Source organism: Labedella gwakjiensis (assembly GCF_003014675.1).
Classification (GTDB): domain Bacteria; phylum Actinomycetota; class Actinomycetes; order Actinomycetales; family Microbacteriaceae; genus Labedella; species Labedella gwakjiensis.
Genome location: NZ_PYAU01000001.1, coordinates 2,315,560 through 2,430,902, shown reverse-complemented (window position 1 = coordinate 2,430,902; position 115,343 = coordinate 2,315,560). Strand labels below are relative to the sequence as shown.

The following is a 115,343-nucleotide window of genomic DNA, read 5'->3' as shown; positions in this document are numbered from 1 at the left end:
CGCCCTGAGTCGTTCGGACTCCGCCTCGCTGCGCAGGAGCTCGGCGGCGGGGACCCCCGCGCGACGGGAGAGCGTGAGGATCCGCTCGATGGACCCTGCTCCCCCTCCCGCCTCTTCAGAGAGGCCCACGCGGACCAGCGTGCGCTCGACGAGATCGACTGCCCGTGCGGCCGATGTGCCGCCGGACATCGCGATCGCCACGAGCTCGGCACGCAGACCGGGCGTCGAGTCGGCGCGGCGGGCCCGTGCTGTGAGGTGGCGCACCCAGAAGACGGCCAGGGCGGCGAGCGTTACGCCGACGACGAGACAGACCATCCCGGCCACCGTCCCGAAGAGGACACCGAGCACGTCGAACCCGAGCGCGATCCCGAGTCCGACGGCGACCACTGGCAGGGCGAACACGATGCGGGAGCTCACAACCGGACCGGCCAGAGCGACCTCGACATCCCGGCGCGATCGCTCGATCCCGCGCAGAACCCCGGCGAAGGCGCGGAACGCCGGCGCAACGGGTGAGCCGGCCTCCGTCGAGACGGCCCAGGCCGCGGCGACGCCGCGCCAGGCGTCGTCCTGGTCGCTCGTCGACGCCCCTGCGAGGATCGCCGCCACCACGTCGTCTCCGCGACGAGCGGCCCGGTCGATGTCCCGAAGCCGGTCGGGGATCGACGATCGTTCACCAACTGAGCGCCCGTCGGTCTCGTCGAGATAGCCCCACACGGTGCTCGGTGACACGCCCGCCGCGAGGAGCACCGCGAGACGTTCGCTCACGACCGCGGCCTCCTCGTCGAGCGACGGTCTTCGCCTCACCACGACTCTCGCCTCACCACGAGTCGAGCGTCATCGGCGAGCGCGAGCCGACCCACCGCCGCGACCCGCCGCACACCACCCTCCCTCTCCACATGGAGGACGAGACCGATGCCGCTCACGGCCTGACGCGCGAGGGCCGCCGTACTCATACCTGCGAGCGCACCGAGGGCTTCGAGGCGGGCGGGGACGTCGTCGAGGGAGTTCGCATGGAGCGTGCCGGCACCGCCGTCGTGGCCCGTGTTGAGCGCCGCGAGCATCTCGCGAACCTCGGCGCCTCGGCACTCGCCGAGCACGAGCCGGTCTGGACGCATACGGAGCGACTCCCGCAACAGACGGTCGAGCCCGAGGTCGCCGGCTCCTTCGACGTTGGCCTGCCGCGTCTGCAGACCCACGACGTGCGGATGGTCGATGCGCAACTCGGCGACGTCTTCGATCGTGACGATCCGCTCGTCCGGTGCCGCCGCCCCGAGAAGCGCCGCGAGGAGCGTGGTCTTGCCGCTGCCGCCCGCGCCGGAGATCAGGAGGTTCGTCCGCGCGCCGACGGCGCGCACGAGCCGGTCGAGCTTCGCCGGATCGCGATCGAACATCCCGGCGGCCGCGAGCGTGTCGAGATCGAGGCGTCGATCCTGCGGTAGACGGATGGAGAGCAGGGCCCCTGACGGAGCCACGGGCGCGAGGACCGCGTGCACCCGAACACCGCCGTCGAGTCGCACGTCGATGCACGGCGTGGCCTCGTCGACGTGGCGCCCGCCGAGCGCGACGAGTCGCACGGCGAGATCTCGGGACTCCGCAGCCGTCAACGGGCCGATGTCCGCCCGCTCGAGCCCATCGCCCCGGTCGACCCACACCTGCTCCCCGCCGTTGACGAACACGTCCGTCACCTCCGGAGCAGCGACCAGGCGGGCCAGCGGGCCGAACTCCGCTGCGAGCGCGAGCCTCTCCACTGAGGGCCGCGCGGCGGACTGCGGTGGCGGCGGGGCGTCGAACGGGGCACCACGTGAGGCGAACGAGGGGACGGCGACGAAGCGATCGATCATGCGCGGACGCTACGTGAGCGCACATGCGCTTCGACGATGCGAGGGGAGATCTCGGGACAGTCGCGTCATCTGCCTTCCGTGGACGACGCACACCCGTCTGCTTCTGCCGCTCGCGGGCAAAAAAAGGGGCGGCACCCATTGGGGGGAATGGATGCCGCCACACACAACGCTGGATCGGGGGAATCACGCGCGTTGCACGCCAGAATTTGCATTCGGCCGAATCCAATCTTACGCCTCGTTTTGCCTTTTCACCAACGGTCAACGGGAATCGGTGGAATTGATATCGGAGCGTCCACATCCGGTTACGGATCCCCCATCTTTCGGCGGGTATCCGGGCATCTGAGCGAGCGCTAGGGTCGAAGAATCTTCCACGCCGCCGCGGCCAGCCGCCGCCCGGTGAACGAGTAGAGCACGCGAAGGAGCGAGCGATCCATGGAGTCACAGGTCGATCAGACGCAGCCCGACAAGCAGGTCTTCCCCCCGTCGCCGGAGTTCCGGGAGGCGGCCGTCGCCCGCCCCGAGCTCTATGAGGCGGCGGCCGAGGACCGCGAGGGTTTCTGGGCCGACCAGGCGCGGAACCTGCTGCACTGGCACAAGCCGTTCACCCAGACACTCGACTGGTCGGATCCCCCGTTCGCCCGCTGGTTCGACGACGGAGAGCTGAACGTCGCCTACAACTGCCTCGACCGGCACGTCGAGGAGGGGAACGGCGACCGCATCGCCCTCTACTGGGAGGGCGAGCCGGGCGACTCCCGCGCCATCACCTACGCGGAGCTCACGGCCGAGGTGAAGAAGGCGGCCAACGTCCTCGAGAGTCTCGGCGTGACCGCCGGCGATCGCGTCGCGATCTATCTCCCGATGATCCCCGAGGCCGTCGTCTCCATGCTCGCGGTGGCGCGCATCGGAGCGGCCCACTCCGTGGTCTTCGGCGGCTTCAGCGCCGACAGCCTGCGCGCGCGCATCGACGACGCCGGGGCCAAGCTCGTCATCACGGCCGACGGCGGCTGGCGGAAGGGCAAGGTGTCGCCCCTCAAGCCAGCGGTCGACGCATCCCTCGAGCCGCGTGGCGGCCTTCCGGCGCAGGACACGGTCACGAACGTCCTGGTCGTGCGGCGTGGTGAGAACGAGGTGGACTGGAACGACCGCGACGTCTGGTGGCACGAGGCCATGGCGGACGCATCGCCCGAGCACGAGGCCCGGGCGTTCCCCGCCGAGAACCCCCTCTTCATCCTCTACACCTCGGGCACGACAGGGAAGCCGAAGGGCATCCTGCACACGTCCGGCGGATACCTCACCCAGGTGGCCTTCACCCACCGGAACGTGTTCGACCTCCGGCCGGAGTCGGACGTCTACTGGTGCACCGCCGACGTCGGCTGGATCACGGGCCACAGCTACGTCACCTACGGTCCGCTCGCCAACGGCGCGACGCAGGTGCTGTACGAGGGCACCCCCGACGCGCCGCACGCCGGCCGCTGGTGGGAGATCGTGGAGAAGTACAAGGTCACGATCCTGTACACCGCACCTACGGCCATCCGCTCCTTCATGAAGCTCGGCCGTCAGATCCCCGAGGCGTTCGACCTCTCGAGCCTCCGCCTCCTCGGCTCGGTGGGCGAGCCGATCAACCCCGAGGCGTGGCTCTGGTACCGGCACGTCATCGGCGCCGACCGCACCCCCATCGTCGACACGTGGTGGCAGACCGAGACGGGCGCGATCATGATCTCCGCCCTGCCGGGAGTCACCGACGCGAAACCGGGAAGCGCGCAAGTGCCGATCCCGGGAATCACGATCGACGTCGTCGACGACGCTGGCACCCCCGTGGGGCACGGCGACGGACTCCTCGTGGTGTCCGAACCGTGGCCGTCGATGCTGCGGGGAATCTGGGGAGACCCCGACCGCTATCGCGAGACCTACTGGGAGAAGTTCGGCGACCGGTACTTCGCGGGCGACGGCGCGCGACTCGACGAGGACGGAGACGTGTGGCTCCTCGGACGCGTCGACGACGTCATGAACGTCTCAGGGCACCGGCTGTCGACAGCGGAGATCGAGTCGGCGCTCGTCGCCCACCATTTCACGGCCGAGGCCGCGGTGGTCGGCGCATCGGACGAGACGACGGGTCAGGCCGTGGTCGCGTTCGTCATCATCAAGCAGAGTCAGCTGGCGACGGCCGAGGCGACCGACATCGCGGCCGAGCTGCGGTCGCACGTGGCGAAGCAGATCGGCCCGATCGCCCGTCCGCGTGACATCTACGTGGTCGCCGAGCTTCCCAAGACCCGCTCGGGCAAGATCATGCGGCGCCTCCTGCGCGACCTCGCCGAGGGCCGCGAGATCGGTGACACCACGACCCTCGCCGACACGCAGGTGATGCGGATCATCGGCGACAAGGTGCGCTGACACCACCCACATACAGCTTTTGAGCGTGATCGCACCGGTATATCGGTGCAATCACGCTCAAAAGCTGTATGTGATGACGTGTCGATCGCGTGGTCGGACCGATCACGGGGTCAGGCGAACGCGAAGATCATCTCCACCTCGACGGGCGAGTCGAGCGGAAGCACCGCGACACCCACCGCCGAACGGGCGTGGATACCGGCGTCGCCGAAGACCTCGCCGAGGAACTCGCTCGCACCGTTGATCACGCCGGCCTGCGCCGTGAATGCCTGATCCGAGGCGACGAAGCCCGTGACCTTCACGACGGCCGTCACACGGTCGAGCGAGCCGATGACCGACTGCGCCGCCGCCAGGGCGTTGAGCGCGCACGTGCGGGCGTAGGTCTTCGCATCCTCGGGCGAGACGAGTCCGTCGCCCTCACCGACCTTGCCCGTCGCCGGCAGAGCCCCCGCCGTCATCGGCAGCTGTCCCGAGGTGTAGACGAGGTTGCCGCTCACGACCGCCGGGACGTAGGCGGCGAGTGGGGGGACGACATCGGGCAGGACCACGCCGAGCTCAGCGAGGCGATCCGTGACAGCGCCCATCAGGCGGCGCCGATCTCGCGCTTGAGGTAGGCGACGAGGCCGCCCTCCGGGCCGGTGACGATCTGCACGAGCTCCCACCCGTCGCTCCCCCAGTTGTTGAGGATGGCGGTGGTGTTGTGGATGAGAAGCGGCGTGGTGATGTACTCCCAGCGCGTCATGGAGGCTCCTTCGAAGTGGGGAAGATGAGGGATTCGTGAGGCGCGACACCCCCGTTCGCGTGCCGTTACCGCGCGCACGAGTGGGCGCGTGATAGGGCGCATTTCCAGAATCGTCGCTTACGATCGATCCTATGCCTCATCAAAAACGTACGGCTAGAGGTGTGTTCGGGGGCCTCCTCGGCTTCGTCGGCCTCAGCGTCGCTGCCGGTGTCCTCGTCACCGCCGCCGTCACTCCGGCCCTCGCCCTCTCCGGCATGGGAGCGAACAACACCATCAAGGTGTTCAACTCCCTCCCCGACTTCCTCGAGATCACGCCTCTCATGGAGAAGTCGACGATCTATGCGTACGACAGCGACGGCACCACGCCCGTCCAGCTGGCGCAGTTCTACGACCAGAACCGCCAGGAGGTGCAGTGGGACGACATCTCGCAGTACTTCAAGGACGCGGCCGTCGCCAAGGAGGACAACCGCTTCTACGAGCACGGCGGGGTCGATGTCATCGGCACCACGCGAGCCGTCGTGTCGAACGCGCTCGGCCAGAACGTGCAGGGTGGATCGTCGATCACCCAGCAGTACGTGAAGAACACCCTCATCCAGCGTTGCGTGAGCGACTCCGAGACGCTGGAGGAGGGCGAGGAGTGCGCCACGGCGTACACCACCTCGAACGGCTCCGAGGGCATGGCCCGCAAGCTCAAGGAGATGCGCTACGCGATCGGCCTCGAGAAGAAGTACTCGAAGGACGAGATCCTGCGCGGCTACCTCAACATCGCGCACTTCGGCGGCGTGACCTACGGCGTGGAGTCCGCGTCGCAGTACTACTTCGGTGTCTCCGCGAAAGACGCCAGCCTCGTGCAGGCCGCCACGATCGTCTCGATGGTGACCAACCCGAACTCGCTCCGCATCGACAAGCCGGACAGCGAGACGAACGGCGCGGCCAACGGCTACGAGAAGACTCTCAAGGCTCGCAACGTGACGCTGCAGGCGATGCTCGCCTACGGCAAGATCACGCAGGAGCAGTACGACGAGGCCTCGAAGGCTCCGGTCGAGCCGAACATCAAGCCGCTGCAGACCGGCTGCGAGACGGCCGGCGGCAGCGCGTACTTCTGCGACTACGTCATCAACGTGATCCGGAACAGCCCGGAGTTCGGTGAGAACCCCACCGACCGCCTCAATCTCCTCAAGCGCGGCGGCCTGGACATCTACACCACGCTCAACATGAAGGCGCAGCTCTCGAGTGAGCAGGCCATCCACAACACCGTGCCGAAGACGTCCACCGTCGGCGACATCGGCGCGGCCGCCACGACCATCGAGCCGGGCACCGGCCGTGTGCTCGCGATGGCGCAGTCGAAGGACTACAGCAATACGCAGACCGGTCCGAACTTCACCACGGTGAACTACAACACCACCTACGACTATGGCGGGTCTCGTGGGTTCCAGTCGGGATCCACCTACAAGCTCTTCACCCTCGTGGACTGGCTCATGAATGGGCACTCCGTCAACGAGGTCGTGCGCGGCACCATCCGTGACTACACCCTCACCGGTTCGTGTCCCGAGTCCGGCGGCACCTACAAGTTCCGTAACTCGGGCAATGCCCCGGGTTCGAACCTCAGCGTGATGTCGGCCACCGCGCGGTCCCTCAACACGGGCTTCGCCGCCATGGCCGAGCAGCTCGACCTCTGCGAGATCCGCGACGTCGCCAAGTCGCTCGGCATGAAGCGTGCAGACGGTGACGAGCTCGTCGCCTACCCCACGTCGATCATCGGTGTGAACGAGGTGGCGCCCATCGACGTCGCCGGCTCGTACGCCGCGATCGCAGCCCAGGGCAAGTACTGCACGCCCGTCGCGATCGACCGCATCGTCGGTCCCGACGGTGCCGAGATCCAGCCGCCGCAGAGCACCTGCACGCAGGCCATCCCAGAGAACGTCGCGAACACCGCGGCGTACGCTCTGAAGGGTGTCATGAACGGCGGTACGGGAGCGGCCGGAAATCCCTACGACGGCACCCAGCTCATCGGTAAGACAGGAACGACGGACAACCGTCTGCACACCTGGCTGGCCGGGGCATCGACCTCCGCTGCGGTCGCTCTCTGGGTGGGCAACGTCGAAGGCAAGGTCGACCTCGCGAACATCCGTATCGGCAATACCGCGGGCAACTCTGCTCGGTTCGGGATCTGGAAGCAGATCATGACGGGAATCGACGAGGCCCTCCCGGGTGGCGCGTTCCCCGCGCCTGACCCCAACCTCACCAAGGTCGTCACGCGTTCCGTTCCGAACGTGACGGGCATGTCCGTCGAGGAGGCCACGGCCACCATCGAGGACAAGGGCTTCTCCGTCACCGTGTCGCCCGACCCGGTGCCCTCGACGGAAGGTGCAGGCCTCGTGGCTCGCACCGACCCGGCCGGTGGCACCAACGTGAACGTCGGTACGGGGATCACGATCTACGTGAGTAGCGGCAACGGTGCGACCATCCCCGACGTCGTCGGCGAAACGCCACAGGAAGCCAAGCAACAGGTGGAGGGTGCCGGGTTCGCCACGAAGTTCGATAAGAACTGCGAGGGCGACGACAAACGGGTGACCACGCAGTCACCCGGAGGCAACACGGACGCCAACAAGGGCGACACCGTGACGATCGGTTGCGGGTGAGTTCGCGCCTCCCCCGCGGCATCGTGGCGCCCGGCATCGTGCTGGGCGCCACGGCGCTTGCGGGCGCACTCGCGTTCGCGTGGGGCTCCCTCGTCGAGCGGAAGATGTTCACCCTCCGTCGAGTGACCGTGCCGGTGCTCCCCGCAGGTGCCGAGCCGATCCGCGTGCTCCACGTCTCCGACCTGCACATGGCCCCCTGGCAGCGGGACAAGCAGTCGTGGGTGCGTTCGCTTGCGCAGCTGCGACCCGACCTCGTCGTCGACACGGGCGACAACCTCGGTCACGAAGAGGGCATCGACGGGATCGAGGCCGCGTTCGCGGGGTACGAGAACATCCCGGGCGTCTACGTCAACGGCTCGAACGACTACCACGGACCACTCCGCAAGAACTGGCTCCGGTACCTCATCCGTCATTCGGGCGGAGTGAAGGACACCCCCGCCGACCTCGACACGGCTCGGCTCGAGCGCTTCTTCCGCGACGGCCTCGGCTGGATCGGTCTCAACAACGCGGTCGGTTCCCTCACGATCAAGGGCACCCGCCTCGATTTCTTCGGCGTCGACGACCCCCACATCGGACGCGACCGTCTGGACCGGCTCACGGGCCTCATCGACTCCCAGCAGGATGAGGAGACCCTCGATGAGGACGCCACGGATGCTGAGCGCACCGTGACGGTCGGCGTCGCCCACGCGCCCTACCGCCGCGTGCTCGCGTCGTTCGTGACACACGGCGCCGACCTCATCCTGGCCGGTCACACCCACGGAGGCCAGGTGTGTGTTCCGTTCTTCGGAGCGCTCGTGACGAACTGCGACATCCCCCGCCGTCAGGTGAAGGGACTGAGCGTCTGGCGCCACGCCTACCGGAGCGCCCACCTGCACGTCTCAGCGGGCCTCGGCACATCGATCTACGCCCCCGTGCGGTTCGCCTGCCTCCCCGAGGCCACGCTCCTTACCCTCGTGCCCGCCGAGCGCTGACAACACCCCAAAAAGATGGCGATACAGCACGAAATTTCGGGCCGTATCGCCATCTTTTTGGGGTAGTGGGGCGGCGAGGTTGACGGGGGCGGAGAGTGACCTTCGTTGCATCACCGAGGGTGCGTCCTCGCCTCATCCTCCTGATCCTGTCCCATGTGCTCGCGTTGATCGTGTCCGTCGTGAGCATCCCGTTGATCGTCGTGGTGATGAACGTCGTCCATCCCCTCTATGAATCGATTCTCCGTGGCGACGAGTGGATGATGAACCGCCACGCTCTCGTGACCGCCGCCATCCTCGGGGGCACGGCGGCCGCACTCGCGATCAGTTCAGCACTCGTCGACCGGTCCGGCCGATCGATCGTGCCGACATGGGGCCCCGGGTGCGGATTGGCCCTCCTGGGGGTTGCCTCGATCCTTTCGCTGGTGATGACCTGGTGGAGTTGGGGGAGCGCGCCCGACTACACACCGCGACAGATCCTCGCAAGCGACGCGCTTGACGTGCTGCCGTGGATCACGATGGGCTCGTACGTCGGCGCGTTGAGCTTCGGACTCGTCGCTCGACGCTTCGCGGCACGATCCCGAAGCCTGCCTCTGTGGGGAGCCGCGCTCCTCGCCCCGGCCATCACCAGCGTCTCCATCGTGGTACTGATCGCGCAACGACTGCCGTAGACGGAATGAACATGCGGAAAGCACTCTGCGTCCTCGCGGTCCTCGTGATCTCCGCAGCCGGATTACCGCTCCTGGCGCGGCTCGACTCCCTCGTGTCGTGCCCGGGACTGAGCAATGACACCCTGACGGCTACGGCTTTCTCGACGGCGTTGGTCGCCGTGGGCGCGGTCCTTCTCGTCATGCTCTGGCGCACGAGATCGGGGAGTGCTCCCACCCCTCGCGACGAGTATGTCCTGATCGCCGTGATCGCCCTGATCGTCTCTGCCCTCACCGCCTTCTGGCCGATCGCGTCGGCCGCCGATGACTGGGCCTCTGTTCTCCGAGGGGTGGACGCCGGCCGATGCATCCCCCTCTCGATCTCGGGCCCCGTCCTCTGGATCCTCGCCATCGCGCCGGTCGGAGCCCCGGTCCTCGATGGGTTCGCCGGGGTGCTCGTGTGGCACCGGACCCGAGCGCAGTGGTTCCCCGCCTTCTCCATGGCGACGGCGGTCTTCTTCGCCGCGGTACTGCTCGGGTTCACCCTGATCGGCAGTCAGCTACCGAACTCCTGACGCCCGCTCGAACCGGTACCGTGACGATCCGCGAGTCCGGTGACCGTGGTCGAGGAACTCTCGGACGCGGCATCGAACCGGTGCGTTCGACAGGTCCTGGTACATCGGCAGGAACCAGAAAGGCCCGGATCCACGTGTGGATCCGGGCCCGGATGGTCGGGGTGACAGGATTTGAACCTGCGACCTCCTCGTCCCGAACGAGGCGCGCTACCAAGCTGCGCCACACCCCGATGGCCCGAAGGCCTCACCCAGGATACCCGACAATCGGGGCCTCCGAGACACAGCGATAATGGAGGGCATGTCGCGACGCCTCCCGAACATCCTGCTGGCCGTCACGACCCTCGCGATCCTCGCCCTCACACTGTGGCCGAACCCCGACGACGGTAACGGAACACCGCTCGCCCGCGCGATCGTCGACTGGCTGTACACGATCGGGATGCCCACGGCGATCACGTTCGAGGCCGTCGAATTCACCGCCAACATCGTGATGTTCGTGCCGTTCGGCCTGTTCCTCGCGCTGAGCCTCCCCCGCTGGATGTGGCCGTGGACGGTCGTGCTCGGACTCGCGTTCACCCTCCTCATCGAGTTCCTCCAGGCGGCGTTCCTGCCGGAACGCTTCCCGACCGTCTCCGACCTGGTCGCCAACACGGCCGGAGCCCTCATCGGCGGCGCCCTCAGCCTCCTCGGCGGACGCCGACGCCTCAAGGGCGGTCGCCCGCGGACGGCCCGCCCGGAGCCCGCGTGACGCCCGACCGTTCGGCGAGGCGCGAAGCACTCAGGGGCCCGGCCCCGGGGCCGGAACGATCACGGACGGCGCGGATCGTCGTCCGGGTCCTCGCGGCCGCCGTCATGGCTGCGGTCTTCACGATCGGCTACTGGCCGGTCCCGGTGGACCGGGGAGTGCACAGCCTCCTCCGGTCGATCCTCGAGCGGCTCGCCGCCGCGGGAGCACCCGCCTGGGTCGACTACGCCCACCTGGAGTTCGGCGCGAACATCGTGATGTTCGTCCCCGTCGGTGTGCTCATCGCGCTGCTCCTGCCCCGCTGGGAATGGTGGCTCGTGCCGATCATCGGGCTCGCGCTGTCGCTCGCCATCGAGTTCGGGCAGGCGATGCTCCTCCCCGAACGCTTCGCGACCCCGCTCGACGTGCTCGCGAACACCGCGGGAGCCACGATCGGCGCCCTCGTGGTCACGACGCTCCGACTGGCCCTGCGACGGCGCTCCAACCGTCGCTGAGTCCCGATCAGCGGGGTGAGGTGGCGCCGATGACGCCTCCGGACTCCTCCAGGTAGCAGACGCCGCACAGCGACTCGTAGGTGACCTCCTCGCCGTCGATGGCCACCTGGTCGCCGTCGAACACGAACCTGTCCCCCACCTTGCGGCCGTTGAACAGCGCCTTGCGACCGCAGCGGCAGATGGTCTTGAGCTCCTCGAGCGAGTGCGCGACCTCGAGGAGGCGACGGGACCCCGGGAACGCCTCCGTGAGGAAGTCGGTCCGGATCCCGTAGGCAAGCACGGGCACGCCCTCGAGGAGGGCGACGCGCAGGAGGCCGTCCACCTGGGCGCTCTCGAGGAACTGGGCCTCGTCGACGAGCAGGCAGCTCACGTCGACGCCGTCGCGCTCCACCGACTCGCGCCGGTGCCGCTGGAACTGCGCGAGGGTGTCCTCCCCCGGCTCGATCACGTAGTCGACCTCGCGGCTCACGCCGAGGCGCGACTCGATCGAGCGGTTGCCCTTCGTGTCCACGGCGGGCTTTGCGAGGAGCACCCGCTGCCCGCGCTCCTCGTAGTTGTACGCCGCCTGCAGGAGCGCCGTGCTCTTGCCGGAGTTCATCGCCCCGTAGCGGAAGTAGAGCTTGGGCATCGACTCAGCGCGCGATGCCGAGGACGCCCGCCGTGCGGGTGAGGACCTCGTCGGCGAGCTCCGGCTTGTCGTTGAGCGTCGTGCCGTAGCTGGGGATCATCTTCCGCAGCTCGGGCTCCCAGTCGTCGACCTTGCGCGGGAAGCACGTCTTCAGGACGTCGAGCATGATCGGAACAGCGGTAGAGGCACCCGGCGACGCGCCGAGGAGGCCGGCGATGGTGCCGTCGCCCGCCGCGATGACCTCGGTGCCGAACTGCAGCACTCCGCCCTTCTTCGCGTCCTTCTTCATGACCTGCGCGCGCTGGCCGGCCGTGATCATGTGCCAGTCGGAACCGTCGGCCGTGGGCATGAACGCACGCAGCGCGGCGATCTTCTTGCTGCGCGAGGCGAGCAGCTCGCCCACGAGGTACTTGATGAGTCCCGGGTTGTCGCGTGCGACGGCGAGCATCGGGAACAGGTTCTTCGGGCGCACCTGGGTGACGATGTCGAGGAACGAGCCGTTCTTCAGGAACTTGGGGCTGAACCCGGCGTACGGGCCGAAGAGCAGGCTCGGCTTGCCGTCGACCACGCGCGTGTCGAGGTGGGGCACCGACATGGGCGGCGCACCGACGGCGGCCTGGCTGTACACCTTGGCCTGGTGCTTCGCGACGACCTTGGGATCGTCTGTGCGCAGGAACTGTCCGGAGATCGGGAAGACGCCGTAGCCGTCGATCTCGGGGATGCCCGCCTTCTGGAGCAGCTTGAGGGCCCAGCCGCCGGCGCCCACGAACACGAACCGCGCGTCGAGGTGGCCGGGAGCGTGACCGACCACGCGACGGTAGCCGACGCGCCAGGTGCCGTCCTTCAGCTTCTTGAGGCTCTTCACCTCGTGATTCAGGCGCAGCTTCGCGCCCGACTCGATCGCCCCGGCGAACAACTGCCGGGTGAGGGAGCCGAAGTCGACGTCCGTGCCCGCCTCGATGCGGGTGGCCGCGAAGGGAACTCCCTGACGACGACCCTCCATGAGGAGCGGAGCCCACTTCGCGATGCGCCGGCTGTCGTCCGAGAACTCGATGCCACCGAAGAGCGGCTGGTCCTTGAGCGCCTCGTAGCGGTTCTTGAGGTACCGCACGTCGTGCTCGCCCGTGACGAAGGTCATGTGCGGAACGGTGTTGATGAAGCTCGACGGGTCGGAGAGGGCACCCGTCTCCACGAGGTGGCTCCAGAACTGACGGCTCTGCTGGAACTGCTCGTTGATGCCGACGGCCTTCGCCGGGTCGACGGTGCCGTCCTTGCCCTCGGGCATGTAGTTGAGCTCGCACAGGGCCGCATGGCCCGTTCCCGCGTTGTTCCACGGGTTCGAGCTCTCCTGGGCGACGTCGCCCAGGCGCTCGAAGATCTCGATGGTCCAGTCGGGCTCGAGCTGGGAGATGAGGGATGCGAGCGTCGCGCTCATGATGCCGCCACCGATGAGGACGACATCCACCGGTTCGGGTGACGTCATGACCTCTAGTTTACGGGGCGGGCGACGATTCACGCGCCGGCGAGGGCCGCGGACACATCGTCGGCGACGGCCTCCGACCCCGCCAGTCGGACGTAGGTCTGCGCCTTCGACTTCGCGAGGTTGTCGGCGGCGAGGGCGAGACCGGCGTCGCTCCCGCTCACGGCCTGAACCACCCCTGACGCCGCCGATTCGTATACGCGGGGCTGGGTCATCGACCAGAGTGCCGCGGCACTCGTCGCGACGAGGACGACGATCGTCGCCCCGGCCCAGTAGACGCGGAGGATGCGGAGGAACTCGCGCAGCTCGAGCGGCCGAGACCGCTCGCCGTCCCGATCGTCGTCAGACATGGAGGTCCCTTCGTCGCGTCGGACAACCGTCATCCTCGCTCCGGGTGAACGGACGGTGCGGCTCGCCGACGGCCGGCCGGGCCTCCCGGGCGGTTCCTTCATCCGCCCGCTCACCCGGGAGTCCGGCGGTTGTCACGCGGGCTCCGAATATCGACCTCGGGAGGAACGACCGCGGACTCCGCGCCCCCTCCGCCGCGCGGAACCGCTGATCGGGCCGTCCGTCCGACCCCCGCGACGACGGACCGCGTCCAGGTTCATGCACCCGGATGATCCCCCGAAGTGGGTGGGTGACGGGAGGGGTGATCCTCGTCACGGGCGGCGGTGATCCCGCTTGACTGGAGCCTCCCCGCACCCCCGGACCCCCTCAGCGGATCATCAGACATCGAGGAGCCCCTCCCCGTGAACCTCCCCCACACCACAGGCTCGACCGACGCCGGCGACAGCATCGCGCGGACGGCGGCCTCCGTTCGGCATCCCCAACGACTCAGCCGCTTCTCACTGACCCGTGAGCGCGTGATCGAGGCCGTCGAGCGGGAACTCGTCAACCAGCTCGTCATCGTGCGCGCCCCGCGCGGAGCAGGCAAGTCGGAGGCGCTCGCCCACGTCATGGCGGCGGTCAGGCAACGAGGCGGTCGGGCCGTCGCCTGGGCGTCGGGCAGGGACACGACCCCTGACGTCCTCTGGAGGAGCGTCCTCGACGGAGTCGCCGCGGCAGCGACCGCCGCATCGGGCTCCCGGGCGGACGAGCCCGTGCTCGCCCGGATCGCCCGTGCCATCGGCGATTCACCAGCCCTGATCGTCATCGACGACCTCAGCGCGACGACCGCCGATGCGATCGCGGACGACCTCCTCTCCCTCCTCGACGCCTGCCCGGGACTCTGCGGCGTGGCCGCAGGGCGGGAGCGCACCCGGCTCGAGACACCACGCGTCTCCGTGCGCTGCGACACCGCGGTCATCGACCCGGCCACGCTCCTCTTCACCACGTCGGAGGTGGCCGACCTCCTCGCCATCGGCGGCATCACGGCGACCCCCGAGGTGACCGACCTCGTGCGACGGACGCTCGGGTCGTGGGCGGCGACGGTCCGGCTCGCGACCGCACACCTCCGTTTCCGCGGAGAGTCAACCGTCGTCGAGCCCGCCGTCCAAGCGCTCGCGTTCACCGTGCTCGAGGAGAACGCCGCCGAGGCCACGAGCGGCCTCGAGCCGGACGTCGCGCGATTCGCCCGCGAGGCGGCGCTCGCGCCGCATCTCACCGCGGAGATGCTGGCGGACGCGGCGTTCTCGACCTCCGACCTCCCGCCGGCCGAGCTCATCTCGCGTCTGGAGCGGGCCGGCATCGGAGGGTGGGTCGCGGTCGGAGGCGAGGAGCGTTTCGCGCTCACCCCGGTGCTGCGCGCACCGCTCCTGGCACTCGCGGAGGCCTCGGACCCGTCCGTGGCCCTCCGCATCCGGCGCGCGACGGCCGAGCACCTCGGGCGGAGCGGCGATCCCCTCATGGCCGCCGAACTCGCGGCCGACGCCGGAGACTGGCCCCTCGTCGTCTCCCTCCTGGAGAGCCGCTTCGCCGAGTGCTGGCGATCGGACCCCGCACGACTCGAGCACGTGAGCGCCCGGATCCCCGTCTCCCTCGTCGACGAGTCCGGCTCGCTGGGCGTCTCGATGCTGTCGATCGCGAGCGACCGCTCGTTCACTCCGCTGACGCTCGCGAACCTCGCACGACTCCTCGTGGCCACCCGCTCCGCCCGCCCGACCCACGACGGCGACGCGACCGTCCTGGCGCTCGAGTCCCGGCGGCTCCTGCTTCGCCGGCGCACGGGCGAGTACGGAGCGGCGGCGAGCACGGCCGACCGTCTCGCGGAGATCGTCGATCAGCACGCGGCCCGCGATCGCTCCCCCTCGGATCGACGGGCGGAGGCCCTCCTGCAGATCGGCTTGAGCTACCTGCACGCTGGCCGCCCGAAGGAAGGGCGCTGGCGCCTCACCGAGGCCGCGCGTTCCGCCGAGAGCGCTCACCTCCGCGTCGCGGCCGTCGGCGCGCTCGCCCTGAACGACGCGCTCCTCGGCAACATCCACGATGCCTCGACGTGGCTCGAATCGATCGCGGGCGAGGAGGACACCTCCTGGTCGTCGTCGCCGTGGGGTGTCGCCGCACAGCTCGCAGCCGCGGCCGTGGCGTTCGAGGGCGGACGCTCCGGTGACGCCACGGGCATCCTGGATCGAGTCGAGCAGGATCACCCCTCCTCGGAGTTCTGGCCGGTGCTCGCCGCGCTGCGTGCCACCCAGCACCTCCTCGACGGCGACGCGTTCACCGGGATGAACGCGGTCAGGAGCATCGACGAGCTCAACTCGGCGACGCCTGCGTCTCGGCCCGTCGAGGATCACCTCGCCGCAGCCCGGTCCGATCTGCTCGTGGCGCTTCGTCAGTCGAGGCGTGCGGTGGCCCTGCTGCGCTCGCCGTCCGGCGTGCACGATGCGACGGCCGGTGCCCTCGCCCGCGCGCTCCTCTTCTCCGGACAGGACCAGCACGCGTACCTCGTGGCGCAGCAGTGGAGCGCGCGCGAGCAGACGTCGCCGCGCACCACGATGCAGTCCCTCCTCGTCCGCGCCACGACGGATCTGCGGATGGGACGGACCGAAGGCGCTCGCGACGCCGTCGCCCGGGCCCTCGCTCTCACGACGTCGACGGGGACGACCCTCCCGTGGTCGACGATTCCCGCCGAGGACGCCGAGCAGGTCGTCGCCCTCGTGCCGTCGTGGGCGCGCGCCACCGTCACGGCCCTCCCTCTGCAGTTCCGTGAGAACCTCACCATCCCGGTCCTCTCCACGCGCGAGCAGGTCGTGCTCGCGAAGCTGCAGTCTGGCGCGCCCATCGCGCAGATCGCCCGTTCCCTCGTCGTCTCGCCCAACACGGTGAAAACGCAGGTCCGCAGCGTGTACCGGAAGCTGGGCGTCTCGACGAGACGCGAGGCGATTCGAGCGGCCCACGAATGGGGCATCCTCCGCGGGGACTCCCCCGGCCAGGTCGCTCTGACGGGAAGCTGACGGACCGCCGGATCCCCACGACGGACACGACATCTGAGCAGGGGGCAGTCGGCGGCGCGTGCGAGCAATACACTGTCCACAGGCGGGCCGATGCGGCCGGAGCAGCCGAAGGGTGAGGATCGTTGAGTGCAGTCCGACGTCGAGCGGCACTCGTCATGGCGAGCGTCTTCATCCCGGTCGTCGTCGTGGCCGCGGGCTTCGTCTTCCTCGTGAACGCGCAAGCGAGTGGTCCGTTCGAATCGCAGCGGATCTACGTGAACCCCGACAGCCAGGCGGCCGAGGCCGTCGCGAGCGGCTCGGCTGACGCCGTGGTCGAGAGGGTCGCCAACACGCCGACGGCGATCTGGCTCACACCGGAGGAGTACGGCATCGGCGACGTCGGGGGCTACGTCCGCTCGGTCGTCACCGACGCCGCGACGACCGACTCGACGCCCGTCTTCGTGGTCTACGGCATCCCCAACCGGGACTGCGGCAACTTCTCGGCCGGGGGGCTGTCCGCCTCGGACTACCCCGACTGGGTCGAGGAGATCGCCTCGAACCTCGGGGAGGGGCAGAGCGTCGTGCTCGTCGAACCCGACGCCCTGTCGCTCGCCCACGAGTGCCCGGACGAGGACGTGCAGGTCGACGCCGTCGCGGGTGCAGTCGCCACCCTCTCCGTGACCGAATCCTGGATCTACGTCGACGGCGGACACTCCAACTGGCGGAGCCCTGAGGACATGGCGGCCCTCCTCGAGCGTGTCGGTGTCGACAGCATCCGTGGTTTCTCCACCAATGTGTCGAACTTCAACCCGACGGACGACGAGCGCGCGTACGCGGAGACGCTCAGCGGTCTCGTCGGCGGGGCGCACTACGTGATCGACACCTCCCGCAACGGCGCCGGATCGGACGGCGAATGGTGCAATCCATCCGGTCGCGCCCTCGGAGCCACGCCGCTCACCGTTTCGGTCAGCGGCGCCATGGACGGGAACCTCTGGATCAAGGCGCCAGGGGAGAGCGACGGAACCTGCAACGGCGGGCCGCCGGCCGGCGAATGGTGGCCGTCCGCGATCGACGAGATGGCCCGCAACGCCGGGTGGTAGCCGGTGTCGAGCCGCGCTCGCGACCGCATCGCGGACCGGTCGAACGCGACCCGGACGGTGTCCGCCGACACTTTTGGCGGCGAGTACCCGGAAGGGGGGCGCCACACGGTCGGTGAGTTGCTACGATCGGCCCGATGGATCACTCTGGCGAACGGCGCCTGGCCGTAATCATCGAGGACGACCCGGACATCCGGGGCCTCCTCGAGACCGTGCTCTCCCAAGCGGGTTTCGAGACGGTCTCGGCCGACAACGGGATCGACGGCGTGGCCGCCGTCCGGCAGTTCGACCCCGTCGTCACGACCCTCGACGTGAGCCTGCCCGGCATCGACGGGTTCGAGGCCGCGAAGCGGATCCGAGCCTTCAGCAACACGTACATCGTCATGCTCACGGCGCGAGACGAGGAGATCGACGCGCTCCAGGGCCTCGAGTCCGGAGCGGACGACTACGTCACCAAGCCGTTCAGGCCGCGGGAACTGCGCGCACGCATCGAAGCGATGCTCCGGCGTCCGCGCAACGTCCCCTCGGAGTCGCCGGCGACATCGGCACCGACAGCGGGCGCCCCCGCAGCCACGCCCGTCTGGACGGCGGCGGACAGCGCTCCGGCCGCACACGCTCCAGCGGCGCAGCCGGCGCCGGCACCGGCACCGGCACCCTCGGCGCCTCCGGTCTCTCCCCCGGCCCACCTGCCGGCGGCCGATCGACCCGCCCCGGTACCCGAGGAGGGGTGGATCGAGCACAACGGCCTCCGGGTCAACGCCGAGATGCGCATAGCCGAGGTCGACGGCGTCGAGCTCGAGTTGACCAGGAGCGAATTCGACCTCGTCGCGGCCCTCATGGACTCCCGCCGCCGCGTCCGGTCGAAGGCAGACCTCGCACTACGACTCCGCGGGGAGGACTATGTGACCACCTACTACGTGAACGACGCCGACAAGCGCGCCGTCGAGGTGCACATGGCGAACCTCCGCCGCAAACTCGGCGACAACATCGCGGCGCCCCGCTTCATCGAGACGGTGCGCGGCGTCGGCTACAGGCTCGCCGCCCTCAACTGACCGGGTGTCGCGTCACCCCTCGGCGACCGATACTAGGGTCATGGGACTGCCTCCGCTCGGATAGCTGCCGGGGGCCGGCGCCCGCCCGTCGACGATCCACGGCCCGGATCCCCAGACGACGAACCACCGCGACTGCTGACCGGCGACCGTGACGGCGGGGCTCTCGGCGTGGCGCGACGCGAGCGTCGATGACGCGCCGTCCGGCAGGGTGTCGACCTCGAGCGGCACCGGCGAGGACGTCGCGACGTCGTCCCGGACGAACGACGACGCCCCGGTGAAGGAGCCCGGTCCGATCGTGAGCACACGGGAGACGCCGTTGCACTGGTACGCCAGTTCGAGCCGCCCGGCCTCCGTCGGGACAGCTCCCGAACCGTTCGTCTGCAGGACGGACGTGGACGCGCCGGCACCGAGATCGTAGATGCCCGTCCAGCGCGACGCCTGATTCACGATCCAGTACGCCGCGAGACCGTTCGGACGGGCGACGAACAGCTGCGTCGTGCGCCTCGATCCCGTGCCCGTGTATCTGAAGTAGCTCACGACGGGTCGCGCCGACGCGTCCCAGCCGATCGCCAGCTGCCCATTGAGCAGTCCCCCGCCGGCGGTCGGGATGTCGTCGACCACGAGGGTCGAGTAGCCGCTCGACTCGTCGACGAGCGAGTACTCGATCGTCGACGGCAGCGTCGCGCCCGATACCGTCGTCCACGTGACGAGGTCAGTGCTCCGCGCCACGGAGACGCGCGAGTTCGTGTCGGCGGACGAGGCGAGGTCCCGCCACGACCACAGCAGCCACCAGCGTCCGTCCGTGCCGAGGACGGGCCCGATCGTCTCTGGACTCATCGAGACGGACCCGTCGGCGCCCTGGCCCCGTCCATCGAGGAGCGGGAGCCCCTCCGTGTAGGCGTAGGCGGGATTCGAGTTCGGCATATCGATGCTGCCGCTCACGCTGGACCAGACGCTCGTCCCCGTGTCGTACGCGTAGAGGAAATAGCTCGCGTCGCCCGAGATCCAGTGGCGATACCCGAGGAACAGACGACCGTTCGGGCCGATGAACAGCCGCGGCGCGCTCACCACGCGATCCTTCGAGGCCGCGAGGATCGCGACCCCGTTCGGGAAGGTCTTCACTCCGGGGAGGGTCGACTTCCACCCCATCGACGCCACGGAGTGCGCCGCGCCGCTCCGCCAGTACGGCAGGTCGTCGTTGTGGGCGTTGCCGGCGACATGGACGAATCCGAGCCCGTCGATCTCCATCGTGATGTTGTTGTGGGAGTCGTCCACGTTGCCGCCGGAAGACGACGGGGTCGCCGCCCCTTGGTCGAAGAGGACGGGAGTGCCGTCGGCCCTGGAGAGGATCGTCCGCTCCACGACGGCGCCGGAGGCATTCACGGCGGCCACCGCCATGCGCACGGGGACCCGCCCGTTCTCCGCGGCGGGTCCGGGCGTGTAGTAGGCGATGAACATGCGATCGACGGCGGGGTCGTGGACGACGGCCTGCGGGAGCATCATGCCGGCGTAGCTCCGCTCGGGCGTCCCGTCCGACGTCGTCACGGTGACCGCGGAGAGCGCTTCGGGCCGCTCGAGGTCTGCTGGTGCCGGAACCGTCTGGCCGGGAGTGCCCGGACATGACAGCGTCGTCGCGGCCGCGGCCGGACTGCTCGGCGCGAACGCGGACGCCAGCCCCGCTACGAGAACGAGCGTCATCGCGGCGGAGACCCGCCGGAGGCCCGTCCCTCGCATCACGCTCCGCTCCGACCGGTCGGCGACCGGCCACCTCCCCACATGCTCCTCCCGCCCCCTCCCCCGCGACAAGCGACCACGGGGTGAACCCCGGGGTGAATCAGCGGCATGCGAGCCCGATCCGCCGCCCTCGAGCCCCTCGGCTCAACGCAACGTCCCCGAACGACTCGAGCCCCTCGAAGGGCCCAGGACACTGAGGGGGTGTGTCCTGGACCCGTCGAAGGGCTCGAGTCGTGTGGTGCCGGGGTCAGACGCGGTAGCCGCGGTGACGACGGATGATGGAGAAGACCATGGTGAGGGTCTGGATGATCGTGATGACACCGAGGACGGGCCAGCACACCCACAGGATAGTGGACTGAACCTCGGTCGACAGCTGGAACCACACGAAAGTGAGCGCGGCGCACGTCGCGAGGAGTCCGATGAGGGGCACGAGGTAGGCGTTGCCCGAGCCGCGCTCGGCCTTGGCCTGCTCCGCCCAGTTGTCGACCTGCTTGCGACTCGCGAACTTCGTCCAGGCGCGGAGGAAGTGTCCGATCCGGATCCACATGTAGACCTCGGCGGGGAAGAGCAGCAGCGCGAAGAGGATGTCCTTCCAGTTCCGCGTCTTCATCGACAGCGCGACGCGCATGTTGAGGACGATCGCGGCGGCCGGCGGGATGAGCCACCAGGGGCTGAAGACGAACGCGCCGATCGACAGCGAGGCGACGAGCAGCAGCAGGAACATCACGCGGGAGACGATGTTGACGGCCATCGAGAGGTGCTCGAGCCACCGCAGGCGGAGGTTCGGGTGGAACGGCTGGCCCTTGGTGTCGCCGCGCTGTCCCGGCCACATGAGCTCGATGGCGCCGAAGTTCCACTTCACCTGCTGCGCGTCGAGCGAGCGGAGGGTGTGCATTCCGCCCACGTTGGCGCGAGCCTGCGCGCTGATCTTCGTGAGGTAGCCGGCGCTCTTGATCTGCAGCGAGAGGAGGGAGTCCTCGACCTCGCTGTCCTTGACCCACGGCGTCTGCTGGTGGCTGTCCTCCATGACCTCGCGGAGGGCCTTGGTGGAGAAGATGGAGAACTGGCCGCCGAGCACGGCCATGTTGCGGCCCTTCAACATGTTCGACATGTTGAAGGCGGCGAACTGGGCGCGCTGACCGGCGATGAGGAACGGCGCGATCGGGCCGGTGACGGCGGTGTCGTCGATGCTGTAGATGGCCGAGATGCCGCCGATCCGGGTGTCGGATGAGATCTCGTCGACGAGGTTCTGCACGGCGGTCGGGTCCGCCGTGGTGTCGCCGTCGACGCCGAGGAGGTAGTCGTAGGCCTCGACGAGGTCGTAGCCGTAGTTCAGCGCGCCGACCTTCTTGTCGGGGTTGACGCCGATGTCGTGGACGAAGACCTCGGTCTCCTGGTACTCGTCCGGCCCGGTGCGGCGCACGTGGGCTCCGGCATAGTGGCTCGCGAACTCGACGGTCGCATCGGTCGTGTTGTTCACGATCACGTGGATGACGTCGGGGAGGCGGGTCTGTCCGAGGAGCGAGTCGAGCACGCTCGCGATGGACTCCTCCTCGTTGTACGCGGGGATGATGCAGCCCACGGTGGGGCGATACGTGGGGAGGGCCTCGACACTCTCGATGAAGTCGTTGGCGAATTCATCGAAATCGGGTCGTGCCGAGGTCCCCCCGACGCTTGAGGGTGCGGAAGCGCCGACGGGACGCTGCGCCGATGAGTCCGGGGTTCGGGTCCCTGAGGTCATGGCCATCTCCATCTGCTTCCGTGTGTTACCGCTAGGTGTCCCGCACGATTCCTCGTGCGTTCTGAGATCAGTGAACAGGCCGCACCTCAGGCGACCCGCGAGGAAGCTGCTGGTTAAGCTCAGGTTTTCCTCAAGATCTGCGCACCATGGATGCAGATGTGCCCGGTTCGGGGGACAATGCGTCCCCCATCCGCGGGTCATCGGGCGCGAACGTGCCCTCGAGCGAGACGCGAGGACGACCCCGATGACAAGATGGACGCATGAGCATCCGGAGAATGGCCACAGCCGCCGCGGCCTCGATCGCCGTGGTCCTCTCGCTCGCGGCCTGCGGCACGCCGCCGTGGGAGGCGAACGCCACCGGCACCCCGACGCCGACCGCCACGGTGCCGACTCCGCAGGCCACCGTCGACACTGTCGTGAACGAGCTGGCCACGGGCAGCACCGAACGCGTGCTCACCGCCGGCAACATCACTCTCACGGTCGACTACTGGTCGACTCTCTCGATGGATCAGTGGACCGCCGACGCGAACAAGCCTCTGAGCTTCTCCGCTGTCGCTGAGCTCAAGGGCGGCGACAACCGCGTCTACCTCTCGAAGGTGTCGGTCGTCACGGCCGTCCGGGGTGACGGCGTACAGCTCACCTCGCCCGATCCGCTCGCCGACAGCGCGAACGTCGCGCCGGGCTACTTCATCTCGTCGCCGTACAGCTACAGCCAGAGCTTCGTTCTGCCCCCGATCGATCCGGCAGCGGAGTCCGTGCAGCTCACGATCACCTACGAGCTCCTGCTGCAGACCACGCCGACGTCGACGGAGTACGCGAAGCAGACGGCCACGGACACCCTGACGATCGCGATCGCGCAGCCCTGACGTCGTCGGCCGTCCGGCTCGGCTAGTCGAGGCTCGGCTAGTCGAGCATCATGCGGGACCGGTCGATGCGCCGCGGGACCGCTTGGGTCTGGAGTGCGGCCTCCACCCGATTGCCCCCGGCCTCGCGCGCCTGCTCGAGCGCCCCGAGGGCCGCCTCGCGCAGCTTGTCGAAGTCGAAGGGCACGGTGAAGCTGTCCGCTACGCCGATGGAGGCGCTCAGCCTGATGTCGCTCGCGCCCTCGAGACGCGCCTCGACGATCTCCGCGAGGATCGCCTCCGCGATCTCTCGCGTCGCCTGAGGTTCGGACACCATGGCGAGCACCCCGAAGTTCGCCGTCTTCTGCCGCCCGAGGACGGCCGATGTCGGTGTCACCTCGCGGAGCACCGTGGCCACCGTCTGGAGCGCCGCATCGCCCGTTCCACGGCCGAATGCCGTGTTGATCTCGTTCAGGCCGTCGATGCGGATGAGGATGAGGGCCACGGAGCTCGAGCGACGCCTGGCCCGGTCGATGCGGTCGCGTGCCCCCTCCTCGAAGGAGTCGGCGGAGAGCACACCGATCGTGAAGACACCGCCGCGAGAGCGGGGTCCGACCGGGGGACGGTCACCGTACGCCCTCTCGACCTGCAGACTCGTCATCGCGACGGCCGAGGAGGTCACGAACAGGATCGTCGTGAAGGTCGCGAGATCCGACCCGAAGTACGTGCGGAACAGGGCGTCGTACGGCCCGTACAGCAGGAAGACCGCACAACGGGCGAGGTAGAACGCGGAGACCACGAGCATGACGACGGCGAGCGAACGCGCGCTCACGCGCGTGCGCATCTGCCCGGTGAGCCCCTCGATGCCCGCGAGGAGAGCGAACAGGCCGACACCGCCGAGCATCTCGGCCCCGCCGGCCCACTCCCCGCCGTCGGGCCCGCGCAGAAGGACGGCGGCGATGATGACGGCTACACCGATGAGCGTGACCCAGGTCAGCGGCTTCCGACCGTTGTAGGCGCGGCACCCCGCCCAGACGAAGCCGATGGCGGCGACGATGGCGCCGTTGCCGACCGCGATCGTGACCGTCGCACCCGGCGTGAGCGCGTTGAAGCCGTAGGCCAGCGCTGCGAGCATGCCGTTGGTGAAGGCGATCGTCCACAGCCGAGAGACGAGATCGATGCGCTGGATGGAGGTGTTCAGGATGAACGACGATCCGGCGAGGATGGTGACGAGGGCGCTCATCACCGAGAGGGTGGCCGAGTCAAGAACCATGGGTGCTCCGATCCTGTCTCGCGCCGGCCGTCGCCGTGTCGCGTCGTTCCTTCGGGAGGGTGACGGTGAAGGTCGTGCCGACCCCCGGTTCGCTCTCCACGGCGACGGTGCCGCCGTGTTCTTCGATGATCTCCCTGGCGATGTTGAGCCCGAGCCCCGTGCCGTGGATCGATGTCTGCCTCACGGAATCGGCCCGGTAGAAGCGCTCGAACAGGCGCTCCTGCTCGTCCGGTCGCATCCCCCGCCCGGTGTCGCGCACCGTGATGCGGGCGTCGTCGCCCGCGTCGGTCACGGTCACGACCACGGAACCGCCGTCGTTGTTGTACTTGATCGCGTTCGACACGAAGTTGTCCATGACCTGCCGGAGGCGGAAAGCGTCGCCCATCACCACGACGTCGCCGCTCGATCGCACATCGACGCCGATGCCCCTCGCCTGGCTCGCGACCCGCGCAGCCTCGAGCGACTGCGTCGCGATCGCCGTCACCTCGCACGGCGCGAAGTGCATGACGAACCGGTGGGAGTCGGCGCTCACGGTCACGAGCAGGTCGCTCACGATCTGGAGCAGTCGCTCGGAGTTGTCGAGGGCGATGCCGACGAGTCGACGCGCCTCCTCGTCGATCCCCTGGCTGTCGACCACGAGGTCGAGGTAGCCGAGCACGGAGGTGAGCGGGGTCCGCAGCTCGTGGGAGACCGAGGCGACGAAGTCGTCGCGCGCCTCGACGGCGGCGATCTCCGGCGTGATGTCGCGGGTCACGATGATGCTGCCCTGGCTCTCGCCGTCGTCGTCGAGCAGCTGGCGGGCGGAGACGGCGAGCGCGATGCGGCGCTCGCCCGGCTGGCCCTGCCAGATGATCTCGTTGTCGAAGACCTCACCGCGCATCGCTCGCCGGTACGGTCGGCGGCTCTCGGGCACGGGCGTGACGCGGTCGGGCAGGTAGACGCGCTCTTGGACGAGGGACTCGTTCATCTCGCCGAAGGGTTCCATGAGGGCGCGGTGCGCCTGGTTCACGAGGATGACGTTGCCACGATCGTCGTAGCCGATCACCCCGAAGGTGACGGCATTGATGATCTCGTCGAGCGTCTCCCGCTGGCGACGGACGCCGGACATCGTCGTCTCCAGCAGTCGCGACTGCTGGCGCAGCAGGACCCTGTGCGCTGCACCCCGACGCGCGGCCTGGAAGGCGGCGGTCGCGAGGAACATGAAGGTGATCGGCAACACGAAGATCGCCGGCACACTCGCGACGGAGAGAGCTGTGCCGCTCCAGAAGAACGACGACCACAGGAGCACGGAGCAGATGATCGGGCCGAGCGCGGCGATCCACAACCGGAAGTGGCTCGCGAGCCAGAAGATCGGGAAGACGAAGAAGAGGCTCGCTGCGACGGACGGCTCCCCCTCCCTGAGGAGCATGATGGACGCGATGTCGGCGAGCGGGATGAGGGCGATCCAGTCGTGGGGGACCTTCGCCCACGGGATGATGGACGCCGCAGCGGTCGTGGCGAACATGATCGCCAGTCCGGCGACGTACCGCGGGTCCGAGACGCCGACGGGAGAGAACAGGTACGTCACGACCGTGAGCGCGAGGACCGCCGTCGCGGCGAGCATCTGCATGAGGAAGACGCTGCGCTCCAGACGCTGCGCGACGATACCCGTCTTCGCCGCCTTCGCCGTCTTCACCCGAACCATGGGTTGAGCGTAGCAACGTGTCCGACGGCGAATCCGTCGGACACGATCACGCGACGGGCTGTGATGCGGCGATGACCTCGGCGATCTGGACGGCGTTGAGCGCCGCCCCCTTGCGGAGGTTGTCGTTGGAGATGAAGAGGGCGAGTCCACGACCGCCCGGCACGCTCTGGTCCGTTCGGATCCGGCCGACGTACGAGGGGTCGCTGCCGGCAGCCTGGAGCGGCGTCGGCACCTCGGCGAGCTCGACGCCGGGGGCCGCTGCGAGCAGCTCCTCGGCGCGTTCCGGCGTGATGGCCGACGCGAACTCGGCGTTGATCGAGAGGGAGTGGCCCGTGAAGACGGGGACGCGGACGCACGTTCCCGACACGAGGAGCTCCGGCAGCTCGAGGATCTTGCGACTCTCGTTGCGGAGCTTCTTCTCCTCGTCGGTCTCCCGCTCGCCGTCGTCGACGATCGAGCCGGCGAGCGGGATGACGTCGAAGGCGATCGGGCGCACGTACTTCACCGGCTCGGGCAGCGTCACGGACGACCCGTCGTGCACGAGGCCGAGAAGGTCCTGCTCGACCGCGGCGTGCACCTGTGACGCCAGCTCCTCAGCTCCCGCCAACCCGGAGCCGGAGACCGCCTGGTAGGTGCTCACGATGAGCCGCTCGAGACCGGCCTCCGCGTCGAGGACCTTCAGCACGGGCATCGCGGCCATCGTCGTGCAGTTCGGGTTCGCGATGATCCCCTTGCGGGCCTCGCGGATCGCGTGGGGGTTGACCTCGCTGACGACGAGCGGCACATCCGGATCCATCCGCCATGCGCTCGAGTTGTCGATCACGGTCACTCCGGCCGCGGCGAAGCGCGGTGCGTGGGCCCGTGACCCGGTGGCACCCGCGGAGAAAAGGGCGATGTCGAGGCCCGACGGGTCGGCGGTCTCGATGTCCTCGACCACGACCTCGCGATCGCCGAACGCGATCGACTGGCCGGCGGACCGCGAGGTCGCGAAGAAACGGATCTCCGCGATCGGGAATTCGCGCTCCAACAGGAGGCGCCGCATGACCTTGCCGACCTGACCCGTCGCTCCGACCACTCCGACGCGCATGCCGTTACTCATATGTTCTCTCCTCGTACCGATCAGAACGGCCTAGCGGCCGGTACCCGCGTAGACGACGGCGTCGACGTCGCCGTCGAGCCCGAACGCCGTGTGCACCGCACGCGCCGCCTCGGCGATCGTGTCGGCGCGCGTCACGACCGAGATGCGGATCTCGCTCGTGGAGATCATGTCGATGTTGATGCCGGCGTCGTAGAGCGACTCGAAGAGCCGAGCCGAGACGCCGGTGTTGGTCCGCATGCCCGCACCGACGAGCGCGAGCTTGCCGATCTGGTCGTCGTGCTGCAGCGAGGCGAACTTCACGTCGTCGCGCTCGTTGCGGAGCGCTGTCAGCACCGACTGCGCCTCCGACTTCGGGAGCGTGAACGAGATGTCGGTGAGACCGGTGGCTGCGGCTGACACGTTCTGCACGATCATGTCGACGTTCGCGTCGGCGCGCGCGATGATCTTGAAGATCTGCGCGGCCTTTCCGGGCACGTCGGGCACGCCGACGACGGTGATCTTCGCCTCGCTGAGGTCGATGGCGACTCCGGTGACGATGGGCTGTTCCACTGTCTCACCCTCTTTCGGGTTGATCACGAGGGTTCCCTCGTTGTTGCTGAACGACGAACGCACGTGAAGCGTGACCCCGTGACGGCGCGCGTACTCCACGGCACGGATGTAGAGGACCTTGGCCCCGGCCGCCGCGAGCTCGAGCATCTCCTCGCTCGTGACGGTGTCGATCTTGTGCGCCCTCGGCACGACGCGGGGGTCCGACGTGAAGATGCCGTCGACGTCCGTGTAGATCTCGCAGATGTCGGCGTCGAGGGCTGCGGCGAGCGCGACGGCCGTCGTGTCGGAGCCTCCGCGACCCAGCGTGGTGATGTCCATCGTGTCGCGGTTGAAACCCTGGAAGCCGGCGACGATCGCGATCGCTCCGGAGTCGAGGGCCTTGCGGACGCGGACCGGCGTGACGTCGACGATGCGCGCGGCTCCGTGGTGCGCGTCCGTGAGCATTCCGGCCTGGCTGCCGGTGAAGGACTGGGCGTCGTAGCCCATCCCCTTGATGGCCATCGCGAGGACGGCCATGGAGATGCGCTCGCCGGCCGAGAGCAGCATGTCGAGCTCGCGCGGCTCCGGCAGGGGTGTGACGGTGTGTGCGAGGTCGAGCAGTTCGTCGGTCGTGTCGCCCATGGCGGAGACCGCGACGACCACGTCGTTGCCGGCCTTGCGGGTCTCGACGATCCGCTTCGCGACGCGCTTGACGCTCTCGGCGTCGGCGACGGACGATCCGCCGAATTTCTGCACGATGAGACTCACGGGATGACTCCTGGGTGGGATGACGGGCTGCGCCCGAAGACCCATTCTAGGGTTCCGCGCATACGGTGTCGGCCATGTGACGACGGTGCGGAGCGCACCATCGGAGCACCGTGCGCGGCCAGCCTCCGTCAGCGCGAGACGACCGTGCGACCCTCGAAGGCGCGGCCGAGAGTGACCTCGTCTGCGTACTCGAGGTCGCCGCCGACGGGGAGCCCGGAGGCGAGCCTCGTGATGCGGATCTCGAGCGTCGTGAGGAGCCTGCTGAGGTAGGTGGCCGTCGCCTCGCCCTCGAGGTTCGGGTCGGTCGCGATGATGACCTCCTCCACCGTGCCGTCCGCGAGCCGCTGCAGCAGTTGCCGGATGCGCAGCTCCTCCGGGCCGATGCCGTCGATGGGACTGATGGCGCCGCCGAGCACGTGGTAGAGCCCGCGGAATTCGCGTGTCCGCTCGATCGCGACGACGTCCTTCGCCTCTTCCACCACGCAGATGAGCGCGGGGTTGCGACGAGGATCGCGGCAGATGGAGCAGGTCTCCTGCTCGGCCACGTTGCCGCAGATCGCGCAGAAGTGGACCTTCTCCCGCACCTCGGTGAGCAGCTCGGCGAGTCGGGAGACGTCGAACGTCTCCGTCTGCAGGATGTGGAACGCGATGCGCTGCGCCGACTTCGGTCCGATGCCGGGAAGCCGACCGAATTCGTCGATGAGCTCCTGGACGATGCCCTCGTACATGGCCTACCTCGTTCCTCTGCTGGGGCGGATACCCCGGGTCACGGGGTGAACCGCGACGGCGGCGTGTACGGCTGTTCCTCGATGAAGCGCGCTCCGAGGATCTCGCGGACGACGGCCTCGCCGTAGCGCGCGCTCTGCCGTGCCGACGGTTCAGGAGCGGTCGGTGCCGCGCGGGGGGCGGCCCGGGGGACGGCGGGTCGAGTCGCCTCCGGGGCGGTGCGCGGCTCCGGGGCGGTGCGCGGCTCCGGGATCTCGGCGACCGGCGACGCGGTGGCCGCCGGCGACGAGCTCGGCGGTGTACTCGGTGGTGTGCTCGTCTGCTCCGGTGCCGGCCCGTCGTCCGAGCTGCCCGGGATGGCCACGACGTGCCAGCCAGCGGCGTCGGCAGCGGGCGTGGGCGCCTGTGCGGGACGCTGCGGCGCGGACGACCTCTGCGGGGCCTGTCGCTCCGGGGAGGGCCGCTGCTGCGGGGGTCGCTGCTGTGCAGGGCTCTCCCGTGTGGGGCTCTCCCGTGTGGGGCTCTCCGGGGAGGGCCGCTGCTGTGCAGGGCGCTGCTGTGGGGCGGCACGACCGGCGGCGGTCGGGCGTTCGTGATCCTCGAGCGGCGGCGGGACCGAGTCGTCCGGCGGCGCGTCGTCGTCGGACAACGGCGGGACGTCGTCGTCGACGGGTGCTGAAGCGGTAAGCGCCTGCTGCGCGCCGCCGCCGGTGGGCGTCGTGCGCTGGGGACGCTGTAGAGCCTGGGCTCCGCCCGGCCTCGCGTCGGCGGAACGAGGCCTGTCGGGCTGTGCCGGTGCCGAGGCCGGCGGGCGCTCCCCCACGGGTGTCGCCGACATCACCGCGGGTGCCGGACCCTGCGCGGCCGACGGCGCGGGAGCCCCGTCGACCTTCGCGATGTACTTCACGCGCATTCCGAGGACGTCGACGATGGCCTGACGCAGGACCTCGCTCACTCCCTGTCCGGCGTTCGACTGCTTGAAGCTCTCCACATCGTGCTGGCTCGGGAAGGTCAACGTGAGCACGTCGCCGTCGAGAGCCCGGACCGTGGCGGTCACGGCCACCATCCACGCGCCCCGCTTCGTGGCCCCCACCCGCTCGAGCACCTCGGGCCACGCGTCCTTCAGCTGCTGGAGCGAGACGGGTCCGCCGGTGGCTGCGGCCGGAGCCGGGGCGGAGCCGCCCGATGCCGCGGCCCCTGGGGTGGTCTCGGACGCCACGGGCTCTGCTGCGGGCTCCGACACGGCCCGCCCCGACGCGTGTGCGTCCGGCCCGGAGGCGGCGGTCGCCTGCGGTGTCGTGACCGGCGGAGTCGCGACCGGCGGTGTCGTGACCGGTGCTGTCGTGATCGGTGGAACCGCCGTAGCCGTCGTCGGCGCGATGACCGGGACAGCCGCTCGTTCCGCAGCGCGGTCGCCCGTCGCGACCGCGCCGCGCGAGTCTGCGCCGCGCGAGTCTGCACCGCCCGTGTCAGCACCGCCCGTATCGACGCCGATGCGACGCTCGAGCCGCTCGACGCGGGCGAGCGCGCCGCGGGAGGTCGCATCGGCGGCGGGCACGAGGATGCGCGCCATCATGAGTTCGAGGTGCAGTCGCGGTGACGTGGCACCGGACATCTCGCTGAGCGCGCGTCCCACGAGGTCGGCCGCTCTCGACAGCTCGGCGGGACCGAAGGCCTGGGCCTGCCGCGACATCCGGTCGAGCTCGTCCTGGGGCATCCCCCGCATCACGGCGGCCGCGCCGTCGGACGTGGCCGCGACCACGATGAGGTCGCGCAAGCGCTCGAGCAGATCGTCGACGAACCGGCGCGGGTCCTGTCCCGTCTGGATCACGCGGTCGACCGACCCGAAGACCGCCGCGGCGTCGCTCGCCGCGAGCGCGTCGACGACCTCGTCGAGCAGAGCGGTGTGCGTGTAGCCGAGGAGCGAGACCGCCCGCTCGTAGTCGACGGAGTCGCCCTCTGACCCGGCCATGAGCTGGTCGAGCAGCGAGAGGGTGTCGCGAGCGGACCCGCCTCCGGCCCTCACGACGAGCGGGAGGACGCCGGGAGCGACGGACACGCCCTCCGCCTCGCACAGCTCTCCGACGTAGTCGAGCATCTGGGCCGGCGGGATGAGCCGGAAGGGGTAATGGTGCGTGCGCGAACGGATGGTGCCGATGACCTTGTCTGGCTCCGTCGTGGCGAAGATGAACTTCACATGCTCCGGCGGCTCCTCGACGATCTTGAGGAGCGCGTTGAACCCCTGCGGCGTGACCATGTGGGCCTCGTCGAGGATGAAGATCTTGTAGCGATCGCGGGCTGGCGCGAAGATGGCGCGTTCGCGCAGGTCGCGCGCGTCGTCGACGCCGTTGTGGCTCGCGGCGTCGATCTCTACCACATCGAGCGACCCTCCGCCGTCGCGCGAGAGCTCTACACAGCTGTCGCAGACGCCGCAGGGGGTGTCCGTCGGGCCCTCTGCGCAGTTCAGGCACCGGGCGAGGATGCGGGCGGACGTGGTCTTGCCGCAACCGCGCGGGCCGCTGAAGAGATACGCGTGGTTGACCCGGTTGGTGCGCAGCGCCGTGCGCAGCGGATCCGTCACCTGAGACTGGCCGATCATCTCGGCGAACGTCTCTGGCCGGTAGCGGCGATAAAGGGCGGTGACCACGACCCCAATGCTAGTCGCCACCACCGACACCCGGGCTGGGCGCCGGTCACCCGGCATCCGGACCGGGCCGACCCACGAAGAGGGGGACAGACAGACGGACGGAGTCCGCCTAGTGTCGTCCTCGATGGCCGTTGAGGGGCGGCGCGTCTTGCGGTGCCCCTTTCGTCGACGGCTCGAGTGAAGTCGACTGAGGGGAAGACTGACATGACTGAAACGCGCCTTGCGCACCGACCATCCGATCCGGACGGGATGGCGCCTCCTGCGCGCCGATCCCGCTCCCGCAAGCTCAGGGCGATCCTCGCCGGCGGGCTCGTCCTCGGCGTCGGTGCCGCCATCACGCTCGCCGCGTGGAACGACTCCGAGTTCGCCACCGGCACGTTCAGCGCCGGCAGCTTCAACCTGGAGGGCTCCACGACGAGCGCGACCGCCGACTACGACGACCACAACGTCGACGAGGGGGACGCGGCCGCCGGTCTCGTCTTCACCACGCCGTTCGACAACCTCGCGCCGGACGACGTCGTGTACGCACCGTTCTGGCTCCGTCTCGCCGCCGGTACCACGACGGACGCGTCTCTCGTCGTCGAGAGCATCACGACGACGGACACGACCCTGACCAACGCCGACGCGCTCTCCTACGACGTCTACCAGCTGGCGAGCGCCACGGCGACGTGCGACGAGACCGGCGTCGCCGCGGCCACGGTCGTCGCGTCCGGAGCCGAGCTCACGACCGACGCCGCGGTCACGAGCACGACGCTCACACTCGCGAACGGGGCGACCGCGGCCGATGCCGGCGCTCCGGTCCAGCTCTGCGTGGTCGTCACCGCCGGTGACGACCTCGAGGAGGGCGGCGTCACCACGTCGACCTGGCAGTTCACGGCGACGAGCACGGAGTAGGTGATCGTCGTGCGTCATACCGACCACGACGACGAGAACAGGCGCCATCGCCGCTGGTGGTTCCGGGCACGAGCGCTCCTCTCGGGGGGCCTCGTGCTCGGGATCGGCACGGCGGTGACGGTCGCGGCCTGGAACGACAGCGAGTACGTCGACACGACGATCACCGCGGGGACGTTCCAGATCGAGGGCAGCACGTCGTCGGCGACGGCGGGTTACACCGACCACGCGGTGTCGACGGCCCCCGCGACACTCTCGTACTCGTCGCCCGTCACGGCGATCACCCCCGGCACCACGACGTACGCGAGCTTCTGGGTGCGGACGAAGGCGACGAGTGTCGCCGGCACCGTCACGCTCCAGACGCCGACCTTCGGGGCATCGACGGGACTCCAGTCGACGCTCACGTACGGGGTCCGGCTGCTGACCACGGCCCAGACCTGCGGAGCCGCGGCCTTCAGCCCGACACCCCTCGGGACCACGATCGTCGCGACGGGCACCACCCTGAACGCGACGCTCACGGCGCCGTCGCCCGTCATCTCGGCAGCGGGAGGTCTCGTGCACCAGTACTGCTTCGCGATCACCCTGCCCACCACGGCCGACAACACCGTCCAGGGGCTGAGCGCCGTCCCCACCTGGCAGTTCCTCGCGACAGCCACCTGACCCACCGTCGGAGCACCATGAGCACCACCACACGCCGGCGTGCCGCACGACCGTCGGGGGCACACGTCCGCCCCCGACGGCCCGCGCGCCACGCGATCGGCGACGCCTTTCTGACCCTGCTCGCCGTCGGAGGCCTCGTGTGCGTCGCACTCGTCGTGCTCTCCGTCGCCTTCCAGATCACGCTCGTCATGTTCAAGACGGGCTCGATGTCGCCGACCATCCCGGCCGGATCCGTCGCGGTCGTCCGTCAGATACCCGCGGACGAGATCCTCGTGGGGGACGTCGTCACCGTGGATCGACCCGGTGATCTGCCCGTGACGCACCGGGTCACGAGCGTCTCCGTCATCGACGGATCCCCCGAAGCGCGCACCATCACGATGCAGGGGGACGCGAACGCGTCACCCGACCCGTTCCCGTACACCGTGGAGACGGTGCGGATCGTGCTCGCCTCGATTCCGTCCATCGCCTCGGTGATCGTGTGGTTCTCGAATCCGGTCGTGCTCGGCGCTGTCACACTCGCCGCGTCCGTGCTCGTGGCGTGGGCGTTCTGGCCGCGCCACGACGAGGTCCACGAGGACGACTCCGTCACTCCCTCCGCTGGAGGCGACGGATGAACGATCGCCACCCGTCCAGGATGCGATCGCGGCTCGCCGCGATCGGGACGGCCGCCGCGCTGTGCTCGGCGCTGACCCTGCCGCAGACGACCGTGACGGAGGCGGCGTTCACGGACCGAGAGCACGCGGGCGGCATGATCACCGCGGGGCGTCTGGCTGCTCCGACGGCACTCACGTGCACCATCGAGTCGGTCCTCGGTCTGCTCGCGAACTACCGGATCGGCTGGACGGCACCGTCCGGCCCCACGCCGACGGGCTACACGATCACGGTCACCTACAGCTCGGGCTCCCCCGTCTACACGGGAGCGGCTCCGGCCGGAGCGACCTCGTTCGTCATCTCGGGCGGGCTCCTCGAGGGACTGCTCGTCCCCGGGACCTACTCCATCACCGTGCGAGCGACTCTGCAGAACTGGACGGGCCCCGTGGCGTCCCCCGCCCAGACGGGCCGACTCGTCGTCGCCACCGGCTGGCGGTGCAGCTGACGAGGGGACATCGCCTCAGGACACGGCCGAGAGCGTCTGGATGGCGATCTCGAGTTCCTCGTCGGTCGGCACGACGAGCACAGTGACGGCGGAGTCGTCCGTCGAGATCACGCGCGTCTCGCGACCGGAGGAGGTGTTCCGCTCGGGATCGATGCGGATCCCGAGGATGTCGAGACCGCCGAGCGACTCGGCACGCACGAGAGGGGTGTTCTCCCCCACTCCCGCCGTGAACGCGATCACGTCGAGCCGGCCGAGGTGGGCGGCGTACGCGCCGACGTAGTGGCGGATGCGGTGAACGTAGACGTCGAGGGCGTCGCGCGCCACCGTGTCCCCCGATTCCGCGCGGGCGATGAGGTCGCGCATGTCCGACGCACCGGCCAGACCCGTGAGCCCGCTCCTCTTGTTGAGCAGCGTGTCGAGCTCGTCGATCGACAGTCCCGCGCGCCGCGAGAGGTGCAGGAGGACGGCGGGGTCGAGGTCGCCGGACCGCGAACCCATCACGAGTCCTTCGAGCGGGGTGAGCCCCATCGAGGTCTCCACCGAGCGACCGCCGTCGATGGCCGTCACCGACGCCCCGTTGCCGAGGTGCAGGACGATCTGCGCGAGGTCCGCGAGCGGTCGACCGAGGAAGCGTGCGGCCTCCTCCGAGACGTACTTGTGGCTCGTGCCGTGGAATCCGTAGCGCCGGATGCGGTGCTTCGCCGCGAGATCACGGTCGATCGCATACGTGTAGGCGGCGGGCGAGAGCGTGCGGTGGAACGCCGTGTCGAACACGGCGACGTGCGGAACGTCGGGGAACGCGGCTTGCGCCGCGTCTATGCCCTGCACGGCCGCCGGGTTGTGGAGCGGCGCGAGGTCGGAGAGATCCTCGATGTTGATCTTCACGAGGTCGGTGATCACTGTGGGCTCGAAGAACCGGCGTCCGCCGTGGACGACCCGGTGGCCGACGGCGACGGGGCGATTCTCCGCGAGCGACGGACCGTGCTCCTCGAAGCTCGCGATCATCTCGCCGAAACCGGCGGTGTGGTCGGTGATCGGGACGTCGCGCTCCCAGGTGGACTCGCCGCCGTCCGACCGGGTCTCGTCGCGGTGCTTCACCCTTCCCGTTCCCTCGCCGATGCGCTCGACGAGACCGGATGCGAGAGCCGTTCGGTTCTCCACGTCGATCAGCTGGTACTTGAACGACGACGATCCGGAGTTGACGACGAGGACGGTGCTCATGACGCCGCCGCCGACTTCGACGGTGAGCCGGCCTGGATGGCCGTGATCGCCACCGTGTTGACGATGTCCTGCACGGTCGCCCCTCTCGAGAGGTCGTTGATCGGCTTGTTGAGGCCCTGGAGCACCGGGCCGATCGCCACGGCACCCGCGGAGCGCTGCACGGCCTTGTACGTGTTGTTGCCGGTGTTGAGGTCGGGGAAGATGAACACCGTCGCGCGGCCGGCGACGTCCGAGTCGGGCATCTTCGTCGCGGCCACGGCGGCGTCGGCCGCCGCGTCGTACTGGATCGGTCCCGCCACGAGCAGGTCGGGCCGGCGCTCGCGCACGAGTGCTGTGGCCGCCCGCACCTTCTCCACGTCGGCGCCGGACCCCGACTCACCGGTGGAGTACGACAGCATCGCGATCCGGGGTTCGATCCCGAACTGGGAGGCCGTGGCGGCGGAGGAGATCGCGATGTCGGCGAGCTGCGACGAGTCCGGGTCGGGCACGACGGCGCAGTCGCCGTAGACGAGGACGCGGTCTTCGAGAGCCATGAGGAACACGCTCGAGACCACGTTCACGCCGGGCGACGTCTTGATGATCTCGAACCCCGGACGGATCGTGTGCGCCGTCGTGTGGATGGCGCCGGAGACCATGCCGTCGGCGAGCCCCATGTGGACCATGAGGGTGCCGAAGTAGGAGACGTCGGTCACGACGTCTCGGGCCTGGTCGAGCGTCACGCCCTTGTGCGCGCGGACCCGCGCGTACTCGTCGGCGAACTTGAGAGCCATCACGGGGTCGTGCGGCGAGAGCACCTCGGCCCGCGAGATGTCGAGCCCGAGCTCGATCGCGCGCGAGCGTACCTCGAACGGCTCGCCGAGGATGGTGAGCCGGGCGACGTCGCGCGCCAGGAGCGTGTGCGCGGCGCGGAGGATACGGTCGTCCTCCCCCTCCGGCAGCACGATGTGCCGGTCGACGGCGCGCGCCTGTTCGAGCAGTCCGTACTCGAACATGAGAGGGGTGACGACCGAGGTCCTGCTCACCTGCAGCAGGTCGACGAGGGCCTTCGTGTCGACGTGCTGCTCGAAGAGGGCGAGCGCGGTGTCGTACTTGCGCTGCGAGTCCGCCGCGAGACGACCGCGCGTCGACGTGATCGCGACGATCGTGTCGTACGTTCCGAGCCCGGTGCGAATGATGGGCAGCGTCTGCGGCAGCCCGTCGAGGAGCTTCTCGATCGGCTCCGGCAGGTCGAATCCACCGTTGAGCACGATGCCGGCGATCGACGGGAAGGTGCCGGCGGCTTGCGCCATGAGGGCCGCGAGGAGCACTTCCGTGCGATCGCCCGCGACGACCAGGGCAGCACCTTCCGTGAGGCGCGGGAGCACGTTCACCATGCCCATTCCGGCCACGACCACGCCGAGCGCCTCGCGCTGGAGCAGCGCGGGGTCGCCCTTGAGGAGTTCGCCGTCGAGCGATTCCATGATCGACCCCATGCTCGGCGCCACGAGGTATGGCTCCTCCGGGATCGCCCACACGGGAACGCCGGGCTTGGCGAGTTCCACGCCGGCGACGACGGCCGCGGTGTCCGTGGCGTCAGCGCGGTTTGCGATCACGGCGAGCAGGGTGGCGTGAGCATTGCGCATCTCCTCGAGGGCGAGCTCCGCGATCTGTCGCATGTGCTCGGGACTCCGGGCCTTGCCCTGCCCGAGTCGCTCGCCGGCCCCCTGCCCCTCACGCCCGCCGAGAACGAGGAGGACCGGGGCGCCGAGGTTCGTGGCGATGCGCGCGTTGTACCCGAGCTCGGTCGGGCTGCCCACGTCGGTGTAGTCGGAGCCGAGGATCACGACGGCGTCGCACTTCGCCTCGACCGACTTGTACCGCTGGACGATGCGCGAGAGCGCACCATCGGGGTCCGCGTGCACGTCGTCGTAGCCGACGCCGATGCACTCGTCGTAGTCGAGGTCGACGCCGTCGTGCTGCAGGAGCAGCTCGAGGACGTAGTCCCTCTCCTGAACGGAACGGGAGATGGGGCGGAAGACACCGACACGCTTCACCTCATGGGAGAGCAGGTCGAGGAGCCCGAGGGCGATCGTCGACTTCCCGGTGTGCCCCTCCGCCGATGTGATGTACACGCTCGTGGCCACGATCATCCTTCGGTTGTCCGGGGGTTCGTGACAACGCTACAGGAGGCTCCTGGGCGTCTTCTACACGCTGTCGAAAAAGCACGTGGACGAGAGGTGAACCGGAGCGGCGGAGGGATCGGATCGGAGACGGAGAAACGAAAAGGACCCCCCGCGCACCCGCCAGAGCCCGGTTACCCTTGCTGCGTTTCCGCCCTGGGGGAGTTGGCCTGGATGGCGCCACGCGGGGAGCCGACCACCATCTTACAACGACCCGCCGTCGCCCCACTCCCCTCCCCCATGTCGAGCGATTGCGCCGAAACCGTGCGAGCGAGCGCCGCGAATCGGCGCGAACGCTCGACCTCGCGAGCTCGACCGCCCGACCGGGAACCGTGGCGCAGGGCACGTTCGCGACCCGGTAGGATGGTCCGGGTCGTGGTTCGCCGCGACTCTCAGGAGGATTCGCCTAGTGGCCTATGGCGCACGCTTGGAAAGCGTGTTGGGTGCAAGCCCTCGGGGGTTCGAATCCCCCATCCTCCGCCAGACAGAGAACCACCACTCCCCGGAGCCCGGCCATCGGCCGGGCTCTTTCTCTTGTGCATCGCGTTCTCCGGTGCATCGCATTTCCTGGTGCGTCGTGCTTTCTGGTGCCTCGTGGCGTCGCGTCGAACGATCCTCGTCACCTCCCGTGGCCCTCGCCCCGCCTCTCCCCCGAACGGGGGTCGAGTTGTCCTCCAAAAGGTGGATAGTGAAGACCCCTCAGAGTCGGGCAGACTGGGCAGCCGGGGGGAGAGGGAGCCATGCTGAACACCGTCGCGACGGACACGTCGATCACCGTTCACCTCCGTCGACGACTGCTCGGACAGGGGCTCGTGGCCGTCTTCTCGCTCACGGCGCCGATCCTCCTCGTCCTCTTCTGGCTCACGATCCCTGACGGCCCGTGGCCCGTGGTCGCTGCCGTCGCGATCATCGTCGTCGTCCTCGTCCTCTACGCGGTCGTGCAGTACTTCCGTATCGCCGTGATCGTCACGCCCACCCGCCTCGTCGAGCGCACCTTCATGTCGGGCACCCGCCGGATTCCCGTCGAGAAGGTGGCGCGCGCCGTCCTGCTCGACCTTCACCGCACGCTCGCCGCAGAGCCGCGCCGACAGCTCTTCGTCCTCGACGCCGACGGGCGCGTCCTCCTGCGGATGCGCGGGGACTTCTGGTCGACCCGCTCCATCCACGAGGTCGCGAGCCACCTCGTGACGGTGCCCGTCGAACACGTCGAGAACGCACTGACCCTCGACGAGCTGCAGCGGACGAACCCGCTCATGCTCTACTGGTTCGAACGACGGCCCACGCGCCTCGGCTGATCGCCGGCCACGAAGGCCCTCCGCTCCCGGTCACTCGGATCCGGCGTCTCCCGGCGATACGTCGCGAGCGTAGACGATCGAGTCCCCCGGCACGGTCCCGACATCGTCGAGCAGTGCCGTGAAGCCCGTCCGCTCGTAGAAGGCGATGGCGCCGTCGTTGGAGGCGGACACGACGAGGTGCACGCCCGTCACACCGCGCTCCCGAAGCACGACGACTGCCGCCTCGACGAGCCGCCGACCCGTGCCGGCTCCGCGTGCCTCCTCGAGCAGGTCGATGTGGAGATGCGCGGGATACCGCGCACGGTGGGAGACGAGCATCCGGTCGGGATCCGATGCTCCGCGGAAGAGCGACACGTCCGCGGGGGTCAGCGGCACCTTGGAACCGCTCACCCTCGGCCACCACTCCGAGACGAACCATCGCGCGAAGCCCTCGGTGTCCGTGGTGCCGATCAGGTATCCGACCACGTCGCCCGACTCCCCCAGGGCCACGACCCCGAAACCCGACGGGTGCTCGAGGTACGGCGTCGCATACACGTCGGCGAGGACGTCGTCGTCGAGGTAGTCCCCCGTGGCGTCGTCGCCCCCGCGTCCGGTCAGTCGGCAGATGCGCGCGACGGAGTCCCGGTCCGCCGCCGTGATCTCGCGGATCCTCACGCCGTCACCGCCGCCGCCTCGTGCCGAAGATGCCCTCGACCACACCCGTGAGGATCGTCTTCGTCGCCGACGAGCCGAGGACCTGCTCGAGCACGGACGTCGACGACGAGCGCGAGCTGGGACGCCGCGACGAGCCCGACGTCTTCTTGAGGAGCCGATCGTATTCTCGCCTGGCCTTCTCCTCTGCCGCGCGCGCGGCCTTGTCCATCGCGGCCTTCTGCTTCACGTACTCGGCCTCGGCCTTCGCTGCCTCCGCCTCGGCGTCGGCACGGCGCGTCTCCGCCGTCGCCGCCTCGAGGCGAGCAGTGAGCAGCTCACGAGCCGACTCGCGATCCACGGCCGTTCCGTATCGCGCGAGCAGCGGCGACGATGCGACCGCCGCCTGCATCGCCGGCTCCGGTGTCGGCGACATGAGGGCGAGCGGCGCGCGAAGCCGCGTCCAGGCCACCGGCGACGGCGCTCCCTTCTCGTTCATGACGGTCACCACCGCCTCACCCGTCCCGAGACTCGTGAGCACTTCGGCGAGGTCGTACGGGGACGTCGGATACGTCGAGACCGTCGCAGTGAGCGCCTTCGCGTCCTCCGGCGTGAACGCCCGCAGCTGGTGCTGGATGCGTGACCCGAGCTGCGCGAGCACGTCGGAGGGCAGATCCTTCGGCGTCTGCGTGACGAAGAAGATGCCGACGCCCTTCGATCGGATGAGGCGCACGGTGCGCACGACCTGCGCGAGGAAGTCCTTCGACGCATCGGCGAACAGCAGGTGGGCCTCATCGAAGAAGAACACGAGCTTCGGGCGATCGAGGTCACCCACCTCGGGAAGGTCGTTGAACAGGTCGGCGAGCAGCCACATGAGGAACGTCGAATACAGTTCCGGCTGGTCGGCGACGCCCGGCACCTCCAGCAGACTCACGATGCCTCGACCGTCCCCGCTCTGCCGGAGGAACTCGGCCGTGTCGATCTCGGGCTCCCCGAAGAACACGTCCGCTCCCCGGTCGGCGAAGGTGATCAGCTCGCGCAGGATGACGCCGGCCGTGGCCTTCGAGAGCCCGCCGAGGTCCGCGAGCTCGGCCTTCCCGTCGTCGCTCACGAGATACGTGAGGACGGCGCGGAGATCGGCGAGGTCGAGGAGCGGGAGCCCAGCGTCCTCCGCATAGTGGAAGACCAAACCGAGGCTCGACTCCTGAGTCGCATTGAGACCGAGCGCTTTGGACAGCAGCAGCGGTCCGAAGCCCGCGACGGTCGCCCGGATCGGCACACCGGCACCCCGTCCGCCGAGAGTGAAGAACTCGGTCGGGTACGAGGCCGGAGCCCACTCCTGGCCGATTCCCGCCGTGCGGGCGAGGAGCTTCTCGCTCGGCTCACCCGGAGTCGCGATGCCGGAGAGGTCGCCCTTGATGTCGGCGGCGAACACGGGGACACCCGCAGCCGACAGCTGCTCGAGGAGGACCTGGAGGGTGCGCGTCTTGCCTGTGCCCGTCGCCCCGGCGATGAGACCATGTCGGTTGGTCATCGAGATCGGGATGCGCACCTGCACCGACGGGACCGCGTCACCGTTCACCACGGCACCGAGTTCGAGGGCGGCTCCCGCCGTGGCGTACCCGGAGGAGATCGCGGCGAGCTCGTCCTCGTCCAGTGGTCCGTCCGTCGGCGTCGGCCCCGCAGCAGCGGCCGGAGCCGTCTGAGGAGTCGGAGCCGTCGGAGGGGTCGGAGCCGTCGGAGGGGTCGGAGCAGCGGTCGACGCCGTGGTCGCGAGCGTGTCAGCGGTCGCCTCCGACGACGCCGGCACCGGGGCGATCCCCGCGGCGGTGAGCGCCTCACGGGCCGCACGCGCGGCGTCCTCCGCGAGCCTCATCGCCTCATGCGCCGCGGCCTGTGCGCGTTCCGCGGCGGCCGCGAGCTCGTGCGCTCGCGCGTGCGCATCGGAGGAGGGGTCGGTCACGGGCACACCGTCGTCGGTCGCAGCCATGTCGGTCATCCTATGGTCGCGTGAGCACGAGCGGTTCGGCGATGGACCACCGTGTGAGGAGTTCCGTCCGCACCTCCACGCCGGATCCCGGTCCCGTCGGCACGTCGAGGTATCCGTCGTCGAGCACGAACGGCTCCGTGAGGTCCTCGGCGAAGTACCGTCCGGACGCACTCGTGTCGCCGGGGAGCACGAACCCGGGGAGCGCGGCGAGCGCCACGTTCATAGCGCGACCGACGCCGGTCTCGAGCATTCCGCCGCACCACACGGGCACGTCGAGGGAACGGCACGCGTCGTGGATCGACACGGCCTCGAGGTATCCGCCCACGCGACCCGGCTTGATGTTCACGATGCTCGTCGCGCCGCGCTCGATCGCGTCGATCGCGATGGCGGTCGACGTGATCGACTCGTCGAGGCACACGGGGGTCTCGATCGAGTCGGCCAGGAGCACGTGCGCGGCGATGTCCTCCTCCACGAAGGGCTGCTCGATCAGGAGCAGACCGTACTCGTCCAATCGGCGCAGGTGGTCGACGTGGTCGAGTGTGTAGGCGGTGTTCGCGTCCACCTGCAGCGGGAGCGTACCGATGCGTTCCCGCACCCGTGCGACGGGTTCGAGGTCCCAGCCCGGCTTGATCTTGAGTTTGATGCGCCGATACCCCTCCTCGACATAACCGTCGACCTCGGCGAGCAGGGTCTCGATGTCGGGGCTGATGCCCACGGAGACGCCGCATTCCACGCGGTCGCGCGCGGCTCCGAGTCGTTCGCCGAAGGAGGTGCCGGTCGAGCGGAGCTCGGCGTCGAGCACGGCAGCCTCGAGCGTCGCCTTCGCCATTCGATGACCGATCACGCCGGCGAAGAGGTCGTCGAGCGCATCGGCCGTCACGTCGGGGGCGCTCAGGAGGACGGGAGCGAGGAAGCGCTCGATCACGACGGCGCAACCGGCCACGTACTCCGAGCTGTAGTCGGGCGTGGTGCCCGCAACGCACTCGCCCCACCCGTCGACGCCATCCGCGATCACATGGGCGAGCAGCACCTCCCTCTCCGTCTGGCGTCCGAAGCTCGTCTCGAACGGCCGGACGAGCGGCATCCCGATCGTGTGCAGTTCGATGCGGTCGATCCTCATCGTGTCTCCTCCTCGTCGTCCGCGCCGTCAGCGCGGTCGAAGACGTATCCCGTTCCCGTGAACCGCACGGACGATCCCGCGCCGACGGCGTCGGCGATTCGTGTCCTGCTTCGCTCCCGGAGCAGCGCTGCGGCCGCCGGATCCGTTCGGCGCAGCGATTCGAAGTCGTCAGGAAGGGCGAGGTCGTCGCGTCGAGTCGGGATGGCGTCGAGACGCGCCGACCCCGAATACGCACGATCCACCTCTGGCGCGTCCAAACGCCAGCTCACCTCGAAGCGGTCGCTGCGATCCGTCCCGTTGATCGCGTCGTCGAGCACTCCGTAGAAGTCGGGGTGGAAGGCGACCACGTCGGCGCCGAGCTTCCACAGGTTGAAGCGCGCGTTGCGGCGGATGAGCGGATCGTAGGTCCACCGCACCTCGGTGATGCCGTGCTCGAGGCACTGTGCGCGCTGGGCGAGCTTGAGAGCGAGGCCGACGCCGCCGGACCGCAGTTGCGGCGCGACGGCCGTCATGTGCGAATGGACGTGGAGACCGCCGTGCCACCCCATGAACGAGAAGAGCGCACCGAGCACGGCGTCACCGCGCCGAGCGAGGAGCACGGGGTTGCCCGCATGCGCGATCGCCTGCAGCGTCGACGGGTCGGCCCCTCGACCCTCACCCCAGGTCGCGGAGAACATGTCGACGGTGGCCGCCGCCTCTCCCGGCGTCGACACCTCGACGATCTCCACGTCGGCGCGCGCCGCCGCCCGTTCGGCGGCCGAGTGCGCGGAGTCGAGATCAGCCACGGGATCGCCTCCCGAGGGGTTCCCGCCGCACGAGCGGCGCTGCGAGCGTCACCACCACGATCGCGACACCGGTGCCGACGAGCACTCCAGCCACCACATCGGTGGCCCAGTGGGCGCCGAGCAGCGTGCGCGACCACATCATGGCGAGGACGTAGACGACAGCGACGATGCGGATCCAGGCCGAGCGGATCAGCAGGAAGAACACCGTCGCCACGGCCGCCGCGTTCGAGGCATGGCCGGAGGGGAAGGAGCCGAAGTCGCTCTCCACGAGCATGTCCTCCGGTCGGTCCCGAGCGACCACCGACTTGAGCACCCGCGTGGCACCCCACGTCAGAGCGAGCGCGGCCACGAGCGTCACCGCGGACCCCGGCCGGCGAGCGACGAGCAGGACGAGTACGAGCACCGCCGGCACCACGAGGGTCGCGACGATCCCGCGACCGAGCAGGTTCAACCCGAGGGCGATCGTCACCGTCGCGGGCGAGCGCATCGCCGTCGCGATCGTGGACCACCAGGAGTCGAACGCGTTGGGCTCTGCGACGATCCCGGCAGCGATCAGCACTCCCCAGACGGCCGCCGCGGCGATGAGCGCGAGGCCGACCCCGACGAGGATGCCGGTGGAGCGTCTGCGCGGGGCCATCACCCCACGCTACCCGCCGTCGCGTCCGGGCGACGGCGGTATCGACGCGCGTCCGTCAGTTGCCGAGGGCCGGGACGGTCCGGGGACGGACGATGACCCAGATCGAGAAGACCGCGACGAGCGCCGTTCCGAGCATCACGGAGCCCATGGCCGTCGCCGAGATGCCGAGGACGCCGACGATCGGGGAGATCACCCCGGCGAGGCCGAAGTTGAGCGCGCCGAGCAGGGACGCGGCCGTGCCCGCTTCTTTCGCGTGGTTCGCGAGGCCGAGCACCTGCACGGCGGGGAACGAGAACCCGCACGCCATGATGTAGAAGAAGAGCGGGACGAGGATTCCGGGGAGTCCGGCATCGGTCTGCGCGAGGACGACGATCGTCGTCGCCGTCAGCACATGAACGGCCGTCGTGCAGGCGAGGATCCATTGCGGGCCATACCGACGCATCACGCGCGACGAGATCTGCACGCCGATCACGATGCCGATCGAGTTCACCGCGAAGAGCAGGCCGTACTGCTGCGCGTCGAGTCCGAACTGTTCCTGGAAGAGGAACGACGACGACGACAGGTAGGCGAAGAGCCCGGAGAAGGTCATGCCTCCGATGAGGGCGACGCCGATGTAGGCACGATCGCTGAAGAGCGCGCGGTAGCGCTGACCCATCGTGCTATGCCCGGCCTCCGCCCGGCGGGCCGGCGGGTGGGTCTCCACGATGAACAGGGCGACGGCCGTCACGACGAGAGCGCCGTACACGGCGAGGAAGACGAACAGTCCCCTCCAGTCCGTGAAGAGCAGCAGCTGCGAGCCGATGACGGGGGCGAGGATCGGCGCGAGCCCGTTGACGAGGGCGAGGCGGGAGAGCATGCGCACGAGCGGCTTTCCCCCGAAGAGGTCGCGCACCATCGCCATGGCGACGACGCCGCCAGCGGCCGCCCCCGCGCCTTGGAGGACGCGGAACACACCGAGCCAGACGATGTCGGGCGACAGGATCACGCCGATGGACGCGACGATGTGCACGCTCGTCGCGAGGAGGAGAGGAAGGCGTCGGCCGACCTTGTCGCTCCACGGCCCCATGAAGAGCTGGCCCACCGCGAATCCGACGGTCGTGCCGGTGAGTGTGAGCTGGATGAGGGCGGCGCTCACGTTGAGGTCGTCCTCGAGCACGGGGAAGGCCGGGAGGTAAAGGTCGATGGTGAACGGACCGAGCGCGGTGAGGGCGCCGAGAACGAGGATGTACACGACGCGCTGTCGGCGGGACAGCGAATCGCCGGGGTGAACGACGGTCGTCACGAAACGGCTTTCAGGCAGGAGGCGGAGGGGAGCGGATCGAGCGACGCGCCACGTCAGGGCCCGAGGGAGTCGCTGCTCGTTCCCAGTGTATCGAATCGTTTCGAGTCGCAACCAGCCCCTGCACCGATCCGGTCGCCCGGGAGGTCGTCGGACGGGCTGCGGGAGCCCGCTCGGGTCAGCGCTGCTTGACCGCGCGGGCGAGGGCTCGGTCGACGTCGGCGATCAGCTCGTCGCCGTCCTCGAGGCCCACGGACAGTCGCACGACGTTCTCGGGCACGGCGAGCTCGGTTCCCGCGACCGACGCGTGGGTCATGAGCGACGGGTAGTTCACGAGGGACTCCACTCCCCCGAGCGACTCCGCGAGCTGGAACAGACGGGTCTTCTCGGCGAACCGCCGAGCGACCCGCTCGCCGCCAACGACCGCGATCGAGAGCATCCCGCCGAACCGCGACATCTGCGCGGCCGCGAGCGCGTGACCCGGGTGCGAGGCGAGGCCGGGGTAGTACACCGTCTCGATCGCCGGGTGCCCGTCGAGGAACTCGGCGAGGCGACCCGCGTTCTCCGAGTGGCGCTGCATGCGCACGTCGAGCGTCTTGATCCCGCGAGTGGTGAGCCACGCCTCCATCGGGGCGGCGATGGCGCCGGCCGCGAACTGCAGGAAGCGCACCTTCTCCTCGAGCTCGTCGTCGTCCAGAACGAGGGCCCCGCCGATGACGTCGGAGTGGCCTCCGATGTACTTCGTCGTGGAGTGCACGACGACGTCGGCGCCGAGGCCGAGCGGGCGCTGCAGCGCCGGTGACGCGAACGTGTTGTCGACGACGGCGAGAACACCCGCGGCGCGGGCGATCTCCGTGAGCTCGGCGATGTCGCTCACCTTCATGAGCGGGTTCGAGGGCGTCTCCACCCACAGCACCTTCGTCTCGGGGCGGATCGCCTTCTGCACGGCGCGCAGGTCACCCAGGTCGACGACGGTGTGCTCGACGCCCCAGGCGCCGAAGATCCGGCTGACGAGCCGGTAGGTGCCTCCGTAGACGTCGTTGCCGATCACGATGTGGTCGCCCGGGCGGACCACGGCACGCAGGAGCGCGTCCTCGGCTGCGAGGCCCGACGAGAAGGCGAGGCCGTGCGCTCCGCCCTCGAGCGCGGCGAGTTGCTTCTCGAGCGCCGTACGGGTGGGGTTCGCGCTGCGGCCGTACTCGTACCCGCCGCGCAGTCCGCCGATCCCGTCCTGCACGAACGTGGACGACTGGAAGATCGGGGGGATGACGGCGCCCGTGGTGCGGTCGTGCTCCTGACCGGCGTGGATGGCGCGCGTCGCGAAAGCGGCGGTCGTGCGGGAGGTGGTCTTCTTCGCCATGACGATCCTTCGGGGTGTCTGGTGCCGGTGCCTCTACTCGCCGAGGAAGGCGAGGAGGTCGTGACGGGTGATGACGGCGTGCGGCTTGCCGTCGAGGGTGACGAGGAGGGCGTCGGAGGTCGCGAGCGCCGCGCGCACGGCCGCGATCGATTCACCCGAGCCGATCATGGGGAGCGGCTCGGAGACGACCGTCGCCACCGTGTCCGACATCTTGGTCTCACCCGAGAAGACGCTCTCGAGGAGCGACCGCTCGGACACCGCCCCGATGACCTCTCCCATGACGACGGGCGGTTCGGCCGTGAGCACAGGCAACTGGCTGACGCCGAACTCGCTCATGACCGCGATCGCGTCGCGCACCGTGTCGATGGGGTGGGCGTGGACGAGCGCGGGGATCGCGCCGCCCTTGGCCGACACGACGTCGGCCACCGTCGCGTCGGCGGCCTCCTCGAGGAAGCCGTACGAGCGCATCCACTTGTCGTTGAAGATCTTGGCGAGGTAGCCGCGCCCGCCGTCGGGCAGGAGCACGACGACGACGGCGTCGGCCGGGAGGTCGCGCGCCGCTCGGAGAGCGGCCACCACGGCCATGCCGCTCGATCCGCCGACGAGCAGACCCTCCTCGCGAGCGAGGCGGCGCGTCATCTCGAAGGACTCGGCGTCCGTGACGGGGATGACCTCGTCGACCACCGTGGGGTCGTACGCGCTCGGCCAGAAGTCCTCACCGACACCCTCGACGAGGTAGGGGCGCCCCGTCCCGCCCGAGTACACGCTGCCCTCGGGATCGGCACCGATGATGCGGACGGAATCTCCCGCGACCTCGCGCAGGTAGCGCCCCGTGCCGGAGATCGTGCCACCGGTACCGACTCCGGCGACGAAGTGGGTGAGCTTGCCCTCGGTGTCGCGCCAGATCTCGGGACCCGTGGTCTCGTAGTGGCTGCGCGGGCCGTTGGGATTCGCGTACTGGTTGGGCTTGAAGGCCCCGGGGATCTCGGCCGTGAGCCGGTCGGAGACGCTGTAGTACGACTCGGGGTGGTCGGGGGCGACGGCCGTCGGGGTCATCACGATCTCGGCACCATAGGCCGTGAGGACGTTGCGCTTGTCCTCGCCCACCTTGTCGGGCAGCACGAAGACGCACTTGTAGCCGCGCTGCTGGGCCACGAGTGCGAGGCCGACGCCGGTGTTGCCCGAGGTGGGTTCGACGATCGTCCCACCGGGGCGGAGCTTCCCCTCGGCCTCCGCCGCGTCGATGATCCGGCTCGCGATGCGGTCCTTCGCTGAACCACCGGGGTTCATGTACTCGACCTTCGCGAGCACCGTCGCGGCGATGCCGTCGGTGACCGAGTTGAGCTGGACGAGCGGGGTGTTCCCCACGAGGTCGAGGATCGTGCGTGCGTACTTCATCTGATGTGTCCTTGGTCTCTGCCTTCGCAGGAGCCGCTCGCTCGAGCACTGCCTGCATCTGCACTCATGGGTGCCCTGTCATGTGATGCGCCCTCGCCCGGGCAGGGTCGTTCGACGTGACTAACGACAGCGACAACAGGTGAAGGAGGACGACACGCCTCCACTCTAGACGAGACGCCCGGCGCTCGCCTGCGCGATCCCTCGCGTCCATTCAAGGGAATACACAGCGCCATCCCCTAGTTTTGTTGATGACGAGTGACCAGAGACCGAGAGGCCCCCGTGACCCCCAAGCAACAGCCGCCCAGCTCGCCCCTCCCCCCGGGAGTGAAGAAGCAGAGTGTGAAGGAGCAGCGAGCGGCCCAGCGCCTCGAGAAGGTCGAGGCGTACAAGAAGGAGCAGGCCCGCAAGGCGCGCAACCGCCGCATCGGCATCTGGTCGGCCGTCGTCGGAAGCCTCGCGGTCGTCGCGCTCGTCGTGACGACGATCGTCCTCACGGCCCCGACGAGTACGTCGTACACCGCCGGAGGTACAGGCGCCGAGATCGAGGGCGTGCAGACCTTCGACAACACCGCAGGCCACGTCGAGGGCGCCGTCACCTATGCGCAGACGCCTCCGGCGGGCGGCGAGCACAACCCGTACTGGCTCAACTGCGGCATCTACACGGAGCAGCCGGCGAGCGAGAACGCCGTCCACTCTCTCGAGCACGGGGCGATCTGGGTCACGTACAACCCGTCGATGAGCGACGCCGACGTCGAGACGCTGCGCTCGAAGCTTCCCTCGACGTACGTCATCCTCTCCCCCTTCGAGGGACTCCCGAGCGAGGTCGTCCTGAGCGGGTGGAACGTGCAGCTCCAGGTCGACTCGGTCGATGACGAGCGCATCGGCGAGTTCATGGAGGAGTACTGGCGCAGCAACGACGTGCCGGAGCCCGGCGCGTCCTGCACGGGCGCCGTCGACGGCCCCGGGAAGGTGAGCTGACCCGAGTGACCACCGACGGGACGACCGGGGTCGGTCGAACGGACATCGACGACGACATGGACACCGACGACCGTGAGGACGGCCGCGCGCGACCGACGCGCCGCCGCTCCCCCATCGCGGTCACGGTCGTCGCGGTGCTCGTCGTGCTCGTCGTCGCCGCCGTCTCGTTCTCCGTCGGTCGCCTGTCGACGCTCGGCGAGGCCACGCCGACCGACACGAGTGCCGAGGCGGGCTTCTCCCGCGACATGCAGACGCACCACAACCAGGGTGTCGAGCTCGCGTTCATCGTGCGCGATCTGTCCGACGCCGAGGACGTCCGCACCCTCGCGTACGACATCGCGACCACGCAGGCGACGCAGTCCGGCATGATGTACGGCTGGCTCCAGGAGTGGGGCCTGTCTCAAGCGGGCTCGGAGCCGTCGATGACGTGGATGACGCGCCCTGCGCTCGACGGCGCGACAGGGCACGACCACACGGCGGATCCCACGGCCCACGAGCCGGGGTCGCCGATGCCCGGCCTCGCGACGGACGAGCAGATCGCCACGCTCAAGGGGCTCTCGGGCGAGGACGCCGAGATCTACTTCCTCCAGCTCATGATCGCGCACCACAAGGGAGCCATCGAGATGGCCGACGCGGTCCTCGTCCGGAGCACCAACTCCACGGTGACGACCTTCGCGAACGGCGTCGTCTCGAGCCAGCAGTCGGAGATCGATCTCATGGAGTCGATGCTCGCCGACCGCGGGGCGACGGACGAGATCCCTTCCTGACCGCCCCGGCCTCGCGCTGAACCCCCGAGCCGCGCGAGGTGTCAGAGCGCACCCGTTCGCTGTTCCGCGTGCATGCGTGCGTAGATGCCGCCGAGCGCGAGCAGTTCTGCGTGGGTCCCGCGTTCCGCGATGCGGCCGGCGTCGACGACCATGATCACGTCGGCATCGACGATCGTCGAGAGCCGATGCGCGATGGCGATCGTCGTCCGTCCCGCCGACGCCGCTTCGAGGGCGTGCTGCACGACACGCTCCGAGATCGAGTCGAGAGCGCTCGTCGCCTCGTCGAGAACGAGCACCGCCGGGTCCTTGAGGAGCACGCGCGCGATCGCGATGCGCTGCTTCTCGCCCCCCGAGAGGCGGTAGCCCCTCTCGCCGACGATCGTGTCGTACCCGTCGGGGAACGACTCGATCGTCTGGTGGATGTTCGCGGCGATCGCGGCTGCCCTGAGTTCCTCGTCGGTCGCCTCGGGCCGCGCGTACCGGAGGTTCTCGGCGATCGTCGCGTGGAACAGCGACGTCTCCTGCGACACGATCCCGATGTGCGACACGAGGGAGTCCTGCGTCAGGTCGCGCACGTCGGCGCCCGCGAACGACACGCTGCCGCTCACGGCGTCGTAGAACCGGGGCACGAGGTAGGAGACGGTCGTCTTCCCCGCGCCGCTCGGCCCCACGAACGCGGCGAACTGCCCTGGCTCGATCCGGAACGAGACACCGTCGAGCGTGGGACGCGAGTCGTCAGCGGCGTCGGGGTACCGGAAGGACACGTCGGAGAACTCGACGAGGCCGAGCGGTCCGGGAGCCTCCTCCACAGAGATCGCGTCCGGCTTGTCCGTCACGCGGGGCTTCAGGTCGAGGTACTCGAAGATGCGGGCGAACAGGGCCCCGGAGGTCTGCACGTCGAGGCCGACACGCATGAGCGCCATGAGAGGGAACAGCAACCGCGACTGCACCGTCGTGAAGGCGACGATCGTCCCGGCCGTGACCCCGGTGCTCCCGCCGACGATGAGCCACCCGGACACGAGGTACACGATCGCGGGGATCGACGAGAGGAAGACGCTCACCATCGCGAAGAACCACTGCCCGCTCATCGCCTGACGGACCTGCAGCGTGATCTGCGTGTCGTTCGCCCCGCGATACCGGTCGATCTCGCTCTGCTGCCGGTTGAAGCTCTTCGACAGGAGGATCCCCGAGACGCCGAGCGTCTCCTGCGTGATCGCCGTCATGTCGGAGAGCGACTCCTGCGTCTGGGTCGCGATCCGGGCGCGCACCTGGCCCACCCGCCGCTGGGCGGCGACGAGGGCCGGCATGAGGACGAGCGCGACGATCGTCAGACGCCAGTCGATGAGGAGCATCGCGACGACCGCAGCGAGGACGTTCACCGTGTTGCCGAGCACACTCGACACGGTGTTGGTGAGGACGCTCGCCACACCGCCCACGTCGTTCTGAAGGCGGGACTGGATGATCCCGGTCTTCGTGTGGGTGAAGAAGCTGAGCTCCATCGACTGCAGCTTGCTGAAGAGTTCGACGCGCAGCCTGCCCATCACGCGATTGCCGACGGTCGCCGTGAGGTAGGTCTGCCAGACCCCGAGGCCGCTCGTCGCCACGTAGAGCACGATCATGATGACGACGATGCGCGAGAGCGCCGCCAGATCGGGGCCGCCGGTCTCCGGGAACAGTCCGACGTCGAACGCCTGCTCCACGAGCAGCGGCGGGATCACGGAGAGTCCGGCTGCGACCACCACGAGCACGGCGGTGACGATGAGCTGCGACCGGTACGGGCGGAAGAGTCCGCTGATGCGGCGGAACAGCCCGGGGATCCTCGGCGACTCGGCGTTCAGAGCGCGTTGCATCGACTCGTCGCTCGCGCTCACCCGGGCGCGAGGCCCGCCGCCCCGCATACTCATACGCTCACATTACGTCTCGCGCGGCACCGCTCCGGCCGGTTGCGCGCTCAGCGGACGCGGAGCGATCCGGCACCTCCGAACACGGCCGACGGAACGGCGGACGGCGCGGCGGAGACGACGAACGGCGGCGGACCCCATCGTCCGCCGCCGTCGCTCTCCCCCGCTCGGGAGCCGGGATCAGCCCTTCGTGGACCCGGCCAAGAGTCCCCGGACGAAGTACCGCTGCAGGCTGAAGAACACGATGAGCGGAACCAGGATGGAGATGAACGCACCCGCCGTGAGGAGGTGCCAGTCCTGACCACGGCTACCGGTGATCTCGGCGAGGAGCTTCGTCATCGGGGCCACGGCACCGTCGGCGAAGATCAACGCCACGAGCAGGTCGTTCCACACCCACAGGAACTGGAAGATCGCGAACGACGCGATCGCCGGCATCGTGAGCGGCAGGACGATCCGGAAGAAGATCTGACCGTGACCGGCCCCGTCGACTCGCGCCGCCTCGATGACCTCACCCGGGATCTCCGCGATGAAGTTGTGGAGGAGGAAGATCGCGAGAGGCAGGGCGAAGATCGAGTGGGCGATCCACACCTGCGCGTACCCCGACTGACCGAGCGCCGCGATGACCGGGAAACCGAAGATCTCGCCGCGCGAGAACAGCTGCAGCAACGGAACGAGCGCCATCTGGATGGGGACGATCTGCAGCGCGAAGACCCCGATGAAGAGGACGTTCTTGCCGCGGAAGTTCATCCACGCGAAGGCGTACGCCGCGAGCGACGCGATGACGAGCGGGATGGCCGTCGCCGGGAGCGTGATCGCGATCGAGTTGATGAACGCGTCGGCGAGCGTCAGCTGGCTGTTGCCGGATCCGAGGACCGTGACGTAGTTGTCGATCGTGAGCCCGAAGTTGCTGAAGATCGTCCACCATCCGGTGGTGCGGACCTCGTTGGCCGGGCGGAACGACGAGACGAACAGTCCGAAGGTGGGGATCGTCCAGAGGATCGCGATCACGAGGGCGGCGATGGTCGCTCCGCGGGACGTGAGTCGACGCTTCGCCCCCTTCGCGAAACCGGTCTCGGCACGACGCTCGCCCCGGGCGAGGACCTTCTTCTGCTCCGCGTCGACGGGCAGGTCGATGGGGGTGACGGCACTCATCAGCGGATCTCCCTCTGCTTCTTGATCTGCCTCGCGTTGTACACGACGATCGGCAGCACGAGGAGGAACAGCACGACGGCGAACGCCGCCGACCGCCCCTGCTCGAAGTTCTTGAACTGGGTGTACATCTCGTTCGCGATGACGGATGTGTTGTTCGCACCGGCGGTCATCGTCCTGACGATGTCGAAGACCTTCAGCGAGGCGATCGAGATGGTCGTGAGGACCACGACGAGCGACGAGCGGATGCCCGGGACCGTCACGTTGATGAAGCGCTGCCACGCGTTGGTGCCGTCGAGTTCGGCTGCCTCCATCTGCTCGGCCGGAACGCCCTTGATCGCGGCGGAGAGCACCACCATCGCGAAACCGGTCTGGACCCAGATGAGCACGACGATGAGCGCGATCGTGTTCCACGGGTCGACCGCGAGGAACGTGACGGGCTGTCCGCCGAAGAGCACGATGATCTGGTTGAGCAGACCGATCTGCTGTTCGCCGGCCGGACGGGCCGTGTAGACGAAGCGCCAGATGATCGACGCTCCCACGAACGAGATGGCCATTGGCATGAACACGAGGATCTTGAAGTACTTCTCACCGCGCGACTTGTCGATGAAGACCGCATAGGCGAGGCCAGCGATGGTCGAGACCACGGGGGCGATGAGCACCCACACGATGGTGTTGAGAACCGTGCGGACGGCCTGCGGCTGGGTGAAGATCCACACGAAGTTGTCCAAGCCGACGAAGGTGTCGCCTCGCGCGTTCAAGAACGCCTGGATCGTGGTCTGGATGGTCGGGACCACCAGTCCGATGATGAGCAGGACGATCGCGGGCGCGAGGAAGCCGACGAGCTGGAAGAGGTAGCCGGCGCCTTCGGACGAGCGGTAGTCGAGCCAGAAGAAGAGGACGCCGAGGACACCCGCCGCGATGATCGCGATGGTGTACGACTCGAGGGCCGCGAGGATCAGGAGGGGGATGAGCACGCACGCGGCGAGCCGCAGGATCGTGTACACCCGACCGCGACGCGGCGCGATCTCGATGAAGAAGATCAGGACTCCGACCAGGGCGACGAACGCCGCGATGATGATCGGGACTTGCGCGAGGGCTGGCAGGGTGCTCAGCCACAGAAGGAAGGTCGACATGGACGCCTCTCGAGTGCGACGGTGGACTCAGGATGCTCACCATACGCGTGGTCCGGGTCGCGTGTGGTGGGGCTGGGGAGAAGGGCCGCCGGGACGAATGTCCCGACGGCCCTTCTCACCTGATGCTGCTTAGCCGTCCGACGGCCAGCCGGCCTCGATCTGCTCGAGGACCGTGTCGGTGTCGGTTCCGTTGATCCAGTCGATCATGCCCTTCCAGAACGTGCCGGCACCGACGGCGCTCGGCATGAGGTCGGACGCGTCGAAGCGGAACGTGGTCTCGGGGTCCTGGAGGATCTCGATGGCCTGCGTGAGGATTCCGCTGGAGGCGTTGGCCGGGTCGAGACCCGTGTTGGCGGAGATGACGCCGCCGAGCTTCACGCGGCTGTTCGCCCACTCGGGGCTCGACAGGTACTCCTGGACCTTGACGGTCTCCTCGTCGTCGCTGAAGGCGCCGACGATCTCGCCACCACCCGTGACAGCGTTACCCGAACCGTCGATCGACGGGGTCACGAAGGCCCAGATGTCGCCGTCCTCTGCCACGGTCGCGCCGGCGTCCGTGATGAAGCCGTCGAAGAACGACGCCTGGTGGTGCAGGGCGCACGTACCGTCGGCGAGGGCGCCGGCCGGGTCGCCGAACGGCGTGGTGTTGATCGAGGCGACGTCACCGAAGCCCGCGTTCACGTAGTCCGGGTTCTTGAGGATCTCGCCGACAGCCTCGAAGGCTTCCTTGATCTGCGGGTCGGTGAAGGGGATCTCGTTGGCCACCCACTGGTCGTAGACGTCCGCACCGGCCTGGCGCAGGACCAGGTCCTCCACCCAGTCGGTTCCGGGCCAACCCGTGGCGGCGTCGGAGCCGAAGCCCGCGCACCAGGGCGCCTCGCCCGTGCTCTGCTGGATCGTCGCCGTGAGGTCGAGGAGCTCCTGGTAGGTCGTGGGGACCTCCCAGCCGTTCTCCTCGAACTGCGACGGGGAGTACCAGACGAAGCCCTTGACGCTCGCCATGAGCGGCGCGCCGTAGACGACGTCGTCGACGGTGCCGTACGCCTTCCAGTCGGTCGACCAGTACTCGTCGATGTTCGACACCACGGACTCGGGTGCTTCCTTCAGGTAGCCGCGCGTCGCGAGGTCTCCCATGAGACCGGGCTGCGGGAAGATCGCGATGTCGGGAGCGTTGCCGCCCTGCGCGCGAACGGAGATCTGCGTCTCGAACTCCTTGGAGGACTCGTAGACAATGTCGATGTCGTTCTCTTCTTCCCAGGTCTTCCAGGATTCCTCGAGAAGCTCGGCCTCTGTGTCGGCGATGGTGCCGTAGACGGTCACCTTGCCGTCGGCCTCGCCCGCGCCGCCGCCCGATCCGGGTCCGCCGCCAGGACCGCCGGAGCAGGCTGTGAGGGCCAGGCCCATCACGCCGATCGCGGCGATGGGTGCGAGAACTCGCCCCCGTGAAGTGATTCGCATCAAGTTCCTCCTCGTTGAGTGTGTGCGCCGCGGCGCACATGCTGCCGCGGGCTCGGGTCGATCACCGACAAATCGGGAACCGGTTCCATGCACACGTTATGGCACGCCAGAGGGATGCACAACTCGTGAAGATCACGAAACGATATACCTGTGCTCACAGGGTGAGAGCGCTCTCATGAACTCACATACCACAATCCCGCCGCCGACCAGGCGAAACAATGAGAGCGCTCTCACGATGCAACGGGCACGGCGATAGGGAACCGTTTCCATTTCGTGATGAACGTGCGTTAGCCTCGGGTTGCCGACCCAAGGGAGGGATGCGCTGCCATGAGTGGAATCGCCGACGTCGCGGCGCTCGCCGGCGTCTCGAAGTCCACGGCGAGCCGTGCGCTCACCGGCGGCGGCTACGTCTCGGAGGGCACCCGCCAACGCGTCATCGACGCTGCTCGTGTCATCGGCTACGTCGCGTCCCCCAACGCGGCCAGTCTGGTCACGGGGCGCACGAAGAACGTCGGTGTCATCATCCCGTTCGTGAACCGGTGGTACTTCGGCGAGGTCCTCGAGGGTCTCGAGGACGCGCTCCTCGCGTGCGACTACGACCTCACCCTCTACAACGTCCGGCCGGGCTCCGCCTCTCGTGCGCGCATCTTCGAGCACTTCCTCGCCCGGAAGAGGTTCGACGGGATCATCACGATCGGGATAGAACCGTCTCCCGACGAACTCGAGCGCCTCGTCTCCCTCGATCGGCCGGTCGTCGCGCTCGGAGGACAGCTTCCGGGCATCACTTCGGTGTCGATCGACGACGTCGCCGTCTCACGACTCGCGACGGAGCACCTCATCGGGCTCGGACACTCCCGGATCGTCCACATCGGCGGGGAGCGCACGGACGATCTGACGACCTCGGTGCACGGACGTCGCCTCGCGGGGTACATCGAGGCCATGGAGAATGCGGGCCTCGGCGAACACGTCCTCTACGTGCCGAGCGACATGTCGGTCCCCGGGGGATACGCGGCCGGCGTGCAGGTGATCGGTGATCCGCGGACACGTCCGACGGCGATCTCCGCCGCGTCGGACGAGGTGGCCGTCGGCACGATCGTCGCCGCTCGACGGACCGGCGTCGGCGTGCCGAGCGACCTCAGCGTCGTCGGCGTGGACGGCCACGAGTACGCGGAGATGTTCTCCCTCACGACCGTCGAGCAGTCACCTCGGGATCAGGGCACTGCGATCGTCGAACTCCTCATGGGAGTCCTCTCGGGAGGTCCTCACGAGACCGAGGTCCTGCTGCACCCGACGCGCCTCGTGGTGCGCAGCTCCACCGCGCCCCCGCGCGGTGACGGGGCGAACCCCTCCTGATGTGAGCGATCCCCCGACGCAGGGCGCCGAGGGATCGCGAGCGGTGGCCGATGACTCAGGCGTCACCGGCACCGACGGCCTGCGCCTCCTCGACCGGATCGACGATCGGTGAGTCCACGCGGCCGAGCACCCGTCGACCGACGAGGAGCACGACGAGGGCGAGGACGGCCGAACCCGCGGCCGTCGCGTACGGCGCCGGGGTCCCGAAGTGCCGGGCGAGCTCCGCCGCCGCCGGCGGGGCGACCGCTCCGCCGAGGAAGCGCACGGCCGAGTACGCCGACGATGCGACCGTGCGGGGCAGGTCCGTCGCCTCCATGACGGCCTCCGTCAGCACGGTGTTGATGACGCCGAGGATCAGACCACCCACGACCACGCACACGATGATTCCCGTGAGCGAACCGGACAGGACGGCGATCGCCGCGAGGTCGGCTGCGAGCAGCACGAACCCGCCGGCCAACACCGAGGTGCGGCGCAGCCGCTTCGTGAGGACGGGAGCGACGGCGACGCTCGTCACCGCGAGGGCCACACCCCAGCCGAAGAACACGAGCCCGAGGGTGAACGCGTCGTCGATCCCCAAGGCCTCGAGGGCGAAGGGCGTGTACGCCAGCAGGACGAAGAACGCGATGTTGTAGAACAGGGCTGTCACGGCCAGGACCGCGAGCGCCGGAACGGTGAGCGCTCGGAACGGGGCGGAGAGGGGTTGAGGCGTCGGCCGCGCGCCGTCCGTCCGAAGGAGCGTCACGATGGCGATGAATCCGATGGCCATGAGCGCGGCCGCGCCGAAGAACGGGCCGCGCCAGCTGACGGAACCGAGCAGGCCGCCCACGAGCGGGCCGATCGCGATGCCGAGTCCGAGGGCCGCTTCGTAGAGCACGATGGCCGCGCCTGTGCCGCCCGCGGTCGCCCCGACGATCGTGGCGAGCGCCGTGGAGATGAAGAGCGCGTTCCCGAGCCCCCAGCCTGCCCGGAAGCCGATGACGGCCTCCACCGAGTTCGACGCCCCGGCTGCGATCGCGAACACGACGATGAGGGCGAGACCGAGGAGGAGTGTGCGCTTCGCTCCGATCCGGCTCGACAGCCAGCTCGTCACGAGCATGGCGAGCCCTGTGATGAGCAGGTAGCTCGTGAACAGGAGGGATGTCTGCGTCGCGGTCGCGTCGAGATCCGCGGCGATCGCCGGGAGGATCGGATCGACGAGACCGATGCCCATGAACGCCACGACGCACGCGAACGCGACGGCCCAGACGCTGCGGGGCTGCCGGATCAGTTCGCGGAAACCCCCATTCAGCGCGCCGCTCACGCGATCGCCCCCTCGAGAGCTGAGGGGTCGGCGACAGACGCGCGCTCGTCGAGGACCTCGATGCTGCGCCGCAGCGCGGCACGGTCGGCCGGCGGCAGGTCGTGGAAGTACGGCAGGAGGGCCGCTGCGAGGGTGTCGCGCCACTCGTCGAGTGCCGCTTCGCCCTTCGGCGTCGTGGCGATGAGCCAGGCTCGCTTGTCCTCGACGTCCACGATGCGCTTGATCCAGTCGAGGTCATCGAGACCGCGGACGATCTTCGTCATGGTGGGCTGCGTGACGCGGCTGAGTCGCGCCAGGTCGCCCAGCCGGATCGGGCCGTATGCGCGCAGTGCGCTGAGGGTGCGCCAGACGGCGGGAGAGCGGGAGTCGTCCGTCGCGGTGGCGGCGAGGCGAGTGACGCGGTGGGCGCTCGAGACGAGTTCGCCGAGCAGGTTCTTGAGGTCGTTGATGTCTTCACTCACTGACCCAATTATACATAGCCCAGCTATGTATCCCCCACTCCCCCCTCCCCTCACACCAAAAAGATCTCGATACAGCACGAGTTTCCGTGGTGTATCGAGATCTTTTTGGGGTGGGGGCGGGTGGGTCAGCGCAGCCAGAAGGTCGACGAGGGGTCGAGCTGGCTGCGGTGCATACTCGGTGGGTGCGCGGTGCGCGCATCCACCTGGTCGGCTGTCGCGCTGATACCGGGGACCCGGCTCATCGCGGCACCGAGCACACGCCACGGTGTTCTGCTGTTCATGATGGTGATGCCTTCTTCTGCGGCCGACCGGGGTCGGCGATATCCGCGCCGGTGGACACCGACGCAGCGGGAGGCCCGAGAGGGCCGCAGAGCATCACAACGTTCGGCCGCTTAAAAGCGGACGGGCGTCGCCCCGTCAGGGGCGACGCCCATGACGGATGCGGAATGCTCTGTGCGGATACGTGAGTATCCGGACACGGAGTCCGCATCCATCAGCGTCGGAACCGACTCGTCAGAGTCGATCGCCATCGCGCCTCAGTGAACCCCCGAAGGGGTCTGCTCACTTGAGGGTGACGGTGGCGCCCGCCTCTTCGAGGGCGGCCTTCGCCTTGTCAGCGGTCTCCTTGTTGGCGCCTTCGAGGACAGCCTTGGGGGCTCCATCGACGACGGCCTTGGCCTCACCGAGGCCGAGCGAGGTGAGCTCGCGCACGGTCTTGATGACCTGGATCTTCTTGTCGCCAGCAGCCTCGAGGATGACGTCGAAGGAATCCTTCTCCTCGACCTCTTCGGCGGGCGCGCCACCGGCAGCAGCCGGACCGGCGACGGCGACGGGGGCAGCCGCGGTGACCTCGAAGGTCTCCTCGAACGCCTTGACGAACTCGCTCAGCTCGATGAGCGTGAGGCCCTTGAACTGCTCGAGCAGCTCTTCAGTTGACAGCTTTGCCATAATTTCTTCTCCTTGTGTCGTTTACTCAACCGCTGATGATCGCCCGGGGGACGATTACGCAGCGGACTCCTGCTTCTCGCGCAGCGCGTCGACCGTGCGAACGGCCTTCGACAGCGGTGCGTTGAACAGATATGCGGCTCCGAACAGCGAGGCCTTGAAGGCGCCGGCGAGCTTGCCGAGCAGAACTTCGCGGGACTCGAGGTCGGCGAGCTTGCCTACCTCTTCGGCGGTCAGCGGGTTACCGTCGAAGTAACCGCCCTTGACCACCAGGGAGGGGTTCGCCTTGGCGAAGGCACGCAGACCCTTCGCGACGGCGACAGGGTCACCGTGCACGAAAGCGATAGCGGACGGACCGGCGAGCTCGTCGTCGAACGACGAGATGCCGGCGTTGTTCGCCGCGATCTTGGTCAGCGTGTTCTTCACCACGGCGTACGTTGCGTCCTCGCGGATGTCCGTGCGCAGCTGCTTCAGCTGCGCCACCGTGAGGCCGCGGTACTCGGTCAGCAGAACGGCGGTCGAGCTCTGGAAAAGTTCCGTGAGTTCGGCAACCGAGGCTTCCTTGTTCGCCATGGCCACTCCTTGTTGTCATTTCGCACGTCACGGTGGTGACGTGGCCGAGACCGCCGCCAGGCATCAAAAAAGGCTCCGGCGCAAGCGCGCGGAGCCTGGATTCTGGTGAACCTTCGAACTTCGACACACCTGCGCAGGTCGCTTCGGTGGGATGTGACTCCCGTGAAGCCTTCGATCGGATGCACTCGCGCGCACGTCGATAACCGGCGGTCTTCGGTATGAGTCATACGGTACCGCATGACGAGCCGTTCCCACAATCGGAGACGCCGAAGCGTCACTCCGCGGTCAGCGGTCGTCGGATGCGAGCGGGAGATCGATGCGGAACCGCGTGTCGCCGGGCACGCTGTCGACCGACACGGACCCGCCGTGCACCTCCACGACGGCTCGCACGATCGCGAGGCCGAGCCCCGTGCTGCCTGTGGCTCGGGAACGGGAGCTGTCCCCGCGCACGAAGCGCTCGAAGACACGATCGAGCGTCTCCGCCGCGATTCCCGGACCGTCGTCGGCCACCGTCACGACGACGCGGCCGCTCCCCGACGAGTCCGCCACCGCCTCGAGGCTCGTGCGCACGTGCGTGCCGGCCGGCGTGTGCACGCGCGCGTTCGCCAGCAGGTTGGCCACGACCTGGAAGAGACGCGAGTCGTCGCCCGTGACGAAGAGGGCGTCGTCCTCGGCGGGGACGTCGACCGTCCACTCGTGGTCGGTCGACGCGACACGGGCGTCGTTCACCGCGTCCACGACGAGCGTGCGCATGTCGACGGGCTCCCTCTCGAGCGCCCGCCCCTCATCGAGCCGCGCGAGGAGCAGCAGGTCCTCGACGATCGTGGTCATGCGCGCCGCCTCCGACTCGATGCGGCCGAGCGCATAGGTCGCGTCCTCCGGCAGGTCCTCAGGCGACATCCTCGTGAGTTCGGCGTACCCGCGGATGGACGCCAACGGGGTGCGCAGCTCGTGGCTCGCATCGGAGACGAATCGCCTCACCTTCTCCTCGCTCGCCTGCCTCGCCGCGAGCGCGAGGCCGACATGGCCGAGCATGCGGTTGAAGGCGGCGCCCACGCGCCCGACCTCCGTCCTCTCGTCGGCGTCCCCGTCGGGCACGCGCACGGCGAGGGCGACATCACCGCGTTCGAGGGGAAGCCGCGAGACCTCCGTGGCGGTCTGCTCGACGCGTTCGAGGGGCCTGACGCTCGCCCGCACGATCAGATAGGCGACGACCGTCGCGAGCCCGATCCCTCCGGCGCTCACGCCGAGGACGATCCAGATCAACTGCGAGACGGTCTGCTCGAGCGAGTCCATGGGAAGACCCACGATGAATTCGTCGCCGTCCGTCTCGATCGCGACGACGCGGTAGCGACCGAGGTCTCCGCCGAGATCGACCGTCGTCGGGCGGCCGATGACGGCTTCCGCCGCGAGCTGCGACGAGGCCTGCTGACCGAGCTCCTGCCTCGTCCCGTCCTCGTCGAGGTATCCGGCGTACGTGACCACCCCGCTCTCGATCTCGACGCCGAGCGTTCCCGCGGATTGGCCGAGGATCCCGATGATCTGGCCGGGGCCCGGCTCGTCCTCCCCGAAGCTCGGGAGGGGATACGGGAGCGTGCCCGATGGCGCACGTGATGCGCGCTCGCTCGCCTGCCCGAGCTCGTCATCGAGGCGCTGCGTCAGGATCGACCGCACGCTCAGGATGCTCACGAGACCGATGACGAGCGCCGCGAGCGTGATGAGGACGACGGTCGCGAGCGTGAGTCTCCGGCGCAGCGACCAGCCGTCGAGACGGGAGAGGGCGGCAGGGCGCGTCGTCGTCGACTGCATTAATGAGCTCGTGGAGCTCGCACTCCGAGCCGGCTCGGCGCCCGCAGCTGCCCGCTCGTCCGCCCCGGCGGCTGTCACGAGCCGGCGGCCTTGATCATGTAGCCGGCGCCGCGAACCGTGTGGATCATCGGCTCGCGCCCGGCGTCGACCTTCTTGCGAAGGTAGGAGATGTAGAGCTCGACGACACTCGCGCGACCGTCGAAGTCATAGCTCCATACGCGGTCGAGGATCTGCGGCTTGCTGAGGACCCGTCGCGGGTTGCGCATGAGGTAGCGGAGGAGCTCGAACTCGGTCGCGGTCAGTTCGATCGTGTCGCCCGCCCTGGACACCTCGTAGCTGTCCTCGTTCAGCTCGAGATCGCCGACGGAGATGATCGGGGTATTAGCCGCGGACGTCAGGGCCGTGCGGCGGATGAGCCCTCGGAGTCGCGCGACGACCTCCTCGAGGCTGAAGGGCTTCGTCACGTAGTCGTCACCCCCGGCGGTCAGCCCGGCGAGCCGGTCGTCGAGCGAGTCCTTGGCCGTGAGGAAGAGCACAGGGGTGTCGTCGTTCTGCGCGCGCAGCCGGTGCAGCACCTCGAGTCCATCGAGGCCTGGCATCATCACGTCGAGCACGAGGGCATCCGGCCGGAAGTCCCGGACCGCGGCGAGCGCGGCGTGTCCATCGGCGGCCGTCCGCACGTCCCAGCCCTCGTACCGGAGCGCCATCCGGAGCAGATCCGTCAGGCTCTGCTCGTCGTCCACCACGAGCACGCGGATGGGCGAGCCGTCGGGCTTCGTCAAGGGCGCCGGACGTGAGGAGGCGGCAGAACCGGAAGATGTCATGTTCCTCATTATCGACACGAGCCTATGAACGGACTATGGATTGCTCCGGTGTCGCCTCGGAGGTCCCGCTGGGACGACGGCGCGCGGCGGTGCAGAATAGTCCGGGTCCATCGGCCGCGACGAAGGAGCACCACCCATGGGATTCATCTCCAGCCTCACCCGCACGAAGAGCATCGAGGCGTCGATCGCCGACTCCCACTCGGAGGGCCGCACCCTCACGAGGTCGCTCACCTGGTGGGACCTCGCCATCATGGGCGTCGCCGTCGCGGTGGGCGCCGGTATCTTCTCCGTCGGCGCGAACGCCGCTGCCAACTACGCGGGCCCCTCGATCTCGATCGGCTTCCTGCTCGCGGCGATCACGTGCGCCCTCGCGATCATGGCCTACGCCGAGTTCGCCTCCTCCGTGCCCGTCGCCGGATCGGCGTACACGTTCACGTACGCGACGCTCGGTGAAGGACTCGCGTGGATCATCGGCTGGGACCTGATCCTGGAGATGCTCACGGCCGCCGCCGTGATCGCGAGCTACTGGGGCGTCTACCTCGACGAGGTGTTCACGATCTGGGGATGGAGCGTGCCGCCGACGATCCCCGTCCTCGGGCTCGAGGTCAACTGGGGGGCCTTCGTCATCGTCGCGATCTTCACGACCCTCCTCGCGCTCGGCACGAAGCTCTCGGCGCGCGTGAGCTCGGTGTTCACGGTCATCAAGGTCGCGACGGTGCTCTTCGTCATCGTCGTCGGCGCGTTCTACGTGAAGCCCGAGAACTTCACCCCCTTCATCCCGCCGGCGCAGCCCACCGAGGGTGGCGCAGCCGACGTGTGGGGCCAGTCGCTGTTCTCCTTCCTGTCCGGCGCGGAGCCCGCGACCTACGGCGTCTTCGGTCTGCTGGCCGGCGCCTCGATCGTCTTCTTCGCGTTCATCGGCTTCGACGTCGTGGCGACGAGCGCCGAAGAGGTGAAGAACCCGAAGAAGAACCTCCCTCTCGGCATCTTCCTCGGTCTCGGGATCGTGACGGTGCTGTACATCGGCGTGAGCATCGTCCTCACGGGCATGGTGCCCTACACGGTCCTCGCCGAGTCGGACGCGCCGTCGCTCGCTACGGCGTTCATCGCCGTCGGTGCGGACTGGGCGGCTCAGGTGATCTCGGTGAGCATCCTCCTCGGCCTCACGACGGTCATCATGGTGCTGCTCCTCGGCCTCGCGCGCATCCTCTTCTCGATGAGCCGGGACGGACTCCTCCCCCGCTCGTGGAGCAGGACCTCGGCGACACGGCACACCCCGATCCGGCTCCAGATCGGCGCCGGAGCCGTCGTGGCTCTCCTCGCCGGGCTCACGGATGTGGGGATCCTGGAGGAGATGATCAACATCGGGACGCTGTCGGCATTCGTGCTCGTGAGCATCTCGGTGATCGTGCTCCGGAAGAAGTACCCGAACCGCGACATCGCGTACCGCATGCCGTGGTCGCCCGTCCTCCCGATCATCTCCGCCGCGCTGTGCCTGTGGCTCATGCTCAACCTCACGACGCTCACATGGGTGCGGTTCCTCGTCTGGCTCATCATCGGGGCGGCGATCTATCTGCTCTACGGCCGTCGTCACTCGCGGCTCGCGCAGCAGCAGCTGTCGTAGCGCCACCCCCAGCCGAGCGACGTGGCGTGCGGTTAGGCTCGACGAGTGGATATTCCTGCATCCCTCCGTCGCCTCTCCGACCCGCGCAGCGTGGAGTTCGGCGTCGTGTCGACGATCACCATCGGGGCGCTGTCGCTCATCGATCCCGGTCCTCTGAAACCCGGAGCCCGTGCGCTCTACCGAACGGGGATCGCCGGCATCACGGCCGCCATGACGTGGGTGACGACCCGCGCAGAGATCTCGTCCGTCGAGGCGCGCATCGGGACGACGATCGGGGCCACGGGAGCGGCGCTCGGCCTCGTTGGCGCGGCAGAGGCGGTCGACGCCCGGATGCAGCGAGGACTCGAACGCATCGGAGTGCGGCGACCGCGACTCGTGATCGCCGCCACCTCAGCGGCGTTCACGGCTGCGACGTTCCTCGCCGACCGCGCCATCGCCGAGAACGCCGCGACCCAGCACGGGCCGGACGCGTTCGGATGGGAGGACCGAACCCTGACCGACCCGGTCCGTGCCCTGACCGCCGCGCTCCTCGCTCGAACGGACGCGTTCGGGGCGCCGGAGCTGCGTGCTCAGCTCGACGGCGCCCGCGAGCGCACCTTCACGGACGAGCGGTTCCGGTCCCCCTCCTTCGTGCAGTTCGCCGTGGCCGACGACGCGCCTCTCGCGGTGCCCGGTAACGCCGCCTTCCCCGTCACGGCTCGATTCGCGACCGACGACGGAACGCTCTACGTCGTCACGCTGTCGATCGGGGAAGGACGACTGTCCTCGCTCGAGATCATCGAGGTCACCGATGACGGCGAGGAACCGACGGCCGAGGCCGATCGTTGGCCGGAGGCGCATGAAGTAACTCTCCACGTCGAGACCCCGCGCGGCACCGTCCCCCTCGGCTGACGTCGGACCCTCCCGGCCGGCGAGCTACTGGTTGCTGAACGCCGCGTCGAAGGACGCCTCCGGGCGCTTCCAGAGCAGCGAGCGGATGTAGCCGACGGCCTCCTTCGCGCCGTGCAGGCGGTCCATGCCGGCGTCCTCCCACTCGATCGAGATGGGCCCGTCGTAGCCGATCGCATCCAGCGCGCGGAACGCGTCCTCCCACGGGACGTCTCCGTGTCCCGTCGACACGAAGTCCCAGCCACGCCGAGGGTCGCCCCACGGCAGGTGGGAACCGAGGATGCCGGGCCGCCCGGTGTTCGGACGGAGCCGGGTGTCCTTGCAGTCGACGTGGTAGATCCGATCCTGGAAGTCCCAGATGAATCCGACGGTGTCGACGCCCTGCCACATCATGTGCGAGGGGTCCCAGTTGAATCCGAAGGCCGGTCGGCGATCGATCGCCTCGAGCGTGCGCACGCTCGTCCAGTGGTCGTACGCGATCTCGGACGGGTGCACCTCGTGCGCGAAGCGGACGCCCTCCGCGTCGAAGACGTCGAGGATCGGGTTCCAGCGGTTCGCGAAGTCCTCATAGCCCGCATCGATGACGTCGGCGCCGACGGGCGGGAACATCGCGACGTACGGCCAGATCTTCGAGCCGGTGAAGCCCACGACGGTGTCGACACCGAGCTTCCGAGCGACACGGGCCGAGCGCTTCATGTCCTCCGCGGCGCGCTGTCTGACGCCCTCTGCGTCGCCGTCGCCCCACACGTACGGTCGGAGGATCGCCTGGTGTCGGAAGTCGATCGGGTCATCGCAGACGGCCTGGCCGCCGAGGTGGTTCGAGATCGCCCACACCCTGAGGTCGTAGCGGTCGAGGATCTCGAGCCGGCTCTTCAGGTAGGCGTCGTCCTCATCGGCTCGCTTCAGATCGAGGTGGTCACCGGACGCGGCGATCTCGAGGCCGTCGTAGCCCCACTCGGACGCGAGCCGCGCGACCTCCTCGAAGGGCAGGTCGGCCCACTGGCCGGTGAAGAGGGTGACGGGGTGGGTGGATTCGGTCATGACGTTCTCCTCGCTGAGTTCGTCCCGGAGCGTTGGGGGGGGCGAGACGGGTGCCGCTGGGGTCCGGGCGGGGCGGAGCGGTCTACGCGACGTCGACCCAGGTTCCGGAATCGGCGGCGTCCATGACCGCCTCCGTGATGAGTCCCGCGCGGAGCCCGTCGGCGAAGACGGGGAGCCCATCGGGGTCCTCCCCGCGGATCGCCGCGTAGGTGTCGGCGACGAAGGCGTTGAACGCGTCCTGGTACCCCTGGGGGTGACCGGACGGCACGGCGACCAGGCGGGCGGCATCGGGCGAGAGCTGCTCGGCGTCGCGCGGGAGGACGACGCTTCCGCCCCGTCGACCGAGCCAGATCGTCTCGGGCTGCTCCTGGTCGAAGACGATCGACTCGGCATCTCCCGAGAACTCCACGAGCAGCCGGTTCTTCCGGCCGGGGGCCACTTGCGACACGAGCAGGGTGCCGATCGCGCCCGAGGCGGTCTCGACCGTGGCGGCCACGGCGTCCTCGGTCGTGACCGCGCTGTGCTCCGCCCGGTCGGCGAAGAACGTGCGCGTGTTCGCGGCCACCCGCGTGACGCGGTCCCCCGTGACGAACTCGACGAGGTCGACGAGGTGGGATCCGATGTCGGCGAAGGCGCGCGACCGGCCGCCGGACGCCTCGTCGACACGCCAGTTGTCGTCCGTCGATCGGAGGAGCCAGTCCTGCAGGTACGACGCGGCGAACGTCAGCAGTCGACCAGACTCCCCCGCCGCGACGCGAGCGCGTGCCTCCCGGACGAGCGGGTGGAAGCGGTAGACGAAGGGGACGCTCGCGACGACCCCGGCGGACGACGCTGCGTCGGTGAGCCGCCGCGCGTCGGCGACCGTCGTCGCGAGCGGCTTCTCGCACACGACGTGCTTCCCCGCAGCGACGACGCGCTCGGCCTGCTCGGCGTGGAGGGCGTTCGGCGTGCAGACGTGCACGACGCCGATCCGCGGGTCGTCGACGAGCTCGTCGATCGAGCCGTAGCCGCGCTCGATCCCGAGCCGCTCGGCGGCGGCCTCGGCCCGAGCAGCCGACGACGACGAGACGCCGACGAGTCGCGCTCCGGCCGCGCGTGCGGCTCGGGAGTGGACCTCCGCCATGAAACCGCCGCCGACGATCCCGACGCCGAGGCCGGTCGCGAACGCCATGATCAGAGCGTCCGCTCCGATGGATCCCACGCCTCGGGCAGCGGCGGAACGATCTCGACCGTGCTCGCGACATCGACGGGCGCACCGCTCTCACCCGCCTCGATCGTCGACTGCATGACATCGAGCACGTGGAACGCGAGCTCTCCGGAGGCGCGCTCCGGCACGCCCGCGCGGATCGCACGCGCGAGCTCCACGACGCCCGTACCCCGGGAGAACGTCGATCCGGCCGCTGCGACGGTCCGCGGCTCGTCTTCATCTCCCTGAACGAGGAGGTCGCCGTCGAACATGTTCGGGTCTGGCACCGTGAGCGTGCCGTCGACGCCCGCGACCTCGAACTGCGTGCGACGCAGCTTCGAGTCGAAGCTGAACACGGACTGGGCGGTCTGTCCGCTCTCGAACTCGAACAACGCGGCGACGTGGGTCGGTACCGTCACATCGAAGCTCTCACCGGCGCGCGGACCCGAGCCGATCACGCGGGACGGCTTCGCCTTCGACGCCACGGCGGAGACGCGCTTGACGGGACCGAAGAACTGCACGAGCGCCGTGATGTAGTACGGGCCGATGTCGAAGAGCGGCCCGGCGCCCTCCTGGAAGAGGAAGTCGGGGTTCGGGTGCCAGGATTCGGGGCCGGGCCCCTGCATGAGCGTGAGAGCGGTGAGCGGTGCGCCGATCTCTCCCGACTCGATGAGGCGGCGCGAGGACTGGATTCCCGCACCGAGGAAGGTGTCCGGTGCCGTCGCGACCCGCAGGCCGGCGGCGTGGGCCGCGTCGAGCAGCTCCTGCCCGCTCACACGGTCGAGCGCGAAGGGCTTCTCGCTCCACACGTGCTTTCCGGCTGCGAGGATCCGCTGCGCCACCTCGACGTGCACCTTGGGGATCGTCAGGTTCACGACGATCTCGATCCCGTCGTCCGCGAGGAGCTCGTCGACCGTTCCGGATGCGGCGACCCCGAACTTCTCCGCCTGAGAGGCCGCGCGATCGAGGTCGAGGTCGGCGATGAACCGCACCTCCACGTCGGGGAAGACGGTGAGGTTCTCGAGGTACTGGCTGCTGATGACGCCGGCTCCGATGATGCCGACGCCGACGGGACCGGCGCTCACTTGTCGGCTCCGTTCGTCGCGGCGTCCGATCCGCCGGTGAGGTAGGCGTAGCTCTCGGCGATGGCCTCGAACCGGTCGCCCTTCGAGTCGTCGAGCTCGACGACGTGCAGGGCGTTCGGAACGGCTGCGACGATGTCGTCCACCGGGAGGGCACCGGAACCGACGGCGACCTGCTCGGTCACGTCGGAGGTGCCGGAGCCGTCCTTGACGTGGACAGCGACGACGCGGTCGCCGAGGCGCCCGAGCAGGGCGACGGGGTCCTCGCCGCCGACGACGACCCAGTATGTGTCCACCTCGAGGACGACGCCGTCGTCGAGGAGTCCGGCGAAGAACTCGAGGGCGGTCTCGCCCTCGATCGTCGAGGCGATCTCGTGCGCGTGGTTGTGGTAGCCGACGCGGACGCCGTGTCGCGAGGCGACGGCGGCCGCGGCGTTGAGCGCCTCGGCTGTCGCACGGACGTCCTCGGCCGTCTGCCACCGCTCCTCGGGGACGTGCGGGTCGATCACGGTCTCGATCCCGAGGGCCGCGGCCTTCGAGAAGACCTCGTCGAGCTCGGCGTCGCCCTGGCCGATGAAGCCCTGGTGCGTCGTCGGGGCACGGAGACCGGAGGCTCGGAGCGCCTCGCCGAGAGCGGGTCCGAAGTTCACGAAGCCGTAGGGCTCGACGAGTTCGTAGCCGATGTCGGCGATGCGCTGCAACGTGCCGGCGAGGTCGTCGGCGGCCTGCTCGCGGACGGTGTACAGCTGAACGGAAAGTCTGGCGGAGGTCACTCGTTCTCCTCGAGGTCGGATGGTCGCGTCGATGCGGGCGCACCGGTGCCCAGGTCCAACCTGCCACGCACTTTTGTCGTCTGTCAATCAAAAGTCTTTACTGGTCGACAGTTAGTTGCGTGTGCTTTACTCACAACATGGTCGAGCTCAGTCGTCTCGGATCGGCGCGCGCCACCGGCGTCGGCGAGATCCTGCAGCTCCTCCGCGACGGCACGCCCCGCACCCGCTCGGAGATCATGGAGATCACCGGCCTGTCGCGCTCGACCGTCTCGGCACGCGTCGACACGCTCGTCGGCCTCGGCCTCGTGGGTCCCGCCGGGGAGGCGGCGTCGTCCGGCGGTCGTCCGCCGGCCCGGATCGCGTTCCTCCCCTCGTCGCGCATCGTTCTCGCGATCGACCTCGGCGCCACCCACGGCACCGTCGGCGTGACCAACCTCGCGGGAACCCTGCTCGACCACACGACGGCGCAGCTCGACATCGCGGCCGGTCCGGAGGCCGTGCTCGACTGGGCCACCGAGACGGGTCGCGAACTCCTGCGCGCGAGCGGCCGACCGGCCGGCGATCTGATCGGCGTCGGCGTCGGCGTCCCCGGCCCCGTCGAGCACTCGACCGGACGCCCGGTGAACCCGCCGATCATGCCCGGATGGGACCGCTTCGACATCCCCGCCCGGCTCGGACGGGCGTTCGACGTCCCGGTCCTCGTCGACAACGACGTCAACATCCTCGCCCTCGGCGAGCACGCCACAGCGTGGCCGGACGCGGACGACCTCGTCTTCGTCAAGGTCTCCACCGGCATCGGCGCGGGCGTCGTGGCGGGAGGAACTCTCCAGCGCGGCGCCCAGGGTTCCGCCGGCGACCTCGGTCACGTGCATGTGCCGTGGCACCCGGGCTCCACCCGGCCGGCGGACGACGATCGCGACCTCGAGAGCATCGCGAGCGGACCGGCCATCGCCGCCCTCCTCCGCGACCGCGGCGTCGACGCGCACGCGAGCGCCGACGTGGTGGCCCTCGTCCGCCACGGCAATCGGGAGGCGCTCGACCTCGTGCGCGAAGCCGGACGTGAGATCGGCGCCGTGCTCGCGAGCATCGTCAATCTGCTCAACCCGTCCGTGATCGTCGTGGGGGGAAGCATCTCGCGCGCCGGCGAGCAGCTCATCGCCGGCGTCCGCGAGACGGTCTACCGCCGATCCATCCCCCTCGCCACGCAGCACCTCAGCATCGTCCAGTCCCGATCGGACGAGACCGCCGGTGTCACGGGTGCGGCGATCATGGTGATCCAGGCGGTCCTCGACACCGCCGACGCCTGGGACCTCGTCCCCTCTTCGACCATCACGACCACATCCCCAACAGGAGGACAACGATGACCACCACCACGACCAGTACCACCTCACCCCCGCTTCGCGTCGGCGTCGTCGGGCTCGGCTGGGCCGGGCAGCAGCACATGGAGGCGTATCACGCACTCGACGGTGTCGAGCTCGTCGCGATCGCCGGTATGGAGGACGGACCGCGCGCCGACCTGCAGAAGAAGTTCGACGTACCGAACGTCTACAGCGATTGGAAGGACCTCGTGGCCGCCGGCGGCCTCGACGCCGTGAGCGTCGCCGTCCCCACCTTCCTGCACGCCCCCATCTCCATCGGCGCGCTCGAGGCCGGACTGCACGTTCTGTGCGAGAAACCGATCGCCCGCACAGCGGAGGAGGCCGAGGGCATGGTCGCCGCCGCACGCGCGTCCGGCCGGGTGCTCGAGATCGCGTTCAACCACCGTCGCCGCGGCGACGTCGAAGCCCTCAAGGCCGCGATCGACGACGGCACGATCGGCCGGCCGTACCACGCTCGAGCCACCTGGCTCCGTCGGGCCGGCATCCCCGCTCTGGGCAGCTGGTTCACGAACCGTGAGATGGCCGGGGGCGGCCCCCTCATCGACCTCGGTGTGCACGTGCTCGACTACGCGCTCCACCTCTTCGGAGAGCCGCGTGTCCTCGCCGTCTCGGCCGTGACGCACTCGGAGCTCGGCCCGCGTGGGCTCGGCGGCGCCGTCTCCGACAAGCAGCAGGTGGGATCGGCGTACGAGGTCGAGGACCTCGCGAGCCTGCTCCTCCGCCTCGAGGGCGGCGGCTCGATCGTGCTCGAGACGAGCTGGGCCGCTTACAGGTCGACGGGCGACGAGTTCGGCATCACCCTGTACGGCACGGACGGCGGCGCGGACCTCCGCGTCGTCGACTACGCCCCGTCCGGCGAGCTCACGATCTTCCGCGGCAACGCCGAGGAGGAGATCGACGTCAGCGTGGAGGCCGACCCCGGGCGCGGCCACGCCGCCGTCGTCGACACCTTCCTCGAGCAGGTCGCCGACGAGGCCTCGTGGGCCGAGCACGACGGGAGCCTCGCGCTCGGCCGTGCGCGCATCATCGACGCAGCGTACGAGTCCGCCCGGATCGGCGCAGAGGTGCGCCTCGACAACGACCTGACCATCACCGACGGAGAGGCAACCCGATGAGCATCCGCGTACTCGTCTGGAACGAGGGCGTCCACGAGGCGACCCAACCCGACATCGCCGCGATCTACCCTGCGGGCATCCACGGCGCGATCGCCGAGGGGCTCACCGAGCTGCTCGGCGACGAGGTCGTCGTGCGCACGGCGACGCTCGCCGACCCCGAGCACGGCCTGAGCGAGCAGGTGCTCGCCGAGACCGACGTGCTCCTCTGGTGGGGTCACATCGCGCACGATCAGGTCGACGACGCGATCGTCGAGCGCGTGAAGCAGCGCGTCCTGTCCGGCATGGGACTGCTCGTGCTGCACTCGGGGCATTTCTCGAAGATCTTCACGCGACTCCTCGGCACCACGTGCTCCCTGAAGTGGCGGAACGAGGCGGAGCGCGAGCTGGTCTGGACCGTGGCCCCGACGCACCCGATCGCCGCGGGCGTCGAGCACCCCATCGTGATCGAGCACCAGGAGATGTACGGGGAGCTTTTCGACATCCCGACGCCGGACGATCTCGTCTTCATCAGCTCGTTCGCCGGCGGGGAGGTGTTCCGTTCTGGAGTGACCTTCACGCGTGGCCACGGACGCATCTTCTACTTCAGCCCGGGCGACCAGGAGTACCCCGTGTACTTCCACCCGCAGATCCGTCGCGTCCTCGCCAACGGCGTGCAATGGGCCGCTCCCGTCGCGGCGCCCGCCGTCGCTCGCGAGATCCCCTCCGTGGACAACCCGTCGCGCGGCTGGTACCTCCCCTCCTGACCCACACCCCCGGGAGGTGGAGCGTTCGCGCCGAAACGCGGCGGTGTCGTGCCGCGGAACGGCGCGAACGCTCCACCTCGGGGTCTGTGTCGGGCAGAGGTCGGGCACGGGTCCCGCGAGAGGACGCGGCGGCGTGTGAGCGAGCGGTGTCGGGAGGGACGGGGCAGAATGGACGGGTGCTGCTGACCTACCGCGATCGCCTCGTGGCCGATTCGACCGACCGGGTCGCGTGGCTGCGTGCACGATCGCGCGGGATCACCGCGACGGACGTGGCTAAGCTCTCGACGCCACGATCGATCGACGTCGCCGCCACGGCGAAGCTGCACGGCACGAACTTCAGCGGGAACCGCTACACCGACCACGGGCGCATCCGCGAGCCGGAGATCGCCCGCTGGGTGGCCGCGACCCACGGCATCCGCCCCTCCTCAGCGCTCTACCACGCGGCCGAGGAACGCCGACACCTCGCGACCCCCGACGGACTCGCGGAGACGCACGACGGTCGCCTCCTCCTCTGCGAGATCAAGACCACGGCGAAGGCCTGGCGCTCGATCCCCCGCCACTACCTGCGTCAGGTGTGGTGGCAGCAGTACGTGCTGGGCGCGGAACGCACACTCGTGGTCTGGGAGCAGCACCAGGGATTCGTCCCGGTCGACGACGAGCCCCTGAGCGCGTGGGTCGACAGGGACGATCGCGAGATCGCGTCGCTCGTGACACTCGCCTCGGCGCTCATCGACGAGCTCCACCGACGGACGACGCCGCCCGAACGACGCGCCGTCTGATCACTCAGGACCCCGAGGTCGGCCGTTCGTCGACGAGTCCCTCGTAGAGCTCGACGACGGAGCGGAGGAACCCGGCGATCACGGCCTGCTCCTCCGGGTCGTAGACGTCGGCCGCCGCACCGACCCCAGCGATCATCGGAGCGAGTTCGGTGAAGGCGCGGGCGACGGACGCCGGAGCCGGGATGACGACGATCTTGCGCCGGTCGACGGGGTGCGGCTGCCTCTGCACGTGTCCGACCGCGACGAGGCGGTCGATCACATGCGTGGTCGCCGCCGTCGACATCTCGAGCCGCGTCGCGAGCTCGCTCGGCGTCATCGGACCGTTCTCCATCAGGTGCTCCATCGCGGCGAGGTCGGTCGTGTTGACGGCCAGGGTCGCCCCCAGCCGGCGTTCGAACCGTTGCGAGAGCTGGTAGATGTCGCGGATGAGCATGGGGATCGGAGACGGCTCGGGGAAGTCCGGCGGCAACTGAGCGGCGTAGCGCTCGCGGACCGATGCGACATCCGACGGCGCCGATCGATCCGGCTTGCGCTCCACTCCCATGTCCGACATGCTAATACCTGAGATAGCTAAAAGATTTGGTAAGTAGAGAGACCACGGTGTTTTCGATGACGACGATCGCACGATTCCTCAGTGGCCGCATTACCGCATGGATCACTCTTGCGGCCTCCGTCGTGGTCGTGGGCCTCCTCTTCGCCGTGATCCCCTCCTCGGAATCCGACGCGTTCCCGAGCGCCGGTCTCCCCGACACCGCCGAGTCCGCTCGCGTGTCGGCGCTCCTAGAGGAGTTCCCCTCTGCAGACGCCACCGTGGGAATCCTCGTGTGGAGCAGAGAAGGCGCCGACCTCACGGACGACGACCTCGCCGCGATCACCGAGCGGGCGTCCGCCCTGGCCACGGTATCGACGGCGCCTCAGGCCGTCAGCCCCCAGGTGAGCGACGACGGAGCCGCAGCCCTCGTCGTCGTCCCCCTCGACGCCGCCGACGTCGAGGACGATGTGGCGGGAACGGCCACAGAACTCCGCGAGCTCGCCTCGGACGATCTCCCCTCCGGCCTCGACGCGCGACTCACCGGACCCGTCGGCTTCCAGGACGACGTCGCGGGCGCCTTCGCGGGCGCGGACGTCCGGCTGCTCCTCATCACGGTGATCGTCGTGGCGGTGCTCCTGATCGTCACCTATCGCAGCCCCGTGCTCTGGATCGTCCCGCTCGCCGTCGTCGGGACCGCCGACGGCCTCGCGCGGGTCGTCGTCACGGGGCTCGCCGACGCTGTCGGGGTCACGATCGACGCCTCCATCGGAGGCATCCTCTCGGTGCTCGTCTTCGGCGCCGGGACGAACTACGCCCTCCTGCTCGTGGCGCGCTACCGGGAGGAACTCCTCGTCCAGGAGGACCGGCACGCGGCGATGACGACGGCGGTCCGCAGCGCCGGCCCCGCCATCGCGGCGAGCGGCGGCACGGTCGCGCTCAGCCTCCTCACGCTGCTCTTCGCCTCCCTCTCCGGCAACCAGGCACTCGGCTTCGCATGCGCGGTCGGAGTGGTCATCGCGATCCTCTTCGCGCTCATCGTGCTCCCCGCGGCACTCGTCGTCTGCGGACGCGGGCTCTTCTGGCCGTTCATCCCCCGCGTGGCCCACGGCGCCCACGCCGAGCGGAAACCGGGATTCTGGACGCGACTCGGTCGCGGGGTCTCCCGTCGACCCGCCGTCGTGGCGGTCTCGGCCGTCGTCGGCATCGGCGTCCTCCTCCTCGGCCTGGGAGGCTACACGGTGGGCCTCTCGCAGACCGATCAGTTCCTCGGCTCGCCTGACTCCGTTCTCGCCCAGGAGACGATCGACGAGTCCTTCTCCGCGGGGCTCACGAGCAGCACGACGATCCTCACGCCCGACGACGCCGTCGACGACACGGTCGCTCTCGTCGAGGGCGTCGACGGGGTCGACACGGTCCAGACGGGCGAGAGCAACGACGGGTTCACCGCCCTCTCGGTCACGCTCGACGCGGAACCCGAGAGCGCCGCGGCGTTCGACACCATCCGGTCGCTGCGGAGCGACATCGCCGAGGCCGATGGCGACGTCGCGTCCGCGCTCGTCGGCGGCTCCGACGCGACAGCGCTCGACACGAACGACGCGGCGGCGGCGGACCTCCGACTCATCGTCCCGATCATCCTCGCCATCGTCTTCGTCATCCTCGCCCTGCTCCTCCGGTCGCTCGTGGCGCCCGTCCTCCTCATCCTGAGTGTGCTGGCGACGTTCTTCGCGAGCCTCGGGGCCGGCAACTGGATCTTCCTCAACCTGCTCGGCTTCCCCGCCTTCGATGCGAACGTGACGCTCTACGCCTTCCTCTTCCTCGTCGCCCTCGGAGTGGACTACAACATCTTCCTCACCACGAGGGCACGGGAGGAACGTGCTCGCTTCGGCACGCGCGAGGGCATGATCCGCGCCCTGTCGTCCACCGGTGGCGTGATCACGAGCGCCGGCATCCTCCTCGCGGCCGTCTTCGCCGTGCTCGGAGTGCTTCCCGTCGTGGCCCTCACCCAGGTCGGGATCATCGTGTGCATCGGCGTCCTCCTCGACACACTCGTCGTGCGGACGGTGCTCGTCCCGGCGCTCGTCTTCCTCACGGGCGACGCGTTCTGGTGGCCGTCGACACGGCGGTCGGTCGGAGCCCACGGCGACGTGTCCACACCACGAAACGAACACGAAACACGAGAGTTATCTGGGAGTTGACGCCGCCGTAACACCCTCGAATCATTGCCTGACTTGACTGGATCCGATCTATTCAAGGTCGTCGATCATCCCGGTGGTCGACGGCGGACGCGGGGAGAGTGCAGGCGATGCGGCTGGGTGTGAGGGATGCATGGCAGGCACGACCGACGGGACTTCCATTGGAGGACATCCCCCCGTCGATGACCGCGGCCGTCATCGATGAGACGGGCGAGCCGGGGGTGCTGCACACGGCGTCCGTGCCGGTGCCCGCCCCGAGCGGAGCCGAGTTCGTCGTCCGCGTCGTGGCCGCCGGGGTGAACCCGATCGATGCGAAGACCCGGTCGGGCGCCGGCGTCTCGGCATGCATCCCCGCGTACCCCGCCGTGCTCGGCCAGGACTTCAGCGGGGTCGTCGTGCGTTCGCCGTACGAGGCCCACCCGCTTCGACCCGGCACGGAGGTGTACGGCATGGTGCCCGTCCCGCGGTACTCGGGCAGCTACGCCCAGTACATCGCCGTCCCGAGCCTGAGCGTCACGCGGAAGCCGCCGACGCTCTCCCACGTCGAGGCCGCTGCCGTCCCGCTCGCCGCGCTCACGGCATGGGGGATGGTCGTCGAGCTCGCGAAGGCCCACGACGGCCAGCGCATCCTGATCCACGCGGGCAGCGGCGGAGTCGGGCACTTCGCCGTCCAGTTCGCGAAGTACTTCGGCGCACACGTCACCGCGACCGGATCCACCCGCAACCTCGAGTGGTTGCGGGAGCTCGGCGCCGCGGTCGCGATCGACTACACGACGACTCGATTCGAGGACGTCGTCGGCGAGGTCGACGTGGTCATCGATCTGGTCGGCAACGTCCACGACCAGACGGGGACGAGGTCGCTCGGCGTGCTCCGCCCAGGCGGCCTGATCGTGAACGCCCCAACGGGAAGCTGGCCGACGATCGTCCAGGAGGCCGAGGCGGCCGGGGTGCGGGCCACGACCTACAAGGTCGCTCCCGACGGGGACACCCTCTCGACGATCACACGACTCCTCGAGTCGGGGGACGTCAAAGTGTTCGTCGACCGCGTCTTCGACCTCGACGCGGCCGCCGCGGCGCACGCGGCGCTCGAGGAGGGGCACACCCGCGGCAAGCTCGTCCTGAAGGTCGCCGAGAGCTAGGCCCGCGCGAGCCGTCGCACACGGCGCGCCGCACGCACGACGCGGCGGGCCGGTACGGCCACGAGTACGGCGATACGGCCGCTCACCGTGCGGTCGACGTCGCCGAGCATCCGCTTGCGCTCCCACGAACGGCGCAGTCCCCAGCCGACCCGGTTGAACCGTTGAGGGAGGACGCGCGACGGCGCCTCCCGCTCGCGTGCCACGAGAGCGTCGAGCGCTCCGACCCAGTCGTCCTCCGCACGTCCGTGCAGATAATTGTCGCCGCGCCACGATCCGCTCGGGGCCGAGAAACGTCCGGCCATGAGATCCTCGGCATCGCCGAAGAGCCCGCTCCCCTCGAAGACGACGTTGATGAGCTTCGCGCTCACCCCGAAATCAGACGGGAGAAGGATGGGCACACCCGCTGCGACGGCCTCGAGCGCTGCGGTGGAACTCACCGTCACGAGCGCGACGGCGTGGTCCAGGTGCTCGGCCATGGGCCCGTCCGCGACGACGACGTTCTCCGGGACCGCACCCCCGACGAGCTCGAGCAGCTCGGGCTCGTCGAGGAGACCTGCATAGTCCCAACGCTCCGGATGCGTCTGCGCCTCCCCGGCGCGGGCCCGCACCTTGATCACGATCCGCCGGTCGGGACGACGCTGCGCGAGCCGGACGAGCCACGACAGCAGGAGGATGCGATCCTGCTTGCCCGCCGGGACCTTCGCCTGCGCGGCGAACACGACGGCGTCGCGTCTCCGGCCGTCGTCGCGCGCCGCGGAGTCCGCAAGGAAGGGGAAGGTCGCGAGGCCGAAGCGGGTGCTCACTCCGAGGCCTTCAGCGATCGCGGTGAACTCGCGGACCTCTCGCCGGCTGTGCAGAACGACGAGGTCGGCCTGCTCCCGGTAGACGACGGCCTTCGGATTCGAGGGGATCGTGATTCCGGGGAGGCCGGACACGATCACCGGACGCCAGTGGCGGGAGACGACCAGGCGCACGAGGACCCGCACCATCGGCCCGCGCACCGAGAGCAGCACGGCGTGCGGCCGCTCGGCCCGGACGAGGGGACCGAGATCGTCGAGGTCGACGATCCGCACCGAGGCGGAGACGAACGCGGTTCCGGCGAGCGCCGACTCGAGCTGCCGGTCGCTCGGCTGCATCGGATTGCGGATCACGACGAGATCCGGAGCCCACCCGGTCGGCAGGCGCGACGCGAGCGCCGCCCCCCACTTCACGTACGAGTCGGTGTCGCCGATGACGAGGAGACGCTGCGGTCGGTCGGCCTCGGTCACACCAGGATCCGGCGGAGCTTGGCCATCGGCGCCTGCTCACCGGGGAACACGCGCTTCACTCCATCGCCGAGCGCCTCGTCGACCACGCGGATCCCCGCGACGAGCTCGGCGAAGTCGGACGGCTCGAGGGAGGCCGAGTGATCGGATCCCCACATGCCGCGATCGAGGGTGATGTGCCGCTCCACGGCGCGAGCTCCGAGGGCGACCGCCGCGAAGGAGATCTCGAGACCCTGTTCGTGGCCGGAGTAGCCCACCGGAAGCTGCGGGTAGCGCTCCGCGAGGGTCCGGATGGTGCGCAGATTGGCCTCATCGGCCGGGAGGGGGTAGGTCGACGTCGCGTGCAGGATGACGAGCTTCGAGGGATCGAACACCTCGACAGCCGCGTCGATCTGCTCGATCGTCGACATGCCGGTGGAGAGGATGATCGGCTTCCCCGTGGCGGCGAGCGCGCGGAGCAGCCCCAGGTCGGTGACGGAGGCCGATGCCACCTTGTGGGCCGGCACGGCGAGCTCCTCGAGGAAGGCGACGGCGGGCTCGTCCCACGGGGACGCGAACCAGTCGAGGCCGCACAGGGTCGCGTAGTCGCCGATCTCGATGTACTGGTCGCGATCGAACTCGACGCGGCGGCGATACTCGAGGTACGTCATCGTGCCCCAGGGCGTGTCGCGCGGCGTGTTCTTCATGTGCTCGGGCGTCGAGATGTCGGGAGTGCGCTTCTGGAACTTGACGGCCTGCGCGCCGGCCTCCGCCGCGACCTCGATGAGGTTCTTCGCGAACTCGACGGAACCGTTGTGGTTGAGACCGATCTCGCCGATCACGTAGACGGGGTGACCGTCGCCGATCTGCGAGCGTCCGATGGTGACGGTCATGAGGATCTCCGTTCGTCTGTGGAATGCTCCGCCGGGACGACGGCCCGGTGGACGGTGGTGGGGCCGATCGCTCGGCCGGACAGGACACGGTCGGCGAGTTCGCGCACGGCGCCTGCGCCTCCCGCGGTCGAGAGCACGACGCGGGCAGCGGCCCGCGCGGCCGGGTGCGCGTCAGCCACGACGACGGGCCAGCCGACGATGTCGAGCGCCGGGAGGTCCCCGACGTCGTTGCCGAGGTACGCGATCCGCTCGAGGGGGACGCCGATGCGCTCGGCCCACGCACGGAGGACGTCGCCTTTGTCGCCACGGGTGTCGTCGCCATCGACGCCATGGACGACGTCCACCTGCAGCTTCGCCGCACGCGCGGCGACCACGCCGTTGCGCTCGGCCGAGAGGATGAGGACGGGGATACCGGCGGCGCGAAGGAGGCGGACGCCGTGTCCGTCCCCCCGGTGGACTCGCACGCTCTCGCGCCCGTCCTCGTCGACGAACGCCGTGTCGTCGGTGTGGACGCCGTCGAAGTCGGTGACGACCGCATCGACCAGGATCGGTCCCGATCGATCGATGTCGGAATCGCCGGTGGCGACCCCGGCGGTGTCGGCCTCGGCGGTGTCGGCCTCGGCTGTGTCGGCCTCATCGATGGCGGCGACGGCGCGGGCGAGCTCGAGGTCGGCCGGCACGTCGATCTCGATCGCGTGACGCTCCGGGACGAGGTGCACGGCGACGGTCCCGAAGAAGCGGTGGGACGCAGCTCGGAAGCCGACGGCGTCCATCGCGTAGAACGCACCGGTCTCGCGGTACTCCGCCGCGCGGTCCTGTCGACGGGGGCGAGAGGAACGATCGTGGTTGACACCCACGACACCCTCGGTCGCCTCCCCGTCACGCCACAGGAAGGAATGGGTCGGCGTCGCCGAGAACACGACGTCGACGTCTCGCGAACGCACGCGCCCGACGGCCTCGTCGAGGTCGAGGGGATCGATGAGGGGCGACGTGGCCTGGATGAGCACGACGGCGCCGATGGGCCGGCCGGCTGTGGCCGGATCGGACACGATCGCGTCGAGAGCGTGTGCGACGGCCGACTCGGACGACGCCGTATCGCCCGAGAGTTCGACGGGGCGACGCACCACGACGGCTCCAGCCTCCATCGCCGTCCTCGCGATGTCCGCGTCGTCCGTGGACACGACCACGAGATCGATGGAGCGCGCGTCTCGAGCGGAGCGGATCGCGCGGACGATGAGGGGCACTCCCCCGACGGTCCGGAGATTCTTGCCCACGATGCCCTTCGAGCCGCCTCTGGCGGGGATCACAGCGACGGTGATCGTCTCATCGGGCACCCCCGCCGGCACGGCGTCCTCGACGCCACCCGCGCTCGCACCCCGACCACTGTCCATGGGGTGACGCTAAGCGGGGCGGGTAGCCGAGAGGTTGCCCCCGGGTGAACGCGCACCCCCCGGCCGGCGACGTTTGGAAACCGGACGAGCGGAGCCGGCGACGCTCGACGGGCCGGTGCCGGACGAACTCGCACCAGGGCTCGACGAACCCGACGAACGACGGACCCGACGGATCAGGCGAACCCGACGGATCGACGGATCGGGCGGATTTCCTCGGTCGGCGACCCGATCGGCGACCGAGGAAATCCGGTCGGGGGATTAACCCCGTATCCGAGGCGCGGGAGACGTAACCCCCCGGTCCATCTGCCGCGCCTCGGACAGGACACCCGATCGGCGAGATCCCGATCGGAAGAATGAGTACGCCATGCCTACGATGCCGGATGAGGAAAGAGGAGGCCGAGGTCGCGGCGACGTTTTGGTCCCGTCCGTGGTCCCCCTTCCCTCCGATCAGGAATCGAGCAGGCCCCGCGCGATCGCGGCGATCGCCGACTCCTCCCGCGTGGTCGCCCCGAGCTTGCGGTAGATGCTCGCCCGCTGCTTCTTCACCGTGTTCGGCGAGACCACGAGACGCTTGGCGATGACGGAGACGCTCAATCCCGACACCAGAAGGGTCAGCACCTCCCTCTCGCGCGCGGTCAGCTCCACGAACGAGTCGAGGCGCGTGAAGAGCATGGGCATGGCCTCGAGGTCGGCCATCGCCCTCGCGTCGAGGAGACCAGACCTCTCGGCAAGACCGGCGAGGGCCGAGCGGTCCGACTCGACGAGGAAGCACCACGGCGACCGGAGTCCGTTGGACGACAGGACGCGGAGGCCCTCCGACAGGTCGTGGAGCGACGCCCGCTCACCTCCGAGCCGCAGGGAGGCGGCGGCCCGCGCGATCAGCAGCTCTGCACGAGTCCGCGGACCGATCCCGGTCGCCGCGAGCGCATCGCTCGCCGCGGCGACGGCCTCGAGCGCTCGGTCCTCGATGAGGGCGATCTGGGCGCGGGAAACCCCGGCCGACGGATCGCCTTTGTCGAACGAACGGACCGCCGACTTCGCTTGAGCGAGCGCCCCCACGGCGAGGTAGAGCACGACCACGCTCCTCCCGAGCCCCGAACGCACCGACGGCGGAACCATCGTCCGGTCGCGGTCGGGAACCGCGTCGCTCACGGCGGAGATGCTCATGAGCGACTTCCCCTCCGCAGCATCGATCACCGCTCGGAGCGGCACCACCCGGAGTGCGATCTCTGGCCCGGCCGAGCGGATGATGCTCTCGATGGCTGCGCGGCTCCCGGGCAAGTCGTTCTCCTCCGCTCGTACGAGCGCCGAGGCGAGATCGGCCCAGCCCCAGCGCCCCAGGCCGGTACGCACCCGCTCGAGGGCGGATAGGTGATCCTGTGCACGCCTCATCGCCCCCGTGGACGCGTGCACGGCGGACAGCACCGCGTGAGCCTGGGCGACGAGCTCCGCGCGCAGACCCGGCACGGTGAGCGCACGCTCGGCGAGCCTCGCCGCCGCATCGTTCTGGCCGGCACCGAAGAACGTGAGCGACGCCTGCAGCACCGCGGCCACGAGGATCCCGGGCGACAGCGGACGCTCGTCGATCTCGAATCGCTCGGAGGCCGCGGAGACGTCGGACGCCACCGAGAGGGCCGCAGCCCAGCGCGCCTCGACCCGCAGTGCGATCAGGCGCACGCCGAGCATCGCGAGTCGTTCGTCCGGCCCGACCTCCGTCGAACGCGCACGAGCGAACTGCTCGGCCGCCGCGAGGTAGGCGGAGCCCACGGCACGGCCCTTGCCGCTCGTCGCGTGCACGAGGCCGAGCATCGCCGTGAGGTACGGGAAGCGGCGCAGCTTGGCGGTGGGGACGGCGAGCAGGATGTCGAACGCCGACGATTCGTCGTCCGTCACCGCGATGAACGACTCTCGGAGAATGCGTTCGGCGAGAACGAACTGCTCCGTCCTGATCGCACGCGCCCACGCGGCCCGGGCGTCCCCTCTCCCCCACAGCACCTCCGCAGCCGCGGCATCCGCCGATGCGCTGCGGCCGCCGTCGCTCCGTGTCGAGACGGTCTTCTCGAGGACCCTCGCGGTGATCGGTACGAAGTGGAATCTCGAGATGTCGCCGTCCGTGTCCCAGAAGCCGAAACCGAGCGATCGAGCGGCGTCGAGCCAGTTCCTGGCCTTCTCGGCATCGACCTCTCCGAGTCGAGCGGCTTCCCTGTCCGTGACACCGTCGAGGAGCGAGGCCCGCTGGAGGAAGGCCCAGAAGTCGGCCTCGGAGGACCCTCCGGGAGCGTTCACTGCGGCGACGAGCGCGTCGGCGACGCGACCGACGACCGAGTCCATCTCCCGCGCCGTCGTGAGTCGCTGGGAACCGTCGAGGCGTTCGGCGAACAGACGCGTGGCGAGAGGCATGCCCCCGGTGATCTCGTGCACTTCTGCCGCGAGCTTCGCATCGACCGTGAGGACCGACCGGACGATCACGAGCGCGCACTCGCGGGGCGTGAAGAGAAGGCGCCTCGCCTCGATCTCCTCGATGTCGACGGCGGCCCGGTCGTCTCGCCGCTCGAAGGAGCTGACGCTCCGCGTGGCGACGACGACGCGCAGGTGATTGGTGATGCGGAGCATCGCGCGCAAGTCGTCCTCGACCGCCGGTGAGTCCAGGCGGTGAGCGTCGTCGACGATGATCGTGAAGTCCGCCTCGAGGTGCGAAGCGAACCGTGTGAGGAAGCGACGGAGGTCGCCCCCCGCCGAGACCTGCTCCGCCGACGGGATCCATCGGGCGTCGACCGCGAGGGTTCCGGAGTCCTCGACCATGGCGAAGACCCTCATCCAGAACGCCGATCGCTCGGCGATGTCGTCGTCGACGTCGATCCAGACACCGTCCGTCTCCGAGGCGTTCGCCCATTGGGAGACGAGCATGGTCTTGCCGAAGCCGGAGCCCCCTCGCACGAGCGTGATCGCGTGCCGCGCCTCCAGGAGGGCGACCAGATCGGGACGACGGATCGCCCAGGCGGGCTCCAGTGGAGCCCCGTAAACCGACCCGCTCGTCGGCGACGCGCGGCGGCCCGAACGGTCGGACCTGACACCCGCTCTCGACACCGTCACTCGTACCTCGTGCCCGTCAGAATCGCGAGCACGTTCGCCTACTGCAGCCATGTGAACCCCACCCATTTCGCCCGACCAATTGGCAACACACTGGTCACTCGGAACGGGCGGTGGGGCTCCCTGTACGAAATATGGTCCGCGAAATGGTCCGCATCGTCACCTGGGTGACGATCCGGGTCCCGCCGTGTACGCCGCGGCCCCCGGACGGGGGCCCTGCCGGAGGAGCCGCTGGGCGGGGACTACGACGCGGTGTCGCCCGCCTCTGCCCACGGGAGATCGTCGGTTCCCCTGACGGGCGACAGGGGCACGACGATCACCGGCTGGCGCTGACGGTGGGCGAGGTGGGCCGCGATGGATCCGGTGAAGAACTCCTGCAGCCCGGCGCGGAAACCGGGCTCCCGCGTCCCGACCACGATGGAGCCGACCTGCTCGCGGTCCGCGATCGAGCACAGCCCGGCCGATGGCTCGCCCTCCGCCGTCACCACACGCCACGGGACGCCGGACGACGACAGCACGGGCCTGACCTGATCGTCGATCCAGGCCGAGTCGATCTCGCTCTCGCCGTTCGCGTCGTACGGGACGAAAGCGACCGACCCGTCGGCCCACAGGCCGGCCGTATAGCGGGTGGCGTCCACCCAGGCGATCACGAGCTCGGCCCCGAAGGCCCTGGCGTACTCGGACGCGATATGAAGGACGGTGTCGGGTTGCCCGGGGACGATGCCCACGAGCACGGGACGGGACGAGGGACGGACGGTCATAGCCTCAGCCTCCTTGGGTGCGGAACCTCGAACACCGATGGGCGTGGGAGGGTGACCCGCGTGGCCACTCCGCACGACGCACGCCCAGCATAACGCCGAGGTCGGCGCCGCACGACAAGGCGCGGCTCGATCAGGACACGACCGGACCCTGGCCTGTTCGGCCGCTGCGGCGTTTCGGCCTGTCGGCCCCGCTCGGCTTCGCACCGCGATGGCGGCTGCCGCGCGCCACGGTCACTTCTCGGGGCGGCCGGCCGTGGAGTGCTCGGTGATCTCCGAGGCGGAGAGGGCCCTGTCGTAGACGGCGACGTTGTCGATCCGCCCGGTGAAGCCGCTCGCGAACCGCCACGACCCGTCGATGATCGGACGGCTCGACGTACTCGTCGAGCTGGACGCCCGAACGACGCCGTCTACCAGGATCGTGGTCCCCGACGGACCCAGCGTCGTCACCACGTGGTGCCATTCGCCGTCGTTGTAGGCGGCGTCGGTGGCGACCGCCGTGTTCGACGTCATGGCGAACGACAAGCGCCCGTCGGAGCGGAGTTCGAGGCTGAGGTCGTATCCCGTCGCCGCGCTCTGCGGCTGGTCCGCGAGGTCGAGGAGCCGGCCGGACCCCGTCGACGCGAACCACAGCTCCGTCGACACCGAGCCGGGTGCTTTAGCCCGCTCCTCGGCGATGCCACCGGCCCTGACGGACGGGAAGGTGGAGGAAAATGCCCCCGTGGCCCCCTCTGCTCCCTCGCTCTTGCGTGTCACCGATGCGGCCAGGGTGACGTCGTTCGTGCCGATCTGGTCCACTGCCTGGACCCCGTCCGTCTCATTGAGCGGCCAGTACGACATCGGCTCATCGGAGATCACCAGACGGTCGTAGTCCGTCAAGGCGACCGGGTCGGGCTCCGTCGGCGGGACGGCAGTGAAGTGGTCGGTGATCTCCGAGGCGGACAGGACACGGTCGTAGACCGCGACGTTGTCGATGCGCCCGGTGAACCCGTTCGAGAGCCGCCACGTGCCGCCGATGATCGGACGCGTCGAGGTACTCGTCGAACTGGACGCGCGGACCACACCGTCTACCTGGATCGTCGAACCCTCGGGACCCAGCGTCGTCACGACATGATGCCACTCGCCGTCGTTGTAGGCCTTCTCCGTCGCGATCGCCGTGTTCGACGTCATCGCGAACGACAGCCGACCGTCCGCGCGGAGATCGAGACCGAGATCGTATGCCGTGTCGGCGTTCTGAGGCGGGTCGGCGAAGTCGAGGAGCCGGCCGGACGCCGTCGTCGCGAACCACAGCTCCGTCGATACGGACAGGGGGGCATCAGCCCGATCGCGAGCGACCCCGGCTGCGGTCGCGCCCGAGAACGTCGAGGAGTAGCCTGCCGCGGCTCCCTCGGCGCCCTCGCCCGTGCGCTTCACCGAGGCGGCGAGAGTGATGTCGTCCGTGCCCGCATAGTCGATCGCTCGGGTTCCGGCCGTCTCATTGAGGGGCCAGTACGACGTGGGTCCGTCGGCGAGCACCTCGTGGTCGTAGTCCGTCAACGACGTGGAACCCGCGCCGGTCGGGGTGATCGTGACCGGTGTCCCCTTCGTGGAGTTCTCGTACGGGTCGATGGTCTTGATCGTGTACGCGTACGCCTTCCCCGCCGTGAGTCCGGAATCGACGACGTGCATCGTCGGGCGATCCCAGAACCTCGACTGGCCCTCGAGCGTCGCGACGGGTTCGGACACCCCCGAGCGGTAGACCTCGTACCGCAGGTCCCTGTTGTCGGGGTCGTAGTTGGCCGCCCAGGTCAACCGCACCGCGCCGGCGCCGAGCTGCTCGATCTTCGGTGCCATGTCGTCCCCCGAGAGCTCGGGACCACGCAGATTGGGTGCCTTGCTCGGGATCTGGAATCTCGCGAGCCCCTGCTGTGATTTACCGGACGCCACCGTGAACTCGCCGCCGTACAGCACGTACCCGCCGGACACCGTCACATCCCATGGGCCTTGTCCCGAACCGCTCGCCTTGCCGACGTTGAAGTAGGGGTACCAATCGAGCAGGGACGGCGCCGGCTGTCCGGCGAAGTCGGTGTAGAGGTCTCCCGTAGCCGCCGTGAGCGTGCCCGTGGCCGCGTTGCTGAACGCCAGGGCCCGATGGTATCCGGCCGTCGCCGACACGCTCTTGACCATGTCGCCGAAGCCGCCGACACGTTCGCAGTCGTGAGCGTGTCCCGCCGTGTACACGACGTCACCCGCCGGCGCCGACGAGTAGGTGTCCCCGTGGCAGTCCTCGTGCCAGACGAGTTCGCCGTCGCTCCACCGGGCCGCATACGTCCCCTCCGTGTAGGGCGACTGGATCGCCGCCTTGTAGCTGAATGCGGTGGCGTACACGTTGTCCGCGTCGGAGGACAACGAGTACACGGCAGCCCCCGATCCGCCGTTCCGGATGACGGAATTGACCTTCCAGGGAAGAAGGGTGCCCGTGTCCGCCGTGACGGCGCCGAGACCGAAGCCGGGATCGGACGAGCCGTTGAGGGTCGTGAAGCTGCCGCCCACGACGACCTTCTTGGCATCCGGCGACACGACGAGGGCTCGTGGGCTTCCACCCGACGGCGACGGCGCCCACTTCTGCAGGGCAGCATTCGTGGGTGCGAACGCGGCGAGACCCGCTCTCGCCGTCTTCTGCGCGCTGCTGAACGCACCACCGGCGTAGACGGACGACGACGTGGCGGCGATGGTCGTGACCTCGCCGTTGAGACTGGGGGCGAAGCCTGCGACGAGAGCACCGGAGCCGATCGTGAAGGCCGCGATCCGGTTCCGCGTCGCCGCGGCTCCGCCCGCCGGCGTCACAGTCGTGAACGCGCCGCCGACGTAGAGGGTCTTCTTGTCCGGCGACACGGCGAGGGTTCTGACCTGCTGGTTGAACGCCGGAGCGAACGCCTGCAGCTCACCCGTCGTGAGGTTGTAGGCCAACAGGTTCGACCGGGTGACCGTGTTCTTGCCCGCAGCGGATCCCGCCGGACGAGCCGTCGTGAACTTGCCACCGACATAGACCGTGTTGCCCACGACGAGCTGGTCCCACACGACACCGTCTATCTGGGGAGTAGCGAGGACGTCGGCAGACACCGTCTCCGGCGTCTTCGGGTCGGCCGGATCCGAGGGCTTCGAGTCGGCGAGCGCCGGACTCGTGGCGAGCAGACCCGAGACGAGCGCGATCGATGCAGACGCGGCGAGCGTCCACCGAGCGCGCCTTCGAATCGGTTGGTCCGAATCGTCGCGCCCCCGCGCGACGGCATGAGTGTGTGCCACGTGATCCCCCCGGAGTCACAGACGAGCCCAGCCGGGGACTCGCAGAGAAAGTGATGTTCACTCACTTTACGGGGCGATGGGCGACACGCGATCGGGGCCTGTGGACAACACGGCACGACGGAACGGGCGGACCGGATCGCTCCGGCCCGCCCGTTCGCGGGTGTACTGCTGCGACGCTGAGAATCAGCCTTCGGTGAGCGGCCCGAGGGTCGGGTCGTTCGCGTAGGCCTCGGCCGCGTTCTCCTTCGTCACGATGACGGGGGGCAGGAGGAACGAGGGGACGACCTTCTCGCCGTTGTCGTAGGACTCGGTGTCGTTGACGTCGACGTCCTCGCCCTTCTGGAGCTGCTCGGCCATCGTGATCGCCTGGGCGACGAGCGCACGGGTGTCCTTGTTGATGGTGGAGTACTGCTCGCCCGCCATGATCGACTTGACCGAGTCGACCTCGGAGTCCTGACCGGTCACGATCGGGATGTCGCGGCCGTCGGCCTTGATCGACGTGATGATCGCGCGAGCGAGGTTGTCGTTCGGGGAGAGGACGCCGTCGAGCTTCTTGTCGCCCGAGTAGGTGCTCGTGAGGAGCGAGTCCATGCGGCTCTGGGCGTTCTCGGCTTCCCAGCCCTGCGTGGCGGTCTGCTGGATGTCCGTCTGGCCGGAACCGACGACGACGTCGCCGCTGTCGATCGCCGGCTGGAGGACCTCCATGGCGCCGTCGAAGAAGACCTTCGAGTTGGCGTCGTCGGGCGAGCCGGAGAAGAGCTCGATCGTGTACGGACCGTCGCCCTTCGCCTTCATGCCGTCGAGGAGAGCCTGTCCCTGGAGACGGCCGACCTCGGCGTTGTCGTACGCGACGTAGTAGTCGAGGTCCGGCGTGTTGAGGATGAGGCGGTCGTACGCGATGACGACGGCTCCGGCCTCGTGCGCCGCGGCGACCTGCGTGCTCAACTGCGAGCCGTCGGCAGCACCGATGATGATGACCTTGGCGCCCTTCGTGATCATCGACTGGATCTGCGACTGCTGGTCGGCGACCGTGCCGCTCGCAGCCGCGTACTGCACGTCGGACTCGAAGCCCGCCTCGGCGAGCCCGTCGGTGAAGAGGTCACCGGCGAGGACCCAGTTCTCCGACGTCTTCGCGGGGAGCGCGACGCCGACGAGGGAGTCCGCCGCGAATCCAGCTGCATCGCTGGAGCCGCCGGCGGAGTCGTCCGTACGGCTGGAGCAGCCGGCCAGGACGAGCGCAGCAGCCGAGGCGAGAGCCACGGTTGCGAGTGCTGATCTGCGCATTGTGTTCACTTTCTGTTGGGTGTTCGGGGTTGTTGGGGAGTGAGCAGGTCTATTTGTTGACGGTGACCGCGCCGGGCTTCGCCGTGTCGGGCGTTCCGGTCGTGGGCGTCGGGGACTGGTCGGTCGGGCCGCTGTTCCGCTTCGACGTGAAGAGTCCGATGATCGAGAACCGACCCTGGGTCTTGTTGTAGACGTCGACGGCGACGGCGAGGAGGAGCACGAGGCCCTTGATGATCTGCACGAGGTCGGCGCCGGCGCCGACGAGCTGCAGGCCGTTGTTGAGGAAGGCCATCACGAGACCACCGATGATGGCGCCGATGACGGTGCCGACACCGCCCGCGACGGCGGTTCCACCGATGAAGGCCGCGGCGATCGCGTCGAGCTCCCAGCCGTTTCCGTCCTGGCCGCCGGAGGCACCGGCCCGGGCGATGAAGATCATGCCGGCGAGGCCCGCCAGGACCGACATGTTCATCATGACGAAGAAGTTGACCCGCTTCGACTTGACGCCCGAGAGCTCGGCGGCGTGCGAGTTGCCGCCGACCGCGTAGATGTGGCGACCGATGATGGTGTTGCGCGTGAGGAACCCGTAGGCCAGGACGAGGGTGATGAGGATGAGTCCCGAGACCGGGATGCTCGTCCCCTCACGACCACCGGCGAAGAGGAAGGCCGCGTAGAGCACGATCGCACCGAGGATGACGACGCGGACGACCGACACCCAGACGGGAGCCATCTCCGAGCCCATCTCGGCCTGCGTGCGGCGCGCTCGCCACTCGCGCCAGGCGATCGCGATGACGGCGAGGAAACCGAGCACGAGCGTGAGGTTGTTGTAGCCCGTGATCGGCCCGACCTCGGGGAGGTAACCCGCGCCGATCACGGTGAAGCCCTCAGGCACCGTCACGGCCGTCGCCGCACCGATCGCCTGGTTGCCACCGCGGAAGATGAGCATGCCCGCGAGGGTCACGATGAACGCCGGCACTCCGACGTACGCCACCCAGAAGCCCTGCCACGCTCCGATGAGCGCCGCGACGACGAGTCCGAGGACGATCGCGAGCGGCCAGGGGAGGTCGAAGTCCGCCATGGCCTTCGCTACCACGATGCCGGTGAACGCGGCGACGGACCCGACAGACAGGTCGATGTGACCGGCGATGATCACCATCACCATGCCGATCGCGAGGATCAGGATGTAGGAGTACTGGTTGACGACGGCGATGAGGTTGCCAGGGGTGAGCGTCAGACCGTTGGTGCCGATCTGGAAGCCCACGATGATGACGACGAGGCTCGCGAGGATGCCGAACTGGCGGGCGGTCGACGTCGTGCCGCCCCCGAAGATCTTCTTGACGTCGGAGAATCCGCTCATGCTGCTGCAGCTTTCTTGTTCGTGGAGGTCATGCTCTTCATGAGCGTCTCCGGCTCGGCTTCCGCCGCCGTGAATTCGTTGGTGATCTGACCCTCGAAGATCGTGTAGATCCGGTCTGAGAGGCCGATGAGCTCGGGGAGCTCCGAGGAGATGACGATGACGCCCTTCCCCTGAGCCGCGAGCTGCTGGATGATGCCGTAGATCTCGAACTTCGCGCCGACATCGATGCCGCGGGTGGGCTCGTCGAGGATCAGTAGGTCGGGGTCGGTGAACATCCACTTCGCGAGGACGACCTTCTGCTGGTTGCCGCCCGAGAGCTTCGACACCCCTTCGTCGACCGTCGGAGTCTTGATCCGGAGGCTCTTGCGGTAGTCGTCGGCGATCGAGTGCTCCTTGAAGTCGTCGACGACCTGGCCGCGCGAGATCTTCGAGAGCTTCGCCGACACGACGCTGCGCTTGATGTCGTCGAGCAGGTTGAGGCCGAGCGACTTCCGGTCCTCGCTCACGTAGGCGAGACCGTGATCGATGGCCTCGCTCACGTTGCGGAGCTGGATCTCCCGACCCTCCTTGAACACCTGACCGGACACGAAGTTGCCGTAGGAGCGGCCGAAGATGCTCATCGCGAGCTCCGTGCGGCCGGCGCCCATGAGGCCCGCGAAACCGACGATCTCGCCCTTGCGCACCGTGAAGCTCTCGTTCCGGCACACGAGACGCTCCGGGACGAGCGGGTGCTGCACGGTCCAGTCGCGCACCTCGAAGAGGACCTCGCCGACGTGCGGGGTGCGGTCGGGGAAGCGCGACTGCAGGCTCCGCCCGACCATGCCGCGGATGATGCGGTCCTCGTTCACGTCGCCGCCGCGAACGTCGAGCGTCTCGATCGTCTTGCCGTCGCGGATGATCGTGATGGAGTCGGCGATCCGCTCGATCTCGTTGAGCTTGTGGGAGATCATGATCGACGCGATCCCCTTGCCCTTGAGGCCGAGGATGAGGTCGAGGAGGTGCTGCGAGTCGTTCTCGTTGAGGGCCGCGGTGGGCTCGTCGAGGATGAGCAGTTTGACGTCCTTGTTGAGCGCCTTCGCGATCTCGACGAGCTGCTGCTTGCCGACGCCGATGTCCTTCACGAGCGTGTCGGGGTCGTCGCGGAGGCCGACACGGGCGAGCAGCTGGATGGCGCGCTTCTTCGCCTCCTTCCAGTTGATCACTCCCCCGCGGCCGGGCTCGTTGCCGAGGAAGATGTTCTCGGTGATCGACAGCTCGGGGATGAGCGCGAGCTCCTGGTGGATGATGACGATGCCGGCGGCCTCGCTCGAGCGGATGTCCTTGAAGCGGACCTCCTGCGCCTGGAACACGATGTCGCCCTCGTACGTGCCGAAGGGGTAGACGCCGGACAGCACCTTCATGAGCGTGGACTTGCCCGCGCCGTTCTCGCCGCAGATGGCGTGGATCTCACCGGCGCGGACGGCGATGGATACGTCGGACAGCGCTTTGACACCGGGGAATTCCTTGGTGATCGAGCGCATCTCGAGGATCACGGGTTCATCGACCATGCGAGAGCACCTCCCGACGGGGTCGGGTCTCGGCGCGACGGGTTCGCATTCACAGCCTCCACTGGGACGTCGTTGTCGTGGCGGGCCGGTCGGTCCGTCAACTACTCGGGCGAGAGCGGTCAGAATGTGACCGTTCACACGCCCGCGATCACGATAGGCCTGCGATGACACCATGTCAACCGGACGAACGCATCCATCGCGAGACCGTTTCCGGACCGTGACCTGGAGCCTCGACGGGCCGCGTCAACGCCAGTGCGCGGGTGGCGGGGAGGTCGACTCGCGCACCATGAGAGTCGGGCTGATGAACTCGACGCCGCCGGAGCCTCCGGAATCGAGTTCGCGGATCACGAGCTCGACCGCCCGGCGGCCGACGGCGGCGAAGTCCTGGCGCACCGTCGTGAGAGGGGGCAGGTAGTGCGCGGCGTCGGGGATGTCGTCGAACCCCACGACGCTCACGTCGTGGGGCACCGACAGACCCTCGTCGCGGAACGCGTGGAGCAGTCCGAGCGCCATCTGATCGTTCGCTGCGAAGACCGCCGAGAAGTCCCTCCGCCGCACGAGCTCGAGTCCGGCGCGATAGCCGAAGTCCGCCGACAGCTCCCCGAGGATGGGGGCGCGCACCGGCAGGTCGTTCTCGCTGAGCTCGAAGAGGAAGCCCTGCATGCGCTCGTCCGCCTCGATCCAGTCCTGCGGACCCGCGAGGTGGATGATCGATCGGTGACCCAGCTCGATGAGGTGGCGCGTCGCCATCCGCGCGCCCTCGTACTGGTCGACGGCGAAGCTGTGCGCACGACCGGGCCTCTTGTTGTGGATCGACGAGTCGAGTGTGACGAGCGGGAGATCGAGCGAGCTGTCCTCGATGGCCTCGAAGACGCTCACCTTCGGGGCCACCACGATGAGAGCCTCGACGGCCTGCCGCACGAGGCGGTCGAGCGCCTCGACGATCGTCTCCGGGGTCGACCCCGTCGTGACGAGGGCCAGGCGATAGCCGGCGAGATCGGCGGCGACCTCCATCGCGTGGACCATCGTCTGCGGACCGTAGTGCGCGTACTGATGGGTCGAGAGCACCCCGATCGTGCCCGACTTGCTCGTGACCAGGGCACGTGCCGCCTGGTTGGGGCGGAAACCGCTCTCCTCGATCGCCGCGAGAACACGCCGCTTCGTCTCCGGCCGGATCTTCTCGCTGTCGTTGAGCACGCGCGATACGGTCTGGTACGACACCCCCGCGAGCGCTGCGACGTCTCGGATGTTGGGAGCGCGCCCCTTTCCAGCTTCCGGCGGCATTGCGCGCTCCAAGAATCAGGGTCGATGTGTACGGTCACACGACGGCGGTCGCCCTCATTGTACGCATTCGGCGCTCGACCGCACGGGCCGGGCCCCGCGCGGCGACGGCGACGACGGGAGAGGCGCCGTGGTAGACTCAGAGGCAGTCTTAGTCGTTCTCTGGTTAGTGAAACCGCCGGTTCGCCACATCGAGAATCCCTGACCCGCAGAGCATGCTCCGCACGGCACGTCCGTACGGTCGATCCTCCCGGGTCCAGTCGATTCCCGCATCGTGGGCCGGTCACCGAATCGTAAGGGGGTCTCGCATGGGGCGTGGCCGTCAGAAGGCAAAGCACACGAAGATCGCACGGGAGCTCAAGTCCTACAGCCCCGATGTGAACTACGATGCGCTCGAACGCGAACTCACGGGCCACGCCCATGAGGGATACTCCGACGAGGAGATCGCGAAGTGGTCGGAGTACGCCTCCGACGGCTCGGACGAGTCGAAGCGCGCGTAACCCACGCTTCCCTGGAGTCAGCCTGCGCCGTCGGCCGGGCTGGTCCGCGTGCGATCGCGACGCGCTCGCCACCACGCCCAGAATCGGGCGAGCAGGCGTTTGAGTCTCGCCGCTGATCGACGAGCCCATGCGAACTCGGTGCCGAGGACCGCGAGTCCGAGGAACACGACGAGCCACCCGGGTCCCGGCAGCGGAACGAGGGCCAGTCCGAGAACGGCGACGCTTCCACCGATGATCCCGACGACGACCCGGTAGACCGTGCGAAGACGCGGATACCTATCGATTCGTCGTCGCAACCGCGCGAGCAGCCGTCGGAGCGGATGACGCGGATCCTCGCCCCCCTCGATGTCCTGAGCGACGTCGGCGGGGAGCCGACCGTCGGACGCTCGTGGATCGTCCATGCCCTCAACGGTATACGATTCGTTGCGATCGAGCCTGACCACTGAGTGGGGGTTCCGGCGTGACCGACGACGAATGGAGAGCCGATGCGTGGAGTCGACGAACCCGATGGCCGAGGACGGACCGGTCTCGATGCCGTCGGCCGTGACCTTTCAGGGAACCCGCGGGTCCGGATCGTCGATGTCGAGGTCCTCTCGACCGACTGGCACGTCACGCGAGCAACCACCCTCGAGGTGCAGGACGCGGCGGGAGAGTGGACCACGCAGCGCCGCGAGACCTACGATCGCGGCAACGGGGCGACGATCCTGCTCTACGACGCCGAGCGGCGCACCGTGCTCCTCACGCGGCAGTTCCGTTTCCCCGCCTACGTGAACGGCCATCCCGACGGCATGCTCGTCGAGACCGCGGCCGGCCTGCTCGACGACGACTCACCCGAGACGGCCATCCGGCGCGAGGCCGAGGAGGAGACCGGAGTCGTGCTCGGCGAGGTGGAGCACGTCTTCGACGCGTACATGAGCCCCGGATCCGTGACGGAGCGGCTGCACTTCTTCGCCGCGCCCTACGTCGCGGGCGGGCTCGATGGCACTCGTGCCGGACTCGAGGCGGAGGGCGAGGACATCGAGGTGCTCGAACTGGACGTCGACGACGCGGTCGCTGAGATCGGCTCGAGCATCATCGATGCCAAGACCATCATGCTGCTGCAATGGTCGGTCCTGTCCGGACCCTTCGCCCGCTGACCGCCTCCTCTAGGAGAGCTGCGTGCGCTCCACCCAGTCGAGGTACTCCTGCGAGACGGTGCCCGTGACGTAGTCGCCCGTGAAGCAGCTCATCTCGAGGTTCGTGACGTTCGAGCCCTCGATGATCGCGGACTCCATGTCCTCGACCTCCTGATAGATGAGGTGGTCGGCGCCGAGCTCGCGGGCGATCTCGGGGATCTTCCGGCCGGCGGCGATCAGCTCGCGCCGCGTCGGCATGTTGATGCCGTACACGTGCGGGTAGCGAACGGGCGGCGCGGCCGACGTGAAGGTGACCTTGTTCGCGCCGGCCATCCTCGCCATGTCGACGATCTCCTTGGAGGTCGTGCCGCGCACGATCGAGTCGTCGACGATGAGGATGTTCTTGCCCTTGAACTCGCTCGACATCGCGTTGAGCTTCTGCCGGACGCTCTTCTTGCGCTCCGCCTGGCCGGGCATGATGAAGGTGCGGCCGACGTAGCGGTTCTTGTAGAAGCCCTCGCGGTACTCGACGCCGAGTTTCTGGGCCACCTGCATGGCGGCGGGGCGCGAGGAGTCGGGGATCGGCATGACCACGTCGATGTCGCCGGCCGGCGTGTACTTCGCGATCGTGTCGGCGAGGCGGTTGCCGAGGCGCAGTCGCGCCTCGTACACGGAGATGCCGTTCATGATGGAGTCGGGGCGAGCCAGGTAGACGTACTCGAACGAGCACGGCACGAGTCGCGGCTCCTTCGCGCACTGGCGCGAGTAGAACTCGCCGTTCATCGCGATGAAGACGGCCTCGCCCGGCGCGATCTCTCGGACGACCTCGTATCCGCTCGCCTCGAGGACGAGGGACTCCGATGCGACGATCCACTCGTCTCCCACGAGCCCCGCGGCGCGACGGCCGAGGACCAGGGGGCGGATGCCGAACGGGTCGCGGAAGGCGAGCAGTCCGTGTCCGGCGATCATCGCGATGGCCGCGTAGGAGCCCTCGACACGCTCGTGCACCTGCGAGACGGCGGCGAACACCTGGTCGGGGTCCAGATCAAGACCGGAGACCTGCCCCTGCAGCTCGGTCGCGAGCACGTTGAGGAGCATCTCGGTGTCGCTCGTGGAGTTCACGTGACGGCGGTCGACGTGGAACAGGTCGTCGGCGAGCTCGCGCGTGTTGGTGAGGTTGCCGTTGTGCACGAGGACGATGCCGTACGGGGCGTTCACGTAGAACGGCTGCGCCTCGTGCTCGTTGGCCGCATCACCCTTGGTGGCGTAGCGCACGTGACCGAGGCCGACCGTGCCGAGCAGGGAGCGCATGTCGCGCGTACGGAATGCCTCCCGCACCTGCCCCTTGGCCTTCTTGATGTGCACCGTGGAGCCGTCGACCGTCGCGATACCGGTGGAATCCTGGCCGCGGTGCTGCAGGAGGAGGAGGCTGTCATAGACCTGCTGGTTGACCGGCTCATGCGAGACGATTCCGACGATGCCGCACATGCTGGGCGCTGGCTCCTGGGGGATCTGGGAAGTGTCCGAGCGGACCCCACTAGTCTCGCATACCGCGCGAGGTCCGGGTCCTCCGATGGTGCTCTCGACGAGCCCGGCTGAACGGATCAGTCCGCGTAGGCTCCGACGAGTCGCACCGCTCCGCCGTCGACGCCCTTCGCACCCTGCTCGAACCCGGCGAGGTCGCGCTGCGTCGTCGAGACGGTGCCGACCGGCCACGTGGGGATGCCACCGGCGGTGAGGAGATCCGCGACGGCACCGGCGGAGGCGGCGTCCACGACGGCGAAGAATCCGATGCCGAGATTCCACGTGCCCTCGGAGCTCTCGAGGCTCGTGCCGGCGAGGCCGCTGAGCGCACGGAACACCAGTGCGGGCGACCACGTGGAGCGGTCCACCTCCACCCACGATCCGCGCGGCAGGACGCGGGCGAGGTTGGCGGCGATCCCGCCGCCCGTGACGTGGGAGAGCGAGTGCACGGCACCGGAGGTGCGCTCGTCCCCGAGGACGGCGAGCAGTGGTGCCGTGTAGAGGCGGGTGGGTTCGAGGAGAACCTCGGCGACGACCCCACCGAGGTCGTCCGAGTGCTCCGTGAGCCCGATTCCGCGCGAGGCGAGGATGTGCCGCACGAGGGAGAAGCCGTTCGAGTGGAGACCGGACGATTCGAGCGCCAGCACGACGTCGCCGTCGCGTACCCGCTCGGCGCCGAGCACGGCGTCAGCCTCGACCACGCCCGTCGCCGCACCGGCCACGTCGTAGTCGTCCGGCTGCATGAGGCCGGGGTGCTCGGCTGTCTCCCCGCCGACGAGGGCCGTGCCCGTGGCCTCGCACGCGCGAGCGATGCCGGTGACGATGGACGCGATCCGCTCGGGCACGACGCGGCCGCACGCGATGTAGTCCGTCATGAAGAGCGGCTTGGCGCCGACCACGACGATGTCGTCGACCACCATGCCGACGAGGTCCTGCCCGATCGTGTCGTGCCGGTCGACGGCCTGCGCGAGGGCGATCTTCGTGCCGACACCGTCAGTCGACGTCGCGAGGAGCGGCGATCGGTACCGAGTCAGGGCCGAGGCATCGAAGAGCCCGGCGAAGCCGCCGACACCGCCGAGGACCTCCGGGCCGTGCGTCGCGGAGACGGCGGCCTTCATGAGGTCGACGGCGCGGTCTCCCGCCGCGGTGTCGACTCCGGCGTCGCGGTAGGTGTCTGCTGAGCTCATGATCTGGCCGTGTCCTCGTTCGGTGTCGTGGGCGGAGCTGTGGGTTCGGGGGCTTCTGTCGAGGAGGGAATCTCGGTCGGGTCCGACGTGTCGGACGGCGTGGCGACATCGATCCGTTCGACGTCGACCTCGACGGCTCGTCGTGACAGCACCCGATCGAGAACGATCGCGACGACGGCGCCGAGCGCCGCGCCGAGGGGGATGAGGCAGACGAGCAGGAAACCGAAGACCTGCGAGAGGCCGAACTCCGTGCCGTCCTCCGTCACCGTGGCAGCACCGTCGGCGGGGCGGAAGAGCAGCGTCAGCACGAGGGTCGCGACCACACCGAGGATGGCGCCGAGCCCGAGGAAGCCCCAGATCTTCGGCGCGCGGTGCACGATGACCCGCTCCCGTGAGGGCGCCGGTTCCTGCGGGTCGACGGGAGAGGGCTGGTCGGAGGTCACCGTCCCATTCTCCCCCACCTCGCCTCTTTGCGGCGACGGGTCGGCGGCTGGCCCGCGGCGCACCCGGTTCAGCGAGTCGGACCGCCGGGGAACCGGAGGGGAAGGACCTCGGTGAGGTCCGCCCGAGAGCCCGAGGCGTGCACCGTGCCGGAGGAGAGAGCGTCGGCCCACGTCAGTTCCCCGCTCGCGAGGGCGAGCCACGTGCGCGCGTCGGTCTCGACCACGTTCGGCGGCGTCCCCCGGGTGTGGCGAGGTCCCTCGATGCACTGGATCGCGGCGTACGGGGGAACGCGGACCTCCACCGTGTGTCCGGGCGCGACCTCGCCGAGGTGCTGCAGCGTGTACCGCACCGCGGTCGCGACGACGGGTTTCGCGGCGTCGCCTCCGCGAGCGTCGGCGACGGCGCGACGACCCTCACCGTCGGGAATCCGTGCTCGTGCCATGACCAATAGGCTAGTGGCCGTGAAGATCCTCGTCCTCGGCTCCGGCGCCCGCGAGCACGCCATCGTCCTCTCGCTCCTGTCGGAGGGCGAGCAACACGAGATCACTGCGGCACCCGGCAACGCCGGGATCGGTCGCGCCGTCGGCACCGTCGACCTCGATGCCAACGATCCCGTCGCGGTGGCGAACCACGCGATCGCGCACGGTATCGACCTCGTGATCATCGGGCCGGAGGCGCCGCTCGTCGCGGGTGTCGCCGACGAGCTCCGCGAGCAGGGCATCCCCGTGTTCGGTCCGGGCCGCGCGGCGGCCGCGCTCGAAGGATCGAAGTCGTTCGCGAAGCACGTGATGGAGGAAGCCGGCGTGCCGACGGGCCGCGCCGTGCGCGCCGGCACGTCCGCCGAGGTCGAAGCGGCCCTCGACGAGTTCGGGGCTCCGTACGTGGTGAAGGCCGATGGGCTCGCCGCCGGCAAGGGAGTCATCGTCACGTCGGATCGCGACGCCGCGGTCGCCCACGCCCACGCCTTCCTCGGCTCCGGGAGCGTCCTGGTGGAGGAGTTCCTCGACGGGCAGGAGGTCTCCCTCTTCTTCGTGAGCGACGGCCACACCGTGGTCCCGCTCTCCCCCGCCCAGGACTTCAAGCGCGCAGGAGACGGCGACACCGGTCCGAACACCGGAGGCATGGGCGCCTATTCTCCCCTCCCCTGGCTCGACGGGGCTTTCGACTCCGAGGCCGACTTCGTCGCCGAGGTCACCGAGACGGTCGCCCGCCCCGTCATCCGCCGGCTCGCGGAGGAGCAGACGCCTTTCGTCGGCTTGCTCTACGCCGGGCTCATCCTCACGTCGAAGCGGGAGGGCGACTCCGACCGGGGGATCCGCGTCATCGAATTCAACGCGCGCTTCGGTGACCCCGAGACGCAGGTCGTGCTGCCTCGCCTCGCCACTCCGCTGTCGGAGCTGCTGTTCGCGGCGGCGACGGGAACGCTCGATCGCGTCGAACCGCCCCGATTCACGGACACCGTCGCGGTGACCGTCGTTCTCGCAAGCGAGAACTACCCGGCCGCCCCCGTGACGGGTCGTGTGATCAGCGGCGTCGACGCCGCCGACGCCGTGGACGGGGTCCACGTCGCGCACGCCGCCACCGCCGTGCGGGACGGCGAGCTCGTCGCGACGGGAGGACGAGTGCTCAGCGTGGTCGCCGTCGGGTCCGACTTCACCGAGGCGAGGGCGCGCGCCTACACCGCGATCTCCGCGATCGGTCTCGAAGGCTCCCACCACCGCAGCGACATCGCGGCACGCGTCGCGGACTGACGACGCGTCACTCCCGTCGCGCAGGAGGGCGTCAACCGAGCGTTGTGCCGAAGACCTGCTGTTCCACGAGCGGGCGGACCTGCTCCTCGAACGCATCGTCCACGAAGTATCCCTTGAGCAGATCATCACCCAGCGCGTTCCCGATGGCGGCGATGATCATGGACTGGTCGAGGCTCAGATAGGTCTGCGCGACACGCCCGCTGTCCACGTCGACGGCATCGGCGAATCCGCCGGCGCCGTACATGTCGAAGTCGTTCGCCAGGCGCTCGAGGTTGTCGAGAGCGCCGCGCGCGTCGTACGGGAGGGCGAGGAACGAGGCGTGTGGTGTGACGACTCGATCCGACGTCGTCGATGATCCGCCCCGCTCCGGGGTACCGGGGCGGCGAGGGTCGGTCGAGCCTGCCGCTGACCCGGTGAGACCCGCGGCCGCGAGGGTCGAACGGATGCTGAGACCGTCCACCCCGAATTCGCCGTACCCGCCCGCCGGATCGGCTGCCGGGCTGAAGCCCCAGTAGCCCTCCCCCGCCCCGCCGACGGCCTGGCTCTTCTGCGCGGAGACCAAGGCTGCATGATTGAGGGCCCAGGAGCGCGAACCCCACTCCTCCTCTGGCACGAAGAGATCCGGCATGAGCTCCTCGAACATGCTGCCACCCCACGAGGGGACGACGCTCATGCCGTCGTACGTATATGTCGACTCGAGCACCGAGACGCCGTCGTAGTCTCGCGTTGTGCCACTCGACGCCTTCATCCACCCGGCGCCCGACACCGCGACGGGGCCGGTGCGGGAGGGGGCGACATACGTGGTCTCGGGGATCTGTCCGTTCGCGATCCCGACGTAGGCGACGATGCGGGCCTCCGTCGCGATCGTGTTGTACGAGGAGCAGGTGGAGAACACCTCGCCGTCGATCTCCGAACACTCGTCGCCGGGACGCTGCTCCCAGAACCCCACCCGTGTGAGCCCGGCACCGCCGGCGGCGTCCTCGTCGAGGAACCAGGAGAAGTCCATCGACGTCGAGAGCGCGATCGCGTCGTGGGCAACGGCGGGGTCGGCGGCGGCGACGATACGGAGCGCTGCGGCGAGCCAGCCGCTGTCGACTGAGGAGAGGAACGGCGTGATCGTCTCGTCGTCGTCCGGCCACACCGTGAGCTTCGCCCCCGTCTGAGGCGAGTACCAGTTGTAGAACATGCCACTCGGTCCGTGGCGCTCCAGGGTCGACAGAGTTGACAGGGTCGCGCGGAACCGCGCTGTGGCGTCGTCGGCCGTGATGACACCCAGGTCCCGGGCGGCGACCACCGACCAGAGATACCCGCCGATGTTGGTAGGAGACGTGTACGGCGCCGGCGTGCGCAGATCGGTTCCGATGTGGTCGGCCACGAGCCCGGTCTCCGCCACGAGCATGGCGTCCATGGACGACCAGGTGTCCTCGAAGTAGAGCCGCAGCGTGCGCTCATCCTCCGTGGTGAGGACAGCCGGATCGGACTCGTCGGACGAATCGCCCGGTTCGCCCGACGGCGTCCTTCCATCGGCTGCCCGATCGGAGGACGCAGGCTCGGAGGACTCCGGTTCCGGCGACACAGGCTCGGAGGACCCCGGTTCCGGCGACACGGGCTCGGATGGATCGGACCCGGACGGCACGGGATCCGCGGACGCAGGAGGTGCCGGCGTGAGGGTCTCCGACGGCGCGTCTCGCGCGCGCGGGGGCTCCGGCGAGAAGGACAGGGGCGCCGACGTGGACAGGGCCGACGAATCGGCGCCGTTCACTCCTCGATGCGAGCGCGTCGTCGCAGCGCATGCCGCGACGCCGAGGGAGAGGACGACGCCTCCGGCGATGACGGCGAGGAGCGGGACCCTGGCGGTTCTCCTCCGGGACTGCTTGCCTCGAACCGCGACTCGTCGTCCCATTCCCGTCCTTCCAGCCCGGCGACCGCCCGCCGCCTCATCGAGTGGACCACAAAGCGGACATGCGACGTCCCCCATCCCCCCAACCTGGGGATAACTCAGGCGAGGGGGTGGGGGACGTCACGACGACGGGATCCGTCAGCGGGGCATGGTCGATCCGAAGATCTGAGCCGCGACGAGCGGCTTGACGGCCTTCTCGAACGAGCGGTCGACGAAGTAGTCCTTCAGGGAGTCGTCGTCGATGGCGTTCCCGATGGCCGCCATGATCATCGACTGATCGAGACTCAGATAGCGCTCAGCAGCCGTGCCCGAATCGGTCGAGACCGCGTCGAAGAAGCCGCCGTCACCATAGGCTCCGAGGTCGTTCTCGATCCCGGCGAGGTTGTCGAGCACGCCGTCCGTGTCGTACGGGAGCGCGAGGAAGGAGGCGTGCGGGGTCACGACGCCCTCACCGAACTGGGGGTCCGGGTTCGTGCCTTCGCGGCATCCCTCGTATCCACGGTCGACGTCCGTCGCCGGCTCGTCGCTCGCGTACCCGTCCGAGCTGATGCCGAGACCTTCGACACCGTACTCGCGGTATCCGCCGAACGGATCGCTCGAGGGGCTGAAGCCCCAGTACCCGTAGTCGGCCTCCTCGAGGCCGTGGTACTCCTGGGCCGCGACCGTCGCGGGGTGATTGACCCCCCAGGAGCGGGGTCCCCAGTCGGCTTCCGGCACGAACAGGTCGGGCATGAGCGCCTCGAACATGCTGCCGCCCCAGGCGGGCACGAGACGCATGTCGCCGTACTCGTATGTGCCCTCGAAGACGCTGACTCCCGAGTACTCGCGGGTGACACCCTCCGGCTTCTGCTCCTGCCACGCGAAGTCGCACCCCTCGTCGGGCATCGTGCGCAGGGTGCCGTAGTACGCCTCCGGCGGGATCTGCCCGTTCGCGATGCCGAGGTAGGTCGCGATGCGCGCCTCGCTCACGGTCGTGTCGTACCAGTGGCACGTGTAGAGCACGTCGGGAGCACCGGCGGAGTCGTCGCCGTAGTTCCCCGGGACCGTGCACGTATCGCCGGGCTGGTCCACCCAGAACCCGCCGCGGTTGAGGCCCGCGCCGTCGGCCGCTTCCGTGTCGTGGAACCAGCCGAAGTCCATCGAGTCGTAGAGCGCGTCTGCCTGCTTGTGGAGCTTCGGATCCGCCTCGGAGACGACCCTCAGCGCGGCGGCGAGCCACCCGTTGTCGACCGTCGAGAGGAAGGGATGGACGACGTCTCCGCTGTCCGGCCACGTCGTGAGCTTCTCGCCCGTCTCGGGTGAGTACCAGTTGTAGAACATCCCGCTCGGCTCGTGGCGCTCGAGCTCCGAGAGGGTCTCGAGCGTCGTCCCGATGCGCTGACGCGCCTCCTTCTTCGAGATGATTCCGAGGTCGCGGGCCACGACCGCCGACCAGAGGTAGCCTCCGATGTTCGTGGGCGAGGTGTAGTCGCTCGGCGTCGCGAGATCCGCGTCGATCTGATCGGCGACGAGCCCCGTCTCCTCGTCCGTCATCGCAGCCATGGACGTCCAGGTGTCATCGGCGTAGCGCAGCAGCGTGCGCTCCTGCGTCCGGGAGAGGCCGTCGCCGTGCGATCCCCCGCCGGGTCCGTCCCCTCCGCCCGGCCCCTGCCCTCCCGCCCAGGCCGCGGTACCGGCCGGCACGATGAGGAGGGCGGACAGGCCGACAGCGAGTGCGCCGCGGAGTGGCGCGGATGTGCGTGATTGAGCCATGGGAACTCCCTTGTTCGGACCCGTGCATGCGGACACGAGTGTCTGTATGCGCATACATCTTTGTGTCAGACAGCGTGTCAGAACCCGGACGGCGTCCGGAACCCGTCGCGCCGTCTTTCACACGTGATTCACAAGAACGGCCGCGAACCGCGCCGGCGCATACCGCGAGACCCGAAAGGGCCCCTCCACCATCGGCGGAGGGGCCCTTCGATCCGAGGGATCAGCCGAGCGGCGTCACCGAGTAACCGCGGAACGCCACGTTCGTGGGGCTCGTCGCCGATCCCGACAGGTAGAAGCCGAGACCGGTCGAGCCGGTCCCCTGCAGGCTCGCTGTCGAATCCGTCGCCGTGACCTGCCAATCGGTGGGCTCCGGCGTCGCCGAGGCCGCTCCGGACGGCGTGACCCAGGCCTTCGCCGAGAGGGTCGTCACACCGTTCACGGTGTCGACGGCGACGGACACGTCGACGGTGTCACCACTGGCGTACGCGACTCCCGTGAGGTTGCGAAGGGCGAGCGTGCTGCCGTTGCGCTGCACCTGGACCTGGAGCACTCCGTTCGCCTGAGCCCAGACGCGGGCGACGTAACGCTCAGTGCCGACCTGTCGAGCCACGACCGAGACGAACTGGCCACCTCCCGTCGGCGCCTTGTCGATCACGAACGAGACCCGGGACACCGACGACCCGGCGGCCACCGAGGGGAGGACGGCGAGCCGCGTCTGGCCGGCGTTCGACGCGATGACGCCGACGCCGTTTCCGACGCTCAGACCACCAGAGCTGCCGGAGGCCGCCCAGGAGCCGCCCGTCGTCGCCGAACCCCAGCCGCTCGCCGTCGTCCGCGCGAAGTCGTCGGCGGCGATGGCCTGCACGGCCGGCTCCTCGGGGGCGGGGGCGACCACCGTCACACTCGACGAGGTCGAGTGTGTGGCTCCGTCGTCATCGGTCACCGTGAGACCCACGGTGTAGGTGCCGGCGTCGGCGTAGGTGTGCTCTGCGGTGACGCCGGTGCCCGTCCCTCCGTCGCCGAACGACCACGCGTAGCCGGTGATCGTCCCATCGGCGTCGGAGGACGCTCCGGCATCGACCGACACCGTGAGATCCGTGGCGTCGGAGGAGAACGACGCGACCGGAGCGACGTTCGCGGGCTCGGGCTCAGGCTCGGGCTCGGGCTCGGTCACACCACCGATCGCCGCGTCGTGGGCCGACACTTGCGAGGCGGTGAGCTGGGTGGAGTAGGTCGCGACGTTGTCGATCGAACCGGTGAAGTAGTCGGTCGACGGTCGGTCCGGCCACCCGGAGAGCGAGTAGCCGCCCAGAGCCCAGTAGCCGGAGTAGTCCTGAGCCGACACCGTGTCGGTGCGCGAGTCGACGAGCGCTCCGTCGACGTACAGCTGCATACCCGACTGGCCGAGGGTCGCGACGACGTGGTGCCACGCACCGTCGTTGTAGCTCGCATCGGAGTCGACCATGCGCACGGAGCCCGGGTACACACCGAAGTGGAGACGTCCGTCGTTGCCCATGTAGAGGAGACGGTCGCGGTTGCCACCGTTCTCGTTGGACGCCCCGATGAGGAGCCCACCCGTGGTCGACGTGGTCGAGAACCATGCTTCGAGGCTGAAGGTGTTCGGCAGCTTCGAGATGCCCGTCGACGTGGTCCGTGCGTCCCCGCCGATTCGCACGGCCGCACCGGAACCGTCGGTCTCCGCACCCGCCGCTCCACGCACCACGCTCGCGCCCGAGAACGTCTGGGTCGCCCCGCCTGTCCAATCGTCCGCCGTGGCGCCCGACGCCTCGTTCAGCGGCCAGTAGTGGGTCGGCAGCTCGGCGAGGATCGCCTTGTCGTAGTCGGTGACGCGAGCCTCAGCACCGTCCGTCGCCGTCAAGGTCACACTCGTGCCCCATGTCGCGTTGCCGAAGGGATCCTCCGTCCGCACGCGATACGTGTAGGTCGCTCCGGGTGTCAGACCCTCATCGACGAACGTGATGTTCGCACGGTTCCAGAACGTCGACGCGACAGTGTTCACGTAGACGGGGTTCGCGGTGTTGCCGTTGCGGACCACCTTGTACGTGAGGTTCTCGTTGTCGTCGTCGAAGTTCGCCGCGAACGTGATCTTGGCGGCGCCGCCGCCGAAAGCCGTGACCGTCGGGGTCATCGCGTCGGCCTGCAGGACCGGTCCACGCGCGTTCGGAGCCTTGTCGGAGGTCGCGAACCGGACGAGCCCCTGCTGGCCGCGACCGTTCACCTTCGTGAACTCGCCGCCGTACAGGACGTAGTCGCCGGCGACCGTGACGTCCCACGGCCCCTGCGTCGATCCCGTGTACGTGCCCGTGTTGAGGTCGGGGAACCAGTTGAGGATCTTGGTGGCCGGGGTGCCGGAGAAGTTGCCGTACGTCCAGCCGGCGGGCGGCTGGTTGAACACGGTGGTGCCGGAGGCCTGCTTCGTGAAAGCGACAGCGCGGTGGTAGGCCTCGGTGTCGTTCGGGAAGCCGCCGGTGTTGTCGCACGCGTGAGCGTGGCCTGCCGTGTAGATGACGTCGCCTGCGGCCTCGACCGAGTAGGAGTCGCCGTGGCAATCGGCGAGCCACTCGAGCGTTCCGTCCGCCCAGCTCGCACGGAACGTTCCCTCGACGGCCTGGCCTCCCTGACTGTGCTGGTAGCCGACGCCGTAGACGCTGTCGCCGTCGGAGGAGAGGTCGAAGATCGACGACTTCGTCCCGCCGTTGCGGATGGTCGAGTTGACCTTCCACGGCAGGGACGTACCGGTGTCCGCTGTCACGGCGCCCATGCCGAGGCCCGGGTTGTTCGATCCGTTGAGGGTCGTGAAGCTGCCGCCGACGACGATCTTCGACTCGTCGGGGGAGATCGCGATCGCACGTGCCGTTCCGCCGGCGATGACCGGGGCCCATGGCTGGATCGCGGCCTTCTCACGCGACAGCGCGGCGCCCTTCGAGCGCTCGTTCTTCTGCACGGAGGTGAACACACCCGTGATGTAGACGGTCGAGTCGGTGGCCGCGACGGCCTCGACGGTGGCGTTCACCGTGGGCGCCCAGTTCGACACGAGCGTCATGGACGGGAGATCGAAGGCCGCGACCCGGTAGCGGGTGGAATCCCCGACCTTGGTGAAGGAGCCGCCGACGTACAGCCGCGTCCCATCAGGCGAGACCGCGATGCTCCGGATCTGAGCGTTGAACATCGGAGCGATGTCGGTGCGAAGAGCGCCCGTCGTGAGGTCGTAGGCGAGGAAGTTGCCTCTCGCGACGGTGTTGACGCCCTCAGCGGCACCGTCGGGGCGCGCCGTCGTGAACTCGCCGCCGACGAACACCGTGTTGCCGACCACGACCTGATCCCAGACGACGCCGTCGATCTGCGGGGTGGGGAGGGCGTCGGCGGTGACCGTCGCCGGGCTGAGAGCGGATGACGGATCGGCGGGGGCCGAATCCGCGAGGGCTCCGCCGACCGGGACGAGCGCGCCGACGAGCACGGCGAGAGCCGACCCGAGTGCGAGGGCCGCAGCGCTCACCGTTCGGCGGGAGCGGCGACGAGAGGGCTCGGGCAGGGTATCGGTTCGTTCGGGCACAGGCGCTCCACACGTGATCGGGGGGTCAGCGCCACCGGCCCGTTGCGGCCGAGGTCGCTGAGAAGATGATGGATCCTCAGGTAGTCCTCTTGAGAATCGCATCACCCGCCCCCCAGGACCAACCCGTGCGCGCCCCCAGTTGGGGGGTGATTCTGTGATCGGAACCGATGAGGCGGGCGTCGGAGCGACACGAGCGGCCGTGCGCGACGCCGGGTGACGGGGCCGGGAGACGTCCGAGATAATGGGCTGGTGACCTCGACTCCCCTCGACATCCCCGGCTGGACGCACGTGTACTCGGGCAAGGTGCGCGACCTGTACCGCCCCACCCCGGCGTCGACCGACTCGCCAGCACCGGAGGGGACGATGCTCGTGGTCGCGAGCGACAGGGTGAGCGCATTCGACTACGTCCTCTCCCCCGGGATCCCGGGGAAAGGAGAGCTGCTCACGACGCTCAGCCTGTGGTGGTTCGACACCCTGGACGACGTGCCGAACCACCTGCACGCCTCACACGCGCTTCTCGGGACCGGCACGGACGAGGCGCGCGCACTCGTGCCCCCCGAGGTCGCCGGGCGGGCGATGCTCGTCCGCGCCCTCGACATGTTCCCCATCGAGTGCGTCGTCCGCGGGTACATCACCGGTACCGGTTGGCTCGAATATCAGGAGAGCGGCACGGTCTGTGGCATTCCGTTGCCCTCGGGACTCTCGAACGGGGATCGCCTTCCCGAGCCGCTCTTCACTCCGGCGTTCAAGGCCGAGTTGGGGGACCACGACGAGAACATCACGTTCGAGCGCGTGGTCGAGATCGTCGGAGCCGATGACGCCGACGCGCTCCGCTCGATGTCGCTGTCGATCTATGCCAGGGCCGCCGCGATTTCGGAGTCGCACGGAGTGATCCTCGCCGACACGAAGTTCGAGTTCGGGCGCGACGCCGCGTCGGGCGAGATCGTCCTCGCCGACGAGGTGCTCACGTCGGACTCGTCACGGTACTGGGACGCCAGGGCGTGGCACGACGGCGGCTCTCCCACCGAGCGCATGGCGAGCTTCGACAAGCAGATCGTGCGCGACTGGCTCGCCGCGAACTGGGACAAGACGGGGACTCCGCCCGAGTTGCCGGATGAGATCGTCGAACGCACGGCCGCACGCTACCGGGAACTGCTCGAACGGATCACCACCACCGCCTGAACCCGCGGCGAGGCCGTGCCACCGGCGCCTCGCCGCCAGCAGCTCCGCCGTCAGCAGCCATCCGCTGAAGGATCCGCGACGCAATCGGCGGGCACCAGCACGGTGCGAGCGGTGCCAACGTACGCGTCGAGGTCGACGGTCGCGGCGACCGTACCGTCGACGGTGACCCATTCGCCATCGCCGAGACGATACGCGACGGAGTGGGCGACGCTCAGCCCGACCGTCACCGTGCCGCGCTCCGTGTAGGTGTGCGACGTCGCGGTCTCCGAGAACCGCGGGAGGCCGAGATCGGACCAGGTGCGGCCGGACTGCGAGAACGTGTCAGCGTGACCGTCCCCCCATGTCCACGTGTAGGAAGCGGGAGCGAACCGGACGTCGATCGGACGACCGAGGAGCGAGCCTCCCACGGTCTGCTCCGTGGCGTCGGCGATGAAGTTGGCCGGCAGCCCCCGCAGCATCCACCCGTCGGGCTCCATACGGATCGCCGACGCGCTCGGCGCGAACGACGCCAGATCCTGAAGCGTGAGCGGGGCGGCCGGCCCCTGCTCCACCGCGCACTCCGGACACGGGTCGAGGTCGTCGATGATGCGCCGCGGGTTCCCCCCGAGCCCCGAACCGTCGGGACTCGGCGAGCTCGAACCCGGCACGAGGCCGGGGCCACCGGTTTCACCGGCACCGGCGCTACCGGCGGGTTCGCCTGAGTCTGGCGAATTCTCCGTTCCGCTGATGTCGATGGACGAACCATTCACGCCCCCGGCGACGCAGAGTCCAGCCTCCTGCTTACCCGGTGAGCATGCGCCCTGAGCGCGCGCGGGCGAGACCCCTGATACCAGCAGCATGAGAAGCACGACCGCGATCAGCCGCACAATGCATCCTCTGCAGTCCGCTCGGAACTGTCGACGAGATAACCAGAGTCGTCGCTCGTGAACGTGACCTTCACCGCGAAACGTTCTGACCGATCGGCCGGGGTGACATCGACACCATCGACCGTCACTACCCGCACGCGAGAGACGTCACGGCACAGCACCACCGCCACTGATGAAGAAGACGACGACACCAATTCCTCGGAGTCGAATGACGTCGAACCGGTCGTTTTCCACTCGCCGCGACTGAATTCGTCATCCGCCGACGTGAAACTGTCAAAGAACTCGGGTGTGGTGAGCGGTTCGAGTTGCGAGTAGTCGCCGTCGCCTCGGGCGAGGATCGCATCGAGCGCAGCGCTGTACCGGGTGTAGACGTCGAGCACCGCAGCGAGCACGGCCGCATCCGACTTCTCAGCGGTCGGGCTCGACGAGGCCGTCGGCGGCGGCGCTTCGCTCGAGGCACAGCCGGTCGCGATCAGGACACCCATGATGCACAGCGCTGCGAGCGCGCCGAAACGGGTCGTTCTTCGTGGTTCCCCCATGGCGACGACCCTAGAGGAGCGGACGAATACCGCACAGCGGGCATCCACATTCCGCGGACACGATGTTCTCCACAGGACTCGCATCATCCTGTACGGGGAAACGCCGTCCTGACGCGGGAGCGTCCCGCGGGTGTCCATTCGGGAATCCCCGGTCCTCTCACATGTGGGACGCCGTCCGGCATCGACAACCGCCAGGGGCCCCGGTCGATCCGTTGATGATGACCCCAACAGAGCAGCACACCGTTGTCGGTGTGGGTAGGACCTCCGGAGCGCCACGGGATCACGTGATGCACCTCGCACCACCCCGCCGGGGTCGTGCAGCCGGGGATGATGCAGCCGCCGTCGCGCGCGGCGATCGCACGCCGCTGGGACGGCGTGAAGCACCGTTGCGTCGAACCGAGCGAGAGCACTCGACCCGCCGCGTTCATCGTGACCACCTGCATCCCCCGGGAATCGATCAGCCGGTCGACCGTGTCGATGGAGACAGGAGTGACGTGGCCGTCGAGGAAACCCATGCCATCGCCCGTGACGAGCGCCTCATGGGTGACGGTGACCGTGACAGCGGGCGCCGAGCCCGCGATCTCGGGGGCGTCAGCCACCCGGGACGCGGCGCTGAGAATGTCGGCGAGGGTGTCGTGTCGACGCTGCGCGGGGCTGCGGTCCTCCGCCGCGACCTGCTCGTCGGCGACGGGGTCGACGAACGACACCCGGCGAACGTGAGCGCTGACCAGTCGCTCGAACTGAACGCCCACGTCTGCCGCGAGGAGGCCCTTCACGGGGATCATTCCCTCGGGCGTGGCGCGGCCGAACGTGAGGCTGCGAGCCCTCCGGGCGTAGCTCTCGGAGGGTTCCGCACCGTCGGGATCGATGGCCAGTATGAAGACCGCGGCCTGATCCTTCACGAGGTCGGCCGCCGTCGGGGCACGGACGTCGGTCCCCGACGCGAGCTCGACGAGGCCAGCCTCCGCCTCGTGGAGGACGCCACGGTCGACACGACACGCGACGGTGTCGAGTTGGCGAGTGATGATCTCGGCGGCCTCCAGCCCGAGATGACCGTCCCCGACCGCGGAAGCCACCGACGGGAAGCGCGGCGCGACAGGGGCGCCCGTCATCGATACACCGGAGGCGATGCGCTGCCCCAAGCGGATACGGCGGGCCGCCTCCGCCTCGGAGACACCGGTCAGCTGCGCGATGGCGTGCTGCGCCGTGGCGTATCCCGCCGCGCCCAAGGAGTCGACGGGGCTCATCATGCGCTCCGCCGCATCCGCCGCGTGGGACACCCGAAGACTGTCGACGAGCCGACCGAGACGCTCGACCCGGGGCACACGCGACAGGAACCGCTCGCCGGACAGCCGGCCGGGGGCACCCGCGTGGACGACGGACTCAAGGAGCGCGATCGCGGCTGCGATCACCTCGTCCGTGCCCATGTCGGTGGCCGTCGCGGTGGGGTTCATGTGTCCAGTGAACACGACACCACTGACATTCGGACGGTATCCGGAAAAGGACCGGAGCCCGTCCGGATCGAGTCGCGATCGAGGGCCCGAGACAGTCTCAGAGACCGGGCGGTCGCGCGCTCGACGATCGCAGGATCAGGAGGAGGCGGGGCTCCGGCGCAGCATGCGGTGGTAGCTGTCGAGGTCGACCGGGCCGGCGGCGAGCGGGCGGCGCGGCGCCCCCTCCGGCCGCAGGCCGTCGAGGACGATGTCGAGCTGACGACGCCACTGCGCGACGTACTCGCTGCCGTAGCGACCGATCGACCCGAGCATCGTCGCGAGGAGCACGATGTCGATCGAGGTCACGTCGTCGCGGAGGTCGCCGTCGGCCTTCGCCTGTTCGACGATCCCGGTCATCGCACCCGTGAAGCGCATCGCCGGGCGTCGCTCCGGGTCGATGATGCCGATGCGCGTCACGATCGTGGGCATGGCCGGATCGGCGAGGAGCCACATGCCGAGCCGGTCCATGAAGTTGACGACCGAATCCCAGGCGGACTCGTCGCCGCCGATCTCCGAGACCAGCGCGTCGACCTCGTCCATCGACCGCTCGAAGAGCGCCTGGACGAGCTCGTCCCGGCTCGCGAAGTTCCGATACAGGGTCGCGATCCCGACATCCGCTCGGCGGGCGATCTCCTCCAGGGGAGCGTCGATCCCGCGCTCCGCGATGACCACACGTGCTGCGGCCAAGAGTTTCTCGTGGTTTTGAACTGCGTCACGCCTCTTGGGCACGTGGTACCGGTCTCCTCTCGCCCGTGTGGGCTGAAACTCCACTTTCCCGGAGTGGATACAAGTCTATAAGGGGTCCCGGTCGGGCTTTTTTCCGATCCGACCCCCATTTGCGGGGTATCACGCGACTCCGACGCCGAAGGATGACGCGTCGATCAGCGGAGACCGGGATCGACCGCGACCCGCAAGACCGAGGCCTCGGCGGCCGCGCTGAGGGCGTCATCGATCTTCTCGAGCGGGAAGCGTCGCCCCACCAGATCGGCGAACGGATAGCGGAACCACGCGTTCGACGCGAAGTCCACGGCGGCCAGGAGGTGTCGCGGTTCCGTCCTCCGCAGGATCGTGAGAATCGCGCTCTCCGGCCAGGGACCACGAGAAGCTCGGTCGGCGCCGCTCTCTCCGGCGGTGTCGGCACCCGGCGGGGAGGTCGACCCGTCCCGCAGACCGACGACGACGGCCACCGCACCGAACGGGCCGTCGCCGCTCCCCCACGATGCGTCGACGGAGTCCGGCGCGAGCGGGGCGGAGCCGAGCATGGCGACCGGTCGGCGCAGGGCCCTACCCGCTCCACGACCCTCCGCACCGGCCGCGCGCTCCGACCTGATGAGCCGGACCACGTCGGACGGGTCCGCCGCGACCCTGAGGGCTCCGAAATCGAGCGCACGGGAGCGGCGCGTCGCATCGGGTTCGACCACGATGACGCGCGCCCCCTCGTCTGCGAGCATCGCGACCGCCGTGAGACCGACCAGATCTGCTCCCGACACGAGGACGGTCTCACCGTCCACCTCGACCTGTTGTGCGACCCGCTCCACGGCGGCGACGGCGAGCGCCGTGGCGCACGACAGGGGCGCGAGCACGGATGCCGGCACGATCTCGGGAACGGTGAGGATCGTCGTCCCCGCCCGGACGAGGACGTGCGAGGCGAAGCCCCCGCTCAGCTCCCAACCGCGCCGGAGGCGGTCCGCCCCGTACTCCCGCGCGTCGACGCAGTCGCTCGTCGAACCGCCGAGGCACGCATCGCACTCCCCGCAGCCGATGCGACGGGACCAGACGATCCGCATTCCGACGACGAGACGCGTTCCGTCGCTCGTGGCGGCGTCGGGACCGACGGCGACGACTCGCCCCACCTGCTCGTGGCCGAGGACGAGAGGCGCGACCACCCCGATGCCGGTGCCGACGGCGGCGGCGTCCGACGGGCAGATGGTCGTCAATTCCACGGCGACGAGCGCGTCCCCTGCACCCAGCGACACTCCGGGCACGGCGATGGCCGCGTGCGGGACCCCGAGCCCCTGCCACACCATCGCGATGGGAGCCGGCCGGATGATGACGTCGCGTCTGGCGGGAGCGTCCCCTGGCGCGGTCCGGGCGGTCGGATGACGTGTCGCACGCATCGTTCCCCCTGAGAGTGATGGTCGGCTCGTCGTCGTCACCGAATGGCGTCCGGCGCGAACCGGCCAGCGATCACGCTAGTGAGCGGTCCCCAACGGACGGTTGACCACCGGTGGACGGACGGTGAACGTGTGGCGGCGACGCCGAGCCCCCCGGACGACCGGCGCATCGGAACGGTCGGCGCCGACCCGGTAGGATGGCAGCGTTCCCGTCCCCCACACTTCAGGGAGTTCACCGGTGCCCACGATCGTCGTCGAGGTCATGCCGAAGGCCGAGTTGCTCGACCCCCAAGGCAAGGCCGTCGCGGGTGCTCTCGCCCGGCTCGGAAACAACGACATCACGGGCGTGCGTGTCGGGAAGCGGTTCGAGCTCACGACCGCCGGTCCCGTCGACGACGCGACCCTCGAGGCGGTGCGCGGCATCGCCGTCGATCTGCTGTCGAACTCGGTCATCGAGGACGTCATCGGCGTGAGCGTCGACGGCGAACCGGTCGCTCTGTGAGGATCGGCGTCGTCACCTTCCCCGGGTCGCTCGACGACCGGGACGCGTTGCGCGCCATCCGCCTCGCGGACGCCGAGCCCGTCGCGCTCTGGCACGGCTCCCACGACCTCGACGGGGTCGACGCGCTCGTCCTTCCCGGCGGGTTCAGCTACGGCGACTACCTGCGCGCCGGCGCCATCGCCGCCCACGCGCCGATCATGGCGGAGGTCGTCGACGCGGCGTCGAAGGGCATGCCGGTCCTCGGCATCTGCAACGGCTTCCAGATGCTCACCGAGGCGCATCTGCTGCCCGGCGGCCTGATCCGCAACGACGTCGGGACCTTCGTGCGTCGCGATCAGAAGCTGCGCGTCGAGCAGACCGACACGGCGTGGACGAACGAGTTCGCCTCCGGCCAGGAGATCGTCATCCCGCTGAAGAACGGCGAGGGCGGCTTCATCGCCTCGAACGACGAGCTCGACCGCATCGAGGGCGAGGGTCGCGTGGCCTTCCGCTACCTCGAGGGCAACCCCAACGGCTCCCTCCGCGACATCGCCGGCGTCACCAACGAGCGCGGCAACGTCGTGGGGCTCATGCCCCACCCCGAGCACGCCACGGAGCTGGGATTCGGCCCCGACACGTCCGATGCGATGCGTTCGGGTGTCGACGGTCTCACTTTCTTCACCTCCGCGATCCGGGCCCTGCAGGCCGTCTAGGGCGATGCGGGGACGGGGACGGCCGGCCCTGCGGTCGGTCGCTGCCGCTACCTTCGTGATCGTGGTCATGTCCGGGTGCTCCGGCGCGCCCGGTGTCCGGGACATCGGGATCGCGTCGCGGAGCTACAGCGGACTGCCCGAGGGGATGGACTGGTCCCCGACGGTCGCGACGACCCCTCCGACGGCGGATCCGCCCCTCGTTTCGCTCGAGCCCACGGACATCGAGCCCACAGGGATCGAGCCGTCTCCAGAGACGGTCGCCCCCGAGGATCTCGAACCCTCGGCGCTTCCCGATCCGGATTTCTCCCCGCGCGCCGTGTGGCTCTCGGGTGAGACCCTGGCCGTCGTGACGTTCGGCAGTTCGTCGTGCCCGTCCGCTCCCGCCGCTCTCGACGTGACCGAGCCGGGCACGGTGGACGTCGTGCTCGCGAGTACCGGTGGGGACGTGTGCACGGCCGACATGTCGGCGACGACGTTCGAGATCGACGACCCGGAGGGCCTCGATCCGTCCATCACGTACACGGTGACGTTCGACGGGCAATCGGAGAGCACCCTCGAACCGCTCCCCTGAGTAGCGGTGCGATGTGGAGGCGCTCGCCGCCCTCCGACGAGCTCGGGGAGCGGAGAGGCACCGCGGCGGGGCCGCTCGAGAATGCACCCACACGGTCGCTGAGCCTGTCGAAGCGTGCCACGGCAGACCGTCGGACGGATCGTGCAGATC

Annotated in this window: 98 protein-coding genes, 2 tRNA genes and 1 other RNA gene (1 of these 101 running past the window's edge); 35 read left to right on the top strand and 66 right to left on the bottom strand. The window is 69.1% G+C overall.

All coding sequences use genetic code 11. From position 1 onward, the window contains the following. Both CLV49_RS11470 and CLV49_RS11465 read right to left on the bottom strand, forming a co-directional pair. A protein-coding gene (locus tag CLV49_RS11470; protein WP_158261964.1) for a type II secretion system F family protein crosses the window boundary here: on the bottom strand, positions 1-765 show its 5' portion. Its footprint begins 144 nt before the window's first position; the window shows 765 of its 909 coding nt (coding positions 1-765); the start codon lies at positions 763-765; the stop codon falls past the left edge of the window. Between the two features lie 35 nt (positions 766-800). Then, positions 801-1,841, bottom strand: a complete 1,041-nt coding sequence (locus CLV49_RS11465) for a TadA family conjugal transfer-associated ATPase (protein WP_106563664.1) — start codon at positions 1,839-1,841, stop codon at positions 801-803. Positions 1,842-2,273: 432 nt separating this feature from the next. On the opposite strand from CLV49_RS11465, the gene acs reads away from it, so the two are divergent. After that, the gene (gene acs, locus CLV49_RS11460) at positions 2,274-4,232 is read left to right on the top strand and encodes an acetate--CoA ligase (RefSeq protein ID WP_106563663.1); all 1,959 of its coding nucleotides are present in this window, start codon (positions 2,274-2,276) and stop codon (positions 4,230-4,232) included. A gap of 110 nt (positions 4,233-4,342) precedes the next feature. Here the strand turns inward: acs and CLV49_RS11455 are convergent, their stop codons facing one another. Beyond that, positions 4,343-4,813, bottom strand: coding sequence for a RidA family protein (locus CLV49_RS11455; protein WP_106563662.1), 471 nt, complete (start codon positions 4,811-4,813; stop codon positions 4,343-4,345). Then, a complete protein-coding gene (gene sp36, locus CLV49_RS18190) occupies positions 4,813-4,971 on the bottom strand; it encodes a Sp36 family protein (protein WP_127054301.1) in 159 nt (52 codons plus the stop codon). Before sp36 ends, CLV49_RS11455 begins: the two co-directional genes overlap by 1 nt. Before the next feature lie 161 nt (positions 4,972-5,132). Here sp36 and CLV49_RS11450 point away from each other — a divergent pair, with 161 nt between their 5' ends. The 4 genes from CLV49_RS11450 to CLV49_RS11435 all read left to right on the top strand — a co-directional run bounded on the left by CLV49_RS11450 (position 5,133) and on the right by CLV49_RS11435 (position 9,803). Then, a complete protein-coding gene (locus CLV49_RS11450; RefSeq protein WP_158261963.1) occupies positions 5,133-7,613 on the top strand; it encodes a transglycosylase domain-containing protein in 2,481 nt (826 codons plus the stop codon). Further along, the gene (locus CLV49_RS11445; protein WP_243696601.1) at positions 7,610-8,584 is read left to right on the top strand and encodes a metallophosphoesterase; all 975 of its coding nucleotides are present in this window, start codon (positions 7,610-7,612) and stop codon (positions 8,582-8,584) included. Before CLV49_RS11450 ends, CLV49_RS11445 begins: the two co-directional genes overlap by 4 nt. 119 nt (positions 8,585-8,703) lie before the next feature. Further along, positions 8,704-9,252, top strand: a complete 549-nt coding sequence (locus CLV49_RS11440; protein WP_106563660.1) for a hypothetical protein — start codon at positions 8,704-8,706, stop codon at positions 9,250-9,252. An 11-nt stretch (positions 9,253-9,263) separates the two neighbouring features. Further along, positions 9,264-9,803 (top strand): hypothetical protein, encoded by a 540-nt coding sequence (locus CLV49_RS11435; protein ID WP_127054303.1) that lies wholly within the window; start codon positions 9,264-9,266, stop codon positions 9,801-9,803. A gap of 153 nt (positions 9,804-9,956) precedes the next feature. On the opposite strand, the gene CLV49_RS11430 is transcribed toward CLV49_RS11435, so the two are convergent. Continuing rightward, positions 9,957-10,033 (bottom strand) — tRNA-Pro (locus CLV49_RS11430). 68 nt (positions 10,034-10,101) lie between these two features. Between CLV49_RS11430 and CLV49_RS11425 the strand changes: the two genes are divergently transcribed. Beyond that, entirely contained in the window at positions 10,102-10,548 is a 447-nt protein-coding gene (locus CLV49_RS11425; protein WP_158261962.1) for a VanZ family protein, read from the top strand. A gap of 104 nt (positions 10,549-10,652) precedes the next feature. Continuing rightward, a complete protein-coding gene (locus CLV49_RS11420) occupies positions 10,653-11,039 on the top strand; it encodes a VanZ family protein (RefSeq protein WP_146145360.1) in 387 nt (128 codons plus the stop codon). A gap of 7 nt (positions 11,040-11,046) precedes the next feature. Here CLV49_RS11420 and CLV49_RS11415 read toward each other — a convergent pair whose 3' ends face one another. From CLV49_RS11415 to CLV49_RS11405, 3 genes are read right to left on the bottom strand one after another with little or no spacing between them, the layout of a single operon-like run. Beyond that, entirely contained in the window at positions 11,047-11,667 is a 621-nt protein-coding gene (locus CLV49_RS11415) for a thymidine kinase (protein WP_106563656.1), read from the bottom strand. A gap of 4 nt (positions 11,668-11,671) precedes the next feature. After that, positions 11,672-13,150: a malate:quinone oxidoreductase gene (locus CLV49_RS11410; protein WP_106563655.1), complete on the bottom strand. Its 1,479-nt coding sequence runs from the start codon at positions 13,148-13,150 to the stop codon at positions 11,672-11,674. 29 nt (positions 13,151-13,179) lie between these two features. After that, positions 13,180-13,497, bottom strand: a complete 318-nt coding sequence (locus CLV49_RS11405; protein ID WP_106563654.1) for a YveK family protein — start codon at positions 13,495-13,497, stop codon at positions 13,180-13,182. Positions 13,498-13,896: 399 nt separating this feature from the next. Between CLV49_RS11405 and CLV49_RS11400 the strand changes: the two genes are divergently transcribed. The 3 genes from CLV49_RS11400 to CLV49_RS11390 all read left to right on the top strand — a co-directional run bounded on the left by CLV49_RS11400 (position 13,897) and on the right by CLV49_RS11390 (position 18,667). Further along, positions 13,897-16,539, top strand: a complete 2,643-nt coding sequence (locus CLV49_RS11400) for a LuxR C-terminal-related transcriptional regulator (protein WP_106563653.1) — start codon at positions 13,897-13,899, stop codon at positions 16,537-16,539. A gap of 122 nt (positions 16,540-16,661) precedes the next feature. Then, positions 16,662-17,618: a glycoside hydrolase family 6 protein gene (locus CLV49_RS11395; protein WP_127054305.1), complete on the top strand. Its 957-nt coding sequence runs from the start codon at positions 16,662-16,664 to the stop codon at positions 17,616-17,618. Between the two features lie 134 nt (positions 17,619-17,752). Next, on the top strand, positions 17,753-18,667 hold the full coding sequence (locus CLV49_RS11390; RefSeq protein WP_106563651.1) for a response regulator transcription factor: 915 nt from the start codon (positions 17,753-17,755) through the stop codon (positions 18,665-18,667). 12 nt (positions 18,668-18,679) lie between these two features. Here the strand turns inward: CLV49_RS11390 and CLV49_RS11385 are convergent, their stop codons facing one another. Both CLV49_RS11385 and CLV49_RS11380 read right to left on the bottom strand, forming a co-directional pair. Continuing rightward, positions 18,680-20,401: a BNR-4 repeat-containing protein gene (locus CLV49_RS11385; RefSeq protein WP_243696699.1), complete on the bottom strand. Its 1,722-nt coding sequence runs from the start codon at positions 20,399-20,401 to the stop codon at positions 18,680-18,682. 247 nt (positions 20,402-20,648) lie between these two features. Beyond that, positions 20,649-22,142, bottom strand: coding sequence for a glycosyltransferase family 2 protein (locus tag CLV49_RS11380; RefSeq protein ID WP_106565043.1), 1,494 nt, complete (start codon positions 22,140-22,142; stop codon positions 20,649-20,651). A 260-nt stretch (positions 22,143-22,402) separates the two neighbouring features. Here CLV49_RS11380 and CLV49_RS11375 point away from each other — a divergent pair, with 260 nt between their 5' ends. Further along, entirely contained in the window at positions 22,403-23,008 is a 606-nt protein-coding gene (locus tag CLV49_RS11375) for a hypothetical protein (RefSeq protein WP_127054309.1), read from the top strand. Positions 23,009-23,045: 37 nt separating this feature from the next. On the opposite strand, the gene CLV49_RS11370 is transcribed toward CLV49_RS11375, so the two are convergent. The 6 genes from CLV49_RS11370 to CLV49_RS11345 all read right to left on the bottom strand — a co-directional run bounded on the left by CLV49_RS11370 (position 23,046) and on the right by CLV49_RS11345 (position 31,709). Beyond that, positions 23,046-24,257, bottom strand: a complete 1,212-nt coding sequence (locus CLV49_RS11370; protein WP_106563648.1) for a GGDEF domain-containing protein — start codon at positions 24,255-24,257, stop codon at positions 23,046-23,048. After that, the gene (locus tag CLV49_RS11365) at positions 24,247-25,941 is read right to left on the bottom strand and encodes a sensor histidine kinase (protein WP_106563647.1); all 1,695 of its coding nucleotides are present in this window, start codon (positions 25,939-25,941) and stop codon (positions 24,247-24,249) included. The genes CLV49_RS11370 and CLV49_RS11365 overlap by 11 nt, the downstream gene beginning before the upstream one ends. 46 nt (positions 25,942-25,987) lie before the next feature. Continuing rightward, complete coding sequence (locus CLV49_RS11360; protein ID WP_106563646.1) at positions 25,988-27,040, bottom strand: aspartate-semialdehyde dehydrogenase; 1,053 nt, start codon at positions 27,038-27,040, stop codon at positions 25,988-25,990. A 30-nt stretch (positions 27,041-27,070) separates the two neighbouring features. Further along, positions 27,071-28,336 carry an aspartate kinase gene (locus CLV49_RS11355; protein WP_106563645.1) on the bottom strand — a complete coding sequence of 422 codons (1,266 nt, stop codon included), beginning with the start codon at positions 28,334-28,336 and terminating at the stop codon, positions 27,071-27,073. A gap of 128 nt (positions 28,337-28,464) precedes the next feature. Further along, positions 28,465-29,064, bottom strand: a complete 600-nt coding sequence (gene recR, locus CLV49_RS11350) for a recombination mediator RecR (protein WP_106563644.1) — start codon at positions 29,062-29,064, stop codon at positions 28,465-28,467. Positions 29,065-29,102: 38 nt separating this feature from the next. Further along, the gene (locus CLV49_RS11345) at positions 29,103-31,709 is read right to left on the bottom strand and encodes a DNA polymerase III subunit gamma and tau (RefSeq protein WP_208019790.1); all 2,607 of its coding nucleotides are present in this window, start codon (positions 31,707-31,709) and stop codon (positions 29,103-29,105) included. A 204-nt stretch (positions 31,710-31,913) separates the two neighbouring features. Here CLV49_RS11345 and CLV49_RS11340 point away from each other — a divergent pair, with 204 nt between their 5' ends. The 4 genes from CLV49_RS11340 to CLV49_RS11325 are packed head-to-tail and all read left to right on the top strand — an operon-like array spanning position 31,914 to position 34,356. Continuing rightward, complete coding sequence (locus CLV49_RS11340; protein ID WP_243696602.1) at positions 31,914-32,603, top strand: SipW-dependent-type signal peptide-containing protein; 690 nt, start codon at positions 31,914-31,916, stop codon at positions 32,601-32,603. Between the two features lie 9 nt (positions 32,604-32,612). Next, a complete protein-coding gene (locus tag CLV49_RS11335; RefSeq protein ID WP_158261961.1) occupies positions 32,613-33,260 on the top strand; it encodes a SipW-dependent-type signal peptide-containing protein in 648 nt (215 codons plus the stop codon). Between the two features lie 17 nt (positions 33,261-33,277). Next, on the top strand, positions 33,278-33,874 hold the full coding sequence (locus tag CLV49_RS11330; protein WP_106563640.1) for a signal peptidase I: 597 nt from the start codon (positions 33,278-33,280) through the stop codon (positions 33,872-33,874). Continuing rightward, positions 33,871-34,356: a fibronectin type III domain-containing protein gene (locus CLV49_RS11325; protein WP_127054311.1), complete on the top strand. Its 486-nt coding sequence runs from the start codon at positions 33,871-33,873 to the stop codon at positions 34,354-34,356. Before CLV49_RS11330 ends, CLV49_RS11325 begins: the two co-directional genes overlap by 4 nt. 15 nt (positions 34,357-34,371) lie before the next feature. Here the strand turns inward: CLV49_RS11325 and CLV49_RS11320 are convergent, their stop codons facing one another. The 3 genes from CLV49_RS11320 to ffs form a co-directional block, all read right to left on the bottom strand. Next, positions 34,372-35,577, bottom strand: coding sequence for an acetate/propionate family kinase (locus CLV49_RS11320; protein ID WP_106563638.1), 1,206 nt, complete (start codon positions 35,575-35,577; stop codon positions 34,372-34,374). Further along, a complete protein-coding gene (gene pta / locus CLV49_RS11315; RefSeq protein WP_106565042.1) occupies positions 35,574-37,700 on the bottom strand; it encodes a phosphate acetyltransferase in 2,127 nt (708 codons plus the stop codon). The genes CLV49_RS11320 and pta overlap by 4 nt, the downstream gene beginning before the upstream one ends. A 136-nt stretch (positions 37,701-37,836) precedes the next feature. Then, positions 37,837-37,933, bottom strand: an RNA gene (gene ffs, locus CLV49_RS11310) — signal recognition particle sRNA small type. 198 nt (positions 37,934-38,131) lie between these two features. On the opposite strand from ffs, the gene CLV49_RS11305 reads away from it, so the two are divergent. After that, a tRNA-Ser gene (locus CLV49_RS11305) sits at positions 38,132-38,219 on the top strand. 257 nt (positions 38,220-38,476) lie between these two features. After that, the gene (locus CLV49_RS11300) at positions 38,477-39,031 is read left to right on the top strand and encodes a hypothetical protein (RefSeq protein WP_106563637.1); all 555 of its coding nucleotides are present in this window, start codon (positions 38,477-38,479) and stop codon (positions 39,029-39,031) included. A gap of 30 nt (positions 39,032-39,061) precedes the next feature. On the opposite strand, the gene CLV49_RS11295 is transcribed toward CLV49_RS11300, so the two are convergent. The 8 genes from CLV49_RS11295 to CLV49_RS11260 form a co-directional block, all read right to left on the bottom strand. Further along, a complete protein-coding gene (locus CLV49_RS11295) occupies positions 39,062-39,685 on the bottom strand; it encodes a GNAT family N-acetyltransferase (RefSeq protein ID WP_158261960.1) in 624 nt (207 codons plus the stop codon). Positions 39,686-39,689: 4 nt separating this feature from the next. Next, complete coding sequence (locus CLV49_RS11290) at positions 39,690-41,651, bottom strand: helicase HerA-like domain-containing protein (protein ID WP_106565041.1); 1,962 nt, start codon at positions 41,649-41,651, stop codon at positions 39,690-39,692. A gap of 10 nt (positions 41,652-41,661) precedes the next feature. Next, positions 41,662-42,771 carry an o-succinylbenzoate synthase gene (gene menC / locus CLV49_RS11285; RefSeq protein WP_106563635.1) on the bottom strand — a complete coding sequence of 370 codons (1,110 nt, stop codon included), beginning with the start codon at positions 42,769-42,771 and terminating at the stop codon, positions 41,662-41,664. Beyond that, on the bottom strand, positions 42,768-43,556 hold the full coding sequence (locus CLV49_RS11280; RefSeq protein WP_106563634.1) for a hypothetical protein: 789 nt from the start codon (positions 43,554-43,556) through the stop codon (positions 42,768-42,770). The genes menC and CLV49_RS11280 overlap by 4 nt, the downstream gene beginning before the upstream one ends. Beyond that, on the bottom strand, positions 43,549-44,193 hold the full coding sequence (locus CLV49_RS11275; protein WP_106563633.1) for a phosphatase PAP2 family protein: 645 nt from the start codon (positions 44,191-44,193) through the stop codon (positions 43,549-43,551). Before CLV49_RS11275 ends, CLV49_RS11280 begins: the two co-directional genes overlap by 8 nt. A gap of 55 nt (positions 44,194-44,248) precedes the next feature. Continuing rightward, positions 44,249-45,475 (bottom strand): multidrug effflux MFS transporter, encoded by a 1,227-nt coding sequence (locus CLV49_RS11270; protein ID WP_106563632.1) that lies wholly within the window; start codon positions 45,473-45,475, stop codon positions 44,249-44,251. Positions 45,476-45,650: 175 nt separating this feature from the next. Then, on the bottom strand, positions 45,651-46,832 hold the full coding sequence (locus CLV49_RS11265; protein WP_106563631.1) for a cystathionine gamma-synthase: 1,182 nt from the start codon (positions 46,830-46,832) through the stop codon (positions 45,651-45,653). 33 nt (positions 46,833-46,865) lie between these two features. Further along, the gene (locus CLV49_RS11260; RefSeq protein ID WP_106563630.1) at positions 46,866-48,230 is read right to left on the bottom strand and encodes a cystathionine beta-synthase; all 1,365 of its coding nucleotides are present in this window, start codon (positions 48,228-48,230) and stop codon (positions 46,866-46,868) included. A gap of 279 nt (positions 48,231-48,509) precedes the next feature. Between CLV49_RS11260 and CLV49_RS11255 the strand changes: the two genes are divergently transcribed. Both CLV49_RS11255 and CLV49_RS11250 read left to right on the top strand, forming a co-directional pair. Beyond that, positions 48,510-49,208, top strand: coding sequence for a thioredoxin-like domain-containing protein (locus CLV49_RS11255; protein WP_106563629.1), 699 nt, complete (start codon positions 48,510-48,512; stop codon positions 49,206-49,208). A gap of 5 nt (positions 49,209-49,213) precedes the next feature. Next, on the top strand, positions 49,214-49,975 hold the full coding sequence (locus CLV49_RS11250) for a DUF305 domain-containing protein (RefSeq protein ID WP_243696603.1): 762 nt from the start codon (positions 49,214-49,216) through the stop codon (positions 49,973-49,975). Between the two features lie 41 nt (positions 49,976-50,016). Here CLV49_RS11250 and CLV49_RS11245 read toward each other — a convergent pair whose 3' ends face one another. From CLV49_RS11245 to CLV49_RS11230, 4 genes are all read right to left on the bottom strand, one after another. Then, the gene (locus CLV49_RS11245) at positions 50,017-51,873 is read right to left on the bottom strand and encodes an ABC transporter ATP-binding protein (protein WP_106563628.1); all 1,857 of its coding nucleotides are present in this window, start codon (positions 51,871-51,873) and stop codon (positions 50,017-50,019) included. A 183-nt stretch (positions 51,874-52,056) separates the two neighbouring features. Beyond that, positions 52,057-53,028: a carbohydrate ABC transporter permease gene (locus CLV49_RS11240; RefSeq protein WP_106563627.1), complete on the bottom strand. Its 972-nt coding sequence runs from the start codon at positions 53,026-53,028 to the stop codon at positions 52,057-52,059. Further along, the gene (locus CLV49_RS11235) at positions 53,028-54,161 is read right to left on the bottom strand and encodes a carbohydrate ABC transporter permease (RefSeq protein WP_106563626.1); all 1,134 of its coding nucleotides are present in this window, start codon (positions 54,159-54,161) and stop codon (positions 53,028-53,030) included. The genes CLV49_RS11240 and CLV49_RS11235 overlap by 1 nt, the downstream gene beginning before the upstream one ends. 129 nt (positions 54,162-54,290) lie before the next feature. Beyond that, positions 54,291-55,619, bottom strand: a complete 1,329-nt coding sequence (locus CLV49_RS11230) for an ABC transporter substrate-binding protein (RefSeq protein ID WP_106563625.1) — start codon at positions 55,617-55,619, stop codon at positions 54,291-54,293. A gap of 327 nt (positions 55,620-55,946) precedes the next feature. Here CLV49_RS11230 and CLV49_RS11225 point away from each other — a divergent pair, with 327 nt between their 5' ends. Further along, positions 55,947-56,972 carry a LacI family DNA-binding transcriptional regulator gene (locus CLV49_RS11225; protein ID WP_106563624.1) on the top strand — a complete coding sequence of 342 codons (1,026 nt, stop codon included), beginning with the start codon at positions 55,947-55,949 and terminating at the stop codon, positions 56,970-56,972. A gap of 55 nt (positions 56,973-57,027) precedes the next feature. Here the strand turns inward: CLV49_RS11225 and CLV49_RS11220 are convergent, their stop codons facing one another. The 7 genes from CLV49_RS11220 to CLV49_RS11195 all read right to left on the bottom strand — a co-directional run bounded on the left by CLV49_RS11220 (position 57,028) and on the right by CLV49_RS11195 (position 62,884). Next, positions 57,028-58,272 (bottom strand): MFS transporter, encoded by a 1,245-nt coding sequence (locus tag CLV49_RS11220; RefSeq protein ID WP_243696604.1) that lies wholly within the window; start codon positions 58,270-58,272, stop codon positions 57,028-57,030. After that, the gene (locus CLV49_RS11215; protein ID WP_243696605.1) at positions 58,269-58,733 is read right to left on the bottom strand and encodes a MarR family winged helix-turn-helix transcriptional regulator; all 465 of its coding nucleotides are present in this window, start codon (positions 58,731-58,733) and stop codon (positions 58,269-58,271) included. The genes CLV49_RS11220 and CLV49_RS11215 overlap by 4 nt, the downstream gene beginning before the upstream one ends. Positions 58,734-58,858: 125 nt before the next feature. Further along, on the bottom strand, positions 58,859-59,014 hold the full coding sequence (locus tag CLV49_RS18355; RefSeq protein ID WP_158261959.1) for a hypothetical protein: 156 nt from the start codon (positions 59,012-59,014) through the stop codon (positions 58,859-58,861). Positions 59,015-59,294: 280 nt separating this feature from the next. After that, positions 59,295-59,681: a 50S ribosomal protein L7/L12 gene (rplL, locus tag CLV49_RS11210; RefSeq protein WP_106563623.1), complete on the bottom strand. Its 387-nt coding sequence runs from the start codon at positions 59,679-59,681 to the stop codon at positions 59,295-59,297. Positions 59,682-59,735: 54 nt separating this feature from the next. Continuing rightward, a complete protein-coding gene (rplJ, locus tag CLV49_RS11205; protein ID WP_106563622.1) occupies positions 59,736-60,251 on the bottom strand; it encodes a 50S ribosomal protein L10 in 516 nt (171 codons plus the stop codon). Between the two features lie 285 nt (positions 60,252-60,536). After that, positions 60,537-62,060 carry a sensor histidine kinase gene (locus CLV49_RS11200; protein WP_106563621.1) on the bottom strand — a complete coding sequence of 508 codons (1,524 nt, stop codon included), beginning with the start codon at positions 62,058-62,060 and terminating at the stop codon, positions 60,537-60,539. Positions 62,061-62,134: 74 nt separating this feature from the next. Beyond that, a complete protein-coding gene (locus CLV49_RS11195) occupies positions 62,135-62,884 on the bottom strand; it encodes a response regulator transcription factor (protein ID WP_208019791.1) in 750 nt (249 codons plus the stop codon). A 136-nt stretch (positions 62,885-63,020) separates the two neighbouring features. Here CLV49_RS11195 and CLV49_RS11190 point away from each other — a divergent pair, with 136 nt between their 5' ends. After that, complete coding sequence (locus CLV49_RS11190) at positions 63,021-64,508, top strand: APC family permease (RefSeq protein ID WP_106563619.1); 1,488 nt, start codon at positions 63,021-63,023, stop codon at positions 64,506-64,508. Between the two features lie 45 nt (positions 64,509-64,553). Beyond that, entirely contained in the window at positions 64,554-65,399 is an 846-nt protein-coding gene (locus CLV49_RS11185) for a hypothetical protein (protein WP_106563618.1), read from the top strand. A gap of 24 nt (positions 65,400-65,423) precedes the next feature. Here CLV49_RS11185 and CLV49_RS11180 read toward each other — a convergent pair whose 3' ends face one another. The 4 genes from CLV49_RS11180 to CLV49_RS11165 all read right to left on the bottom strand — a co-directional run bounded on the left by CLV49_RS11180 (position 65,424) and on the right by CLV49_RS11165 (position 69,478). Then, the gene (locus CLV49_RS11180; RefSeq protein ID WP_106563617.1) at positions 65,424-66,437 is read right to left on the bottom strand and encodes a sugar phosphate isomerase/epimerase family protein; all 1,014 of its coding nucleotides are present in this window, start codon (positions 66,435-66,437) and stop codon (positions 65,424-65,426) included. 82 nt (positions 66,438-66,519) lie between these two features. After that, the gene (locus tag CLV49_RS11175; RefSeq protein ID WP_106565037.1) at positions 66,520-67,608 is read right to left on the bottom strand and encodes a Gfo/Idh/MocA family protein; all 1,089 of its coding nucleotides are present in this window, start codon (positions 67,606-67,608) and stop codon (positions 66,520-66,522) included. Between the two features lie 2 nt (positions 67,609-67,610). Then, positions 67,611-68,708: a Gfo/Idh/MocA family protein gene (locus CLV49_RS11170; protein WP_106563616.1), complete on the bottom strand. Its 1,098-nt coding sequence runs from the start codon at positions 68,706-68,708 to the stop codon at positions 67,611-67,613. Then, entirely contained in the window at positions 68,705-69,478 is a 774-nt protein-coding gene (locus CLV49_RS11165) for a sugar phosphate isomerase/epimerase family protein (RefSeq protein ID WP_106563615.1), read from the bottom strand. Before CLV49_RS11165 ends, CLV49_RS11170 begins: the two co-directional genes overlap by 4 nt. A 137-nt stretch (positions 69,479-69,615) precedes the next feature. Between CLV49_RS11165 and CLV49_RS11160 the strand changes: the two genes are divergently transcribed. The 4 genes from CLV49_RS11160 (at position 69,616) to CLV49_RS11145 (ending at position 73,494) form a co-directional block, all read left to right on the top strand. Further along, on the top strand, positions 69,616-70,842 hold the full coding sequence (locus CLV49_RS11160) for an ROK family transcriptional regulator (RefSeq protein WP_106563614.1): 1,227 nt from the start codon (positions 69,616-69,618) through the stop codon (positions 70,840-70,842). Next, positions 70,839-71,972, top strand: coding sequence for a Gfo/Idh/MocA family protein (locus CLV49_RS11155; RefSeq protein ID WP_106563613.1), 1,134 nt, complete (start codon positions 70,839-70,841; stop codon positions 71,970-71,972). Before CLV49_RS11160 ends, CLV49_RS11155 begins: the two co-directional genes overlap by 4 nt. After that, positions 71,969-72,715 carry a ThuA domain-containing protein gene (locus CLV49_RS11150; protein WP_106563612.1) on the top strand — a complete coding sequence of 249 codons (747 nt, stop codon included), beginning with the start codon at positions 71,969-71,971 and terminating at the stop codon, positions 72,713-72,715. The genes CLV49_RS11155 and CLV49_RS11150 overlap by 4 nt, the downstream gene beginning before the upstream one ends. Before the next feature lie 176 nt (positions 72,716-72,891). Further along, complete coding sequence (locus tag CLV49_RS11145) at positions 72,892-73,494, top strand: YqaJ viral recombinase family protein (protein WP_243696606.1); 603 nt, start codon at positions 72,892-72,894, stop codon at positions 73,492-73,494. 4 nt (positions 73,495-73,498) lie between these two features. Here CLV49_RS11145 and CLV49_RS11140 read toward each other — a convergent pair whose 3' ends face one another. Beyond that, the gene (locus CLV49_RS11140; RefSeq protein WP_106563610.1) at positions 73,499-74,047 is read right to left on the bottom strand and encodes a MarR family winged helix-turn-helix transcriptional regulator; all 549 of its coding nucleotides are present in this window, start codon (positions 74,045-74,047) and stop codon (positions 73,499-73,501) included. Between the two features lie 56 nt (positions 74,048-74,103). On the opposite strand from CLV49_RS11140, the gene CLV49_RS11135 reads away from it, so the two are divergent. Together CLV49_RS11135 and CLV49_RS11130 are read left to right on the top strand one after the other, a co-directional pair. Then, complete coding sequence (locus CLV49_RS11135; RefSeq protein ID WP_106563609.1) at positions 74,104-76,221, top strand: MMPL family transporter; 2,118 nt, start codon at positions 74,104-74,106, stop codon at positions 76,219-76,221. 179 nt (positions 76,222-76,400) lie between these two features. Further along, positions 76,401-77,357 carry an NADP-dependent oxidoreductase gene (locus CLV49_RS11130; RefSeq protein WP_106563608.1) on the top strand — a complete coding sequence of 319 codons (957 nt, stop codon included), beginning with the start codon at positions 76,401-76,403 and terminating at the stop codon, positions 77,355-77,357. On the opposite strand, the gene CLV49_RS11125 is transcribed toward CLV49_RS11130, so the two are convergent. The 10 genes from CLV49_RS11125 to CLV49_RS11080 all read right to left on the bottom strand — a co-directional run bounded on the left by CLV49_RS11125 (position 77,354) and on the right by CLV49_RS11080 (position 93,490). After that, on the bottom strand, positions 77,354-78,625 hold the full coding sequence (locus CLV49_RS11125; protein ID WP_106563607.1) for a DUF6716 putative glycosyltransferase: 1,272 nt from the start codon (positions 78,623-78,625) through the stop codon (positions 77,354-77,356). The two genes, CLV49_RS11130 and CLV49_RS11125, sit on opposite strands and share 4 nt — an antisense overlap. Then, on the bottom strand, positions 78,622-79,494 hold the full coding sequence (locus tag CLV49_RS11120; RefSeq protein WP_106563606.1) for an N-acetylneuraminate synthase family protein: 873 nt from the start codon (positions 79,492-79,494) through the stop codon (positions 78,622-78,624). The genes CLV49_RS11125 and CLV49_RS11120 overlap by 4 nt, the downstream gene beginning before the upstream one ends. Further along, entirely contained in the window at positions 79,491-80,885 is a 1,395-nt protein-coding gene (locus CLV49_RS11115) for an acylneuraminate cytidylyltransferase (protein ID WP_106563605.1), read from the bottom strand. The genes CLV49_RS11120 and CLV49_RS11115 overlap by 4 nt, the downstream gene beginning before the upstream one ends. 447 nt (positions 80,886-81,332) lie before the next feature. After that, positions 81,333-83,978, bottom strand: a complete 2,646-nt coding sequence (locus CLV49_RS11110) for a LuxR family transcriptional regulator (protein ID WP_106563604.1) — start codon at positions 83,976-83,978, stop codon at positions 81,333-81,335. 239 nt (positions 83,979-84,217) lie between these two features. Continuing rightward, positions 84,218-84,736: a universal stress protein gene (locus CLV49_RS11105; protein ID WP_106563603.1), complete on the bottom strand. Its 519-nt coding sequence runs from the start codon at positions 84,734-84,736 to the stop codon at positions 84,218-84,220. A 231-nt stretch (positions 84,737-84,967) separates the two neighbouring features. Then, entirely contained in the window at positions 84,968-88,018 is a 3,051-nt protein-coding gene (locus tag CLV49_RS11100) for a LamG-like jellyroll fold domain-containing protein (protein ID WP_106563602.1), read from the bottom strand. Between the two features lie 183 nt (positions 88,019-88,201). After that, entirely contained in the window at positions 88,202-89,302 is a 1,101-nt protein-coding gene (locus CLV49_RS11095; RefSeq protein ID WP_106563601.1) for a substrate-binding domain-containing protein, read from the bottom strand. A gap of 49 nt (positions 89,303-89,351) precedes the next feature. Further along, positions 89,352-90,659 carry a multiple monosaccharide ABC transporter permease gene (gene mmsB / locus CLV49_RS11090; protein ID WP_106563600.1) on the bottom strand — a complete coding sequence of 436 codons (1,308 nt, stop codon included), beginning with the start codon at positions 90,657-90,659 and terminating at the stop codon, positions 89,352-89,354. Continuing rightward, positions 90,656-92,206: a multiple monosaccharide ABC transporter ATP-binding protein gene (gene mmsA, locus CLV49_RS11085; RefSeq protein WP_106563599.1), complete on the bottom strand. Its 1,551-nt coding sequence runs from the start codon at positions 92,204-92,206 to the stop codon at positions 90,656-90,658. Before mmsA ends, mmsB begins: the two co-directional genes overlap by 4 nt. Positions 92,207-92,449: 243 nt before the next feature. After that, positions 92,450-93,490 (bottom strand): LacI family DNA-binding transcriptional regulator, encoded by a 1,041-nt coding sequence (locus CLV49_RS11080; RefSeq protein ID WP_106563598.1) that lies wholly within the window; start codon positions 93,488-93,490, stop codon positions 92,450-92,452. A 305-nt stretch (positions 93,491-93,795) separates the two neighbouring features. On the opposite strand from CLV49_RS11080, the gene CLV49_RS11075 reads away from it, so the two are divergent. Further along, entirely contained in the window at positions 93,796-93,987 is a 192-nt protein-coding gene (locus tag CLV49_RS11075) for a DUF3073 domain-containing protein (protein WP_106563597.1), read from the top strand. Between the two features lie 17 nt (positions 93,988-94,004). On the opposite strand, the gene CLV49_RS11070 is transcribed toward CLV49_RS11075, so the two are convergent. Beyond that, positions 94,005-94,388 carry a TIGR02611 family protein gene (locus CLV49_RS11070; RefSeq protein ID WP_106563596.1) on the bottom strand — a complete coding sequence of 128 codons (384 nt, stop codon included), beginning with the start codon at positions 94,386-94,388 and terminating at the stop codon, positions 94,005-94,007. Positions 94,389-94,472: 84 nt separating this feature from the next. Between CLV49_RS11070 and CLV49_RS11065 the strand changes: the two genes are divergently transcribed. Beyond that, entirely contained in the window at positions 94,473-95,123 is a 651-nt protein-coding gene (locus CLV49_RS11065) for an NUDIX domain-containing protein (protein WP_106563595.1), read from the top strand. Positions 95,124-95,132: 9 nt separating this feature from the next. On the opposite strand, the gene purF is transcribed toward CLV49_RS11065, so the two are convergent. The 4 genes from purF to CLV49_RS11045 all read right to left on the bottom strand — a co-directional run bounded on the left by purF (position 95,133) and on the right by CLV49_RS11045 (position 98,699). Then, positions 95,133-96,590, bottom strand: a complete 1,458-nt coding sequence (purF, locus tag CLV49_RS11060; protein WP_106563594.1) for an amidophosphoribosyltransferase — start codon at positions 96,588-96,590, stop codon at positions 95,133-95,135. A 116-nt stretch (positions 96,591-96,706) separates the two neighbouring features. Beyond that, positions 96,707-97,813 (bottom strand): phosphoribosylformylglycinamidine cyclo-ligase, encoded by a 1,107-nt coding sequence (gene purM / locus CLV49_RS11055; protein ID WP_106563593.1) that lies wholly within the window; start codon positions 97,811-97,813, stop codon positions 96,707-96,709. Continuing rightward, entirely contained in the window at positions 97,810-98,256 is a 447-nt protein-coding gene (locus CLV49_RS11050; protein ID WP_127054313.1) for a DUF1206 domain-containing protein, read from the bottom strand. Before CLV49_RS11050 ends, purM begins: the two co-directional genes overlap by 4 nt. Positions 98,257-98,324: 68 nt before the next feature. Beyond that, entirely contained in the window at positions 98,325-98,699 is a 375-nt protein-coding gene (locus CLV49_RS11045; protein WP_106563591.1) for a sterol carrier family protein, read from the bottom strand. A 19-nt stretch (positions 98,700-98,718) separates the two neighbouring features. Between CLV49_RS11045 and purD the strand changes: the two genes are divergently transcribed. Next, positions 98,719-100,008, top strand: a complete 1,290-nt coding sequence (gene purD, locus CLV49_RS11040) for a phosphoribosylamine--glycine ligase (protein WP_106565036.1) — start codon at positions 98,719-98,721, stop codon at positions 100,006-100,008. 31 nt (positions 100,009-100,039) lie between these two features. On the opposite strand, the gene CLV49_RS11035 is transcribed toward purD, so the two are convergent. The 3 genes from CLV49_RS11035 to CLV49_RS11025 form a co-directional block, all read right to left on the bottom strand. After that, complete coding sequence (locus tag CLV49_RS11035; protein WP_243696607.1) at positions 100,040-101,911, bottom strand: glucoamylase family protein; 1,872 nt, start codon at positions 101,909-101,911, stop codon at positions 100,040-100,042. A 135-nt stretch (positions 101,912-102,046) separates the two neighbouring features. Beyond that, on the bottom strand, positions 102,047-103,660 hold the full coding sequence (locus CLV49_RS11030) for a glucoamylase family protein (RefSeq protein ID WP_106563590.1): 1,614 nt from the start codon (positions 103,658-103,660) through the stop codon (positions 102,047-102,049). Between the two features lie 220 nt (positions 103,661-103,880). Then, on the bottom strand, positions 103,881-107,234 hold the full coding sequence (locus tag CLV49_RS11025; RefSeq protein ID WP_158261958.1) for a LamG-like jellyroll fold domain-containing protein: 3,354 nt from the start codon (positions 107,232-107,234) through the stop codon (positions 103,881-103,883). A gap of 249 nt (positions 107,235-107,483) precedes the next feature. Between CLV49_RS11025 and CLV49_RS11020 the strand changes: the two genes are divergently transcribed. After that, positions 107,484-108,416 (top strand): phosphoribosylaminoimidazolesuccinocarboxamide synthase, encoded by a 933-nt coding sequence (locus tag CLV49_RS11020; protein ID WP_106563588.1) that lies wholly within the window; start codon positions 107,484-107,486, stop codon positions 108,414-108,416. 50 nt (positions 108,417-108,466) lie between these two features. Here CLV49_RS11020 and CLV49_RS18185 read toward each other — a convergent pair whose 3' ends face one another. The 5 genes from CLV49_RS18185 to CLV49_RS10995 all read right to left on the bottom strand — a co-directional run bounded on the left by CLV49_RS18185 (position 108,467) and on the right by CLV49_RS10995 (position 113,431). Further along, positions 108,467-108,967 (bottom strand): hypothetical protein, encoded by a 501-nt coding sequence (locus CLV49_RS18185; RefSeq protein ID WP_127054315.1) that lies wholly within the window; start codon positions 108,965-108,967, stop codon positions 108,467-108,469. A 305-nt stretch (positions 108,968-109,272) separates the two neighbouring features. After that, positions 109,273-109,821 carry a hypothetical protein gene (locus tag CLV49_RS11010; RefSeq protein WP_127054317.1) on the bottom strand — a complete coding sequence of 183 codons (549 nt, stop codon included), beginning with the start codon at positions 109,819-109,821 and terminating at the stop codon, positions 109,273-109,275. An 83-nt stretch (positions 109,822-109,904) separates the two neighbouring features. Then, the gene (locus CLV49_RS11005) at positions 109,905-111,275 is read right to left on the bottom strand and encodes an HNH endonuclease signature motif containing protein (RefSeq protein WP_106563585.1); all 1,371 of its coding nucleotides are present in this window, start codon (positions 111,273-111,275) and stop codon (positions 109,905-109,907) included. A gap of 135 nt (positions 111,276-111,410) precedes the next feature. Further along, positions 111,411-112,001: a TetR/AcrR family transcriptional regulator gene (locus tag CLV49_RS11000; RefSeq protein ID WP_158261957.1), complete on the bottom strand. Its 591-nt coding sequence runs from the start codon at positions 111,999-112,001 to the stop codon at positions 111,411-111,413. Positions 112,002-112,195: 194 nt separating this feature from the next. Beyond that, the gene (locus tag CLV49_RS10995; RefSeq protein WP_106563583.1) at positions 112,196-113,431 is read right to left on the bottom strand and encodes an alcohol dehydrogenase catalytic domain-containing protein; all 1,236 of its coding nucleotides are present in this window, start codon (positions 113,429-113,431) and stop codon (positions 112,196-112,198) included. A 235-nt stretch (positions 113,432-113,666) separates the two neighbouring features. Here CLV49_RS10995 and purS point away from each other — a divergent pair, with 235 nt between their 5' ends. Genes purS through CLV49_RS10980 form a run of 3 tightly spaced genes read left to right on the top strand, consistent with a single transcriptional unit; the run spans position 113,667 to position 115,193 of the window. Further along, on the top strand, positions 113,667-113,930 hold the full coding sequence (gene purS / locus CLV49_RS10990; RefSeq protein WP_106563582.1) for a phosphoribosylformylglycinamidine synthase subunit PurS: 264 nt from the start codon (positions 113,667-113,669) through the stop codon (positions 113,928-113,930). After that, a complete protein-coding gene (gene purQ / locus CLV49_RS10985) occupies positions 113,927-114,622 on the top strand; it encodes a phosphoribosylformylglycinamidine synthase subunit PurQ (protein WP_106563581.1) in 696 nt (231 codons plus the stop codon). The genes purS and purQ overlap by 4 nt, the downstream gene beginning before the upstream one ends. Positions 114,623-114,677: 55 nt before the next feature. Further along, positions 114,678-115,193, top strand: a complete 516-nt coding sequence (locus tag CLV49_RS10980; protein ID WP_146145359.1) for a hypothetical protein — start codon at positions 114,678-114,680, stop codon at positions 115,191-115,193. Positions 115,194-115,343: the final 150 nt, after the last annotated feature.

Bases quoted from the DNA above. Each gene is read 5' to 3' on its own strand.
- CLV49_RS11465 (WP_106563664.1), bottom strand. From the start codon at position 1,841: ATGATCGATCGCTTCGTCGCCGTCCCCTCGTTCGCCTCACGTGGTGCC.
- acs (WP_106563663.1), top strand. From the start codon at position 2,274: ATGGAGTCACAGGTCGATCAGACGCAGCCCGACAAGCAGGTCTTCCCC.
- CLV49_RS11455 (WP_106563662.1), bottom strand. From the start codon at position 4,813: ATGGGCGCTGTCACGGATCGCCTCGCTGAGCTCGGCGTGGTCCTGCCC.
- sp36 (WP_127054301.1), bottom strand. From the start codon at position 4,971: ATGACGCGCTGGGAGTACATCACCACGCCGCTTCTCATCCACAACACC.
- CLV49_RS11435 (WP_127054303.1), top strand. From the start codon at position 9,264: ATGCGGAAAGCACTCTGCGTCCTCGCGGTCCTCGTGATCTCCGCAGCC.
- CLV49_RS11425 (WP_158261962.1), top strand. From the start codon at position 10,102: ATGTCGCGACGCCTCCCGAACATCCTGCTGGCCGTCACGACCCTCGCG.
- CLV49_RS11420 (WP_146145360.1), top strand. From the start codon at position 10,653: ATGGCTGCGGTCTTCACGATCGGCTACTGGCCGGTCCCGGTGGACCGG.
- CLV49_RS11415 (WP_106563656.1), bottom strand. From the start codon at position 11,667: ATGCCCAAGCTCTACTTCCGCTACGGGGCGATGAACTCCGGCAAGAGC.
- CLV49_RS11410 (WP_106563655.1), bottom strand. From the start codon at position 13,150: ATGACGTCACCCGAACCGGTGGATGTCGTCCTCATCGGTGGCGGCATC.
- CLV49_RS11405 (WP_106563654.1), bottom strand. From the start codon at position 13,497: ATGTCTGACGACGATCGGGACGGCGAGCGGTCTCGGCCGCTCGAGCTG.
- CLV49_RS11390 (WP_106563651.1), top strand. From the start codon at position 17,753: ATGGATCACTCTGGCGAACGGCGCCTGGCCGTAATCATCGAGGACGAC.
- CLV49_RS11385 (WP_243696699.1), bottom strand. From the start codon at position 20,401: ATGCGAGGGACGGGCCTCCGGCGGGTCTCCGCCGCGATGACGCTCGTT.
- CLV49_RS11380 (WP_106565043.1), bottom strand. From the start codon at position 22,142: ATGACCTCAGGGACCCGAACCCCGGACTCATCGGCGCAGCGTCCCGTC.
- CLV49_RS11375 (WP_127054309.1), top strand. From the start codon at position 22,403: ATGAGCATCCGGAGAATGGCCACAGCCGCCGCGGCCTCGATCGCCGTG.
- CLV49_RS11370 (WP_106563648.1), bottom strand. From the start codon at position 24,257: ATGGTTCTTGACTCGGCCACCCTCTCGGTGATGAGCGCCCTCGTCACC.
- CLV49_RS11365 (WP_106563647.1), bottom strand. From the start codon at position 25,941: ATGGTTCGGGTGAAGACGGCGAAGGCGGCGAAGACGGGTATCGTCGCG.
- CLV49_RS11360 (WP_106563646.1), bottom strand. From the start codon at position 27,040: ATGAGTAACGGCATGCGCGTCGGAGTGGTCGGAGCGACGGGTCAGGTC.
- recR (WP_106563644.1), bottom strand. From the start codon at position 29,064: ATGTACGAGGGCATCGTCCAGGAGCTCATCGACGAATTCGGTCGGCTT.
- CLV49_RS11340 (WP_243696602.1), top strand. From the start codon at position 31,914: ATGACTGAAACGCGCCTTGCGCACCGACCATCCGATCCGGACGGGATG.
- CLV49_RS11330 (WP_106563640.1), top strand. From the start codon at position 33,278: ATGAGCACCACCACACGCCGGCGTGCCGCACGACCGTCGGGGGCACAC.
- CLV49_RS11325 (WP_127054311.1), top strand. From the start codon at position 33,871: ATGAACGATCGCCACCCGTCCAGGATGCGATCGCGGCTCGCCGCGATC.
- CLV49_RS11320 (WP_106563638.1), bottom strand. From the start codon at position 35,577: ATGAGCACCGTCCTCGTCGTCAACTCCGGATCGTCGTCGTTCAAGTAC.
- CLV49_RS11300 (WP_106563637.1), top strand. From the start codon at position 38,477: ATGCTGAACACCGTCGCGACGGACACGTCGATCACCGTTCACCTCCGT.
- CLV49_RS11290 (WP_106565041.1), bottom strand. From the start codon at position 41,651: ATGGCTGCGACCGACGACGGTGTGCCCGTGACCGACCCCTCCTCCGAT.
- menC (WP_106563635.1), bottom strand. From the start codon at position 42,771: ATGAGGATCGACCGCATCGAACTGCACACGATCGGGATGCCGCTCGTC.
- CLV49_RS11275 (WP_106563633.1), bottom strand. From the start codon at position 44,193: ATGGCCCCGCGCAGACGCTCCACCGGCATCCTCGTCGGGGTCGGCCTC.
- CLV49_RS11265 (WP_106563631.1), bottom strand. From the start codon at position 46,832: ATGGCGAAGAAGACCACCTCCCGCACGACCGCCGCTTTCGCGACGCGC.
- CLV49_RS11260 (WP_106563630.1), bottom strand. From the start codon at position 48,230: ATGAAGTACGCACGCACGATCCTCGACCTCGTGGGGAACACCCCGCTC.
- CLV49_RS11245 (WP_106563628.1), bottom strand. From the start codon at position 51,873: ATGCGGGGCGGCGGGCCTCGCGCCCGGGTGAGCGCGAGCGACGAGTCG.
- CLV49_RS11240 (WP_106563627.1), bottom strand. From the start codon at position 53,028: ATGAGTGCCGTCACCCCCATCGACCTGCCCGTCGACGCGGAGCAGAAG.
- CLV49_RS11235 (WP_106563626.1), bottom strand. From the start codon at position 54,161: ATGTCGACCTTCCTTCTGTGGCTGAGCACCCTGCCAGCCCTCGCGCAA.
- CLV49_RS11230 (WP_106563625.1), bottom strand. From the start codon at position 55,619: ATGCGAATCACTTCACGGGGGCGAGTTCTCGCACCCATCGCCGCGATC.
- CLV49_RS11225 (WP_106563624.1), top strand. From the start codon at position 55,947: ATGAGTGGAATCGCCGACGTCGCGGCGCTCGCCGGCGTCTCGAAGTCC.
- CLV49_RS18355 (WP_158261959.1), bottom strand. From the start codon at position 59,014: ATGAACAGCAGAACACCGTGGCGTGTGCTCGGTGCCGCGATGAGCCGG.
- rplL (WP_106563623.1), bottom strand. From the start codon at position 59,681: ATGGCAAAGCTGTCAACTGAAGAGCTGCTCGAGCAGTTCAAGGGCCTC.
- rplJ (WP_106563622.1), bottom strand. From the start codon at position 60,251: ATGGCGAACAAGGAAGCCTCGGTTGCCGAACTCACGGAACTTTTCCAG.
- CLV49_RS11200 (WP_106563621.1), bottom strand. From the start codon at position 62,060: ATGCAGTCGACGACGACGCGCCCTGCCGCCCTCTCCCGTCTCGACGGC.
- CLV49_RS11195 (WP_208019791.1), bottom strand. From the start codon at position 62,884: ATGACATCTTCCGGTTCTGCCGCCTCCTCACGTCCGGCGCCCTTGACG.
- CLV49_RS11190 (WP_106563619.1), top strand. From the start codon at position 63,021: ATGGGATTCATCTCCAGCCTCACCCGCACGAAGAGCATCGAGGCGTCG.
- CLV49_RS11180 (WP_106563617.1), bottom strand. From the start codon at position 66,437: ATGACCGAATCCACCCACCCCGTCACCCTCTTCACCGGCCAGTGGGCC.
- CLV49_RS11175 (WP_106565037.1), bottom strand. From the start codon at position 67,608: ATGGCGTTCGCGACCGGCCTCGGCGTCGGGATCGTCGGCGGCGGTTTC.
- CLV49_RS11160 (WP_106563614.1), top strand. From the start codon at position 69,616: ATGGTCGAGCTCAGTCGTCTCGGATCGGCGCGCGCCACCGGCGTCGGC.
- CLV49_RS11155 (WP_106563613.1), top strand. From the start codon at position 70,839: ATGACCACCACCACGACCAGTACCACCTCACCCCCGCTTCGCGTCGGC.
- CLV49_RS11150 (WP_106563612.1), top strand. From the start codon at position 71,969: ATGAGCATCCGCGTACTCGTCTGGAACGAGGGCGTCCACGAGGCGACC.
- CLV49_RS11140 (WP_106563610.1), bottom strand. From the start codon at position 74,047: ATGTCGGACATGGGAGTGGAGCGCAAGCCGGATCGATCGGCGCCGTCG.
- CLV49_RS11135 (WP_106563609.1), top strand. From the start codon at position 74,104: ATGACGACGATCGCACGATTCCTCAGTGGCCGCATTACCGCATGGATC.
- CLV49_RS11130 (WP_106563608.1), top strand. From the start codon at position 76,401: ATGACCGCGGCCGTCATCGATGAGACGGGCGAGCCGGGGGTGCTGCAC.
- CLV49_RS11120 (WP_106563606.1), bottom strand. From the start codon at position 79,494: ATGACCGTCACCATCGGACGCTCGCAGATCGGCGACGGTCACCCCGTC.
- CLV49_RS11115 (WP_106563605.1), bottom strand. From the start codon at position 80,885: ATGGACAGTGGTCGGGGTGCGAGCGCGGGTGGCGTCGAGGACGCCGTG.
- CLV49_RS11105 (WP_106563603.1), bottom strand. From the start codon at position 84,736: ATGACCGTCCGTCCCTCGTCCCGTCCCGTGCTCGTGGGCATCGTCCCC.
- CLV49_RS11095 (WP_106563601.1), bottom strand. From the start codon at position 89,302: ATGCGCAGATCAGCACTCGCAACCGTGGCTCTCGCCTCGGCTGCTGCG.
- mmsB (WP_106563600.1), bottom strand. From the start codon at position 90,659: ATGAGCGGATTCTCCGACGTCAAGAAGATCTTCGGGGGCGGCACGACG.
- mmsA (WP_106563599.1), bottom strand. From the start codon at position 92,206: ATGGTCGATGAACCCGTGATCCTCGAGATGCGCTCGATCACCAAGGAA.
- CLV49_RS11080 (WP_106563598.1), bottom strand. From the start codon at position 93,490: ATGCCGCCGGAAGCTGGAAAGGGGCGCGCTCCCAACATCCGAGACGTC.
- CLV49_RS11075 (WP_106563597.1), top strand. From the start codon at position 93,796: ATGGGGCGTGGCCGTCAGAAGGCAAAGCACACGAAGATCGCACGGGAG.
- CLV49_RS11070 (WP_106563596.1), bottom strand. From the start codon at position 94,388: ATGGACGATCCACGAGCGTCCGACGGTCGGCTCCCCGCCGACGTCGCT.
- CLV49_RS11065 (WP_106563595.1), top strand. From the start codon at position 94,473: ATGCGTGGAGTCGACGAACCCGATGGCCGAGGACGGACCGGTCTCGAT.
- purF (WP_106563594.1), bottom strand. From the start codon at position 96,590: ATGTGCGGCATCGTCGGAATCGTCTCGCATGAGCCGGTCAACCAGCAG.
- purM (WP_106563593.1), bottom strand. From the start codon at position 97,813: ATGAGCTCAGCAGACACCTACCGCGACGCCGGAGTCGACACCGCGGCG.
- CLV49_RS11045 (WP_106563591.1), bottom strand. From the start codon at position 98,699: ATGGCACGAGCACGGATTCCCGACGGTGAGGGTCGTCGCGCCGTCGCC.
- CLV49_RS11035 (WP_243696607.1), bottom strand. From the start codon at position 101,911: ATGGGACGACGAGTCGCGGTTCGAGGCAAGCAGTCCCGGAGGAGAACC.
- CLV49_RS11030 (WP_106563590.1), bottom strand. From the start codon at position 103,660: ATGGCTCAATCACGCACATCCGCGCCACTCCGCGGCGCACTCGCTGTC.
- CLV49_RS11010 (WP_127054317.1), bottom strand. From the start codon at position 109,821: ATGGGGGAACCACGAAGAACGACCCGTTTCGGCGCGCTCGCAGCGCTG.
- CLV49_RS11005 (WP_106563585.1), bottom strand. From the start codon at position 111,275: ATGAACCCCACCGCGACGGCCACCGACATGGGCACGGACGAGGTGATC.
- CLV49_RS10995 (WP_106563583.1), bottom strand. From the start codon at position 113,431: ATGCGTGCGACACGTCATCCGACCGCCCGGACCGCGCCAGGGGACGCT.